The sequence below is a fragment of the Acinetobacter sp. NIOH-H-8 genome, from assembly GCF_046635365.1.
GTDB lineage: Bacteria > Pseudomonadota > Gammaproteobacteria > Pseudomonadales > Moraxellaceae > Acinetobacter.
This window is the reverse complement of sequence record NZ_JBHDVN010000003.1, coordinates 57,672-169,672: the sequence shown is the minus strand read 5'-3', so window position 1 is coordinate 169,672 and position 112,001 is coordinate 57,672. Positions and strand designations below refer to the sequence as shown.

At 42.3% G+C, this 112,001-nt stretch carries 102 protein-coding genes and 2 pseudogenes (1 of these 104 only partly in view); 48 read left to right on the top strand and 56 right to left on the bottom strand.

The window, feature by feature from the left end:
* The 5 genes from ACEWB7_RS03090 to ACEWB7_RS03070 all read right to left on the bottom strand — a co-directional run.
* Positions 1-413, bottom strand: a 413-nt coding sequence (locus ACEWB7_RS03090; protein WP_411580428.1) for an IS5 family transposase, incomplete at its 3' end; no start/stop codon positions are given.
* Positions 414-517: 104 nt separating this feature from the next.
* Positions 518-1,732, bottom strand: a complete 1,215-nt coding sequence (locus ACEWB7_RS03085) for a hypothetical protein (protein ID WP_411580427.1) — start codon at positions 1,730-1,732, stop codon at positions 518-520.
* A 353-nt stretch (positions 1,733-2,085) separates the two neighbouring features.
* A complete protein-coding gene (ilvC, locus tag ACEWB7_RS03080) occupies positions 2,086-3,102 on the bottom strand; it encodes a ketol-acid reductoisomerase (RefSeq protein ID WP_005232140.1) in 1,017 nt (338 codons plus the stop codon).
* 107 nt (positions 3,103-3,209) lie between these two features.
* A complete protein-coding gene (gene ilvN, locus ACEWB7_RS03075) occupies positions 3,210-3,701 on the bottom strand; it encodes an acetolactate synthase small subunit (protein ID WP_004782091.1) in 492 nt (163 codons plus the stop codon).
* Positions 3,698-5,425, bottom strand: a complete 1,728-nt coding sequence (locus tag ACEWB7_RS03070; RefSeq protein WP_166139073.1) for an acetolactate synthase 3 large subunit — start codon at positions 5,423-5,425, stop codon at positions 3,698-3,700. The genes ilvN and ACEWB7_RS03070 overlap by 4 nt, the downstream gene beginning before the upstream one ends.
* 682 nt (positions 5,426-6,107) lie before the next feature.
* On the opposite strand from ACEWB7_RS03070, the gene ACEWB7_RS03065 reads away from it, so the two are divergent.
* The 4 genes from ACEWB7_RS03065 to holA all read left to right on the top strand — a co-directional run bounded on the left by ACEWB7_RS03065 (position 6,108) and on the right by holA (position 10,971).
* Entirely contained in the window at positions 6,108-6,458 is a 351-nt protein-coding gene (locus ACEWB7_RS03065) for a DUF4124 domain-containing protein (protein ID WP_004782087.1), read from the top strand.
* Between the two features lie 121 nt (positions 6,459-6,579).
* A complete protein-coding gene (gene leuS, locus ACEWB7_RS03060) occupies positions 6,580-9,201 on the top strand; it encodes a leucine--tRNA ligase (RefSeq protein ID WP_411580426.1) in 2,622 nt (873 codons plus the stop codon).
* 228 nt (positions 9,202-9,429) lie between these two features.
* Positions 9,430-9,963, top strand: coding sequence for a hypothetical protein (locus ACEWB7_RS03055; RefSeq protein WP_180033794.1), 534 nt, complete (start codon positions 9,430-9,432; stop codon positions 9,961-9,963).
* A gap of 9 nt (positions 9,964-9,972) precedes the next feature.
* Positions 9,973-10,971 (top strand): DNA polymerase III subunit delta, encoded by a 999-nt coding sequence (gene holA, locus ACEWB7_RS03050; protein ID WP_004782082.1) that lies wholly within the window; start codon positions 9,973-9,975, stop codon positions 10,969-10,971.
* Here holA and ACEWB7_RS03045 read toward each other — a convergent pair.
* Positions 10,968-11,387 (bottom strand): bacteriohemerythrin, encoded by a 420-nt coding sequence (locus ACEWB7_RS03045; protein WP_411580431.1) that lies wholly within the window; start codon positions 11,385-11,387, stop codon positions 10,968-10,970. The two genes, holA and ACEWB7_RS03045, sit on opposite strands and share 4 nt — an antisense overlap.
* A gap of 624 nt (positions 11,388-12,011) precedes the next feature.
* Between ACEWB7_RS03045 and ACEWB7_RS03040 the strand changes: the two genes are divergently transcribed.
* The 3 genes from ACEWB7_RS03040 to ACEWB7_RS03030 are packed head-to-tail and all read left to right on the top strand — an operon-like array spanning position 12,012 to position 16,787.
* The gene (locus tag ACEWB7_RS03040) at positions 12,012-13,385 is read left to right on the top strand and encodes a MacA family efflux pump subunit (RefSeq protein ID WP_411580425.1); all 1,374 of its coding nucleotides are present in this window, start codon (positions 12,012-12,014) and stop codon (positions 13,383-13,385) included.
* A 2-nt stretch (positions 13,386-13,387) separates the two neighbouring features.
* The gene (locus ACEWB7_RS03035) at positions 13,388-15,364 is read left to right on the top strand and encodes a MacB family efflux pump subunit (RefSeq protein ID WP_411580423.1); all 1,977 of its coding nucleotides are present in this window, start codon (positions 13,388-13,390) and stop codon (positions 15,362-15,364) included.
* A gap of 10 nt (positions 15,365-15,374) precedes the next feature.
* Positions 15,375-16,787, top strand: a complete 1,413-nt coding sequence (locus tag ACEWB7_RS03030; RefSeq protein ID WP_411580422.1) for an efflux transporter outer membrane subunit — start codon at positions 15,375-15,377, stop codon at positions 16,785-16,787.
* A gap of 49 nt (positions 16,788-16,836) precedes the next feature.
* On the opposite strand, the gene ACEWB7_RS03025 is transcribed toward ACEWB7_RS03030, so the two are convergent.
* Complete coding sequence (locus ACEWB7_RS03025; RefSeq protein ID WP_411580421.1) at positions 16,837-18,651, bottom strand: tetratricopeptide repeat protein; 1,815 nt, start codon at positions 18,649-18,651, stop codon at positions 16,837-16,839.
* A 104-nt stretch (positions 18,652-18,755) separates the two neighbouring features.
* A complete protein-coding gene (locus ACEWB7_RS03020; protein WP_411580420.1) occupies positions 18,756-19,526 on the bottom strand; it encodes a ThiF family adenylyltransferase in 771 nt (256 codons plus the stop codon).
* A gap of 198 nt (positions 19,527-19,724) precedes the next feature.
* On the opposite strand from ACEWB7_RS03020, the gene ACEWB7_RS03015 reads away from it, so the two are divergent.
* A complete protein-coding gene (locus tag ACEWB7_RS03015; protein WP_411580419.1) occupies positions 19,725-19,973 on the top strand; it encodes a hypothetical protein in 249 nt (82 codons plus the stop codon).
* Between the two features lie 34 nt (positions 19,974-20,007).
* Here ACEWB7_RS03015 and orn read toward each other — a convergent pair whose 3' ends face one another.
* On the bottom strand, positions 20,008-20,562 hold the full coding sequence (gene orn / locus ACEWB7_RS03010) for an oligoribonuclease (RefSeq protein ID WP_004782074.1): 555 nt from the start codon (positions 20,560-20,562) through the stop codon (positions 20,008-20,010).
* Positions 20,563-20,686: 124 nt separating this feature from the next.
* Here orn and rsgA point away from each other — a divergent pair, with 124 nt between their 5' ends.
* From rsgA to secB, 4 genes are all read left to right on the top strand, one after another.
* A complete protein-coding gene (gene rsgA, locus ACEWB7_RS03005) occupies positions 20,687-21,745 on the top strand; it encodes a small ribosomal subunit biogenesis GTPase RsgA (RefSeq protein ID WP_180057723.1) in 1,059 nt (352 codons plus the stop codon).
* A 93-nt stretch (positions 21,746-21,838) separates the two neighbouring features.
* On the top strand, positions 21,839-22,246 hold the full coding sequence (locus ACEWB7_RS03000) for a rhodanese-like domain-containing protein (protein ID WP_005232169.1): 408 nt from the start codon (positions 21,839-21,841) through the stop codon (positions 22,244-22,246).
* Between the two features lie 21 nt (positions 22,247-22,267).
* Entirely contained in the window at positions 22,268-22,522 is a 255-nt protein-coding gene (gene grxC, locus ACEWB7_RS02995) for a glutaredoxin 3 (RefSeq protein ID WP_004782071.1), read from the top strand.
* 35 nt (positions 22,523-22,557) lie between these two features.
* A complete protein-coding gene (gene secB / locus ACEWB7_RS02990) occupies positions 22,558-23,016 on the top strand; it encodes a protein-export chaperone SecB (protein WP_004782070.1) in 459 nt (152 codons plus the stop codon).
* A 51-nt stretch (positions 23,017-23,067) separates the two neighbouring features.
* Here secB and ACEWB7_RS02985 read toward each other — a convergent pair whose 3' ends face one another.
* The 9 genes from ACEWB7_RS02985 to ACEWB7_RS02945 all read right to left on the bottom strand — a co-directional run bounded on the left by ACEWB7_RS02985 (position 23,068) and on the right by ACEWB7_RS02945 (position 32,613).
* Complete coding sequence (locus ACEWB7_RS02985) at positions 23,068-23,466, bottom strand: cytochrome b562 (protein WP_180012638.1); 399 nt, start codon at positions 23,464-23,466, stop codon at positions 23,068-23,070.
* Positions 23,467-23,655: 189 nt separating this feature from the next.
* Positions 23,656-24,462 (bottom strand): enoyl-ACP reductase, encoded by an 807-nt coding sequence (locus ACEWB7_RS02980; protein WP_004782067.1) that lies wholly within the window; start codon positions 24,460-24,462, stop codon positions 23,656-23,658.
* Between the two features lie 128 nt (positions 24,463-24,590).
* Entirely contained in the window at positions 24,591-25,412 is an 822-nt protein-coding gene (locus ACEWB7_RS02975) for a TatD family hydrolase (protein WP_312307466.1), read from the bottom strand.
* On the bottom strand, positions 25,409-26,371 hold the full coding sequence (locus ACEWB7_RS02970) for an RsiV family protein (RefSeq protein WP_312307422.1): 963 nt from the start codon (positions 26,369-26,371) through the stop codon (positions 25,409-25,411). Before ACEWB7_RS02970 ends, ACEWB7_RS02975 begins: the two co-directional genes overlap by 4 nt.
* A gap of 52 nt (positions 26,372-26,423) precedes the next feature.
* Positions 26,424-27,251, bottom strand: coding sequence for a hypothetical protein (locus ACEWB7_RS02965; RefSeq protein ID WP_312307421.1), 828 nt, complete (start codon positions 27,249-27,251; stop codon positions 26,424-26,426).
* 95 nt (positions 27,252-27,346) lie between these two features.
* Complete coding sequence (locus tag ACEWB7_RS02960; protein ID WP_312319444.1) at positions 27,347-28,936, bottom strand: peptide chain release factor 3; 1,590 nt, start codon at positions 28,934-28,936, stop codon at positions 27,347-27,349.
* A gap of 517 nt (positions 28,937-29,453) precedes the next feature.
* Positions 29,454-30,749 (bottom strand): Y-family DNA polymerase, encoded by a 1,296-nt coding sequence (locus ACEWB7_RS02955; protein WP_411580418.1) that lies wholly within the window; start codon positions 30,747-30,749, stop codon positions 29,454-29,456.
* A 29-nt stretch (positions 30,750-30,778) separates the two neighbouring features.
* A complete protein-coding gene (locus ACEWB7_RS02950) occupies positions 30,779-31,360 on the bottom strand; it encodes a LexA family protein (RefSeq protein ID WP_411580417.1) in 582 nt (193 codons plus the stop codon).
* Between the two features lie 197 nt (positions 31,361-31,557).
* Positions 31,558-32,613 carry an aromatic ring-hydroxylating oxygenase subunit alpha gene (locus ACEWB7_RS02945; protein ID WP_174558542.1) on the bottom strand — a complete coding sequence of 352 codons (1,056 nt, stop codon included), beginning with the start codon at positions 32,611-32,613 and terminating at the stop codon, positions 31,558-31,560.
* A 344-nt stretch (positions 32,614-32,957) separates the two neighbouring features.
* On the opposite strand from ACEWB7_RS02945, the gene ACEWB7_RS02940 reads away from it, so the two are divergent.
* The 3 genes and pseudogenes from ACEWB7_RS02940 (at position 32,958) to ACEWB7_RS02930 (ending at position 36,128) form a co-directional block, all read left to right on the top strand.
* On the top strand, positions 32,958-33,947 hold the full coding sequence (locus ACEWB7_RS02940) for an isopenicillin N synthase family dioxygenase (RefSeq protein WP_411580416.1): 990 nt from the start codon (positions 32,958-32,960) through the stop codon (positions 33,945-33,947).
* Between the two features lie 26 nt (positions 33,948-33,973).
* A complete protein-coding gene (locus ACEWB7_RS02935) occupies positions 33,974-35,050 on the top strand; it encodes a hypothetical protein (RefSeq protein WP_017385289.1) in 1,077 nt (358 codons plus the stop codon).
* Positions 35,047-36,128, top strand: a pseudogene (locus tag ACEWB7_RS02930) (BMP family ABC transporter substrate-binding protein). Before ACEWB7_RS02935 ends, ACEWB7_RS02930 begins: the two are co-directional and overlap by 4 nt.
* A 74-nt stretch (positions 36,129-36,202) precedes the next feature.
* Here the strand turns inward: ACEWB7_RS02930 and ACEWB7_RS02925 are convergent.
* Complete coding sequence (locus ACEWB7_RS02925; RefSeq protein WP_411580415.1) at positions 36,203-37,135, bottom strand: LysR family transcriptional regulator; 933 nt, start codon at positions 37,133-37,135, stop codon at positions 36,203-36,205.
* Positions 37,136-37,441: 306 nt separating this feature from the next.
* Between ACEWB7_RS02925 and ACEWB7_RS02920 the strand changes: the two genes are divergently transcribed.
* From ACEWB7_RS02920 to ACEWB7_RS02905, 4 genes are read left to right on the top strand one after another with little or no spacing between them, the layout of a single operon-like run.
* Entirely contained in the window at positions 37,442-38,416 is a 975-nt protein-coding gene (locus ACEWB7_RS02920) for an isopenicillin N synthase family dioxygenase (RefSeq protein WP_411580414.1), read from the top strand.
* 16 nt (positions 38,417-38,432) lie between these two features.
* Entirely contained in the window at positions 38,433-39,386 is a 954-nt protein-coding gene (locus tag ACEWB7_RS02915; protein WP_000735994.1) for an isopenicillin N synthase family dioxygenase, read from the top strand.
* A gap of 17 nt (positions 39,387-39,403) precedes the next feature.
* The gene (locus ACEWB7_RS02910) at positions 39,404-40,195 is read left to right on the top strand and encodes an outer membrane protein OmpK (protein WP_000739035.1); all 792 of its coding nucleotides are present in this window, start codon (positions 39,404-39,406) and stop codon (positions 40,193-40,195) included.
* A gap of 20 nt (positions 40,196-40,215) precedes the next feature.
* Positions 40,216-41,547, top strand: a complete 1,332-nt coding sequence (locus ACEWB7_RS02905) for a nucleobase:cation symporter-2 family protein (protein WP_004839196.1) — start codon at positions 40,216-40,218, stop codon at positions 41,545-41,547.
* 101 nt (positions 41,548-41,648) lie between these two features.
* Here ACEWB7_RS02905 and ACEWB7_RS02900 read toward each other — a convergent pair whose 3' ends face one another.
* The 5 genes from ACEWB7_RS02900 to ACEWB7_RS02880 all read right to left on the bottom strand — a co-directional run bounded on the left by ACEWB7_RS02900 (position 41,649) and on the right by ACEWB7_RS02880 (position 46,325).
* Positions 41,649-42,533, bottom strand: coding sequence for a hydrolase or metal-binding protein (locus tag ACEWB7_RS02900; RefSeq protein ID WP_411580413.1), 885 nt, complete (start codon positions 42,531-42,533; stop codon positions 41,649-41,651).
* 191 nt (positions 42,534-42,724) lie between these two features.
* Positions 42,725-43,783 carry a YqaJ viral recombinase family protein gene (locus tag ACEWB7_RS02895; RefSeq protein ID WP_411580412.1) on the bottom strand — a complete coding sequence of 353 codons (1,059 nt, stop codon included), beginning with the start codon at positions 43,781-43,783 and terminating at the stop codon, positions 42,725-42,727.
* A 197-nt stretch (positions 43,784-43,980) separates the two neighbouring features.
* Complete coding sequence (locus ACEWB7_RS02890) at positions 43,981-45,012, bottom strand: DUF932 domain-containing protein (RefSeq protein ID WP_411580411.1); 1,032 nt, start codon at positions 45,010-45,012, stop codon at positions 43,981-43,983.
* Positions 45,013-45,034: 22 nt separating this feature from the next.
* Positions 45,035-45,313, bottom strand: a complete 279-nt coding sequence (locus ACEWB7_RS02885; protein ID WP_411580410.1) for a hypothetical protein — start codon at positions 45,311-45,313, stop codon at positions 45,035-45,037.
* 103 nt (positions 45,314-45,416) lie between these two features.
* A complete protein-coding gene (locus tag ACEWB7_RS02880; protein WP_411580409.1) occupies positions 45,417-46,325 on the bottom strand; it encodes an inovirus-type Gp2 protein in 909 nt (302 codons plus the stop codon).
* A gap of 461 nt (positions 46,326-46,786) precedes the next feature.
* On the opposite strand from ACEWB7_RS02880, the gene ACEWB7_RS02875 reads away from it, so the two are divergent.
* Positions 46,787-47,683, top strand: coding sequence for a hypothetical protein (locus tag ACEWB7_RS02875; RefSeq protein ID WP_411580408.1), 897 nt, complete (start codon positions 46,787-46,789; stop codon positions 47,681-47,683).
* A gap of 100 nt (positions 47,684-47,783) precedes the next feature.
* Here ACEWB7_RS02875 and ACEWB7_RS02870 read toward each other — a convergent pair whose 3' ends face one another.
* Positions 47,784-48,968 (bottom strand): hypothetical protein, encoded by a 1,185-nt coding sequence (locus ACEWB7_RS02870; protein WP_411580407.1) that lies wholly within the window; start codon positions 48,966-48,968, stop codon positions 47,784-47,786.
* Between the two features lie 147 nt (positions 48,969-49,115).
* On the opposite strand from ACEWB7_RS02870, the gene ACEWB7_RS02865 reads away from it, so the two are divergent.
* On the top strand, positions 49,116-49,409 hold the full coding sequence (locus tag ACEWB7_RS02865) for a pyocin activator PrtN family protein (RefSeq protein ID WP_032008304.1): 294 nt from the start codon (positions 49,116-49,118) through the stop codon (positions 49,407-49,409).
* A 216-nt stretch (positions 49,410-49,625) separates the two neighbouring features.
* On the opposite strand, the gene ACEWB7_RS02860 is transcribed toward ACEWB7_RS02865, so the two are convergent.
* The 4 genes and pseudogenes from ACEWB7_RS02860 to ACEWB7_RS02845 form a co-directional block, all read right to left on the bottom strand.
* Positions 49,626-50,828 (bottom strand): tyrosine-type recombinase/integrase, encoded by a 1,203-nt coding sequence (locus ACEWB7_RS02860; RefSeq protein ID WP_178868015.1) that lies wholly within the window; start codon positions 50,826-50,828, stop codon positions 49,626-49,628.
* Between the two features lie 215 nt (positions 50,829-51,043).
* Positions 51,044-51,115, bottom strand: a pseudogene (locus ACEWB7_RS02855) (hypothetical protein); the annotation flags it as partial.
* A gap of 287 nt (positions 51,116-51,402) precedes the next feature.
* Positions 51,403-53,460, bottom strand: a complete 2,058-nt coding sequence (locus ACEWB7_RS02850) for an EAL domain-containing protein (RefSeq protein WP_004782008.1) — start codon at positions 53,458-53,460, stop codon at positions 51,403-51,405.
* A 426-nt stretch (positions 53,461-53,886) separates the two neighbouring features.
* A complete protein-coding gene (locus ACEWB7_RS02845) occupies positions 53,887-56,076 on the bottom strand; it encodes a carboxy terminal-processing peptidase (RefSeq protein ID WP_166136328.1) in 2,190 nt (729 codons plus the stop codon).
* A 199-nt stretch (positions 56,077-56,275) separates the two neighbouring features.
* On the opposite strand from ACEWB7_RS02845, the gene nagZ reads away from it, so the two are divergent.
* Positions 56,276-57,298: a beta-N-acetylhexosaminidase gene (gene nagZ, locus ACEWB7_RS02840; RefSeq protein WP_312307420.1), complete on the top strand. Its 1,023-nt coding sequence runs from the start codon at positions 56,276-56,278 to the stop codon at positions 57,296-57,298.
* Positions 57,299-57,421: 123 nt separating this feature from the next.
* On the top strand, positions 57,422-58,285 hold the full coding sequence (locus tag ACEWB7_RS02835; protein WP_312317342.1) for a class I SAM-dependent methyltransferase: 864 nt from the start codon (positions 57,422-57,424) through the stop codon (positions 58,283-58,285).
* Between the two features lie 28 nt (positions 58,286-58,313).
* Here ACEWB7_RS02835 and ACEWB7_RS02830 read toward each other — a convergent pair whose 3' ends face one another.
* Positions 58,314-59,651, bottom strand: coding sequence for an alpha/beta fold hydrolase (locus tag ACEWB7_RS02830; RefSeq protein WP_312307418.1), 1,338 nt, complete (start codon positions 59,649-59,651; stop codon positions 58,314-58,316).
* Between the two features lie 324 nt (positions 59,652-59,975).
* On the opposite strand from ACEWB7_RS02830, the gene ACEWB7_RS02825 reads away from it, so the two are divergent.
* From ACEWB7_RS02825 to pta, 3 genes are all read left to right on the top strand, one after another.
* The gene (locus ACEWB7_RS02825; protein ID WP_034703231.1) at positions 59,976-61,241 is read left to right on the top strand and encodes a glutamate-5-semialdehyde dehydrogenase; all 1,266 of its coding nucleotides are present in this window, start codon (positions 59,976-59,978) and stop codon (positions 61,239-61,241) included.
* 406 nt (positions 61,242-61,647) lie between these two features.
* The gene (locus ACEWB7_RS02820; protein WP_286740017.1) at positions 61,648-62,871 is read left to right on the top strand and encodes an acetate/propionate family kinase; all 1,224 of its coding nucleotides are present in this window, start codon (positions 61,648-61,650) and stop codon (positions 62,869-62,871) included.
* Positions 62,872-62,925: 54 nt separating this feature from the next.
* On the top strand, positions 62,926-65,064 hold the full coding sequence (gene pta, locus ACEWB7_RS02815) for a phosphate acetyltransferase (protein WP_312307417.1): 2,139 nt from the start codon (positions 62,926-62,928) through the stop codon (positions 65,062-65,064).
* A 309-nt stretch (positions 65,065-65,373) separates the two neighbouring features.
* On the opposite strand, the gene ACEWB7_RS02810 is transcribed toward pta, so the two are convergent.
* Entirely contained in the window at positions 65,374-65,613 is a 240-nt protein-coding gene (locus ACEWB7_RS02810) for a DUF2171 domain-containing protein (protein ID WP_004781996.1), read from the bottom strand.
* A gap of 713 nt (positions 65,614-66,326) precedes the next feature.
* On the opposite strand from ACEWB7_RS02810, the gene ACEWB7_RS02805 reads away from it, so the two are divergent.
* Positions 66,327-67,853, top strand: a complete 1,527-nt coding sequence (locus ACEWB7_RS02805; RefSeq protein ID WP_005232211.1) for a fumarate hydratase — start codon at positions 66,327-66,329, stop codon at positions 67,851-67,853.
* A gap of 58 nt (positions 67,854-67,911) precedes the next feature.
* On the opposite strand, the gene ACEWB7_RS02800 is transcribed toward ACEWB7_RS02805, so the two are convergent.
* The 4 genes from ACEWB7_RS02800 to tig all read right to left on the bottom strand — a co-directional run bounded on the left by ACEWB7_RS02800 (position 67,912) and on the right by tig (position 72,263).
* On the bottom strand, positions 67,912-68,628 hold the full coding sequence (locus ACEWB7_RS02800) for a DUF2846 domain-containing protein (RefSeq protein ID WP_004781989.1): 717 nt from the start codon (positions 68,626-68,628) through the stop codon (positions 67,912-67,914).
* Between the two features lie 167 nt (positions 68,629-68,795).
* A complete protein-coding gene (clpX, locus tag ACEWB7_RS02795; protein ID WP_004781987.1) occupies positions 68,796-70,106 on the bottom strand; it encodes an ATP-dependent protease ATP-binding subunit ClpX in 1,311 nt (436 codons plus the stop codon).
* Positions 70,107-70,135: 29 nt separating this feature from the next.
* The gene (gene clpP, locus ACEWB7_RS02790; RefSeq protein ID WP_004781985.1) at positions 70,136-70,741 is read right to left on the bottom strand and encodes an ATP-dependent Clp endopeptidase proteolytic subunit ClpP; all 606 of its coding nucleotides are present in this window, start codon (positions 70,739-70,741) and stop codon (positions 70,136-70,138) included.
* Between the two features lie 190 nt (positions 70,742-70,931).
* Complete coding sequence (gene tig / locus ACEWB7_RS02785; protein WP_312307416.1) at positions 70,932-72,263, bottom strand: trigger factor; 1,332 nt, start codon at positions 72,261-72,263, stop codon at positions 70,932-70,934.
* 502 nt (positions 72,264-72,765) lie between these two features.
* Between tig and ACEWB7_RS02780 the strand changes: the two genes are divergently transcribed.
* From ACEWB7_RS02780 to rdgB, 7 genes are all read left to right on the top strand, one after another.
* Entirely contained in the window at positions 72,766-75,018 is a 2,253-nt protein-coding gene (locus ACEWB7_RS02780) for a TonB-dependent siderophore receptor (protein WP_312307415.1), read from the top strand.
* Positions 75,019-75,089: 71 nt separating this feature from the next.
* Positions 75,090-75,773 (top strand): Fe2+-dependent dioxygenase, encoded by a 684-nt coding sequence (locus ACEWB7_RS02775; protein WP_312307414.1) that lies wholly within the window; start codon positions 75,090-75,092, stop codon positions 75,771-75,773.
* Positions 75,774-76,200: 427 nt separating this feature from the next.
* Positions 76,201-77,898 carry a 2-isopropylmalate synthase gene (leuA, locus tag ACEWB7_RS02770; RefSeq protein WP_034704399.1) on the top strand — a complete coding sequence of 566 codons (1,698 nt, stop codon included), beginning with the start codon at positions 76,201-76,203 and terminating at the stop codon, positions 77,896-77,898.
* Between the two features lie 112 nt (positions 77,899-78,010).
* On the top strand, positions 78,011-79,171 hold the full coding sequence (metX, locus tag ACEWB7_RS02765; RefSeq protein WP_034704397.1) for a homoserine O-succinyltransferase MetX: 1,161 nt from the start codon (positions 78,011-78,013) through the stop codon (positions 79,169-79,171).
* On the top strand, positions 79,171-79,764 hold the full coding sequence (metW, locus tag ACEWB7_RS02760; protein WP_004781976.1) for a methionine biosynthesis protein MetW: 594 nt from the start codon (positions 79,171-79,173) through the stop codon (positions 79,762-79,764). Before metX ends, metW begins: the two co-directional genes overlap by 1 nt.
* Entirely contained in the window at positions 79,761-80,351 is a 591-nt protein-coding gene (locus tag ACEWB7_RS02755; RefSeq protein WP_034704393.1) for a tetratricopeptide repeat protein, read from the top strand. The genes metW and ACEWB7_RS02755 overlap by 4 nt, the downstream gene beginning before the upstream one ends.
* Before the next feature lie 103 nt (positions 80,352-80,454).
* A complete protein-coding gene (gene rdgB / locus ACEWB7_RS02750) occupies positions 80,455-81,081 on the top strand; it encodes an RdgB/HAM1 family non-canonical purine NTP pyrophosphatase (RefSeq protein ID WP_034704392.1) in 627 nt (208 codons plus the stop codon).
* A gap of 166 nt (positions 81,082-81,247) precedes the next feature.
* Here rdgB and ACEWB7_RS02745 read toward each other — a convergent pair whose 3' ends face one another.
* Positions 81,248-82,129: a permease gene (locus ACEWB7_RS02745; protein WP_034704389.1), complete on the bottom strand. Its 882-nt coding sequence runs from the start codon at positions 82,127-82,129 to the stop codon at positions 81,248-81,250.
* Positions 82,130-82,241: 112 nt separating this feature from the next.
* Positions 82,242-83,024 (bottom strand): NRDE family protein, encoded by a 783-nt coding sequence (locus ACEWB7_RS02740; protein ID WP_411580405.1) that lies wholly within the window; start codon positions 83,022-83,024, stop codon positions 82,242-82,244.
* A 93-nt stretch (positions 83,025-83,117) separates the two neighbouring features.
* Here ACEWB7_RS02740 and lgt point away from each other — a divergent pair, with 93 nt between their 5' ends.
* The 3 genes from lgt (at position 83,118) to ACEWB7_RS02725 (ending at position 84,791) form a co-directional block, all read left to right on the top strand.
* Positions 83,118-83,930: a prolipoprotein diacylglyceryl transferase gene (gene lgt / locus ACEWB7_RS02735; RefSeq protein WP_312157888.1), complete on the top strand. Its 813-nt coding sequence runs from the start codon at positions 83,118-83,120 to the stop codon at positions 83,928-83,930.
* Positions 83,931-84,019: 89 nt separating this feature from the next.
* Entirely contained in the window at positions 84,020-84,412 is a 393-nt protein-coding gene (locus ACEWB7_RS02730) for a hypothetical protein (RefSeq protein WP_034169880.1), read from the top strand.
* Entirely contained in the window at positions 84,405-84,791 is a 387-nt protein-coding gene (locus ACEWB7_RS02725) for a hypothetical protein (protein WP_411580404.1), read from the top strand. The genes ACEWB7_RS02730 and ACEWB7_RS02725 overlap by 8 nt, the downstream gene beginning before the upstream one ends.
* Positions 84,792-84,840: 49 nt before the next feature.
* On the opposite strand, the gene ACEWB7_RS02720 is transcribed toward ACEWB7_RS02725, so the two are convergent.
* A complete protein-coding gene (locus ACEWB7_RS02720) occupies positions 84,841-85,386 on the bottom strand; it encodes a CHAP domain-containing protein (protein ID WP_166136276.1) in 546 nt (181 codons plus the stop codon).
* 390 nt (positions 85,387-85,776) lie between these two features.
* On the opposite strand from ACEWB7_RS02720, the gene ACEWB7_RS02715 reads away from it, so the two are divergent.
* The 6 genes from ACEWB7_RS02715 to msrA all read left to right on the top strand — a co-directional run bounded on the left by ACEWB7_RS02715 (position 85,777) and on the right by msrA (position 90,154).
* The gene (locus ACEWB7_RS02715) at positions 85,777-86,268 is read left to right on the top strand and encodes a lipocalin family protein (RefSeq protein ID WP_411580403.1); all 492 of its coding nucleotides are present in this window, start codon (positions 85,777-85,779) and stop codon (positions 86,266-86,268) included.
* A 171-nt stretch (positions 86,269-86,439) separates the two neighbouring features.
* On the top strand, positions 86,440-87,282 hold the full coding sequence (gene thyA, locus ACEWB7_RS02710; RefSeq protein ID WP_034169878.1) for a thymidylate synthase: 843 nt from the start codon (positions 86,440-86,442) through the stop codon (positions 87,280-87,282).
* Positions 87,283-87,380: 98 nt separating this feature from the next.
* Positions 87,381-87,893, top strand: coding sequence for a trimethoprim-resistant dihydrofolate reductase DfrA40 (dfrA40, locus tag ACEWB7_RS02705; RefSeq protein ID WP_005232285.1), 513 nt, complete (start codon positions 87,381-87,383; stop codon positions 87,891-87,893).
* Between the two features lie 26 nt (positions 87,894-87,919).
* A complete protein-coding gene (locus tag ACEWB7_RS02700) occupies positions 87,920-88,966 on the top strand; it encodes a DUF4105 domain-containing protein (RefSeq protein ID WP_411580402.1) in 1,047 nt (348 codons plus the stop codon).
* A 103-nt stretch (positions 88,967-89,069) separates the two neighbouring features.
* Positions 89,070-89,531: an META domain-containing protein gene (locus tag ACEWB7_RS02695; protein WP_411580401.1), complete on the top strand. Its 462-nt coding sequence runs from the start codon at positions 89,070-89,072 to the stop codon at positions 89,529-89,531.
* A gap of 98 nt (positions 89,532-89,629) precedes the next feature.
* On the top strand, positions 89,630-90,154 hold the full coding sequence (msrA, locus tag ACEWB7_RS02690; protein WP_004781907.1) for a peptide-methionine (S)-S-oxide reductase MsrA: 525 nt from the start codon (positions 89,630-89,632) through the stop codon (positions 90,152-90,154).
* Positions 90,155-90,243: 89 nt separating this feature from the next.
* Here the strand turns inward: msrA and ACEWB7_RS02685 are convergent, their stop codons facing one another.
* The 5 genes from ACEWB7_RS02685 to ACEWB7_RS02665 all read right to left on the bottom strand — a co-directional run bounded on the left by ACEWB7_RS02685 (position 90,244) and on the right by ACEWB7_RS02665 (position 93,905).
* Positions 90,244-90,648 carry an ExbD/TolR family protein gene (locus ACEWB7_RS02685; RefSeq protein ID WP_004781905.1) on the bottom strand — a complete coding sequence of 135 codons (405 nt, stop codon included), beginning with the start codon at positions 90,646-90,648 and terminating at the stop codon, positions 90,244-90,246.
* The gene (locus ACEWB7_RS02680; protein WP_004781903.1) at positions 90,648-91,271 is read right to left on the bottom strand and encodes a MotA/TolQ/ExbB proton channel family protein; all 624 of its coding nucleotides are present in this window, start codon (positions 91,269-91,271) and stop codon (positions 90,648-90,650) included. Before ACEWB7_RS02680 ends, ACEWB7_RS02685 begins: the two co-directional genes overlap by 1 nt.
* Positions 91,272-91,296: 25 nt before the next feature.
* Positions 91,297-92,064, bottom strand: a complete 768-nt coding sequence (locus ACEWB7_RS02675; RefSeq protein ID WP_180033539.1) for a TonB-dependent receptor — start codon at positions 92,062-92,064, stop codon at positions 91,297-91,299.
* Between the two features lie 193 nt (positions 92,065-92,257).
* Positions 92,258-93,124 (bottom strand): formyltetrahydrofolate deformylase, encoded by an 867-nt coding sequence (gene purU / locus ACEWB7_RS02670; protein WP_005232297.1) that lies wholly within the window; start codon positions 93,122-93,124, stop codon positions 92,258-92,260.
* A gap of 49 nt (positions 93,125-93,173) precedes the next feature.
* Positions 93,174-93,905 carry a TetR/AcrR family transcriptional regulator gene (locus ACEWB7_RS02665; protein WP_411580400.1) on the bottom strand — a complete coding sequence of 244 codons (732 nt, stop codon included), beginning with the start codon at positions 93,903-93,905 and terminating at the stop codon, positions 93,174-93,176.
* A 115-nt stretch (positions 93,906-94,020) separates the two neighbouring features.
* Between ACEWB7_RS02665 and ACEWB7_RS02660 the strand changes: the two genes are divergently transcribed.
* The 4 genes from ACEWB7_RS02660 (at position 94,021) to ACEWB7_RS02645 (ending at position 97,924) form a co-directional block, all read left to right on the top strand.
* Complete coding sequence (locus ACEWB7_RS02660) at positions 94,021-95,469, top strand: coniferyl aldehyde dehydrogenase (protein WP_411580398.1); 1,449 nt, start codon at positions 94,021-94,023, stop codon at positions 95,467-95,469.
* Between the two features lie 165 nt (positions 95,470-95,634).
* Positions 95,635-95,871 (top strand): 50S ribosomal protein L28, encoded by a 237-nt coding sequence (rpmB, locus tag ACEWB7_RS02655; RefSeq protein WP_000048256.1) that lies wholly within the window; start codon positions 95,635-95,637, stop codon positions 95,869-95,871.
* A gap of 16 nt (positions 95,872-95,887) precedes the next feature.
* The gene (rpmG, locus tag ACEWB7_RS02650; RefSeq protein WP_001205031.1) at positions 95,888-96,043 is read left to right on the top strand and encodes a 50S ribosomal protein L33; all 156 of its coding nucleotides are present in this window, start codon (positions 95,888-95,890) and stop codon (positions 96,041-96,043) included.
* Positions 96,044-96,196: 153 nt separating this feature from the next.
* A complete protein-coding gene (locus tag ACEWB7_RS02645; RefSeq protein WP_411580397.1) occupies positions 96,197-97,924 on the top strand; it encodes a cation:proton antiporter in 1,728 nt (575 codons plus the stop codon).
* A 201-nt stretch (positions 97,925-98,125) separates the two neighbouring features.
* Here the strand turns inward: ACEWB7_RS02645 and ACEWB7_RS02640 are convergent, their stop codons facing one another.
* The 13 genes from ACEWB7_RS02640 to ACEWB7_RS02580 form a co-directional block, all read right to left on the bottom strand.
* Positions 98,126-98,404, bottom strand: coding sequence for a hypothetical protein (locus ACEWB7_RS02640; RefSeq protein ID WP_004781893.1), 279 nt, complete (start codon positions 98,402-98,404; stop codon positions 98,126-98,128).
* Between the two features lie 104 nt (positions 98,405-98,508).
* A complete protein-coding gene (locus tag ACEWB7_RS02635) occupies positions 98,509-99,012 on the bottom strand; it encodes a DUF6586 family protein (protein ID WP_034702359.1) in 504 nt (167 codons plus the stop codon).
* A 209-nt stretch (positions 99,013-99,221) separates the two neighbouring features.
* Entirely contained in the window at positions 99,222-99,473 is a 252-nt protein-coding gene (locus ACEWB7_RS02630) for an RNA recognition motif domain-containing protein (RefSeq protein ID WP_004781890.1), read from the bottom strand.
* A gap of 83 nt (positions 99,474-99,556) precedes the next feature.
* Positions 99,557-101,545, bottom strand: coding sequence for an ATP-dependent helicase (locus ACEWB7_RS02625; protein ID WP_411580396.1), 1,989 nt, complete (start codon positions 101,543-101,545; stop codon positions 99,557-99,559).
* 274 nt (positions 101,546-101,819) lie between these two features.
* Complete coding sequence (locus ACEWB7_RS02620) at positions 101,820-102,965, bottom strand: glycerate kinase (protein WP_411580395.1); 1,146 nt, start codon at positions 102,963-102,965, stop codon at positions 101,820-101,822.
* Between the two features lie 123 nt (positions 102,966-103,088).
* Positions 103,089-103,661 (bottom strand): HdeD family acid-resistance protein, encoded by a 573-nt coding sequence (locus ACEWB7_RS02615; RefSeq protein ID WP_411580394.1) that lies wholly within the window; start codon positions 103,659-103,661, stop codon positions 103,089-103,091.
* A 125-nt stretch (positions 103,662-103,786) separates the two neighbouring features.
* Entirely contained in the window at positions 103,787-104,545 is a 759-nt protein-coding gene (locus tag ACEWB7_RS02610; RefSeq protein ID WP_411580393.1) for a hypothetical protein, read from the bottom strand.
* A gap of 32 nt (positions 104,546-104,577) precedes the next feature.
* Complete coding sequence (locus tag ACEWB7_RS02605; protein WP_159123625.1) at positions 104,578-104,775, bottom strand: hypothetical protein; 198 nt, start codon at positions 104,773-104,775, stop codon at positions 104,578-104,580.
* A 124-nt stretch (positions 104,776-104,899) separates the two neighbouring features.
* Complete coding sequence (gene topA, locus ACEWB7_RS02600) at positions 104,900-107,542, bottom strand: type I DNA topoisomerase (protein ID WP_005232311.1); 2,643 nt, start codon at positions 107,540-107,542, stop codon at positions 104,900-104,902.
* A gap of 31 nt (positions 107,543-107,573) precedes the next feature.
* Complete coding sequence (locus ACEWB7_RS02595; protein WP_411580391.1) at positions 107,574-108,023, bottom strand: ammonium transporter; 450 nt, start codon at positions 108,021-108,023, stop codon at positions 107,574-107,576.
* Between the two features lie 112 nt (positions 108,024-108,135).
* Positions 108,136-109,137, bottom strand: coding sequence for a PIN domain-containing protein (locus tag ACEWB7_RS02590; protein ID WP_411580390.1), 1,002 nt, complete (start codon positions 109,135-109,137; stop codon positions 108,136-108,138).
* A gap of 19 nt (positions 109,138-109,156) precedes the next feature.
* The gene (locus tag ACEWB7_RS02585; protein WP_411580389.1) at positions 109,157-110,158 is read right to left on the bottom strand and encodes a hypothetical protein; all 1,002 of its coding nucleotides are present in this window, start codon (positions 110,156-110,158) and stop codon (positions 109,157-109,159) included.
* A 225-nt stretch (positions 110,159-110,383) separates the two neighbouring features.
* Positions 110,384-110,629: a SlyX family protein gene (locus tag ACEWB7_RS02580; RefSeq protein WP_004781873.1), complete on the bottom strand. Its 246-nt coding sequence runs from the start codon at positions 110,627-110,629 to the stop codon at positions 110,384-110,386.
* 39 nt (positions 110,630-110,668) lie between these two features.
* Here ACEWB7_RS02580 and ACEWB7_RS02575 point away from each other — a divergent pair, with 39 nt between their 5' ends.
* Positions 110,669-112,001: the 5' portion of an ATP-binding cassette domain-containing protein gene (locus ACEWB7_RS02575; protein ID WP_180002963.1), read on the top strand. The gene runs 575 nt beyond the window's last position; only the first 1,333 of its 1,908 coding nucleotides appear in the window; the start codon lies at positions 110,669-110,671; its stop codon lies off the right edge, out of view.

Here is a 112,001-nt window from a genome sequence, read left to right as displayed (position 1 = left end):
TGTTTCTTGCGTTTCCATTCGCCCTCACCTAGAAACTTCATGCCTGTAGAGTCCATGAGTAGATGCAGCCCATCGCTACTTTTTTGGTAGCTGATTACAATATCAATATGCTTTTGTCTTCTACAAATGGTGGAATAATCTGGTGCGGTCCAATTTAATCCGCAAAGTTTAATCAGACTTTGCACAAAGCCAGTGACCATACGTAAAGACAAACGGAATAGAGATTTAATCATTAAGCAGCATTGGATAGCTGCGTCGGAGTAGGTTTGATTTCGCCCTTGTTTGCCTTTTGATGGCGCATACCATTGCGTAGCAAGATCAAACCAAATGGCAATATTTCCGCGACTCATGAGTGCTCGGTTATATGCGGGCCAATTGGTTGTACGGTAGATTTTGTGTGTAGGCTTCTTCATTTGAAAATTATATCGCTGAAAAAGCCTTTACAGATAGGTTTGTGCAACAAAGCCCTATTCTTCCCTTTTAGAATATAGCCAGATTTTAGAGTATGAGTAAAACTTCAGTCCCAATAAATATCTTTAATATACATCACCTTGGGTTCTAATTCTGTTAGTTCAATAATTATTCTAGCCGCTGAACCAAATACTAAAGCAAGATACTTATTGTCTAGAATATTAATAGTTTGTACTGCATGAAAAACCAAAGATTCTTTCTTATACAAAAGCTTATTTATACTAAAAAAATTATCTAAATATTCAAATTCAAATTTAAATTGTAATTCTTCTTTTTTACTATTTGTATACCTATATATCTCACAACCATCTTCTATCTTTTGAGGTTGAATACCTGCTCTGTTAAGAATCTCGTAAAAAACATCATAACAATTATTTATACTATGATTCTTTAATACGTTTATGCCTAAAATTTTTCTATAGCCTAGATATGTCAGATTCTCTCCAAATATTGAAATTGGAAGATTGAAACTTGCAGTTAAAATTTTAGTAAAATTAATCAACTTATTATTAAAATCTAATTCTTCAAAAAAATGATATTTTTCTAATAAATATCTAAAATGCTCATTTCTATTTTTATACATATATAAAATCAAAAGATGAGAGAGCTTTTCTGGAATCAAACTTCTTACAATATAAGCATACTCTTTTTCTAATTGTAGCTTTTCAACAGTATTCAATACTTGGAATTGATTGATTTTAGCTTCAATCATCTTCAAAAATTGATATAGAAAAGAAAAAATTGTGCATATATCATTATGCTGATGTAACTCCAATTTAAGAGAATTTATAGTTTTCTCGTTTTCTTCATCAATCCTCATAGTTGTTCGAATATCATAAATATTTTTATATTTTTTTTCATATCTCTCATTATCAGCTACTAAGGTTTCAATTTTTTTAGTTAATTCACTTAATAAAGAAAAGAATAAACTATCAAACTGTTGTAATGACTGTGTCTTCAGCTGAGCATCCATTACACCTCGTGTTGCAGCCAATTCCTCTCGACTCATTTTTAAAGTCCATAAAACCCCCATAAAGCTCAAAAATGCAAAGATAGGATTAAGTAATCCACCAAAATAATCTCCAAGAGCTCCTAAGGCAGCTCGCCGATCCTGCTCGCCACTAACGTCAAATGGGTGACCTACATACACCCAAAAGTTTATTACGATATAAAAAACAATTAATAAAATCACTCCCCAAAGAAATAACTTTGACAAGTATTTATTATGCCCCTTAATTTTTATAATTTCTGATTCATCCATAATAAGTACCATACATATTAATATCGTCATTAAATATAAAATGGTTATAACCATAAAAAAACCCCGCTTTCGCAGGGCTTTTTATAGCATATAAATCAGCTAATTAGAGAATTAGTTTTTCTCTTTATCAACGATTTTGTTTGCTTGAATCCAAGGTATGAACGAGTACAAAACACTGTTTTGTACGAAGTGCAAGGAAGCAAAGCATTGCTTTGAATGAAGCGCAAGGAATGAAAAGCAATGCTTTTCTTTCTTTGAGGCACACAACTTTAACCAATGATGTCAGTCATTTCTATAAAACATAAAAAAGCCCCTGTTATAAAACAAGGGCTTTGTGACTCAGAAATTAGAACTTAGTTCTTTTCTTTATCAACGATTTTGTTTGCTTGAATCCAAGGCATCATCGCACGCAGTTTAGCACCAGTTTGTTCAATACCGTGTGCAGCGTTTTGACGACGACGAGCAGTCATAGATGGGTAGTTCAACGCACCTTCTTGGATGAACATCTTCGCATATTCACCAGATTGGATACGTTTAAGTGCATTACGCATTGCTTCACGAGACTGTTCGTTGATTACTTCAACGCCAGTCACGTATTCGCCGTATTCAGCATTGTTAGATACTGAGTAGTTCATGTCAGCGATACCGCCTTCGAACATCAAGTCAACGATCAGTTTAAGTTCGTGTAGACATTCGAAGTAAGCCATTTCAGGTGCATAACCAGCTTCAACCAGAGTTTCGAAGCCCATTTTAACCAGTTCAACAGCACCACCACAAAGAACCGCTTGCTCACCGAACAGGTCAGTTTCAGTTTCTTCACGGAAAGAAGTTTCGATGATACCAGTACGGCCGCCACCTACACCTGAAGCGTAAGAAAGTGCAACATTACGAGCATTACCAGAAGCATCTTGGTGGATCGCGATTAAGTCAGGAACACCTGAACCACGTTGGTATTCAGAACGTACAGTGTGACCAGGAGCTTTAGGCGCAACCATGATTACGTCTAGGTCTTTACGTGGAACAACTTGGTTATAAAGAACAGAGAAACCGTGAGCAAATGCAAGAGTCGCGCCTTCTTTGATGTTTGGCTCGATTACATCACGGTAAAGTTGAGCTTGGAACTCATCTGGAGTCAAGATCATTACTACGTCAGCTTGAGCTACAGCAGCAGGAACTTCAGCAACTTTAAGACCAGCATTTTCAGCTTTTTTCCAAGAAGTAGAATTCGCACGTAGACCAACAGTTACGTCAACGCCAGAATCTTTAAGGTTAAGCGCGTGTGCGTGACCTTGTGAACCATAACCAATGATTGCTACTTTCTTAGATTGGATAATAGATAAGTCGCAGTCTTTATCGTAAAAAATTTGCATTGCTGTCTCCGCTTAAATGCTTGTGTGTCCGTTTCATCAGGCAATGATCCTTGATCACATTGCCTGAAGCCCCCTTCTTATTAGAATGAGGAAATAATTTAAAAAATTTAGATGGTTAGTACTTTTTCGCCGCGTGCGATACCTGATACGCCTGAACGCACCACTTCCAAAATCGTGTTTTCTGCTAATGCATCAATAAAACCGTCGATTTTTTCAGTCGTACCCGCGATTTGAATCGTGTAAGTTGTTGGTGTTACGTCAACCACCTGACCACGGAAAATATCGGTCGTACGTTTGATTTCATCACGGGTTGCACCTAAAGCTTTCACTTTGATCAGCATCAACTCACGTTCAATGTGTGCACCTTCAGACAGATCCACTACTTTAACCACTTCTACCAGCTTGTTCAGCTGTTTAGTGATCTGTTCGATCTTGTGATCATCACCATAAGTTGTCAAAGTCAGACGTGAAAGTGTTGGGTCTTCAGTTGGCGCAACGTTCAATGTTTCAATGTTGTAGCCGCGTTGTGAGAATAAACCCACCAAGCGAGAAAGCGCGCCTGCTTCGTTTTCTACGAGTACAGAGATAATATGTCTCATTTCGTGCGCTCCCCTTTTGCTAACCACATATCCTGCATCGATTGACCCGCAACCAGCATTGGATATACGTGTTCTGTACGGTCAACCATTACGTTAATAAATACGCACTTATCATTGATTGCCATCGCTTCTTCTAGCTTAGACTCAAGCTCGTCTGCATGGTCAATCTGAATACCTACATGACCATAAGCTTCCATCAATTTTGCAAAGTCAGGTAAAGACTCTACATAAGAGCTAGAATGACGGCCTTCGTAGTTCATGTCCTGCCACTGTTTCACCATACCTAAGGCACGGTTGTTCAGGCACAAGATTTTAACGTTCAAGCCATATTGCTTACAGGTAGAAAGTTCCTGGATACACATCTGAATAGACGCTTCACCAGTAATACAAACCACTTGCTGATCCGGGAATGCAAGTTTCGCCGCCATCGCATATGGCAGACCTACACCCATCGTACCTAGACCACCAGAGTTGATCCATTGACGAGGACGCTTATAGCGATAGTGCAACGCGCCGAACATCTGGTGCTGACCAACGTCAGACGTGATGATCGCTTCACCATTGGTGATTTTGTCTAGAGCACGAACCACTTGCTGAGGCTTCATTGAGCCATCAGTCGGTACATCGAACTTCAAGCCATGAACCTGACGCCATTCATCAATCTGTTTCCACCATGCCGCAATCGCTTCAGGATTTGGCTTGGACACATTCATTTGCTTCAACTGGTTCAGCATTTCGTTCAGCACAGGTTCTACTGCACCCACGATTGGAATGTGCGCCATGATGGTTTTAGAAATGGTCGCCGGATCGATGTCAATGTGAATGACTTTCGCATTCGGACAGAATTTCGCGGGGTTATTGGTTACACGGTCATCGAAACGCGCGCCTACACACAGAATCACGTCTGCATTGTGCATGGTCATGTTGGCTTCGTAAGTTCCGTGCATACCCAACATGCCGATGAATTGTGGATCATCGCCCGGGAATGCGCCAAGACCCATCAGGGTATTGGTAACCGGGTAACCCAATAGATGTGCAAGCTCAGTTAATTGTGCTGAAGCATTGCCCTGAACCACGCCGCCGCCTGAGTAAATGACTGGGCGTTTCGCATGAATCAGTTCATCAATCGCTTTACGGATTTGACCTGAGTGACCACGATATGGTGGTTGATACGAACGCATCTTCACTTTTTCAGGATATTCGTAAGCAAATTTCTCTGCCGGGTTGGTTGCATCTTTAGGAATATCAACTACGACTGGACCTGGACGGCCAGATGACGCGATATAGAATGCTTTTTTGATAATTGAAGGAATTTCGCTGGCATGGCGAACCTGGAAGCTGTGCTTCACGATTGGGCGAGAAATACCGACCATATCAGTTTCTTGGAACGCATCCTCACCGATCAAATGGCTTGCAACCTGACCAGACAGGATCACCATTGGAATGGAGTCCATATAAGCCGTTGCAATTGGAGTAACGGTATTGGTCGCGCCTGGGCCAGAAGTGACCAGCACAACACCAGTTTTACCTGTTACGCGTGAGTAAGCATCCGCCATGTGACCGGCAGCTTGTTCGTGACGTACGAGGTAATGATTAATTTTGTCTTGTTGAAATAGCGCATCATAAATATGCAGTACTGCGCCGCCTGGATATCCAAAAACATGTTCAACGCCTTCATCCGCTAATGCGCGAACGAGCATTTCACCACCAGATAGAAGTTCCAACGTGATTCACCCTATATTATTCACTGCACAAATGGGAGGCATTTGCAGTGTTCATTCATTAACTGTCTGCACTGTTATAGCACACAAATTTCATAGTTTTCAAAGCAATAGGAATAAAAAATCCGATCTACCTGCTGTTCGAGCAATACAAGATCTAAAACATGTTGGGGTAAACATATTTTGTTCGCTTTGTTCAATTTTTCGGCTAGAAAAATTGCCCATTGCATGACATGACACTTATTCGAAGGGTGATCGATCTAAGGCATATAAAACTATTGCTGCATTCTTGTGTTTTCAGCCTTTAAAGTCAAGTTTAAAAAACAGGCTATTATTGTTTATACGTCTAAAATTTGCTGCTTTTACAGGCGATTTCGACTTTAACTCTGGTTTTTAGCTTTAAAATTCTAATTTAAATTAATAAATTTCATATACTTAAAACTTTAATTTTATAAATTTTTAATATGTCTTATATAAAAAAATTGAATGAATTTTTAAGAAATTCAATGCAACTATTTATAAATAAATTTCTTTTTATATGAAGTTACTCTTTTTAGGTATCAGCTCAAAACATTAAGATCACTACTGATCACAAAATTAATTGAATTAAAAATCATCTTATGGCAAAAAATTCTCTACAATAACAACCCTATTTAACCGCTTGAAATTTTCAGGACTTTTACTCATGAAAAGATCTTTCCTGACCGCATTAAGTTTTGCCACTACGTTTGTTTTAGGTGTAGCAAGCAGCTCTGCTTTAGCGATTGAATATTATAAATGGGTCGATGCCAAAGGCGTGACTCACTACACTAAAACCCCGCCTCCTAAAAATGCTAAGCACAAAAGCAAAGTAGAAACCTATGGCTGGAACAATTCCGCGCCTACCCCAGCAAGAACAACCGAAAATGAGAACCAGACCGAAACGGGTAACTCAAACTCATCTGCAGCTGTGCCTGTCGTTTCTGAAAATGAGCAGCAACAGCGTGAAGCCAATGAAGCTTTACAACGTGGTCAGTCTGAGCGTGTAGCCTTCTAATCATACTCGTCTGCCAATTTAGATTTTTCCTGCAGAATACCATCCGCAAAATTCACTTTTAGGTGCATTTTGCGCTATGCTGTGCCTTATATTTTTTTAACCGTTCTCTTGTATTACGTATATGACTACTCACATTGACTCAGAATATCAAGCCAGTGCGATTGAGCCTCAAGTCCAACAGGACTGGGAATCTCGCAAAGCCTTTAAAGTTGCCGACACTGTAGAAGGTCCACGTCGTTATATCCTCTCGATGTTCCCTTACCCAAGTGGCAAACTGCATATGGGTCATGTGCGTAACTATACGATTGGTGACGTGATCAGCCGCTTTCACCGTCTAAAAGGCGAAACTGTATTACAACCCATGGGTTGGGATGCTTTCGGTCTTCCTGCGGAAAACGCTGCCATTGCACACCAGGTCGCTCCTGCAAAATGGACTTTCGAAAATATTGATTACATGCGTAATCAGTTGAAGAAACTTGGCCTGTCTGTAGATTGGGATCGTGAATTCGCAACCTGTACACCAGAATACTATCGCTGGGAACAATGGCTATTCGTTCAGCTTTATAAAAAAGGCCTGATCTACCGTAAACTTTCTACAGTCAACTGGGACCCAGTAGACCAGACAGTTCTTGCCAATGAACAAGTTGAAAATGGTCGCGGCTGGCGTTCAGGTGCATTGGTTGAAAAACGTGATATTCCAATGTACTACTTCCGCATCACTGATTATGCGCAAGAATTACTGGACGATCTTGAAACATTAAAAGACGGCTGGCCACAACAAGTCCTGACTATGCAACGCAACTGGATTGGTCGCTCACAAGGTATGGAAATCACCTTCCCTTCAGCGAATCCGGAAGTTTATGCAGACGGTTTAACTGTCTTCACTACGCGTGCCGATACATTAATGGGTGTGACCTATGTTGCAGTTGCAGCAGAACATCCAATGGCACTGAAAGCTGCTGAAAACAACCCTGAACTACAGGCATTCATCGAAGAATGTCGTATGGGTTCTGTGGCAGAAGCGGATCTTGCGACTGCCGAGAAGAAAGGCATGGCAACAGGCCTTTCTGTAAAACACCCTGTGACAGGTGAAGAAGTTCCTGTTTGGATCGCAAACTACGTGCTTATGTCTTACGGTTCAGGTGCGGTGATGGCGGTACCTTCACACGATGAACGTGACTTCGAATTTGCCAATAAATACGGCCTCACCATCAAACAAGTGATTGATGCTAAAGGCGCAGATGACGCAGACTTTGACGCAGCACAATGGCAAGAATGGTACGGTTCAAAAGACGGTAAACTGGTTAACTCAGGCGAATTTGACGGTTTAGACTTCCAAGGCGCATTTGATGCCTTCCTTGCAAAATTAGAACCACAAGGTCTTGCGAACGTTAAAGTTCAATTCCGTCTACGTGACTGGGGTGTATCTCGTCAGCGTTATTGGGGTTGTCCAATTCCAATGATCAACTGTGACAAATGTGGTCAAGTGCCAGTGCCTGAAGATCAACTGCCTGTGGTACTTCCAACTGATGTTGTGCCAGACGGTTCAGGTAACCCGCTGAACAAGATGCCTGAATTCTACGAAACCACTTGTCCTTGCTGTGGTGGCGATGCGCGTCGTGAAACAGATACGCTAGACACATTCGTAGAATCTTCTTGGTACTATGCACGTTATGTATCTCCAGACTTTACTGGCGGTATGGTGAAACCAGAAGCAGGTCAAACCTGGTTGCCTGTGAACCAGTATATCGGTGGTGTTGAACACGCGATTCTGCACTTGCTCTATGCACGTTTCTTCCACAAATTAATGCGTGACGAAGGCGTGGTACAAGGTAACGAGCCGTTCACTAACTTGCTCACTCAAGGTATGGTGCTTGCGGATACTTATTACCGTGAGTCTGAATCAGGCAAGAAAACCTGGTTTAACCCTGCCGACATCGAACTTGAGCGTGACGAGAAAGGTCGCATCACTTCTGCGAAATACAAAGGTGATGGTCAAGATGTCATCGTTGGCGGTCAGGAAAAAATGTCGAAGTCGAAGAACAACGGTATCGACCCGCAAGCGATTATTGACCAATACGGCGCAGATACTGCACGTGTGTTCATGATGTTTGCTGCACCACCTGATCAATCACTTGAATGGTCTGATGCCGGTGTTGAAGGTGCAAACCGCTTCCTGAAACGTGTATGGCGTTTGGCAACAGGTTTCCTTGAAAAAGGCAATGCTGCAACTGAATTCGATAAAGCCGCTCTTTCTACAGCTGCGCAAGACTTACGCCGTAAGACTCACGAAACCATCCAGAAAGTGGGTGATGACATCGAACGTCGTCACGCATTCAACACTGCGATTGCAGCAATGATGGAACTGTTAAATGCGAACAATAAGTTTGAAGCGAAAGATGATAATGACGTTGCTGTAGCACGTGAATCGATCACTACGCTTCTTACTTTATTGGCACCATTTGCACCACATTTAAGTCAGACTTTATTGGCTCAGTTTGGAATCGAGTTAACTCAAGCGCAGTTCCCACAAGTGGATGAATCTGCATTGACTCGTAATACCCAAACCATTGTGGTTCAGGTGAACGGTAAACTTCGTGGAAAATTAGAAGTCTCTGTGGATGCATCTAAAGAAGACATTCTTGCTCAAGCCAAAGCCTTGCCAGAAGTTCAGCAATTCTTGACTGGTCCAACCAAGAAAGAAATTGTGGTGCCGAATAAACTTGTAAACCTTGTTGTTTAAATAAATTTAGAGAAATCCCTCCCACCTTCCCTTTAATAAAGGGAGGAGCTGCGCTTCTAGGAAGCGCTACACATTGTGGAAAGTCCCCCTTTGAAAAAGGGGATTTAGGGGAATTAAATTTAGCAAGTAAAACAATTCCGAACAAAGCCCGTTGCCAGCCAACGGGCTTTGACTTTACAATCCGGTTCAGGATTTCAAATATTTCCCTGAGGGAAAAAGAGGATACTCATGCATTTAGGCAAACGTTTAGCAGCAATTGTTTTAACTTGTGGTCTAAGTGCAGGCCTCGTTGGCTGTGGCTTTCATTTAAAAGGAACCAATCCGAGTTCCGCACCTGTAGCTTACTCAGTCATGAGTCTGGCCCTGCCTGACAATACTGAAGATCTTCAGGAAAAACTAGCCGTTTATCTGGGTGCTGCCGGAGTACAGCTGAGTAATGCACCTGATGCTTATGTCTTACGTGTCCTAGATTACACCCCTCGCCGTCTAGAATTGAATGGCAAACTGGTAGAAACCTTATTGCGCCTGAATGTCACTTTCCGAATCGAAGATGCACAAGGCAATCCGGTGACTGAACCTCGCACGGTAATCGCGACCCGTACCTATCAATATGATATTGAAACCGTGAATACAGATGACCAGGAACAGAAATTCTTAAATCAGGTCCTGATTGATGATGTGGCCCAGCAGATTGCCCGTCAAATTTCATCGAATCGTTTGCCATTGGCAAGATCAGAAACTTCGACTCAACCAGCCCAATAAGACGACCCAATGAAACTTGACTACCTCCAGGCCTTAAAACGTGTCAATGAAGCTCGCGGTGCCTGGGTGTTGCATGGTCAGGAGCCTTTGCTGGAACAGAATCTGGTAGATGCCTTTCGTAGCAGCTGGCAAAGCCGTGAAGTTGAACGCCAGCGTTATGATATTAGCTCTGCCTCTGACTGGAAAAATGTCTTCAATGCTTTAAACAGCCTGTCATTATTTTCTAGCCAACTGGCAATTGAAGTGCATGGCAATATCAAACCGGATGCCAGTGGTCTCAAACTGTTAAAAAACTATCTGCAACAGGACAGTGATAACCTGCTATTGGTAGTCATGCCGAAGCAGGATGCCAGCAGCCTGAAATCCAGCTTTTTCCAGACCATTGATGCCAATGGCGTAAATGTATCGCTAGTGGCCAACTACCCAAAAGATCGTCAACAGATCCTCGGAATTGAAGCGGAAAAACTAGGAATTAAGCTGGCCAATGATGCCTGGCAATGGTTAGAGCAGCATCATGAACACAATTTACTAGCTGCTAAAAATAGCCTGATGCGAGTGGCGGATACCTTTGCTGAAGTAGATATTATCCAGATTGACCATCTGTATGCCTGCTTGCAGGACCAGTCCCGTTATAGCACCTATGACCTGAGTGATGCCTTGCTGAATGGGAATTTGGCACAATCAATTAAGATCTTTCAGTATCTGATTGCCTCAGGTGAACCGATGAGCCTGATTTTGTGGAGTATCAGCAAAGAAATGCGTCTATTGATGCAATTATTTGAACAGCCACAAAATGCCTTACAAATCGGTATCTGGAAGACTAAAGTGAGCTTATATCAGCAAGCCTTGCGTCGTTTAAGTCCACAGCGCTTTTTAAGCTGGCCTCAGCTTTTGATCCGGATCGATGCTGCAATCAAAGGGATGTCCAGAGAGAACCCTGAACATCTGATCTTGCAGGCCATTGCTGAAATGTGCGGTCAAAGCTTGTTTGCATCTCCGAGTGCCTAACTAAAGAAACGCGCAAACCAGCCTTTGCCTTTTTTCTTCTCCTGCGTTCGCAGGTAGCTCAGCATATTGTCCCGTACTGCTTCTACATAATCCTGATCATCGTGCTGAATATGGTTGATGAGCCATTTGGACAGAAGACGATATAAATCTTTTTCAATGGACTGACCTTGCTCAAACTTCAGACGATAATCATTTAATTTTTTGACAAATAATTCATGTATGCCGCGATGTGAAGGTAAATATTGATAACTCACCTGTTCCAGCAGGTTTTCTTCAAAGCTGAAATGTGACTGGGTATAGTCGATCAAATCATCTAAAACCTCCCGGATTTTATCGCGATCTCCGATACTTTTGACCTGCTCTAAAGCATTTATATAGTCCAGAATCTGGCGATGTTGATGATCAATCACCTCAATTCAAATATTGTAACTTTCATTCCATCTATGAACCTCATCAATTTTCTTAGTAAAGTCGTATTATTTTTCCGCTCATTAAATGAGCATATTCTCTTAATGAATAAACCCATATTTTTTTATTGAATTAAATATTACAAACCTTATTTACTTAAATCTATATGTAAAACATAGATTTTTTAAATTTTAATAGAACATATCATTCGAAAAATTAGATTAAAAATAAAAGAGGTTGGCTTTAGCGCAGAATTATTTTTACAACAAATATCATTAAAAACTTCCATGATATTGAGAAGTATTATGGCGTATTTTTATCAGCAGTTTAGTGGCCAGCTTTTTGCATGCAGTCTATCTGAGAAGTACTTTATACTCCCATGAAGTTTTAATTGATTCATCATATGATCAATATTTTTCAGATAGCTAAATCGTATAAAATTTCACCTAAAAAAGATGATTCTAATAGGAATAGTTCAATGAATCCCTTATATAAAATCAGGTTTTATCTTATATGCTTTTTTAAACCAGGCAGTAGAAAATAGTTCTCATTTTAAATAAAAAAAATTCACGTTTTATCCTAATTTCGCTTTTATAATCAACTGTTATCCTACGACCCGAATCTGAATCCATATGCCAAAAATAAAACCTACGAAACTCCTTATGGCAATTGTGATTGCCATTCTGGTGGCAGTCACTGCCTGGTATTTTCTGAAACCAAAAGAGCAGCAGCCACAATACATTACAGCTGAAGTGACGCAAGGGGATATTGAAAATTCGGTACTGGCAACTGGTGTACTTGAAGCCACCAAAATGGTCAGTGTCGGTGCCCAGGTTTCGGGTCAGGTTAAAAAAATGTATGTGCAACTCGGCGATCAGGTCAAACAAGGCCAGTTAATTGCCCGAATTGACTCTGTTCGTCAGGAAAATGATTTAAAGACTGCTGAAGCCAGCATTAAAAACCAGATGGCACAGCTTGCCGTGAAACAGGCCAACCTCGCCAAGGTGGAAGCCGAGTATAAGCGTCAGCAAGCCATGTATGCCCAAGATGCAACCTCGCGTTCAGAACTGGAATCTGCATTAGCCAGCTACAAAACAGCTCAGGCAGATATCACTGCGATTAATGCACAGATTGAACAATCACGTTTAACTTTGGCAACTGCGAAAGAAGATCTCGGTTATACCCAAATCGTGGCGCCAATGGATGGAACTATCGTAGCGATCGTGACTGAAGAAGGTCAGACTGTAAACGCCAATCAAAGTGCACCAACGATTGTGAAACTGGCACAGCTGGATACCATGACCATTAAGGCTGAAATTTCTGAAGCCGATGTCATGAAAGTTCAGGAAGGCCAGACAGTGTATTTCACTACTTTGGGTAATACTGACAAGAAAATTTACGCGAAACTGCGTCAGGTTGAACCTGCACCAAATTCAATTAATACCGAAACCAATACTTCAAGCTCAACTTCAGGCTCTGCAGTGTATTACAACGCCCTGTTTGATGTACCGAATGAAGATGGCAAGCTGCGCATTGATATGACGGCGCAAGTCTATATCGTTCTTGATGAAGCACGAAATGTACTGACTGTTCCGGCGGCTGCCATTCAAGGTTCAAACCGTCCACAACGTCTAAATCGTGGTGAAGGCTCTAGCGGAGCCGGTGACCCATCTGGACGTGGCGAAGGTCAGGATCAAGCCCGTGGCGATAGTAAACGTCCGGAAGGTGACCGCCCTCCTCGCTTAGAACTTTCTGATGCGGAACGTGCCCTGATTGAACAAGGCAAAGCTCAGCGTGCCATGGTTCGTGTATTGCAGGCAGACGGTACAGCAAAACCAACTCTTGTCCTGATTGGCCTGAATAACCGTGTAACTGCACAAGTGATCAAAGGCTTGAAACGTGGTGATCAGGTTGTGATTGCAGATGACTCTGATACTTCTAATGACGGTGCTAAACGTGGCGGCAGTGGCCGTGGTCCTGGTGGCGCCGGCCCAATGAGAATGTAAGCATGAATCAACAACAGCAACCTCTACTCGAGGTCAAGAATCTGGTTCGTGAATTCCCTGCGGGTGAAAGCACGGTCCAGATTTTAAAAGGGGTCAATCTGGAGATTTATCCGGGCGAACTGGTCGCTATTGTCGGTCAGTCCGGTTCGGGCAAATCTACTTTGATGAATATTCTGGGCTGTCTGGATAAGCCGACCAAGGGCAGCTATAAAGTTAAAGGCCGTGAAACCCGCGAGCTTGAGCCTGATGAATTAGCTCAATTGCGTCGTGAGTATTTCGGCTTTATTTTCCAGCGCTATCACTTATTGGGTGATTTAAATGCTACGGGCAACGTTGAAGTACCCGCAATTTATGCCGGTGCCGATGCGACCGAGCGTAATGCTCGTGCCAAGCAATTACTGACCGATCTAGGACTGGGGGACAAAACCCAAAACCGTCCGAGCCAACTGTCTGGTGGTCAGCAACAACGTGTATCGATTGCTCGTGCCTTAATGAATGGTGGTGATGTGATTTTGGCCGATGAACCCACCGGGGCATTGGACAAAAACAGTGGTATTGAGGTCATGCGCATTTTGCGTGAACTGAATGCCAAAGGTCATACCATTATTCTGGTCACGCACGATCATAACGTGGCAAAAAATGCGACACGTATTATCGAGATTTCAGACGGGAATATCATTTCAGATAAACCGAATGTGCCTGAAGTTAATGATGGTTTCGAGAAAGAAAATCTGGTCCGAAATGAACAGAAGAAAATCTCGAGCTGGCGTTCCGCGGTAGACCGTCTTGGTGAAGCTTTCCGTATGGCCTTATTGGCCATGAATGCACACCGGATGCGAACCTTCCTGACCATGCTCGGGATCATTATCGGGATCGCATCGGTGGTTTCAGTCGTTGCGCTCGGTAATGGTTCACAAAAGCAGATTCTGGAAAATATCAGCAGTCTTGGGACCAATACCATTACCGTGTTCCAAGGCCGGGGCTTCGGGGATAATTCACGATCCTCCCAATCCAAGACCCTGATTCCCGCTGATGCCGATGCACTGGCAGAACAGCCTTATGTGGATGGGGTTAGCCCATCAGTTAACAGCAGTGTCACCGGACGCTTCAAAGAGATCGAAGCATCGACCACGGTTAACGGTGTCAGTGAAGACTTCTTCTATGTCAAAGGTATGACCTTTAAATCAGGTCAGCCATTTGATAAAGAAAGTATCACTGAGCAGGCGCAGGATGTGGTGATTGATACCAACACCCAAAATACTTTCTTTGCGGATGGCACCAATCCTGTCGGTCAGGTACTGCTCTTAGGCAGTGTACCGAGCCGGGTGATTGGCGTCATTGATGCGCAAAAAGGCATGATGGGCAATAATGATAGCCTGAATGTCTATCTGCCCTACTCTACGGTTATGAGCCGTATGCTGGGTCAGCCCAATGTGCGTCAGATTATTGTGCGTATTAAGGATGAATATCCAAGTGCAGCCGCTGAAAATGCCATTTTAAATCTACTGGTCCAACGTCACGGTGCGCAGGATGTGTTTACGCAAAATGCAGACAGTATCCGTGAAACAATTCAGCAAACGACTCAAACCATGACCTTGCTGATCTCGGCAATTGCAGTAATTTCCCTAGTGGTCGGTGGGATCGGGGTAATGAATATTATGCTGGTTTCCGTGACTGAACGTACTCAGGAAATCGGGGTACGGATGGCGGTCGGTGCGCGCCAAAGTGACATTCTGCAGCAATTCCTGATTGAAGCTGTTCTGGTTTGTATCCTGGGCGGTATCTTAGGCGTATTGCTGTCACTCGGTATCGGTCAGCTGATTACCCATTTTGCTGGAGGAACCTTCCAGATGGCATACTCGACCACATCGATTATTGCGGCCTTTGTCTGCTCAAGTCTGATCGGTATTGTGTTCGGCTTTATCCCGGCACGTAATGCAGCCCGTTTGAATCCGGTCGATGCACTTTCTCGAGAATAAGGAATCTGATATGCATACTCTTACCAAACTTGCCAGTGCCCTGATTCTAGGGAGTTCATTGGCCGGCTGTGCGGCCGTGGTGAAAACGCCGTATGAACAACCTGCTGTACAGGTACCTAATAACTTTCAAAACAGTAAAGCTGTAAGTCAGCAAATTCATGCTGATATTCTCGCAGATCAATGGTGGACTCTATTTAAAGATCCCCAATTAAATAGTCTGGTGAATGACGTACTGGCAGCCAATAGTGATCTGGCCGTGGCCGGGATCAATTTGCAGCAAGCCCGTATTCAAGCCAGACAGACACAAAGCCAGCAAGGTGTACGTATCAGTGATGCGGGTTTAACCACGCGTAGAAGCTTTGATCTGGAAGATGGCAGCAGTTCATCCGGTTTTGGGGTTAATTTCCCTGGCTTAAGCTATGAACTGGATCTGTTCGGTAAACTGGCCAATCAGACTGAAGCAGCGCGTTGGGAGGCCCTGGCATCTGAAGAGGACTTACAGGCGACTGCACAAAGTCTGATTGGTACGACTGCTCAACTGTACTGGCAGCTGGGTTATCTAAATGAACGTTATAGCGTGGTTCAACAAAACCTGGCGACTGCACAGCGTACGTATGATCTGGTCAATGTCCAGTATCGTGCCGGTGCAGTGTCTGGTCTCGATCTGACTCAAGCTGAACAGGCCATTCAAAGCCAGCAAGCGACCTTAAGCCAAATTGAACAGCAGCGTGTGGAAACACGTACGGCACTGGCAGTACTCATGAATATGCCTGTGCAACAGCTTTCGATTCAGGAACCTCAACGTTTACCGAATATTGCCTTACCGTCGATTGAAGCTGGCTTGCCTGCTAGCCTTCTCTCCCGCCGTCCTGACTTGAGAGCCACTGAACTGCGTTTGCGTAAAGCCTTGGCCAACAAGGATGCCAATAAAGCCAGTTATTATCCTTCGATCAGCCTGACTGGCAGCCTAAGTACCGGTGTGGCTACCAGTTCATCATTGTCAGATGTACTTAAAAATCCGGTGGCGACCTTAGGTGCAGGACTCAGCCTGCCATTCCTGCAATGGAATGACATGAAACGTGATTTGCAGGTGAATGAACTAGAATATGAAAAAGCGATTATCCAGTATCGTCAAACCATGTACGAAGCTTTTGCCGATGTAGAGAATGCCCTGTCTAATCGTACTGAACTCACCAAACAGGTTGCGTTACAACAACGTAATGTTGAACTGGCTGAACGTACAGAACGTTTGACTGAAGTGCGTTATCGTAATGGTGCAGTAGCATTGAAAAATCTGCTGGATGCACAGGAAACCACGCGGAATGCCCGTCTGTCTTTAGTGCAAACCCGCCAAAGCCAATACAATGCTTATGTGACCCTAATGCAAGCTTTGGGTGGTAGCCCGATCAAGCAACTGCCTTAAGTATTTAGCTCAATAAAAACCGCTGTTAGTCAGCGGTTTTTTTTGAAGTTTACATATGCAGATAAGCATTTACATTGTTGAGCTGTTCAATAGAAGGTTCATGTCCTAACAGACTGCCTTTTTCCAGCCATTGACGGGCAATTGCAATATCACGTTCTACACCAATGCCTTTGGTATATAAGCGCCCCAGATGACTATAAGCATCGGCATTCACCTGCGCAGCCGCTTTACAATAACACTGGATTGCCTGATCCAAATTGGCTTCAATACCAATTCCTTGTTCCAAAGCTTCACCTAAAGCATTTAGTGCGAGACCATTATGCTGGCTCGAAGCCTGTTCCAGATATTTTAGTCCTAAAGCCGTATCTTGCTCTACCTTTTTGCCTTTTAAATACATTAAGCCTAATTCTGTCTGAGCTTGTGCATCGCCCAATTGAGCTGCCTGATGTAGATAACGTTTGGCCTGTTCCTCATTCACTTCAAAGACTGGATAAAAACCAGAATATGCTTGATACAGATACCAGGCAGCCTTACTTGATCCTTTCGCCACCGCCTGATTCAAATATTGAATTGCCTTTTCTCGGGTCGGCAGCGGATATTCAGGCAAGCCATAAAAACGTCCCACTATATAAATCAGATCAGCTTCAGACTGTGCTGCAAGTTGCTCTTGCTGTGCGATTGCTTGAATCATTTGGGTAGCTTTAGTCGTATCCTTGGCTACCCCCACTCCGTTTAAATAGCAGAGCGCCAGACCCATCTGACTGAAGCGATGATCAGGATCGCTTTGCAAGGCATGTTGATAGAGTTCAAATGCTTTCTCCGGTTCATATGCGACCAGATAGGATTCAAAATATAGTGCGGCAATCAGACTCAAGGCCTGTGGATGCTGGGTTTGTGCTGCTTCAGACCAGTAGCGAAATGCCATGGTTTCATTTTTTTGTACATACCAGCCATGAAAATAAGCCAGACCGATCAGGGTTTTGGCCTGTGCATCTTTATGTTCTTTGGACTGCTGTAATAGATGCTGAAACACCCGTTGGCGTTGATCAGGATCAATAGTGCCGAGTAACACGCCAGCATAGTAATCATATAAACCACTCTGATCACCCAGATGAATACAGCGTTTAATGAAACTCAAAGCCTGCTGTTGATTTTTGGGCAAGACTTTGCCATTTGCATAGGCTTCGGCAATATCCTGATTGGCCGCCAAGTGATCCTGCTGTGCTGCCAGAAACAGATAATGGATACCCAAACTTAAATCTTGCGCTGCACCATCCGCCAAATAATATTGGGCTAGCTGATACTGTGAATTGGCATGCCCCTGCTCGGCATTTTGATTTAACAGTTGCAGACGTTGCTGTTCTACAGTGTCATGATCAGATTCAGCCAGCTCAGTGATGCGATACTGCGCATCCAGATGACCGCGCGCGACCGCATGCCGATACCAGTACAAGGCTTTTTCAGGATCATTTAATTGGTATTGATGACCATCATAGATCTGGCCTAAATGATAGGCTGCATCCTCACCACCTAAACTATAAGCTTTTTCAAGAAAGCTAATCGCTTTTTCCGTGCTCTGCTCACGGCCCTGTCCGTTTAAGTGCATTAGGGCCATGCCCACATAAGCCTGTGGCAATTCCTGCTGTTGGGCTAGCCCCTGATAAATTTGATAGGCACGTTCATAATCCGGATGATGCGGATCCGTACTTAGACGGGTTGCATATTTCAATTGAGCATCAATCTGCTCAATCCATAGATCATGATGCACAGCTTTGGCCTGATCACGTTTCACCGGATCAGGACGTTTCCACATCCAGATTGCTAAAGCCCCAATCCCCAAAACCAGCACTAGCAAAAACCACATAGCTGCTCCAAAACTAAAAGATTGTTTTTGTTATATGTTTAAAAATTCATTTTAAACTTAGCATAAAAAAAAGCACAGATTGTGTGCTTTTTTTGTTGACTCAATCAGGCTTTCAGTCTTTTGCTATTAAGCTTTTTCAATACTTCCGATACCGCAACCATAGCGAAGCTAGAGGTCACTACCACTGCAGAACCATAACCACCACAGCGTAAGCCTGCGCTTGCACAAACATCTGCACTCGAGAATGGGTTATCGATAGAGTAGACGCAAGTGATCCCAAATTTTTCTTTTGGCTTTTTACAGATGCCTTTAGCACGTAATTGCGCACGTAATTTTGCCAGCATTGGATCCTGTTCGGTTCTGGATAAATCGGCTACCCGGATTTTTAAAGGATCCAGTTTACCGCCTGCTCCACCGGATACAATCAATGGAATCTTGTTAAAACGGCAATGCAACATCAGGGCAAACTTTGCTTTGACGTCATCGATACAGTCCAGAATGATGTCAGGATTTCCTGACAGAATTTCTTTCACATTTTCTGGCGTCAGATAATCGTCAATCAGATTGATTTTGATTCGGGGATTAATCGAACGGCAGCGTTCTGCCATGATTTCGATTTTTTCACATCCTAGCGTCGCCGTCATAGCTGGTAACTGACGGTTAATATTCGATGCTGCGACCACATCCATATCGACCAGTGTGAGCTCACCAATCCCGGTACGTGCCAATGCTTCGACTGCCCATGAACCAACACCGCCAATTCCGATCACCATCACATGACTGTTTTCATAATGATGAAAGCTATCGTCACCATAAATTTTGGCTACACCCGCAAAACGGCGGTCATACTCATCATCTTGAAGCAGATCAGTCATAGGTCATCAATAGCAAGAAAAACACCAGAGCATTTTAGCAAAATCATGGGCACTTTACTGCCACTAAAATCCAGATACAAAATCAGTCAAAAAAGCTTTCTTGTGCCATCGCTAATACACGTAAAATCGATCAAATTACAACCAGCACAAACTTCACAATATTTCAATTAGGATTACCTTAAAGGGAGCCAGATCAGCATGCTATTTAACGCCCTTTTTGCCCTGGTGGTTTTGCTGTTCCTGGTCTATCTTTACGTCTTAATCTTTAAGAAGCAGAAAAATTATTATCTCAGTATCATGATCCGTATCCTGACTTTGGGATTATTTGCTTTGATTATCCTGGATCAATATGAAACCCAGACCCATCTTGCTCTAGTGCTTCTGACCTGGGTACTGTTTGAGAGTAGTGAAAACTTTTATCGCAAGAAACTTTCTGCAAGCAAATAAAAAAGAGGCTTTCGCCTCTTTTTCACTGTTCGGATTATTTATTCATAATGAAGAAATATTCACGATAATATTTCAGTTCAGCAATTGAATCACGGATATCATCCATGGCTAGATGCGAAGCATTTTTCTTCAGACCACTCATGATTTCAGGGCGCCAGCGTTTTGCCAGCTCTTTCACTGAAGATACGTCCAGATTACGGTAATGGAAATACTGTTCCAGTTCAGGCATTAAACGATGCAGAAAACGACGGTCCTGACAGATCGAGTTACCACACATCGGCGATACTTTTGGATTGACCCATTTTTTCAGGAATTCAATGGTTTCACGTTCTGCATCCTGAGCAGTCAATTTACTGCGGCGCACACGCTCAATCAGGCCAGACTGACCATGCTGGCGAGTATTCCACTCGTCCATCGCATTCAGGATACGGTCAGATTGATGCACAGCTAGCACGGGCCCTTCGGCAAGAATATTCAGGTTATCGTCCGTTACAATCGTGGCAACTTCAATAATCTGGTCATTGTCTGTATCCAGACCTGTCATTTCCAGGTCAATCCAAATCAGGCGGCTATCCGGGGTGCTGCTCATAAATGTGCAATCTTATTAGGCTATAAAACATTTATAGTAGCAAATTTATTACGTCGATGCTGTAACTGACACCCCGCTTCATGCTATTTTTGCCATCTCGCTCCCATGGTTTTTTAGGATTTGAATGGCTTTAATACGTAAACGTCGTTTAACCGAACAACAACAACGTCGTATTCAAAAACAGCACAAAACGCGTCAGGAAGAGATCGATACCTCTCAAGACCTGGAAGGGCTGGTCGTACAGCATTATGGCCGCCAGCTTGAAGTCCAGGCCTTGTCCGTACCTGAACAGCATCCTGAAAAACCGGTCGTGGCTGAAGGTGAACCTGAGCCATTCTGGAAGCCGATTGAACTAGGGAGTGTCTGGCGCTGCCATACCCGAACTAACCTGGAATTGCTGGTAACAGGCGACCGGGTCAAATGGCAGGCTGATCCCAATACTGGACTCGGCATTATTACGGCGATTCATCCGCGCACGTCTTTGCTGACCCGTCCTGACCGTTATCACAAGGTTAAACCGGTTGCCGCCAATATTTCCCTGATTGTGATTGTGTTTGCACCATTGCCTGAGCCAGCCCCGGGTTTGATTGACCGTTATCTGGTGGCGTGTGCAGATGCAGAGATTCCAGCACTTTTAGTCCTGAATAAATCCGATTTGCTCAAGGAAAATGATCCGATTCTGGATCTGCTTAAAGAATATAAAGATTTGGGTTATGAAGTCATGCAAACCCAGTCTGATGGTGATCTGACAGAACTGTCCGCTCGTCTGAATGAGGAAACTGTAGCATTTGTCGGTCAGTCTGGTGTAGGTAAAAGCACGCTGATTAATGCGATCGTCCCGGATGCTGCACAGAAAACCAATGTCATTTCTGAAAACTCGGCACTGGGTCAGCATACAACAACTTCCACACGTCTGATTTCCTTTGGCGATGGCGCTGCTCTCATCGACTCACCGGGAATCCGTGAATTTGGTCTCTGGCATCTGACCTTGGACAAAGTTCAAAGTGGTTTTCCGGAAATTGAAAATCTGCTCGGTCACTGTCAGTTCCGTAACTGCACACATAAACATGAAAAACAGTGTGCCTTACGTCAGGCAGCCTCAACAGGGGAAATTTTGCCGCGCCGACTAGACAGCTATTTACGTTTAATTGACGAAATTAACGAAGCGCAGCAAAAAAATTAATTTTCTTAAGGCTTAGCCCTTGAAGCGGTGATTTTGATCACCATATTTATGAGCTATACTCTTGGCAATTTTAAAATTGTAATTAGGTGAATTGTGGAACGTTGGTTCGAGTTTATGGGGAATCACCCCTTCTTGTTTGGAACACTCGCGGTACTCGTGGTTGTCTTCTTCATTATCGAAGGTCAACGTAATGGTCGCAAAATCTCTCCGCAATCGCTGGGAATTTTAGTTAAAGCAAAAAATGCCATGCTGATTGATTTACGTGATGCTAAAGACTTCCGTGAAGGTCACATCAGTGGTAGCCGTAATATTCCATATAGCCAAATTACAAAACACGTTGATGAGTTAAAAGCATCTGATCGCCCGTTGGTGTTCATTTGTAATCTTGGGCAAGTTGCAGGTTCTGCGCTTCAACAGGTAGGTCATGCAGATGCCTACCGTCTGGATGGCGGCATTACAAACTGGAAAGCTCAAGGTTTACCTTTGGTGAAAAGCAAATAATCTGCGAACAGGAGATTGATCATGGCTGAAGTTACTATCTATTCGACGACAGTATGTCCGTATTGTATCCGTGCAAAACAGCTCCTTGAGCGCAAAGGTGTTGCATTCAAAGAAATTAATTTATCGAATGAAGCCCCTGAAGTGCGTCTTGAATTGATGCAACGCACCAATCATCGTACCGTGCCACAGATTTTTATTAATGAACAATTTATCGGCGGTTTTGATCAACTTTATGCCCTAGAGCGTGAAGGCAAACTAGACGAATTATTGGCTTAATTTACTAAAACCTACCTCATATCAAGGATTAAAGAATGAGTGAAGAACAACAAGCTCAACCACAATTGGCATTAGAGCGTATTTACACTAAAGATATTTCTTTTGAAGTTCCTGGGGCACAAGTTTTTACCAAGCAATGGCAACCTGAGTTAAACATCAACCTTTCTTCTTCTGCAGAAAAAATTGATCCGACTCATTTTGAAGTGGCTTTAAAAGTTGTGGTTCAAGCAACCAATGAAGGTGATACAGCGTTTATCGTTGACGTGACTCAAGCGGGGATCTTCCTGATTGATGGCGTTGAAGAAGAGCGTCTGCCATACATTCTTGGTGCTTACTGCCCGAACATCCTGTTCCCGTTCCTTCGTGAAGCGGTGAATGATATGGTCACTAAAGGTAGCTTCCCGCAATTGCTGCTTACACCAATCAACTTCGATGCTGAATTCGAAGCGAACATGCAACGTGCGCAAGCTGCTGCTGTTGAAGGTCAAGCTTAATCACTTGATCTTGAAGTTAAAAAAGACCGTAATTGCGGTCTTTTTTATGGCTTATTTAAAGGCTTGATGCCCCTGCTTTTTAATCTGATCCATTTTCTCTGTCAATGTTTGTGCTTTGGCTAGCTGATTGGCTGCAACAAGTTGCTCAGCTTGTTTAATCTCTTTCAATAAGTCAGTTAACAATCCCTGATAAGCCGTAATTTTTGCATCTTTGGATTTTAGCTTTTGTAGACCTGATGGTAAATTTTTCTGGCAGACTTCCACAGATTTTTGCATGCCTTGCAATGCTGCCCGCGCCTCTTTGCTATCCTTGGCAGATTTGAAATTTTTTAAATGATGGTCAAGTTCATGCATATTGTCATGATAGTGATTGTCTGCTGCCATGCCCGACGTGGTGATCCCCACAGTTCCCATCACAAAAATCATGCTGATTAAAAAATTTTTAAACATCCTTAATTGTCCTGTATTGTTTTTATATTAAGCATCTTAGTGGAAAAGTCCTGAAAGATAAATTATTTTGATCCAAATTCTTGTATCCCTTGTCATCAGACTTACATCATTAACAATTAGAGTTAAAAATAAAAAACCCTCAAAAACTTGAGGGTTTTTCTCTGCTGAGAATTAATCTTTTAAAGCGACTTATTCTGCATCCAGCATCAGTTCAGCACTCATACCTACTGTGTTATAACCCGCATCGACATACATGATTTCACCAGTAATCCCATTCGCCCATGGTGAGCACAGGAACAATGCTGCATTACCGACATCTTCAATGGTCACATTGCGTTTTAGTGGAGCCACTTTTTCATTTAGGTCCAGCATTTTACGGAACGATTTAATACCAGACGCTGCTAATGTACGGATTGGACCGGCTGAGATCGCATTGACACGAATACCTTCTGCGCCCAAGCTAGATGCCAGGTAACGTACACCTGCCTCTAAAGAAGCTTTCGCCAGACCCATCACATTGTAGTTTGGCATCACACGCTCAGAACCTTGATAAGTCAGCGTTAACAGGCAGCCTTGACGTGCAGCCAGTAATGGCTTCGCAGCGCGTGCCATCGCGATAAAGCTGTAAGCACTGATGTCATGGGCAATCTTAAAGCCTTCGCGATCCGTCACGTCAGTGAAATCACCATCTAAAGTATGTGCTGGTGCGAAACCGATTGAATGTACGACGCCATCCAGACCATCCCAGTGTTTTGCCAGTTCTGCAAATGCATTGTCAATTTCAGCATCTACGGCCACATCACAAGGAAAAACCAATTCCGAACCGAATTGTGCAGCAAAATCATCTACACGTTTTTTCAGCTTTTCATTTGGATAGGTAAAAGCGAGTTCTGCACCTTCACGATGTAATGCCTGAGCAATACCAAAAGCAATTGATAATTTACTTGCAATACCTGCGATCAAGAAGCGCTTACCCGCCAATAGTCCTTGTGCCATGTGAATCTCACTCAAAATAATTTATATGCATGATGCCAAGTCTAAAGCATTTTAGAAATTGCATAATGCGCCTTTTTTCACTGGATCATACATTGAAATACGCTTTCCGACCGATGTAGGGTTTTATCTTAGATCGTCAGATGTAAAGCCTGATGGGTATTTTTCCAGAGCTGCTGTGCCAGTTCATCCTGATCCATATGCAGACTCTTGGCCAGTCCTTGCAGGACATAAGGCAGATTGGCAGGCGTATTGCGAGTTCGCTGCTCAGTAGAATGCTGGCAACATAAGGGCGTCATGTCCGGACAATCGGTTTCAAGCACCAGATGTTCCGGCCCTACCTGTTGTACGACCTGATGCAGTTTTTTGGCATTCGGATTGGTAATTTGTCCTGTTATCCCAAGCTTAAAGCCCAGTTTAATAAAGGCCTTGGCTTCTTCAATCCCGCCACCAAAGGCATGGGCAATACCGCCCTGCTTAAACTGATGCTGTTTTAGAATCTGTAAAACATCGGCATGAGATTTACGGATATGCAGTAACACAGGTTTATCAAACTGCTGCGCCAGTTCCAGCTGTGCAGCAAAAAAATCCTTCTGTTTCTGAAAAAGTTCCGGCTGTTTATGCCGCTTATCAAAAGTATCCAGACCAATTTCACCAATGGCTATGCAAGGCTCTGTGTTTAATAACTGCTCCAGATCCTGTAAATGCTCTAGTTGATGCTGCTCAATATAGAATGGATGCAGGCCGGGTGCCAGATGGCTTTGTGGTGCATTGTCTAACTGATTAATAAAATGATGCGTCTGCAATAAATCCTTAAACCGGTTCTGTAAGAAGCCAATTAAGACCAGATGCTCCACCCCTGCTGCTTTGGATGCATAAGCCAGCTGTTCCCGATCATGATCAAAATCGGGAACATCAAAATGGGTATGAGTATCAAATAACGAAACCATCAGGGTGCTTTGGCAGAAGTTGCAGGCTGGGCTTCTGAAGCAGCGTTCTCTGTTTGAGGCAGATATTCAGGTTTCAGAATGCCATTCAGCTGTTCATAAGGAATGACCAGACGTGGCAAACCGACCACATAAGGACCAATCTCATATTCAGCATATTGCAGCGCCAGTCCCTGTTTAGACAGATAGAAATTATCCGTCAGTTTGAATTTCCAGGCCTGTTCATATTCGGCTACATCATTGGCCAGTTTAGATTCCATCACCCAGGTTTTAAAAGCCTCATAAGCTTTGGCTTCGAGCTGAGCCTTTTGTTTAGGCAGAATGATATCGTCCAGCTTAATCAGCTTTTTCTGCTCAAGATCAAAATTGTAGTAGGTTTGAGCAGAAGCGCCATGCGCACCACCGAGATAATGAGTACTGTTTAAGACCACAGTCGCGAGTGGATCACCAGACTGTAGAATTCTCGGTTTGATCATCAGGCTGATACTATGGCTGGCACTGAGTGCTTTCAGTTCCTTATCCAGATTCAGGAAAGTCTGCATATGCGGCTGAATCTGCTGTTCAAGCTGCTGTTTTGGAGTTTTAACATTGGCTAATGCGGTTTGCGGTTCGGAAGCAGCGGCTTCAGCTTCACTGGCAGCCGATGCTTTCGCCGGTTCGATCGCATCAATAGACAAAATACCCTGTAGCTGCTGCAGAATCTGCTGATCTATCCATTCATCAATAAATGACTGATTGCTTTTCAATCGCTCAATAGAAATCTCAGGACAGTTTTTTCCTTCACATTCAGGCAAGGCCAGTTTCAGCTTCTCAGTATCACCGCTCAGCTTCAGCACTTCAGGCTGAGCCTGTACCACTTCAGGCACAGCAGGCTCTTTCGGCTCTCTTTCCTTAGGCTGGCAGGCACTCAGCAAAACTGCTGATGCCAATACTGACAGACATAAAACATTCTTATAATTTGACATGCATTAACCTTTGTTCAACAACATCATCATTTATCCTTGCAGGACCTACCTGTTAGAACATATTCTGATAAATATCCACTTTCAAGACTTGTTGTGTTTGTTCTTTGGTTAAATAGATGTCCAGTTGTTTGGCATCTTTGCTAATTTCCTGACTCCGATAATGTAGACCAATTCCTTCCTGATCAAAGAACCAGTCCGCCTGCCCCCAATACAGTTTTTTTGGAGCTTTCTGCTGGACTTCCGCATTATTGTCTTTTAGCCACTTTTGATAAGCCTGTTGCACAATCTGGTCCATCTGCAACTGCTGTTCAGGATTGATAATATCCAGCGGACTGAGTATTTTTTGCTGCACACGATCAGCCACAAAGAAATAATAGCGTTCATTGACACGGATATTTTCCTGAGTGCTGTCTACCCCAATTTGCATTAACACAAATTGATTGCGCTGATAAGGAATACGGGTATAAAGAGATAATTCGTAGGCCTTATTCAGCTTGAGCTGGGCTTGCCAGGCATCGGATTTTTTTACATAGGCATTAACCGCCTGCTGCAGGCTCATATCCTGCTTTAGGCCAATTTGATCCTGAATCACTTTCGCCTGCTGCTTTTCAATAGACTGGTTTAGCCAGGCATCGGCTGTCTTTAAGGTCTGAATATCCAGATTAATACAGTTTTTAGTTTCACAAAATGGCAAGGCAATATCGGCCGATTTCTCCTGAATATTCAGATAAGGCAAAACTTTGGCTTTTTCTTCAGGGGTGACTGCTACAGATTTTTTCTGTTCCGTCGCTGGCTGTTCTTTTTCATTTTTATCACATGCTCCAAGTAACAAACTACAGCCAATGACTGAGCCGAGCAGGATTTCCTTACTAAACTTCATGATTTTTTAGAGATATAAGTAATAAGTCGTCTAAATGTAGCACAAAATAAAACAGCTTCCGGAGAAGCTGTTTAACATTTTCCAAGCCTGAAGGCTTAGTGTTCGCGTGTATTACGGAATACGATATCCGGATAACGTTCTTGCATCAGCTGTAAGTTCACCCGGCTTGGTGCAAGATAAGTCAAGTGACCACCACCATCAACAGATAATTGGTCATGGGCTTTTTTCTTGAATTCGTTAAATTTTTTCTCATCTTCACAAGATACCCAACGTACTGTATTGATGCTCACTGGCTCATAAATACAGTCCACCTTGTACTCTTCTTTCAGACGATACGCTACCACCTCGAACTGCAACACACCCACAGCACCGACAATCAGGTCATTACTGTTTTGTGGCATGAAGACCTGAGTTGCACCTTCTTCAGAAAGCTCTTTCAGACCTTTTTGTAGCTGTTTTGACTTCAACGGATCTTTCAGACGGACACGGCGGAACATTTCCGGTGCAAAGTGCGGAATACCGGTAAATTGCAGTTTTTCACCGGAAGTGAAGGTATCACCAATCTGGATGGTACCGTGGTTATGCAGACCGATAATATCACCCGGCCATGCTTCTTCCAGATGCTGACGGTCACCGGCCAGGAAGGTCAAGGCATCGCTAATACGGATCTCTTTATCGATACGCACATGCTTCATTTTCATGCCTTTTTCATACTTACCTGAACAGATTCGCATGAAAGCGATACGGTCACGGTGTTTCGGATCCATATTGGCCTGAATCTTGAAAATAAAACCTGTAAAACCTTCTTCATCTGCCTCTACTTTACGGTCTTGAGTTGGATGCGCTTTTGGAGGTGGTGCATATTCGCTGAATGTATCCAGAACATGGTCGACACCGAAGTTACCCAAAGCAGTACCGAACAGAACTGGAGTTTGACGGCCTGCCAGGAATTCTTCACGATCTAATGGCTCATTGGCCATTTGTACCAGTTCCAACGATTCTTCAAATGCCGCCCAAGCCAGCTCACCGACTTTTTCACGTAAGTCTGCATGGTCATAGCCATCACGGACTTCGATGTCAGTAATTACTGAACCAAAACCGGCTTTATAGACATAGAACTTTTCTTCGAGCAGGTTATAGACACCTGCAAAGTCACGTCCTGTACCGAGTGGCCAGGTAATCGGCACACATTTAATTTTCAGGACATTTTCAATTTCATCCAGCAGCTCTAAAGGCTCACGGATTTCACGGTCCATTTTGTTGACGAAAGAAATGATGGGGGTGTCACGCATACGACACACTTCCATCAATTTAATGGTACGTTCCTCGACACCTTTTGCACCGTCAATCACCATCAGCGCTGAGTCTACCGCAGTGAGGGTACGGTAAGTATCTTCCGAGAAATCTTCATGTCCCGGGGTATCGAGCAGGTTAATCATCTTGTCCTTGAACGGGAACTGCATGACGGACGTGGTGATCGAAATCCCACGCTCTTTTTCCATTTCCATCCAGTCAGAAGTGGCTGCACGATCCGATTTACGGCTTTTCACCATACCTGCAACCTGAATGGCCTGACCCCATAACAGCAGTTTTTCTGTCATGGTGGTTTTACCGGCATCGGGGTGGGAAATAATCGCAAAAGTCCTGCGAGTAGCTACTTCTTTAGCTAATTGCTCTTTAAACATAAGGGAAATCTTCAATATGTACACAGTTTTGTACACACTTATCAATGTGTATCAAACTAGTGAAGTGATAACTTAAAATTGGCGCAATTGTAGCAGATTTAATTTTATTGTCTTACTGTAGATTAATTACTACATTTAATTTTTAATATTACTAACTCGAATAAAAAATTTATAAATTTTTAAAAGCAATCTTCACCACAAGTACAACAAATACAATATTCCTCACTTAAAACATTCCCAGGACATGTTGGTTGCGGGCAGTCTTCTCTGCTTACAATATGAGTATCATTACATACGAAACAGAAAATCGTTTCTGAATTAGGCAAGTTAGGACTCAAAACTGCATATTTAGGTTCTAGAGATTCATACTTTTCCCCTTCCTTCTTACATGCCGGAGGCTTTGTTGCACAAATATTTCATAACTATATGATTTTAAAAGTTTTGATTATTTTTTGATCCAAAATTAAATTTATTTAAATCAGATGCTTACATATTTATGCAACAAAGCCCTTTCCAATTACTTCACTATAAGCAATTGATCCCACTTAAAATAATTTTGTGTCAGCCGATCCCGAGACATACTCCATCTGCGGTTCGGCAACATGCTCGCTCCTAAAGCGAGTTTATTCTTATCGTATTTACTATGAATTTTTTCAAGTGAATCCATCAAAGTATCGTTAATCTCGATATGCTTCTTATCTGTAAACATGTCGTAGACATGACTTGCCTTAGGTTCTAGACAAGTCAGAATTACACCACACTTCTTGAAAGCTATATCCTTTGAATATAGGCCATCAATCATGGCAGTAGCTATCTTTGAAAGAACGAGTAGATTGTCAGTGGGTTCGGGTAGAGCCAGGGACAATGACTTGTTGTAAAAAGGTTTGGAACTATCAAATGGATTAGATTGAACAAATCCAATTAGACAACCACACAACAGTTGACCTTCTCTCAGTCTATTCACTGCATCCATTACATAGAGGCCCATCGCTTCTTTTAGGTCATCAATATGATAGATACGTTGTCCAAATGACCTGCTAGAAATGATCTGCTTTTTGGCAGGTGGCGTATGTTCAAGTTCAATGCATGCAACACCATTTAGTTCCAGCAATGTCCGATGCATCACGATTGAGAACTGATCTCTGATCATCAATGGATGAGCCTGGATAAAATCCAGAACTGTATTAATACCTATACCATTGAGTTTTCTAGAATGCTTCCGCCCTACTCCCCAAATCTCACTGACCTCAATGGACTGGTACAAGGTTTCAATTGAGCATGGGTCCATGGAAATCAGATTGCATACACCATTTAAATAGGCATTCTGCTTGGCAATATGGTTGGCAAGTTTTGCTTCGGTCTTAGTCCGGCCTATACCGATGCAAACGGGTAATCCCAACCAAGATAAAATACGCTGACGGATCTGCTGAGTGTATTCAGTCAGGTCATAATGCTCGGCATGAGCAGTCAGATCAAGAAAGCATTCATCAATGGAGTATATCTCCTGTTCTTTAGGAGATACGAAATCCGCAAGAACTTTCATGAATCTGCGGGACATCTCAGCATACAAAGCATAGTTACTGGAAAGGACCTGTACCTGATGCCGTTCTACAATGTCTTTGATCTGAAAGAGAGGCACAGCCATCTTGATGCCTAAGTCTTTGGCTTCTTGAGAGCGTGCCACAACACAGCCGTCATTATTAGAAAGGACAACAACAGGCTTATTGTTTAGGCTTGGGTTAAAGACTCTTTCACAACTGACATAGCAGTTGTTGATGTCCACCAAAGCATAGATTTTATTTTTATATGTCATGTAAGAAGCCAAGAGGGATAATTATTGTTTTACTTACGCTTTTTAAATGGCTTGATGACATAAGTAACGACACCCCAAATCACCATTTCCTGCCCATCTTGAAGATGAATGTCTGAATAGTCCGGGTTCTCTGCCTTAAGCCAACGATTGTTGTCATCCTCAATCATCAGGCGCTTAACAGTAAACTCATTATCGATCAGTGCAATAACGATATCTTCATGTTTGGCTTCAAGACTTCGGTCTACAACAAGTTCATCATCAATATCGATACCCGCATCACGCATAGAAAGTGAGGCAACTTTTACGATAAATGTCGCAGCCTCATTCTTAATGAGGTGTTCATTCATATCTAGAGTTTTCTCTACATAATCTTGGGCAGGAGATGGAAATCCAGCTGCAACTTTTTCAGAGGCTAAGGGAATATGCATAACGGCACTTGGATTGACCAAGGTGATAGATGCTACATCATTGAACTTGGCTTTCTTTGAGTTCGCGAGATAGTTCTTAATTTCAACTATACGAGATTCAGGAATACGAATAACTTTTGTAGGCTCATCATAGAGAGCTTTGCGTCCTGCACCTTCTCTACTTCCACCATATTGGTTTACCATCTGTGTCTCCCCCTGTACAAACTTGATATTGTAACAAAATCAAGTTTATTAATTAGAAGAAGCTAAGACAATGAAATTACGATAAATGGTGAGTCACTTTTATATTAGTATTTCTGCGAAATCAATCTCTAAACATATAAGGGAGACTACCTCCCTTATATTTCAACCAATCGAGATAATCAGGTTATCTTATATCTCTAGACCACATATCTTTTACTTAATCCCCATTCTGCCAATATCCGTCTATATGTCGTTGAAGATTTGTCTGCTGCAAAGTGCGCCTCCATTGAAACATCTAATGGAAGTTCTTCCGGTTTTTGATTCTCAACAATATCCTGATCCTCTGCAAAAATTTGTGCATTGAAGTCATATACAGCCTGTAGGTCACCCGTCGTATCAAAATTACGTGTCAACGGAACAAATAGCCTGGTTTGATTATGTGAAACAGGACAACAAGCATTCAAAATTTTTAAAATCCCATTGTTAGGAAAATAGACAGTAAGTGTTGCCGAGAATGGAGGATATACATCAAATTCTCGTTTCCATAAGAAATTCTCTGGCTCTAAATGTCTCAAACTACGAGGAAAGTTACTTACTGTAGAGATATAAATCGTTTTAAGTCCATAATCCGTTCTTTCAGTTTCATATTTGGGCACTACTGGATTATCACGATCAGCGAATGCCTTGTTATGTACCCAGGCAAAATGTGCCACATCGATAAAGCCTTCGAGCTGACGACCACTAGAACCTGCTATATCAACAAATGGTGGGAGTATTGATTGATGTTCATCTGAATCCCAAGTTTCAAGAACTGGAAAATTAGCTTCACTTTCATCACGGCTAAATAAGCTGGTCCAAACTAGTCCATATTTCTCAACTACAGGGAATTTAGTTAAGGTGAACCGATCTGAAATTTGGGTAAGTTCTGGTTGAGCAGGGATTTTTACGCACTTACCTTGTGCGTTATAGTTGAGCCCATGATAGGGACAAACAATATTTTCACCTTCTACCCATCCTTTACTTAATGGCACTCCTCGATGTGGACAGATATCTCTTACCAGATGAATTTCTCCACTTTCAGTTTTATAAATAGCCATTTTGACATCAAGAAGCTGAACTTGCTGCGGTTGAGTCGTTACATCCTGGATTTGAACTACCGGATACCAATGCTGCGCTAGAATATTCCAGTCATTTGGGTCAAATTGACTACATTGTGGCTGAGTGAATAAATTGAGAACTGGTATTGCATTCATTTTAGCGCTGCCCCTCTTATAAGTTATTGATTAATTCAAACTTCTTAGCATTGCTGCATCATGACTTTTTCTTTTCTATCTGTCTATTAAAGACTTTAGGAATGGTATTTCTAATTTTTAGAACACTTTTCTTATTATTGTTCTTCTTATCTAAACTTAACGAATAACTAGCATTTTATAACTCATCACAATTCTTAATTGATGCTGAATTACTTGGACTCCTATTACTACTCTGACTTTATTTAGTGTTGCCTTTTTGGCAACGAGTTGAGCGAGATTCTCTGCTATGCACGGAATTAAATTGTCATTAAGTTGATAACAACAAAGTTCAAAGAGCCACAAAAATGTTGATATACATACCACCTTCTACGGCTAAAAGTATTCCAGTAATCGACTTAAGCGACAGTTTTTCCGATAACCTGGAAAACCGGAAATCTGTTGCGTGGGAAATCCATAAAGCATGCAGAACAACAGGTTTCTTCTATATTAAAAATCATGGTATCGCTTCTGAAGTTCTCCAAAAACAATTAGACATTGCAAAACAGTTTTTTGACCTTCCGATTGAAAAGAAACTAGAAGTTGATTTCAAAAACTCCAAATGCCTTCGTGGTTATGAACCAATGGCAGCTCAAACACTTGATGAAGGCTCTCCTCCTGACTTAAAAGAAGGGTTCATGTCAGGGAAAAATCTAGATTCAAGTCACCCATATGTCCAAAAAGGCTATCCACAACATGGGCAGAATCAGTGGCCTGAAGATCTTCCTGAAATGAAGACCCAGACCGAAACCTATATTCAACAGACTTTAAAACTGGGTAAGCATCTAGCTGGCCTATTGGCACTTTCTCTTGGGCTTGAAGAAAACTACTTCGAGGCAGGCTATGATGAAACTGTCATTATTACCCGTATGCTTCACTATCCTCCTCAATCTGAAAAAATTGTAAACAATCAGCTAGGGTGCGGTGCGCACACTGATTGGGGGTTACTGACGCTCTTATTGCAAGATGAAGTAGGTGGACTAGAAGTACGCAATAGTGAGGGTGAATGGATACGTGCACCTCACATACCAGATACTTTTATCGTAAACCTCGGTGATTTAGTCCAATTCATGACTAATGGACTCTACCTCTCAAATATGCACCGTGTTTTCAATAGTAAAGCAGGTGTCTCACGTTATTCGGTTCCAACCTTCTTTGACTTGGATTACGAATACAAAATCAAAACGCTGCAAAATTTAGGTGATCAATTTAAGGCTGAACCTAAAGAAATGACTGTAGGTGAATACCTAGCCTATATGTATCAAAAAACTTACGCATCGAAAAAAGAAGCCGTTTAATTTATTCAACAGTTGGTATCAAAATTATGAAAAAAATGTTTCCTCTAGGTTGTGCTGGTTTAGGCATTCAAAACTCATCAAAAGAACGACCAGTAAGCCTGAATGAGCCTACTATTCTCGAACAGTTCGAAATGCTAAAAGCTGCGGAGGTCTTTGATTTTTTGGATCGTATCCCTCTTGAAGATAGTCAAATAGATGCTTACATCAAGGCAAGTCAGAAAACAAATATCCCTATTTATTCTGGTTGTGGCTTATATGTCATTGGCAAGGATGAGGAAGCATTCAAACAGGATATTAATCGTAGTGCCGCTGTAGGGGCCAAATTCCACAACATGATGATTTGGGCAAAACATGCAGATGGTCATTATGTAACGAACGAAGAAGTTGCTAAAACTTATATCGATTTCTACACCTACGCTCAAAGTAAAGGAATAACGGTTACCTTAGAGTGCCACGTTGATAACTGGTCTGAAGATTATCGTCGAGTAATTCCGGTGGCAGATCTTATAGAAAAAGAAGGTGTGCCGTTTGAGTTTGCAATGGATTACAGCCATTGTATTTTTAAAATTGAAAATGAAATTGAGCTTGCTGTATCACAAATGCGTGATGATCCTAAAGCTATCAGAAAGTTAGATCCTTTTAATAATGATAGTTTTGCAGATGATTGGCTGAATCGAAATTTAGTTACATGGGGGCAGATCCGTCCTGCAGTCCCTAATAATCCAGTTAACTGGTTGGCATTTGAAACAGGACCATATAATGGCTTAGGAACGAATCGTCCAGGTCGAGGAATTCAGTATCCATTTAATCAACCTATGGAAGGCGAATGGCATACAGACTTCTGGCATGCATATAAGCTTGCACCAACCAAAGAGGTCATCCGTAAAATCATTGATAGTTACTTGAACAATCCAAATTCTAAAGTACAGCTCATGACAGTAGATAACATCAATTTAGAGTCTTATGGCTTAAATTGGAAATACAACATGTTTGCCGATAGTTGCAGTGTTGCCCGTTATATTCGTGAGATTTATGAGGAGCGACTGGCAATATTTATGGCAAAACAAAATGCAGTTGATACTCTTCAAAGGGCTTCTGCATGAAAAAACTCCTGAATCTAAAATATATTTTGGCCAATACCAGCCTTTTAGGTTTTTTACTTATCAGTGGGGCCAATCCAGCATTGGCCGCTGATCAAGCAGCTTTTGTCTATGTCGCGCATAAAAATGAATATGGTTGGTCTTATTCGCACGATATAGGACGCATGAAAACAGAAAAAGCCTTACAGGGTAAATTTAAGACCTCTTATATCGAAAATATTCTAGATAATGCTGATTCTGAACGTACATTCCGAAGACTCGCACAACAAGGGAATAATTTGCCACCACGTTTGGGTATATGAATACTATTGAAAAGGTAGCTAAACAGTTCCCGAACACCATTTTTATGCATGCTAACGGATTTAAAACTGCAAAAAATGTAGGTGTCTATGATATCCGAACCTATGAGGGCTCTTACTTGCAAGGGGTATTAGCAGGCTATAAGACTAAAAGTAATATTCTGGGTGTTGTAGCACCGTTCCCAATTCCTGAAGTCATTAGAGACATTAATGCTTATACACTTGGGGCTCAATCTGTAAATCCAAAAATTAAGACCAAGGTGGTCTGGATTAACACTTGGTTCGATCCAGGAAAAGAGCGTGAGGCTGCATTTGCATTGATCTCACAAAATGCTGATGTATTATCACAAGTCACCAACTCCCCCGCTGTAGTTCAAGCTGCTCAGGAAAAAGGAAAATTTGCCTTTGGCTGGAACTCAGATATGGGTAAGTTTGCTCCTAAAGGTCACCTAGCTGCATCAGTGTTATATTGGGAAAAAATCTATACCCCTGTTTTGCAACAAGTGCATAACAAAACATGGAAGCCTGGATCTACATGGTATGGTGTCAAGGAAGGTGCCATCGATATAACTGGTTTTGGCCCAATGGTCACTAACAATGAAAAAATGAACGTTTTGGCAGTGCGAGATAAAATTCGTAATGGTCAATATGTTGTGTTTAGTGGACCTCTTCACAAACAAGATGGAACATTACTTTTAGAAAAAGGCAAACATCTCTCAAATACGCAATTGATGAGTATGAATTACTTCGTTAAAGGCGTGGATGCTGCTTATCCTAAATAAACATGAATAAGCCCTTATTGAAGAATTTCAATAAGGGCTTAGCTTTTTTGATGTTTATACCTTTCAGATTAAGCTTAGGACCCTGCTTCGCCTCTCTGCAATATTTCGTCTGCAATGAGCCTAGAGAGAGCATCTGTCGCTGTAGAAAGATAATGACCTTTACGTGCATAGAGACCTAAATCACAGTAAATACCATTGTTATCATTCAGTGGGATATAACGAAGGCGATTATTGATTATTTCATTTTCCAACCCAAAGAATGTCTGAAAACCAATTCCCTTATTCCTGAGTATTAACTGTTTCATTAATTCCAAAGAACTCGTTTGCATTTTAAAATTTGGAATAGCATGTTGTGCACCCGAAAATAATGGCGCTAACTGTTGATAAATAGACAAATTAGGTTTTGGCATGATCACGTCATAGTCGAGGCATTGATGGAATGACACCGTCTTTTGAGAAGCCAGCGGATGGTCAGTCGATACAATTGCACCTAATTTAAAATGGGATATTGCTATTTGATGCAAATCATTATGCTTTGGCAAGGCAAAAGCCAAGCCTAGATCCACCCGATTTTCAATGATTTCATTAGGGATATCTTTTGAGCCTAAAATTGTAACCCCTACAGTTACATTAGGATATTTGACCTGGAATTTTTCAATAATCTCTGGCAGTAAATTAATCGCTAGTGTTTCAACACTCGCAATTTCAACATGACCTTTATAAAGCCCTTTCAGTGCATCCAATTCATTCTGCAATCGCTTAGTATCTCTCAGTACTAAACTAATATGTCTTGAAAACAACTCACCTGCATGAGTAAGCACCATACCCGAAGGCACCCGATTGAATAATGGTGCTCCAATTTCATCTTCGAGTTTTAAAATTTGCCTATTTACAGCGGAAGATACGACATTTAATTGTCTGGCTGCTTCCCTGATTGAACCGCACCGGCGTACAGCATCAAAATAATGAATTGCTGCTGAGTGAAAGCGAAGACCACGTGTACTCATTTTAACATCACATCCTATTCCAATTTTAAAGCCCCAATCCATTTATAAATTTGAATGAGCTATTGAAATAGAAGCAAAAAACTTGCCATTAAGTAGCAGCCATTTTTTGGACCTAAAGCATTATTTTCAGTGCATCCCGTTGCTTTTTCGGCATCATCACTCATTTTAAAAAGTTTAAGCAATTGTTTTTATTTAATTAATTAAGAATAGCTCTCTTTTTGGCATCAGCTTGCTCGATATTCATTGCTATGCGGTCTCATGATTATTTTATAAAAAAAGAAAACATTATTTTTGAGAGATTGCTACATGACTGCGCTGGAAAACAATCAAAACATTACCTCTATACCCATCATCGATATTTCTGGACTTTTGGATAATGACATACAAACGCACCAAAACATTGCCTCACATATTCGGAAAGCATGCTTAGATAAAGGTTTTTTTTACATTATGGGACATGGAGTTTCTAAAGCATTACAAGATAAGGTTTTTGAATATTCCAAATTATTTTTTAGTCTTCCCCCAGAACAGAAAAAGCATTGGTCCATAGAGCTTTCTGAAGCAAATAGAGGCTATGAACCATTAAGAGCACAAACACTTGAACCTAATTCTCCGCCTGATATAAAGGAAGGCTTTTATATCGGGAAGGAACGCTCACCTTCAGATCCTTTTGTCATCCATAAAGCTTTTAACCAAGGCCCAAACCAATGGCCAGATATTGATGGATTTAAAGAGGTAATGGAGGAATATCAAGTTGAATTGATTAAAGTCTCTGAACGACTCATGCGTGCTATTGCATTATCTCTAAACTTGGAAGCTGACTATTTCACAGAGTTTTGTAAGAATGCAGATTTAGTCACTTTACGCTTATTACACTATCCCCCTCAACCAGCTAATGCTCAACCAAATGAAAAAGGTTGCGGGGCACATACTGATTTCGGCGGGCTTACTCTATTACTTCAAGACCATAATCGTGGTTTACAAGTATGGGATCAGTCAACAAACCAATGGATTTGGGCAGAGCCTATTGAAGATAGTTATGTCGTTAACCTAGGTGACCTAATCTCTATGTGGACGAACAATACATATAGATCCACCCTCCATCGCGTCATCAACATCTCAGGTGGGGAACGATATTCTGTTCCATTCTTCTACAGCGGTAATCACCAGTATCAGATTGAATGCATTCGAGAGTGTTTGGAGGAAAACTCAGAACCGCTATATCCACCAATCAGTGTTGAACAGCATTATCGTAACATGTTCAAAAAAACATATATCTAATAATAAGGAGTTTCCCATGAAAAAATTACCAGTTATCGACATTGCACCTCTTTATGACGTTAACCATCCTGATTATGCAGATATATGCAACCAAATTGACCAAGCATGTCGTGAATGGGGGTTCTTCTATATCAGTGGTTATAAACCGAATCACCTTGCAGAAGTTCAAAGTTTAGCTAAAGAGTTTTTTAGTAAGCCTCTACAAGAGAAATTAGAAATAGATATTCAAAAGAATAAAATTGCACATAGAGGATATGGTGCATTAGGAGTAGAACAACTGAACCCTGACTTACCTGAAGACTTTAAAGAAATATATGACATGGGTGTCCATTTAGAAGCTAATCATCCCGAAGTCATTAATCAAGAACCTCTAAGGGGACCAAATGTTTATCCAAATATTGAAGGGTGGAAAGTAGCTACAGAAGAGTATTTTGATGAAATGGTGGATTTAGCAAAAATATTGCTTAATGCCATGTCTCATGCCATTGGTCTTCCGCAAAATTATTTTGATCATTGTCTGCAAGACAGCCTATGTTTTCTCCGGTTAATTCATTATCCGCCTACCTTAGACAATACAGACTCTCAAGGTTTTAATGCGGGAACACATACTGATTATGGGTGTGTAACTATTTTGGCTCAGGATGAAGTAGGTGGATTACAAGTTCAGGATGTAAATGGTAATTGGATCGATGCTCCTCCTATACCTAACACCTATGTAATCAATATCGGAGATATGATGGCACGATGGTCAAATGATCTCTATAAATCGACACCTCATCGCGTTTCGAGTCCTAAAGGAAAACAAAGATTCTCATTTCCATTTTTCATACAACCTAGTCCAAAAACGATAATTCGCTGCCTACCTAACTGTTATAACGAATCAAATCCTCCTAAGTACTTACCAATTACTAGTATGGAATATTTGCAATCACGTTTTAGTGCAACCTACAAACATCGTGCTGAAGTTTGAATATCGGAAACAATTATATGAAAAAAAATGCGCCCTATCTATTTTTAAGCACATGTTTAATAAGCACTTATTCTTTTGCTGAGGAATCATGGTTAAATTGGCAATCCAATAGTATTTCTGCACTTTACGGTAAAGGTTTTGAAGTAGAGCCTGATACACATGAAACGATTACTTTTGAACATGCGAGCAGTTGGAAATGGGGGGATCTCTATCTATTTGTCGACACTTATTGGTTTGACGGTGAAAAGACTGCTTCCCAAGGTCATAATGCGGTCTATACAGAAATTGCTCCCCGCTTTTCAATAGGAAAACTAACCAATACGAATTTGAGCTTTGGGCCAGTGAAAGATGTCCTAATAGCTACAAGCTTTGACTTAAGCATCCAAGATCAGCCTGGTTATGACGATATGTGGACTTATTTAGTTGGTCCAGGTTTTGACCTTGATATCAAAGGCTTTGATTATTTCACCCTTAATTTTTACTATCGCATTCCAGACGATGGAAACACCCCAAGTGGACAATGGCAAATCACTCCTTGCTGGTCATATACCGTCCCATTTCTTAAATCATCAATCATTTTTGATGGATACATTGATTGGGTAGTCAATTCCAAAGGTAATAACTCTTCCGACTTTCACTTTAACCCACAAATCAAATATGACCTTAGCCCTCATCTAGGCTTAAGCCCAAAAAAATTAGCAGCAGGTATTGAATACGACTATTGGAAAAACAAATTCTTAATCGAAGACACTCCATATTTTAAAACTAATCAAAATGCTACTAGTTTCATCGTCAAATATACCTTTTAGGCTGAAGGAGAAAAACATATATGACTAACACAATCACAGCCAATAACTTAAAACCAAGCTCCATGATTTTTCTCAGTATCCAGCACGTCTTGGTAATGTATGCAGGTGCTGTTTCAATTCCCCTAATTGTTGGAGGAGCTTTAGGGTTAAGCACTGCAGAAATTGCTTTCTTAATTACTGCAGATCTATTTGTTTGTGGCATTGCCACCCTCATTCAAACTATTGGTTTTAAAAATGTAGGTATTCGCTTTCCCATTATGATGGGAGTTACCTTTACTGCAGTAGGCCCAATGATTGCAATTGGGACTAATCCAGATATGGGACTACTAAGTGTATTTGGGGCAATCATTATCGCAGGGATCTTTGGCTTCCTGATTTCACCATTTATTGGAAAGTTAATACGATTCTTCCCTCCTGTGGTGACAGGAACTCAAATTCTTGTGATTGGTCTATCTCTCATTGGTATTGCAGGCACATGGTCCGCTGGCGGATATGGGGTAAAAGACTTTGGAAATCCATTGTACTTATCTATCGCTGCCTGTGTTCTATTAAGCATTATTATCATCAGCCGTTATGTTAAAGGCTTTTTGGGCAACATTTCAGTTCTAATCGGGATGGGAATTGGTTATATCATCGCTGCATTTTCTGGCCTCATCTCTTTAGACAAGATAGATGAAAGCCCATGGTTAGGTTGGGTGATGCCATTTCACTTCGGTATTCCAGAGTTTAACTTTTGGGCTGTCTTGACTATGTGCGTAGTCATGCTGGTTATTTTCATTGAAACAGCTGGGATGTTCATGGCTGTAGGTGAAATTGTTGAAGAAGAAGTGGATCAGGAAAAATTGACTCGCGGTTTTAGAGCTGACAGCCTTGGCACAATGATTGGTGGGATTTTTAATATCTTCCCGTATACATCCTATGCTCAGAACATCGGTTTGCTAGCGATCACAGGTGTTAAGAATCGCAGTGTATGTGCTTTAGCTGGTGTGTTTTTAATCCTTTTAGGTCTATTTCCTAAAATAGCTTACTTTGTTGCGTCTATACCCTCATGTGTTCTAGGTGGAGCCGCATTGTTTATGTTTGGGATGGTGACATCTAATGGTATCAAAGTACTGCAGCGTGTCGACTTTCAAAATGTGAATAATCTCTACATCATTGCAGTCAGTGCCGGCATAGGTATGTTGCCTGTATTCTCACCTACTATTTTCTCACAACTACCATCTTATCTTTCACCTCTGTTAAACAGCCCAATTTTGCTAACGGCTTTTTGTGCTGTGATTTTGAATGCTGTTCTCAATCGAAAACAGCGGATATTGGATGAACAGTATCTTCAGAAATTGAAAGATGCATAAATATCAGATACACAGCTTAAAACATTCTTGTTCTATGTAAAAAAGGGAGCTAATGCTCCCTTAATTCATTGATATCAGTAAAAAGTTTCCTCTTATTTAACTCAGTTCAAAGCTGTCACAGATCCTTTCAATCCCTGCTGGATATCGAACGCATTCTGTTCTACCACAGGCTGGTGCAGACCTTCTTCCTGATAAAACTCGTCCACCACATCTAGCCCCTCCTCAATATCCATTTCAAACAAACCATTCGCAAATCCCTGCCTTGCCGTTTGATCTAAAGCCTCTTGATTAAACCCGGCTTGTTTACTCTGTTGGTCTATATCCCTTGCAGTCTGAAGTGCGGACTGTAAATCTACTCCCTCCCTTAAAGTCAGATCCACGTAATACACAGGCTGACGATAACTCTGCGTTGTGCTTTTACCTCGTAATGTCAGTTGCAATGGCAAACATGACAGCAAACCATTTGAAGCTGCATGGTAATAGCTCAGCCGTGCAGCCAAAGTCCGAATACTATTAAAGCCTGTAGTTCTAAAGATGAAGGTGCCAAACTCATCCGATTCATCTAAGTTCACATGCAAACGCCCGTAGGGCTTGCAGTTCCCTCCTTGAGCCAATGGACATAAATCAGGGGATGGACAGGGAAGTTGCTCCACGCCTTGATTGGTTAAACGTTGGCAGGTTTCTCCATTACCGACACAGACAGGTCTTCCAGTCTGTCGGTCAAACAGGCTGTATTCTGCACGCAGGTTTAAATCAGGATCATTAAAGATCATTCTGACAGGGATTGAACGTAGCTTTTGATTCGGAGCATTCGCTCGCAGCTGATCATCCAGTGGATGTTTAACCCAGCCTTCTTTGCTTTGAATCTGGGAAGTAATGGTGAACTGGTCATCCTTTTCCGGTAGGCGTTTGCCATTCTTCTCGATCATCCGACCGATACTGATCCGTCCGAGTATTGGAGGAGTAATTGCTAAACCTTTAATCATGTTGATATTCCTTAATGTATTACCTTACAAATTTGGGTCTATGTATGTAGGTCAGAACAAGGACCAAATAAGTTACCCAAAGAATGTAGAGCCAGATAAAGTGCTACAGAGATCGCTCCCCGCTCTCTACCGAAGGGTAGAGAGCGGGGAGCGATTTTTGTGAATTTTTGATTTGGTGCTGTAGATAGGACTTAGTCGGTATAGATGTTAAATCGACGACTGCCCTGCTTTTGAAGTGGATAAAGCTCGATGAGTTCAGGCTGGTGCTGAAGCAATGCTTTGGTATTGAGACTGATAGAATCCTTGGCTTTCTTCCAGACTACTGAGCCATGAGCAAAGACTGCCCTTTCCTTGTCTTGCATCATCATCTGGATTTCATGTTTAAGCTGGTCAAAGCGTTCCTGCTTATGCTGAATCTCTTCTTTCATTTTGATGAGCTGGTCGAACATCAAATTGGCATTTTCATTTTGCGAGAGATCCTCTACGGTTAAAGGTACATGCGCTGGATAAAGTTGTTGAATCGCTTTAGCTGCGGATTCACTTGCATCCACGGATGGTGGTGTATCCTTTTCCACGCATTCCCAGAAATATCGTTCTGCTTGAACAATATGTTCAATCACGGATTCTGATCGTGTCACTTTGAAGATCTTGGTTTCATGCCCACAGAGCAATACACAGACGTGAGCTGCCTGTTTACCTGTCACTGCAAGTTGGTGTTGTACCTGACACAAGACATAAAGTGGTACACCATCACGCCAAAGCTTAGCTCCATGTTCCCCTGCTGTTTTGCATTCAAGGATCTGCACTTCATCACTTCCCACAACGGAGTAATCCAAATTTGCCAACATGAAATGCTTGTCAGGATCAGGGTGCTGTAACACGGCATTGACTCGACGTACCTTATTATTGGTGTGCATGCTGTAATACTCAGCCACTAAAGGTTCAAGCTGTTTGCCCCAGTACAGTGGGGCAACACCTGTACTTTCATCTTCAATGGACTGAGCTTGTCGACCTGTTTTGATTAGCCACAGTTCTAGCATCGACATGTATGGGTTTAAGCCACATGCTGTTGCTGCATCACTGCTGCCAATGCCTTGTTTACGGACTTCAAGCCAATCTTGATACGCCATATCTTTGGTGTTGACTAAGCGTTTTGCAGAACTAGCTCGTTTAGGTGTAGTTAATGGATTTAATGCAGTTTGAACACCTGCCTGTACAGTCTGATTTGAAATCGGTGCGATTTGATTCATGGTTCTATCCTTATAAATTTCAGTTTTTGTAAAAAAGAAGCGCATAAAAAAGCCATACCCGACACGAGGTCGGGTATGGCGATATGCATGCTGATTCAGATTATTGATTGTGAGTAGTAAGTAGAGAGAGTTACGTGTGTGCTGTACTCAGCGATTGTTGAGACTTGCGGGGTTAAGGTTAGATGGATTACATGAGCTTAGGCTATCAAAGATAAAGCCTGTTCCAGTCCACGTTGCTTAAGACCTGCGCCTGCACCAAACCAAGCTGAATCAAGACGATGATCGGTACTCATGGCACGTCGTTCATGATCCACAAATTCTGTGATCGAACACAGCAAGCCATAAGCAGTGTCTTTGGCGGATGACAGGTCAGCACCACGCCCTTGCCCATTGAACATATCCAAAGCTTTATTCATGGCACGACCATTTGGTTCAGGCTTTTTCTCTTGAGCTTGCTGCGCGACATTACGATAGAACTGAATGATGTTTTCTTCAGAATCGGAAATTGACATGGTGCTGTTGTTGAATACGGCATCAAAATAAGCTTTGGCTTCCTGCTGACTCACTTTACGCTGTGTGAGTTGTTTCATTTCATACATGTGCTCATCCCAGGCACGAACTGAAATACCCAATTGCTGCTTCACTTTTTCTGCATCAAACTTGGTACTATGTGGAACCTTCACCACACCTGCACTACTGCTCTGCCCACGTAACGCAATAGCTAAAGTGTTGTTACAGACTACTCGGATACTTGTGAACTGTGCTGTCGTTGCCAAGGTGCCATCACACGCAGTAGCCAGCAGGATATAACCATTACTGACATCCTTAGACTTTAACGCGGTACTTTGCCCGGTACGTGCCAAAGCCCAGAACTTCTTCCCACCTTTCAAAACCCCTGCGGTTTCTAACTCAAAGCCAGATTGCTCAGTCAGATCCCGGTAGAACTCTAGAATCTCTTTAGGTTGAACTTCCTGATAACGCTGACTGACTACAGATAAAGGTGCATGGGTATCTGAACGATACAACACTCGCTGTTCTTCAAATGGCATGATAATGCTCTGACCACGCTCATTCTGTGCCATATAACTGACATTCGAGGATTCGATCCGCCAGTCCATCCCCGCTTGCTGTGCCCATACTTCCAGTGGTTGATTCGGACTTAACTGATTACCCAGACCATGCCAAGGGGTTTCGCCAACATAGGCGATTTGTTCGATTTGATGTGCCATCGTTCTTATCTCCTATGATGATTCAACGAAAATTCTGCTGACAGTGATTGCAGTGATAGTAGGTCATAGTGACAGGATTTTTGGGCTCATCAAACATGCTACTAAATAGGCCACCAATGACTGCACCTGCAATACCACCAATGAATGGAGATACAGGCAGTGGCAAACTCTTTGAAATGGATGCACCAATGGTTGCGAACGAAGCTGATGCTGCTAGACCTGTAGAATCAGAACCATTCACCTGCTGATTAACCACCTGAATGACTTGATCCGATAAGCAATAAGGACAATTTAAACTCATAATATATACCTCTAGAAATGACAAAGGCTCGCCGATGGGCAAGCCTTGCAAAGTTAAAAAACTCGTTTTCATCTAGATAATGTATATCTGAGATTATTTTCATTTAGCGTCGATCATACTGCACTCTTAACTGACCTTTACCAAATACTCTTCGCCCTCTTGGTTTAACTCGTAAGTATTGAAGGGTACGTTTGTGATGATCAGTAAGGTATTGCATTGCCTCAATGAAATTTGTCACTTGGGTTGAATCACGACGATAAATCACACCAATCCCCAGCTTATTCTCTCTTCGAAGTTTCGCTAGACGTTCACGGTTCCAACAATTATAGCCTTGACCATAACCTCTAGTAATATCCTTCCATAACTCAATAATTTCATTCCCCCAATATTCCGCGCTTCCAGCACGGTAGGCATTATCATAAATGATTGCTAAGTGACAGTGAAAACCTTTACTTTTACCGCCTTGCTCCACTCCCCACATATACCCGATCACATGTTTAAATATGCCATCCTTATTCTGGATACGATTAAGCAGTATATCTAAGTCCTTATAAATATCTTCAACTCTAATTCGACTAGAATATTTTTGCAAATAACCCAAGTCTACACGAGCAACTAATATTCGACTGCATTTATTAAGTATTAATCTACAATATTCCTGCACTTCAATTTTATTTTCATCTTTCTGTTTTTCAATAGTTTCATAATCTTTCTTGAAAAGCTCAAATAAATCTAAAAACCATTTTCTTATCTCTCTGTACCCAATTATCTTTAACTCATCCATAAGTTCAAGATAACCAGAGTCTATTCTCTGTAAGTCATATCTCAGAATTACAAAGAATTTAAGATAACCTGTGTATTCATCATCAGGATCATAAATATCATTAAAGTCAAATAATAGATCTATAAGCTGTGAATAGAATCCATCCCATTTTGTACGTTCTCTTTTTAAACGTTTTAAAAATTTCTCAATCTCAAGTGTAAGTTTTTCCTGATTAATTGAAACTCTCATGTTTAAACCTATGTGTGATAGTTACATAAGAGATAGGGAATTCAGTATATATATACATTTACTTCACAATAAAGTGTTACCTAATAAACGATTAGATTAATAACCAAAGCTTTAGGGAGTCCAAATTCCTCCTGTAGTGCAGTACCTATTCTCCACATGAAAAACTTTTCCTCCCTGCTCTACGCTTAAATTCATGCAGGCTCTAGTCTCAAAAAAGCTAGAATTAAGGAATAAAATGAATTTTAGACTATATCGTTTTAGTACCTAATTTTAGTTATAAAAAAATTAAATTAAAAACTTATATTGCCTAAACATTTTTTATTTATAACCCCCTTATCCCTTAGTAGAAAGCTTTTAAAAATATAGTGCAAAACAAGGGGAAATAGAGTGAAAAACTTAGTAGAAAGTATTGTTTTTATTACCTAAAGTATGACGTAAGCTTTTTAAAAACAGGATACAAAATGCGCAATTCTGAACTAGACAATCTTAAATCATTCCTGACACAACTTCGAGATGAAGATCTTATCTGGGTACTATATGTCTATCATCGCCCAAATATTGATAACAATCGCAGAATACGGGAGAGCAACGATGCTATAGAAAAAGACATCGCAAAACTGAACAGCCTAGATAAACTCAGGAACATAAGTAAATTTATAATTGATGAAATGAATAATAGTAGTGATGATGATATCTATTATTTTTTACGTGATTTAAAGGATTTTCAATCTAGAATCACAATACATTCTTTTGACTTTAATAAAATTAAAGATAATCAAAGATTCTTACAATTTGCATGCAAAGTCTTGAATGAAAAAGAAGGAGATCGCTTAATTTTAGATATAAAAAATCTATACTTCCAGCTCCTTTATCTGGCTTATACAATCCCTTTTTATTATGAAAATTCTAGATCAATTGAAAATATATATTATCGATTTGACAAAATATATTCAAAATTCAACAGTCACTTTAAATCACCATGCTCTGATTTTTTTGTATGGGCTAAAAAGTATATTAATGAAAACTCAGAATTTAGAAAATACAGAAGAGATGCATCACATGTATCTGAATATGAGACTTTAATTAACTCAATATTTGATATTATCTATTATGAAGATGAAAATATTCACTATGCTCTAAGAAAAAAATTATCTAATGCGTGGTATCAAAAAAAGCACCGTGAGGAGAAAAAGGTGAAAAAACCTAACTATTACGCATTAACAAAAAGAGCTAGAGAAGCGTTGCTTACATTAGCTTTCAAGAATGGTGTGTCCGAAGAGCAAATGATCGAAAGACTCATCAATGAAACCTATGCCAAAGAATGCTGTTCAGTCGATGGAGAAAACCTATATTTGTAAAAATAATCTTTCCACCAGTCACACCCAATCTAGTCCATTGTATAACTAAGATTGGGTTTGTACATGCAATCCTAATGAAAACAGATATCTTAATAAAATTTTATTGATTTAAGCTCATATTCACTTTGCTTAAAGCACTTTTAAACTTATCCCCAATATTTGGATCATAAAAGAAATATTTAGTAAGTACTGGTTCTAATATTCCATAGAAGCCATCATCTATCATGTCATTCACTGTAAATCTAATAAGCTTATAAAAATCAAAAATACTATTATGCTGGTCAAATAAGGTTCTTTCCGAAATAGCAAAACCATACTCTTCCATTTCTTTTTTGGCTATCTCAGAACAGGTAGGTTCAGCATCTAAGATGTGGATAGGGGTCTCACGGTATAATGGTTTGTTTATGTTGTTCTTTTTGACCAGCATCAGATGCCATGCTCCTAGCAAGCTAACCCAAGATGCAAGGTTGGGTTTAAAGATCGGATTATGCCCTAACCTTGCCTCCACATTAGTAAAATACCCCGACAAATCATTTTTTTTGTTTAGATCAATAGTATAGATACGCTGATAATCTACTTTTTCCAAAGCTTCCAACTTGGCCTTAGACTTAATAACTGCAATGACTTTTTCATGGTCACTTAAATTATTCAAATCTACAATCTGCGACATTTTTAAATTTGATGCCAACAGCTTATTTTTAAAAATTTCTAATTCAAGAAATAGCATAGCTCTAAAAAATAACTTATCTAATAATTCCTGAGATATCACCTGATAGGCTTTACTATACTTTGAGACCTTTAATATCCCCATATCAATTAATTTTCCAAGTACTCCAATGGCAATATTGTCATATTCATAGCTTAAAAATTGACTAACTATTTTATAGCGTTCATTTCCGCTCAACGGATATATAGGTTGTCTATCCAATATGTTCTGCAAATCTTGGGCAAATTCATCAATAGGAAAACCCGCCCTATCGACTTCTAAACGTATCTCATGATTAAAAGCAGAGATAAAAATGCTAACATCATTATCTTGCATCTTATCCGATTTACTATAATAGGTAATATTTAAGTCTAGCCCCATCAATAGTAAATGCTTGTAGTGCTCAGCTCTCAGCCCTCTATATTTTCTTGTAGCTAAAATTAGATGAAAAGAATCATTCAACCTTTTATAAAAATCTGACTTCTCATCAGAAAAGGTTTCTAGCGAAACAATATCGTAGAAGTATAAATAATCTAATAGTTTAATAGTGTTGATTTGAATGTCTGTTAGTTTTGGCATTGAGCTGTCTATGAAGAAAAAAGTTACCCTTATTTCCTCATTATTCGTCATTTCATCTTTTTTACAATTATTTCAGTGAATTTAGTTAGTTATACCTTAGTTGTATGACTAAAGATTCAAGAATTAACTTTTTGAAAGAGTGACCAAATGAACAAAGTACAAATGAATTTATCAGATTATTTATTCATGCAATTTAAAACAATCACTCCTACTCTCGAGCAAGTAGGAGCCATGTATTATCCTCATTTAAGTAAAGCTAAATTGCTTGAAAAGGCTAGAAACATGGATTTCCCATTCCCATGCTATAGAATTGATGATAGCCAAAAAGCTCCTTACCTTATCAACCTAGCTGATTTTTCAGAGTTCCTTTCAAAGGCCCTACGAATTAATCAACCCTACATAGACACCGACATACACCAAACGTGCAAAAACAATGGTTGATGGTGGTTAAAGATGTCATACCTCACTTCCAAACAGATACGTGAAAAATTCAATATCAAAGCAGCCGCTACATTATGGAGATGGCAACAGCCAAACCAAAAAATGTTTGCGGAGCCATTCCCGCAACCCATAAAAGCAGTAAAGGGGTCTACAAGTCTTTGGGACCGAGAGCAAATAGAAACATGGGAAGCTAAATTTTTTAGAAATAATGAAAGCCTAACTAGTTAGGCTTTCCAATTTATCCCACCATTGTTTATAAGCGATTCCCATCTCTTTCTGATAATCATGGTAGTCATATGTCCCTTGCTCTCCTGGCATGGTATGACCAATCATTAACTCTGCAATATCACGCGATGTAAAACGACTAAAATGAGTACGAGCTGTACGTCTTAAATCATGCATAGACCAATGTTTCATCTCAACACCATAATGTCTTCTTGCATATTGCATGACATTATACGGTAGCTTACCTGGACCATTTTGCCCATACATCTCTTTAGTCCCATTATTCACGAACATATAGATGGAACTATTCAGCTCCATAGCCTGCTGAATAAAAGGCTCAATTTCAGGCAATATCGGTCTAAGAAGAGGTCGCTTCGTATACTTACCTGTCTTATGGTTTTCAGGTGGTACAGTCCAAATTTTGCGTTCAAAATCGAAATCCGATTTTTTTGCCATCCTCAACTCACTATATCTATTAGCATAGAAGAGACAGATTTTAATAAACAGCGCATTTTTCAACGCCATTCTAGACTCATCGCAAATTTTCCAAATTAGTGCCACTTCGTCGTCTTCAAGAATTCGATCCACTTTATTCTTTTTAATGTTGAGATCACGTTTTCCAGTTATATGACGTATCGGGTTATTCTCAATCAGCCTACGATTTACGCCCCAATCTAAGCACTGTTTTGTATTTGTTAGCAGTCGATCAGTAATTGATGCAGATTTTTCAAAATGGTCTTCTAGTAACTCTAACCACATATGTAGTGTAATTTGATCTGCTGGCAGATATCCATATTTAGGAAACACATACAACTCAAAAGACCGCAATTGTTGTTGTGCATTTTTCTTATTCGGCATGCAGTATTTTTCATGCCATTCTAAATAGAGCTCCTTAAAAGTTAGTGCGTTCGTCACTTTATGAACTTCTAACTTTTTATATACTCTTGGATCATGTCCTGCCTCTAGGACACCTTTCATTTTTTGCAACTCTTGCCTAGCTTGTAATAAAGTCAAATTGGGGTAAGAACCCAAGTCTAGGCGAGCTTGCTTACCCTCGTATCTGAAGCGCATTTGAAAAGTGATCTTACCTTTAGGTGACACACGTACACTCAAGCCATCTCTATCAGGTTCGACATGTTGCTCATCCCTAGTCTTACCTAAATTCTTTTTAAGCCATGTGTCCGTAAGTGGCATTTCACACCTGTGTACAAAATTTTAAATCAGAAAAAATAACATCAAATATGTACACACTCATGTACACAAAACTTCTGAATAAACTTAATTTAACTTGAAACATGATGCAATGGGTATAAGAAAAAATTTTATTAAAATACTGTAATTTAATAAAATATTAATTTTATTTTGAATGCTTTTGAAATAGGTTGGAATAAGATGAATTATAGTGTGTTATTTGGGTGGGAAATAATGGCGAATGTACGTCGCTGAGCGACCTGTGCCGCTAACTCATCTTTAAAACTCATGGAAAATACCTACTGCAGAACCGCAGTGCTCAAGATCAAATACGATCAATATGAAAAATTGACGATATTGTAGCAGATTTCTAGAGCCAATAAGCAGCCCTATAAACTGGAGAAATCGCAGTTTCCCATTCTCTTTTCTGGTTGAACTGATATTTTTTTGGCTCGTCGATTTAACGATTTTAATTCACTACCCAATCTAAAAATTATAAATCGATAACCACATAAATTTTATAATTTACAATTGATTAGTTTAATAATAAAAAATTCTAAATAGTGATTTACCGGGTTCAAGAAACAAAGACCCTAGCTTCAAGTTGCTCGACATCCATCGGTTTACCCAGCAGATAGCCCTGCATCTGCTGACAGCCCAAACGGGTTAAAATTTCTGCCTGCTGCACAGTTTCAATTCCTTCAGCTGTCACTTTTAAACCGAGTTTAATGGCCAGCTGAATAATACTTTCAAGAATCATTTCTTCCTTGGAACCTGCACTCAGACCCTGAATAAATTCCTTGTCAATTTTCAGCTCATCGACAGGCAGGTTTTTTAAATACAGGAAGCTAGAATGCCCGGTACCAAAATCATCAATCGCCAACTGGATGCCCATTTGACGCAACTGCTGCAAAGTCCGGATACTCGAATCAATATGATGCATGGCAGTCGATTCGGTAATCTCGATCATCAAATGTTGAGGATCAATTTTATATTGATTCAGAAGTTGTTCCAGTGTGCTGATCAGATGCTTATGCTCAAACTGAACCGCAGATAAATTGACGCCGATTGGGAAAAAATCAGCATGATCAGCTTCCCAGAGCTGAATCTGTTTGCAGGCCTGCTCTAGAGCCCAGTAGCCCATCGGAATAATCAAACCGGTTTTTTCTGCTCCGGGAATAAACATATTCGGACCCAGCAAACCATGCAATGGGTGCTTCCAGCGGATTAGCGCTTCTACACCACAGATCTGCTCATCATGGGTAAATTTTGGCTGATAAACCAAGATAAATTGCTGTTCTTCTACTGCCTTATACAGATCATTGATCAGTTTACTCTGGCTTTTGCTTTCATGCTGATCGGTCGAGAAATTAAAAACAGAATAGGTATTCCGTCCCTGATACTTGGAAGTCAACATGGCGGCATCTGCATTGATCAGCAGATCCTGCAGATTCTGGCCATGCTTCGGATACATGGCAATCCCGATACTGCCCGAGATATTGATGGTCTTGCCACTGATCTGGAAACTTTCCTGAATCAGTTCCAGAATCTTTTCTGATATTTTCGAGGCCTGCTCTACTGTAGTATTTTCCAGCACCAGCAGAAATTCATCGCCACCGATACGCAGCAGTTTGGAATCATCTCCCAGAATTTGATGAATACGATAAGCCAGCTGAATCAGTAGCTGATCCCCAACGTGATGGCCAAACACATCATTCACGGCTTTAAAGCGATCCAAATCAATATATAAAAAAGCGATTTCATGCTGAGCATCTTGCTGCCGGCCAGAAAACAGCAATTGTGCATATTTGACCAGATATAAACGGTTTGGCAGTTTGGTGAGATTATCCTGAATCGCCTGATTCGCCAGCTCTTTATTGGCCAGCATCAGCTGACGGTTACGTGATTCAAAGCGTAACTCCAGCATGGCTACGCCAAATGCAGTCACCAGTACCAGACAACTAATCAGGATGACTGAAAATAGCAAGTCATAGTGGGAATGACTGATCTGACTCAATGGATGGGCATTTTCATAAAAACTGAGTGCCGCCATTCCCGTATAATGCATCCCGACAATGGTCAACGTGAGCATACTTGCGACCACGAGCTTCATCCGGATCGTACTTTGCACTGCCTGTCGATATTTGAATGCCACCCAGAAACTGAGTCCCGCCCCACTTGTCGCAATCAGAATCGAACAGATCATTAATAAAGGATGATAGGCAGTCACATGATTTTTAACATTCAGGCCCAGCATGCCCACATAGTGCATTCCTGACATACCCAGCCCCATCAGGACAGCCCCTAGAATCAGACGGGCACAAGGCAAAGTTTTACGGGTGGTGAGCCAGATGGCAAAGGTTGCTCCCACAAAGCCAATCACATAAGAACTTAAGGTGAGTGCAGTATCGATATCATAAGCATCAGGAAAATGAGCTGCCGTCATGCCGACATAATGCATTCCCCAGATTGCTAGCCCCAGCAAGCCACCGCTGAACAGTAAAATAAGGGTTTTCAACCTTAGCGATACATTACGAAATAGCATCTGCTCAAGCGTAAGCGTCAAATAGCAGGCAATAAATGCTACAGCCATCGATCCAATGAGCAGACTGACATCATGATGAGCATGAATCATATAAAATGTTCCATCTGGGCGATCATTTTTATTTTATTGCGCAGCTGTATTCGCACGATTCCCCGCTAAATTTACGCCCTATAAAAAATAAAATACTCTTTTCAGAGTTCATCCCGACTGCTTCAAACTTGAAGCTATATACAAAATTTATTGCAATATTTTTATCTCTTCAGTAGCTGGAGTGAAGTTTAAAATTGCCCTGAATCGATAAAATAAAAATTCAGCTTATATATTAGAAGTCTTTGAGATTTTATCAATTGATTAAATTTAATATTCCAGCTTTTTTATTCGACATAAATCACAAATTTTTCTTTTTTATTTAGTTACATAGCACTTTATATTTAATTGATATTGCATTTTATTTGCACAAAAAAACAGCCTATCGAAATAGGCTGTTTTTAGAACTTATATTACTTTATGTTAAAGTTACTGTTTTGACTGTACTTGAGCATAGTCAGCCAAGACATGTGCGGCTTCCAGCACAAAAGCTTCTTCTTCCGGTAATGCCGGACGTTCTTTGGCTTTCATTTTCGCCCGGGCTTCAACCATGGCATCCAGAGATGCCTGATAACTTTCCCAGTTTGGATAAGGTTTCAGGCCGGTTGCAGCACGGCGGGCATTTTCAGCTTCTAAAGCTTTACGCTCGATATCCAGCAACTCAGCTTTACGCTGTTCCAGATCCAGAACTACACGTTTTTGGTCTTCGACTTTTTTCATAGCCGCTGTACGCTGTTCCAGATACTTGAATTGAGGATTCTGAGCGACACGTTGTTGAGATAACTTGGCCAGTTCCGGTACATATTTCTGTACCACACCTTCACGTTTAAATGGTGCGGTTGGAATCGTATCCCACTCTAGGGCATTTTTAGCCTTACGTTCACCAAACTCTTCGTTATAGATGTCGACCAGCTTGATATCCGGAATCACGCCCTTGTTTTGGGTACTACCACCGGTCACACGGTAGAACTTACGCTGAGTCAGCGTTGCCTGACCATGTGCCAAGCTATCTAGCTGAACCTGCGCAGTTCCTTTACCTGTTGTGGTACTACCAATCACGATGCCACGTTCATAATCCTGAATTGCTGCTGAATAAATTTCACTTGCAGATGCAGAAGCCAGGTTCACCATTACTGCCAATGGGCCGGCATAGGTTTGTGCACCACCATCATCATCTTCAAAGACGCTGACATTACCGTTACCATCACGAATCTGAACCACAGGACCTGACTTGATCACCTGTCCCAGCATACGTGCCACTTCTTCAAGTGAACCACCCGGGTTATTGCGCAAGTCTACAATAATACCGGCAACATTCTTCGCAGCCAGCTCTTTCAGGGCCTTATTGGTATCTTCTGATACGGAACGGTAGTCGGTACCCGCACGACGGGCACGATAGTTCAGATAGAAAGATGGAATTTCAATCACACCATATTGATATTTTTTACCATCACGCTGGATTTCCACGGTACGGGTTCTAACCCCGGCATCTTCTTCCTGAATCACATCACGTACCAGACTGACATTACGCGCCTGTCCCATGGTCGCACCCGGGCCTAGTAACTTCAGTGTTACTTTGGTGCCGCGCTTACCACGAATCAGACCAACAATTTCATTGCTTGGCCAGCCAATTACATCAACCATCTGTTCGCCGTCTTGAGCAACGCCAACAATACGGTCACCTGATTTTACCTGTCCTGATTTGCTGGCAGGCCCACCTTCTACAATGGTTTCAATCTTGGTGTAATCTTCATTACCACGTTCTGGGCGAATCGACACTCCAATCCCTTCCAGCTGCAATGTAGTCTGACGGTTCAGCTCCATCGCATCTACAGGCGGGAAATAATTACTGTGCGGATCATAAGTCAGCATCATCGCATTCAGGGTTTTGTCCAGCACATCATCACTCTTGATCCGGCTGAGACGCTCTAACTGACGGGTATAACGCTTAGTCAGGGTTTGAGCAGGCGTTAAATCTTCCGGCCCAGTTAGGTCCTGACCATTCGCCAGTTCCGGATTGGCTTTGAGTGCATTCTGCTTGGCCTGCTCTTCCTCTTTACTAATCGTCAGATTAATCAGCTGAGAGACCAGCATTTTTGACCAGTGGGCACGCTGCTCAGCCTGAGTTTTAAAGAATGGCGCTTTTTCGCGATCCGTTTCAATATATACATTCTTCTGATTCAGGTTTTGCGGTTTTTTCAGTTCTTCCAGCATAAAGGTATAGAACTGGGCTAAACGCTCACGATACTGCGCATGAATTTCATAAGGGCCAGACAAATTGCCGGCTTTCAGATTGGCACCGAAAGTAGCGCCATAGCGTTTTTTATAATCTTCTATTTCAGATGCCAGAAAAAGACTGTGATCTGCATCCAGACTATCAATATAAAAATCAAAGATACGCTGTGAAGTCTGAGCATCCAGACGCATATTCAAATAATGTTGGCGATCAACGAGAGTTGCCAGTTGTCGGGATACCAATGCCTGTTCTTGAGAAGGTTGAAGCACTGCTTTGCTGACTACTTCTTTACCATCAGCTGCAATTGCATCATTCACCACATGGGTAAAAAATAATCCGCCTGTCGCAATCGCAACTGCACAAGCTATTGTTTGAAATTTCATAAATAATTCGTACTTCCTTGGCCTCAAGACCAATTTGACCGTGTTGCTTTTCGAGCAGAACTTAAAGTATTCAGCATCTTAAACAACTTAATATGTTTATGTCGTGTAGTTTTATCATATTCTGTGCTGACAAAGTGTAGCAAATCATTGCAGAATTCAGGTATTGTTTTCCCCGAAAATTCTAAAATGGATTCCGCATATGATTGGCGCATTGATGCTCGACATCGCAGGCACTACCCTTACTCAAGAAGATATTGAACTCTTGGGTGCACCACAAGTCGGTGGTGTGATTTTATTCGGTCGCAATATTGAATCTCCTGCCCAAGTCCGCGCTTTGACTGATCATATGCGTCAGGTCCGTCCAGATATTCTGATTGCGGTGGATCAGGAAGGTGGCCGGGTACAGCGCCTGAAACAGGGCTTTACCCTGCTGCCTGCCATGGGCAAGTTTGGTGAGCTTTACCAGACCGATCATGAAAAAGCGCTGGAACTGGCCGAGAAATGTGGCTGGTTGATGGCGACTGAAGTACTGGCTGTCGGAATTGACTTCAGTTTTGCGCCTGTACTGGATTTAAATGATATTAGTGATGTGATTGGCGACCGTAGCTTTGCCAGAAATATTCAGGATATTATTCCACTAGCTAGTGCTTTTCTGAAAGGTATGAAACGTGCTGGCATGGCTTCGACCGGTAAGCATTTCCCGGGACATGGTTCGGTTAAGGCCGATTCGCATGTGGCCGCTGCCATTGATATGCGCAGCTATGAAGAAATCCAGCAAAAGGATATGCAGACTTTTATCCAGTTACAATCCCAACTGGATGCGCTTATGCCTGCCCATGTTATCTATAGTCAGGTTGATCCAAATCCAGCCGGTTTTTCAGAATTCTGGATTCAGAAAGTGTTACGTCAAGAACTTGGATTCGACGGCGTACTGTTCTCGGATGATTTAAGCATGCAGGCTGCCTGTGTGGCTGGTGGTGCCGATGCCCGTATTCAGGCGGCATTGAAAGCAGGTTGTGATATGGGGTTAGTCTGCAATGATCGCGCAGCACAGTGTATCGCACTTGAAGGCATTCAGGAGCTACCGCTGCCAAATCAGCAGCGTCTGGAACGCATGCGCGGAAAAATTGCAGAGATTCAGATCGGCACTGAACTGAATCTTGGAGATGAGTGGTGCCAGATCCGTGATGAAATCAGTCAGTTTAAAGATCAGGTTCTGTAATTTTTAAATGACCTGAATACGACAAAGGAACACGACAAGGTGTTCCTTTTTTATTATCATGTTGAAAAGACTGCTATATTGATGAGCAGCATTGAATTAAAACAACAATAAGGTCAGGACGACATGACAGAATCTCTTTCGCAACACCGCCATATTTCTTTTACCGCACATTATACCGGCTATATCTGGTACAAAATGGGGATTTCACATCCGGTATTTGCCACCTCTAAAGGTAAATTTCTTGCCAAACTGGTTCATCCACTGGAGTCATGGGCTGAGCGTCATGTCGGTGGCAGTATGCGTACCACCCTGAAACAGCGTCATCAAATGATTGATGAACACTTAAGTCAGTTAATTAGTAAATATCCTCAATTACAGGTACTGGAAATTGCCAGCGGTCTTTCTCCACGCAGCTGGAACTTTAGACAGAAATTTCCCGGGATTAATTATCGGGAGCTGGATCTGCCCGATATGGCCAAGATCAAAACTAATGCTTTGCAGCAGATTGATCCGGATGCCCCGGAAGTATTGAGCGGCGATATTTTTAGTGCAGAACTGGCGAATATTTTTAAAGTCTTTGACCCGCAGCAGCCTTTAGTCATTATTAGTGAAGGCCTGATCAATTACTTTGATCAAAAAATGCTGTTTACCTTGCTCAAAGGTATTAACGAATATGGTCAAGGTTTCAGCGAAGTGCATTATCTCAGTGATATTTATCCTGAACCGGTCAAAAATAAACTGGCAAGCTTTATCTGGGCCTGTAGTCGTCTGCTAAAATTCATGTCACGCAGTGCATTTACCTTTCATTTTAAATCACCTCAAGAACTACAGCAGTTTTTTCAGCAAGCTGGGTTTATGCAGGTGGAGGTCGAACAGCCACAACGTTATTTTGCAGAACCTCGACAGCAGAATCCTCATTATGAACAGGATGAACATTTGGGAGATTTAGTCTGGATGATTCATGCAATGAAAAAAAACAGCGTTTAATTACGCTGTTTTTTATGAATTCTATTGTTTAGATGACTGCATCGAATACTTCAGCCTGTTGAAGTGCTTTCTCTTTCTGAACAAAACGTAATAAACGCTCTGCTACATCAAAACTGCCATGCTTGAACAAGGCACGTAACTGGGTGTCATCATGTTCGAAGATCAGACATTCGATCTTGAATTCGCCTTCTTCATCTTCCAGATGCAAAGCCAGATCACGTGGATATGCGGCTGCCTGATCGGTTAATCCAGGTTCCAATTCCAGCAACACCCCAAAGAAATTCATATCGACAATTTCTGCCTTGAGTACCAGATCAGAATGGCGATGACTTAAATAACGCTGTGGATCTTGAACTGTAATCCGCTCTTCACCACGTCGTTCGATCTGCTGCATCTGTTCACGGGTGAACGGGATAATACCTTCGAGCTGATCAACCGGCTGATCACGCAAGAAAGTTGCAAATAGATGCATGGTTTCTTTACGGCGCTGTAACTGAGGCACATGATCTGCAGAAGCGATCTGCACATACTGCATGTTTGGACATTGCAGGGCAAAATTGGCATTTTCATGCGGCAAGGTAAAGCTGTCATACTGCCCGCAAGCCACTAAAACTTTGCATTGAGGAATCGGCACATTGGTTAGTCGCAACAGACGATTACAGTTAATGTCATAGCGGTCCTGCTCAGTGGCAGTAAACTCGGACATCTGCTTGAAGAACAACCGTTTTGCTGTTGGCGACATGCGGGTTTCTTTTAAACGCGCATGATTGACCAGATACAGAATCACCGCTTGGCCGAATTCATCCATGCGCTGTTCTTTCATTAAATGCAGAGATTCTTCCAGCAGCATGCGCCAGCTTTTGCGGGTCTTTTGCATCACACCCATTAAAATCATACGGTCTACCAGTTCAGGGCGCTGATCCGCCAGACAGGAAGCCACCACTGAACCCAGAGACATTCCCAGAATAGCCACCTTAGGCAATTGCATCTGCTCCAGCCATTGGCCTAGCATCGCGGCCAGATCTTCGAGTTCAAGTGTTCCTGCAGATAAGCCGGTATCAACGTTAGTAATTTGCTGGTTGGCCCCCATGGAAGGTAAATCAATTAAAATAATAGGTCCCGCATCAAATAACTGTTCTACACAATATTTGTAAGAATTAAAGTTCTGAAAAGCTCCCCCAATAATCACCATTGGGCGCATATGCAAAGTATCAGGACGCGCAATGGCCATATACTCGATTTTCCAGCCATCGATCCATGTCGTACGTGCTGGTTGCTTGAAACTGTGCTTATCATAAAGATCAAAAAAACCGTAATGGCTATGTTGGTCCAATGCCTGGGCATCCATCTGGATAATGGAATTCATATTCCTTTCCTCCGTCCTTGCCTTATTTTTATTGTGCAAGTCATTATTTACAGATCTTATGCTTCAGGATTATTCCGATTATCCTGAACACGCATCCTGCGCTGTAGTAATTATATCAATGACATCTATGTCGCTACATTTCATTCTATACAGAGCGGCTTTTCACAAGCAACTGATTCGACAACCACTTATCTGCTTTTGAAGATAAAACAATTTCAAAATGTTTAGAAACAGTGAAAAGCTTATGATTTTTAAGTGATGGGCTTCATTGTCCGGCATCAGACTGTTAATATCAAAGTGAAATTTCTAAGTGATTGAACCGCTATGCAAGAGTCTATTGAACAATATATGCAAACGGTAGGACAGCAGGCACGCCAGGCTTCTCGCATTTTGGCTCGTGCGTCTACCCAAACTAAAAACAGCGCATTGTCAGCAATTTATACCGCTTTAGAAAACAGCCAGGCCGCTATTCTGGCTGCTAACCAGATTGATATGAATAAAGCTCACCAGAACAATCTGGACAGTGCCCTGCTTGATCGCTTAGAACTCAACCCCGCACGCTTTAAAGGTATGTTACAGGGCCTGAAAGATGTGATCAGCCTGAAAGATCCAATTGGTGAAATCACTGATATGGCTTACCGTCCTACAGGGATTCAGCTTGGCAAGATGCGTGTGCCTTTGGGCGTAGTGGGCATGATTTATGAATCGCGTCCCAATGTAACTCTGGAAGCTGCTTCACTGGCATTAAAATCTGGAAATGCGATTATTCTGCGTGGCGGTTCAGAAGCTCTGGAATCTAACCAGGCCATTGCAACTGCCATCCAGCATGGCTTAAAAGTGGCAGGCTTACCTGAAGCGTCAGTTCAGGTGATCAATACGACTGACCGTGCTGCGGTTGGCCAGCTGATTACCCTGACTGAATATGTCGATGTGATCGTACCGCGTGGTGGTAAAGGCTTAATTGAACGCATTACTGAAGAAGCGCGTGTACCTGTGATTAAACATCTGGACGGGAATTGTCATGTCTATGTCGAAGCACAGGCTGATCTGCTCAAAGCCCTACCCATTGCTTTGAATGCCAAAACCCATCGTTATGGGGTATGTAATGCCATGGAAACTTTGCTGGTTGATGAGAAAGTTGCTGAAGATTTCCTGCCTCGAATTGCTGAGTTGTATCAGGAAAAACAGGTGGAACTTCGTGGTTGTCGTGAAACCCAGCGTATCTTGGGCAATCAGGTAGTTGCCGCAACAGAAGAAGATTGGTACACCGAGTATCTAGGTCCGATTCTGGCAGTTAAAATCGTATCGGGTGTTGAGGAGGCTATTGAACATATCAATAAATATGGCTCGCATCATACAGATTCAATTATTACTGAGAATTACAGCATCGCTCGTGAATTTTTAGCAGGTGTAGATTCGAGTTCAGTCATGATCAATGCCTCTACCCGCTTTGCTGACGGCTTCGAATATGGCCTAGGGGCGGAAATCGGTATTTCGACGGATAAGATTCATGCCCGTGGCCCGGTTGGTCTGGAAGGTTTGACTTCCCAGAAATGGGTAGTCTTCGGTGATGGTCAGATTCGCCAGTAAATAGATAATAAAATCAGCCTTGTTCGCAAGGCTGATTTTTTATGCATTAGATGAATAAAAGACATGTTCAAGTAAATATGCAGCCTTTATAAAATTGCATATAATTTCTTCATATCCATACCTAAAAGGTAGAATAAATAAACATTATTTTTAAGAAATATAAGTTACAGTTTAATAGATCATTTTTTAGCAGTATTTTATTTATAAATGAAAACTATGAACTGATAAATTTTAATTATTATTGTCGCTATGGTCGATAATGCTTAAGTCTAATCGGCTAAAGTCTATCTAGGACAGTAAAAAAACCCATGTTAAAACATGATCACAGACCTATCTTGTGTCGCTTTTGCCAGCAGACAGGTCAACGAAATGGATGAGAATTTTAATTAGAATCGGGTAAACAATCGTGTCTAAATCAGTATTAGTTATTAATTGTGGCTCTTCTTCAATCAAGTTTGCCCTATTGCTTGAAGAACAGAATTTCCGTATTCACGGCTTAGCTGAGAACTTAGGCACAGAAAATGCCCGTATTAAAGGTGTGACTGTCGGCAATGAACCCGTCGATATTCATATTCCTTTTGCAGATCATAAAAAAGCATTAGAAGTAGGTTTAGAGCGTTTGGCGAACTACAAGCCGGATGCCATTGGTCACCGTGTGGTACATGGCGGCAGTCTGACCAAAGCTGAACTGATTACTGACGAAATTATTGAAAAAATTCGCGAAGCAACTCCACTTGCGCCTTTACACAATCCGGCTCACCTGATCGGGATCGAAGCGACTAAACGTTTATTCCCAGATTTGCCACAAGTCGCAGTATTCGACACAGCTTTCCATCAAACCATGCCGGCACATGCTTACCGTTATGCCCTGCCTAAATTCCTTTATACCGAATATGGCGTACGTCGTTATGGTTTCCATGGTACCAGCCATGCTTATGTGTCCGATCGCGGTTCTGAACTGGCTGGCAGCTTTAAGCAAGGTGGCTGGTTAACAGCCCATCTCGGTAATGGTAGTTCGACCTGTGCGGTGTGGAATGGCCAAAGTGTAGATACCTCAATGGGTCTGACGCCACTTGAAGGTGTGGTGATGGGGACTCGTAGTGGTGATGTCGATCCAAGTTTACATAGCTTCCTGGCTGCAAACTTAGGCTGGGATGTATATAAAATTGACAAGATGCTCAACAAAGAAAGTGGCTTGCTTGGTTTATCTGACAATCTGTCTAATGACATGCGTACCCTGATTGAAGCCTCAGAACAAGGTAATGAAGATGCGACTCTTGCGATTGAAGTATTCTGCTACCGTCTGGCGAAATCTTTAGCTGCTTTAAGCTGTGGTCTGCCACGTATTGATGGTCTGTTCTTTACCGGTGGTATTGGTGAAAACTCGGCGTATATCCGTGAAAAAACCATGGCTTATTTACCACATTTCGGTTTCAACCTGGATAAAGATGCTAATAGCAGTTTGAAACGTGGTACGGAAGGTCGTATCGATAATGGTACAGGCCCACAAATCTGGGTAGTTCCAACTGATGAAGAAGGCCGAATCGCGAAAGAAACTCATTATGTGGTAGAGCATGAAGTGGAGCAAGCCACTGCAAAAAAGTCTGAACCTGAAGCTGCGCTTGCATAAGCAAGCCCGGTTCCCTTTTACCTAATTTCTATTATTGCGCGACTGATATTACTTATGAAAACAATTTTATTGGTGCCGACCGGGGAAGGCGTCGGCTTAACTTCAGCCTGTTTAGGTTTGGTATATGCTTTAGAATGCCAAGGGGTAAAAGCAGGTTTTGTGAAACCTTTTTCACAGGAAAAAAGTCAGGAAACAGATCGCACTACAGCACTCTATCGTCATTTATCCCAAAGTGAAACCGTTGAACCAATTGCTTATGAAAGCCTGATTCAGCGCTTTAATCTGGGTGAAACAGATGAATTGCTTGAAGATGCTGTACGCCTGCATCGTGAGATTGCCAAAAATCACGACCTGATTATTGTTGAAGGTTTGGTACCTAATAGCCGCGATACCTTTGCGCCAAGCTTTAATGCAGCCTTGGCGCAGGCACTCGATGCCAAAGTCATCATTGTCAGCAATGCTGATATCAACCAGCCTGAAGTAGCAGCTGAAAAAGTTGAAAGCCAATTACGTTATTTGGGTGGATCCTCTTCTACCCGTATGGCTGGCGTATTATTTATGCGAACCAAAGGCTTACCGGAAGATTCTGCACAGATCCCGGTGACCATTGATCCTAGTTTACGTCTGATCAGTGATACCAACAAATTTATAGCTGATATTCAAAAAACCCATGCCCATATTGGTTCTGAAAAGCTTCCAGTCATTGGTCTGGTTCCATTCAGCAATACTTTAAGTGTGCCACGTATTTCTGACCTGGCAGCGCATATTTCAGCAGACTGGGTGAACTTGGGTGAAGCAAAACAGCGCCGTGTCTTACACAGCAGTTTAATTGCGTCCAATATTGAGCATGAATTACATAAATTTGTGGCTGGCGAGCTGATTATCAGTGCATCAGACCGTATTGATGTCTTGCTGGCAAGTAGCCTGGCGAGCAGCAATGGCATTCCATTGGCAGGACTGGTGCTGACTGAACACTATGAGCCAAATGCAGCGGTACTGGAATTCTGCCAGACAGCAATCAAACATGGTCTGCCTATTTTGCATACGCCACTCAGCACTTTTGAAACTGCCCAAAGTCTGGCCAATTTAAGCAATGAAATTCCATGTGATGATACTGAACGCGCTGAACAGGTGACCCGTTTTGTATCCAGTCACTTAAATGAAGAATGGATCGCACAGCTAATCAATGGTTCTTATAAGCCACGTCTGTCTCCTTCTGCATTCCGTCATGAATTGGTACAAAAATCGATTGCAGCGAAAAAACGTATTGTGCTTCCGGAAGGTGATGAGCCGCGTACCATTCAGGCAGCTGCAATCTGTCAATCTCGCGGGATTGCACACTGTATCTTATTGGCAAAACCGGAAGAAGTGGTTGAAGTTGCCAAAGCACGAAATATTGAATTACCGCATGATCTTGAAATTATTGATCCCGACCTGATTCGCGAGAATTATGTGGAAAAAATGGTTGAACTGCGTAAAGGTAAAATCAATGAATTACAGGCGCGTGAACAGTTACAGGATACTGTGGTACTCGGTACTATGATGCTGGCACTTGATCAGGTGGATGGTCTGGTTTCTGGTGCAGTACATACCACAGCAAATACCGTTCGTCCTGCTTTCCAGTTGATCAAGACAGCACCTGAATATTCATTAGTCTCTTCTGTATTCTTTATGCTGCTGCCAGATGAAGTCTATGTCTATGGTGACTGTGCGATTAATCCAGATCCGGATGCCGAACAACTGGCTGAAATTGCAATTCAGTCTGCTGACTCCGCAAAAGCCTTTGGCATTGATCCACGTATTGCGATGATTTCTTACTCTACCGGGACTTCAGGCACAGGTGCAGACGTAGAAAAAGTGGCAAAAGCGACAGAGATTGCCAAGCAGCGTCGTCCTGATCTGCTGATTGATGGTCCACTTCAATACGATGCCGCTTCAGTTGAAAGTGTGGGTCGTCAGAAAGCACCAGATTCACAAGTCGCTGGTCGTGCCAATGTGTTTATCTTCCCTGATCTAAATACTGGTAACACCACTTATAAAGCGGTACAACGTGCAGCAAATGTCGTGAGTGTCGGTCCGATGCTGCAAGGCTTGAACAAGCCGGTGAATGACCTGTCACGTGGTGCGCTGGTCGATGACATTGTATTTACCATTGCTTTAACTGCGATTCAGGCTGATCAGCAAGCTGGTTAATTTTCTTTAACACTCCACAACCATCCGATCAAAAGATCGGGTGGTTTTTTTATTGATCTATTTTATAAGTTTTCTCAGTAATTATTAGACGTTCTATAATCTACAGATTATCTAGCTCAAAAAATTATGCAGGTTCTTAATCTGCTCTATGAGTAAATGAAACTAAAATAAACAGATTGATGACACAAAAGAAATGCCAGCCGAACAGGCTGGCATTTACCACTTTAACAGATCAGACTTGCCTATTTTAAACTTAAATCCAGTTTGACTATTTAAGCCAAACCAGAATAAGTCAGGCAAAGATCATGCTTATACCGTGGTCCATTCTTTGTGCACATCTTCTGCTGTTTTATTCAAGATCACACTGTCATCTTTCACTTCACTTACCCAGCTGATCGGGATCAGATGATGCTCATTATTCTCGTCATCACTTCTTGTCAATTTAATCTTGTCCTGACCTTCTAAATGATCCACTTTACCAACTTGAGTACCATCTGAAGCAATTACTGAAGCATGTTCTTTGATGTCATTTGTATTAAAGTTACTCATTCCAATTGCCCTATTTATAGAAGTTGAGAGACCTCAGTGTAAGCCCTAAAAAATTGGCTGTGTGTAAGGGTTTTCAGGCTTTGGGTTTTTCTGGGTTAATAATGTAATGAAGAAAAATAACTGTGTCACAGGCGTGTTGTGGCAAGGCCAAGATGATTGAAATATTGTTTTTTTATTAAGGTAATTTGAAGATTTGAAGATTTGAAGATTTGAAGATTTGAAGATTTGAAGATTTGAAGATTTGAAGATAGGCTAATTTTTTAGCTCTTAAAATGTAAAAAAGAAGATAAAGCTTAAGCTTGATCTTCTTTCTGGCCGTAGAACCAAGTAGCAGCGATATAAAGACTAAAAGCAATTACCATCAATACACTAGTCAGGGTCATAAAGAAAACTCATCATTCATTTGATAAGCGCATTATGTAAAACTTTTATGACAGTTATATGACAATGATGAAATTTTCATAATTTTAATTAACTAATAAAAATCAAATATTTAAAATAAAATTAATTATATTTAAATAAACTTTAAGCTGAAATATGACAGTAAATATGACAAAAACTGGTCATTTTTAACAGATCTCTCAGCCAAAGTAATATGCCTTATTGCTTAAACTATAAACTTTTGGCCAATGTCCCTGCAAAACGCCCACAACCGGATTCATTTGTCTTATAATTTAGCCCGCTAGCTAACAGCCCGCTCAAGAGATATTTGTATGACAACTATTATCAAGCAAGATGACTTGATCACATCGGTTAAAGATGCGCTTCAGTTCATTTCTTACTATCATCCACAAGACTTCATCCAAGCGATGAGCCGTGCGTACGACCGTGAAGAGAACAAAGCTGCGAAAGATGCGATCGCGCAAATCTTAATTAACTCACGCATGTGTGCAGAAGGCCACCGCCCTATCTGCCAGGATACTGGTATCGTCAACGTATTTGTTGAAGTGGGCATGGACGTTAAATTTGATTTAACCATGAGCCTCGACGATGCGATCAACGAAGGTGTACGTCAAGGTTATCTTGAAAACTCTAACGTACTTCGTGCATCTGTACTGGCTGACCCTGCTTTTGGCCGTAAGAACACCAAAGACAACACGCCTGCTGTGATCTACCACAAACTTGTTCCAGGTAATAAAGTAGACATCACTGTTGCTGCCAAGGGTGGCGGTTCAGAAAACAAATCTAAACTGGCAATGTTGAACCCGTCTGACTCAATCGTGGACTGGGTATTAAAAACTGTTCCAACTATGGGTGCAGGCTGGTGTCCTCCTGGTATGCTGGGTATCGGTATTGGTGGTACTGCTGAAAAAGCCATGATGCTTGCAAAAGAAGCATTGATGGAAGAGATCAACATGGACGAATTGCTTCGTCGTGGTCCACAAAACAAACTTGAAGAACTTCGTATCGAAATCTTCGAGAAAGTAAACGCATTGGGCATTGGCGCTCAAGGTCTTGGCGGTTTAACCACTGTTCTAGACATAAAGATCAAAGATTACCCTTGTCACGCTGCGGGCAAACCAGTCGGCATGATCCCGAACTGTGCAGCAACCCGTCATGCACACTTTACACTTGATGGTTCAGGCGTTGCGCATATTCAAGCACCAAGCCTTGAAGACTACCCATCAGTCACTTGGGATTCTTCATCTTCTAAACGTGTTGACCTAGACAACATCACTCAAGAAGAAATGAACTCTTGGAAACCAGGTGATACGCTGCTTCTAAACGGTACAATCTATACTGGCCGTGATGCTGCACACAAACGTATGGTAGACATGCTGAACAACGGTGAAGAACTTCCTGTTGATCTAAAAGGCAAATTCATCTACTACGTAGGTCCTGTTGATCCAGTGGGTGATGAAGTTGTAGGTCCTGCAGGTCCAACAACTGCAACTCGTATGGATAAATTCACTCGCCAAGTATTAGAAGCAACTGGTCTTTATGGCATGATCGGTAAAGCGGACCGTGGTCCTGCTGCTGTTGAAGCAATTAAAGACAATAAAGCGACTTACCTTATGGCGGTTGGTGGTGCTGCATACCTCGTATCTAAAGCAATTCGTGAAGCTGAAGTAGTTGCATTTGCTGATTTGGGTATGGAAGCGATCTACAAGTTTGTAGTGAAAGATATGCCTGTTTCTGTTGCAGTTGACGTAAATGGTACATCTGTACACGCGACTGCTCCAAAAATCTGGCAAGCGAAAATTGGCAAGATTCCAGTAGTTGACGCTGCTGCAGGCTAATTTAAGCTAATAAAAAAGCACCCAGATGGGTGCTTTTTTATTGGCGTTTGAAAATTAATTACCAGGTTCTTGGATCCCAGAGTTTAAACGGTGTGGTTAACTGTACATCTGTAGATGGATCATATTCAGTTGCCTTAATTTTCTGAGCTTTCTTGCGGATTTTCCCAGTTTCCTGATCCTGTGCAAAAAAGTTAAAACTGTCCGATTTTAACTGGGTAAAAGCAATTTCATTGAGGCCCACACTGCTCGGCATCAGCATCAGAGGACCCGGAACACTACGACGGGTGCTTAGATTTTCTTCATCATATTTAATAAAATAGGATTGACCCGCTTCTACCGTAAAGTCCAGATATTTAGGTTTCTGGAAGTGCAAAGCACCCAATGGACGACTGGTACTCAAGCGATAAGTGCCTGCAGGTAGCTCAATCCAGTAATGATGATTATGCAATAAACTCGGAATACGATGCTGATTGATAAACAGACTGGCAGCGACAATTTCCTGACGATTCCATTTGGAATCCGGGCGGTATAAATAAACGATTGCAGCGTCCTCATGCTGAGGTTTAACTGCCTGAAAATGATTGCCCTGTTTCTGGTTGACCCAGCCGCCAATCGTAAACATCCCCACCCGATGTTGTTCGACGAAGCCCGGTTTTTTTTCAAGATCAATATTTTTTAAAGTGCTGAGTGGCTGTGTAGGCTCAACTACGGCTTTTTTACCGTGACAACCCATCAGCGCCAAACTGCCGATGAGCACCATTGCGACTCCACGCATGCTTATCCCTCACTGCGTCTTTATTCTTGTATGCAAGTGCTTTGCGATATATTTTTATAGCTTTCGGCGTCCACGCCTAGATGTTGAGATTAGCATCTGCTTTTATCTTTTGGAAATAAAAAACGTGCGAAAACACGGGGTTTTCGCACGTTTCTGACGAATAGCAATCAAGCAGATTTGCTATTCACCACCTTTAAATCAACTTTTGCTGCTGTTTCTGGCTCATCATGTGGTTGACGTTCAGCACGAAACTCTGGTGCAGCTTCGCCATTAATGACGGCTTCATTCACCACCACAGTGCCTACATCGCTACGACTTGGCAAGTCATACATGGTTTCTAGCAATGAATTTTCCAGAATCGAACGCAGGCCACGCGCACCAGTATTACGTTCCAGTGCTTTTTTCGCAACGGCACGTAGTGCTGAATCTTCAAAGACCAAGTCCACATTTTCCATCTCAAACAAATGTTTATATTGACGGGTTAATGCATTCTTCGGCTCAGTCAGAATCTGCATTAAAGCTTCTTCATCTAGCTCATCCAGAGTCGCAATCACTGGTAAACGACCAATGAATTCTGGAATCAGACCAAATTTCACCAAGTCAGTCGCTTCGACCTGACGGAACAATTCAGACAGCTTTTTGCTTTCGTCTTTATTACGGACTTCTGCAGTAAAGCCAATACCACCTTTCTCCTGACGCTGCTGTACGATTTTCTCAAGACCTGAGAAAGCACCGCCACAGATGAACAGAATGTTCGAAGTATCAATCTGAATGAATTCCTGCTGCGGATGCTTACGGCCACCTTGTGGTGGGATTGAAGCAACCGTACCTTCGATCATTTTCAACAAGGCTTGCTGTACGCCTTCACCTGATACATCACGGGTAATCGATGGATTCTCAGATTTACGGGTAATCTTGTCGATTTCATCGATATAGATAATTCCCTTTTGCGCTTTTTCGACATCGTAATCAGCTTTTTGCAAAAGCTTTTGTACAATGTTTTCAACATCTTCACCCACATAACCCGCTTCAGTCAGGGTTGTTGCATCTGCCATCGCAAATGGAACGTCCAGAAGACGGGCAAGGGTTTGTGCCAGCAAAGTTTTACCTGAACCCGTCGGACCGACCAGCAGGATATTACTTTTGGCAATTTCAACGGAATCATCTGCTTTCTTACCATTGGTCTGTACTTTCAGACGTTTGTAATGGTTATATACGGCCACAGATAATGTCTTTTTCGCTACGTCCTGACCAATCACATATTGATCGAGCGCCGCACGGATTTCATGCGGTTTCGGTAAAGGACGGTTCGCCCAGTCATTGGTTTCGACCTGTTGACTGGTTTGAACCAAATCTAAGCATACGTCCACACATTCATTACAAATGTATGCGTCCTCGCCTGCAATCAGCTTTCCGACTTCAGACTGCGTTTTACCGCAAAATGAACAATGCTTTTGTCCTTGAGGATGTTCGGACATATTTACTCCAATATCTCAATCTCTAAAACTTATGGACGTTTCGTTAGAACTTCATCCACAAGACCGTATTCTTTCGCTTGCTGAGCAGTCATGAAGTTGTCACGGTCTGTATCACGTGCCACTTTTTCATAGTCCTGACCGCTATGTTCAGCCATTAAACGGTTTAAACGTTCTTTAATGAACAGAATTTCACGTGCGTGAATTTCAATATCTGATGCCTGGCCTTTGAAACCACCCAAAGGCTGGTGAATCATGACACGTGCATTTTCAAGGCAGTAACGTTTGCCTTTAGTCCCTGCATTGAGCAGGAATGCGCCCATTGATGCTGCCTGACCCATACAGTAAGTCACAACATCCGGTTTAATAAACTGCATGGTATCGTAGATCGCCATGCCAGCAGTCACCGAACCACCCGGTGAGTTGATATATAAATGAATATCTTTATCTGGGTTCTCAGCTTCTAAAAACAACATTTGCGCAACGATCAGGTTGGCCATATTGTCTTCAACTTCACCTGTCAGAAAAATTACCCGCTCACGTAAAAGGCGTGAATAAATATCAAAAGAACGCTCACCACGAGAGGATTGTTCTACCACCATTGGCACTAAAGCGTTTTCAATCGTTGGAACATACATAGGTTTATTTATTCCTAAATTTTTGTGACTTAATCCATAATCACAATATGAGGGATAATCAATGAAATTGCAAAATAATCGCGAATAATTCCATCATATTTTTTGCATTAGTTTTGTGAAAATCAGATATGTCAAGAAATTACTAATATGAAAAAAGGCGCACGAAGCGCCTTTTTATGGAAAGCTTGAATTAGCCTTGTTGACGAGCTTGTTGCTCTTTCAATAAGTCTTCATAGCTTACAGTCGCATCAGTCACTTTAGCAGATGACAGAATGTGATCAACAACTTGGTCTTCAAGTACAACTGCTTCGATTTGAGCACGTTGTTGCTTGTCATTCTTGAAGTATTCGATCACTTCGTTTGGATCTTCGTAAGAAGAAGCCATGTCTTCGATATAAGCTTCAACGCGCGCTTGATCTACTTCGATTTTCGCATCAGCAAGAATACGGCTTACCAATACGCCAAGTTTAACTGATTTCTCAGCTTGTTCTTTGAACAGGTCATCTGGAAGCATGCTTGAATCAAATGCTTTCGCGCCTTGAGCACCGAACTGTTGAGTGAACTGCTGGATCATTTGTTGACGTTGACGGTCAATTTCCTGAGCAACCATTGCAGATGGAAGTTCAACTTCGTTTGCAGCTACAAGTGCATCGAAAGTTGCGCCTTTAACCTGGTTACGAAGGCCGTTTTTCACTTCACGTTCCATGTTTTTACGAACGTCAGCTTTCAGTTTTTCAACGCCATCTTCTTCAGAAATACCGAAGATTTTCAGGAATTCAGCATCAATTTCTGGAAGTTTTTGTTTTTCAACAAGTTTCACATTGATTTTGAATTGAGCTTGTTTACCAGCTAAGTTTTCAGCTTGGTAATCTTCAGGGAAAGTAACATCGATCACTTTCTCTTCGCCTTTCTTCATACCGATGATGCCATCTTCGAAGCCAGGGATCATACGACCAGAACCTAAAACAAGTTTAAAGTCTTGCGCAGCGCCGCCTTCAAATTTTTCGCCATCAACAGTACCTTCGAAGTCGAAAGTTACTTGCATGTCTTTTTTAGCCATGCCTTTAGTTTCAGCCCAAGAAGCGCGTTGTTTTTGAAGATTTTCAATCATCTTCTCAACGTCTTTTTCATTTACTTCAGACGCTTTACGTTCAACTTCCAGACCTTCGAATTTCACTTCAACTTCTGGATAAACTTCAACAGTCGCTTCATAAACTAAAGCGTCGTCTTTCATTTCAGTTTTTTCGATGTTTGGCATACCAACAGCGTTGATTTTTTCTTGTTGGATTGCTTCGAAAACTGTGTCACGAATGATGTCGTTGACAACTTCTTGGTAGATACCAGCGCCGTATTCACGACGAACTACGTTTACAGGTACTTTACCTGGACGGAAGCCGTTGATCTTCGCAGTTTTAGCAGTGCGTTTTAAACGAGCTTCAAATTGCTCATTAATACGGCTCGTCGGTACAGAAACATTTAAACGACGGGCAACGCCCGAAACCGCTTCAGAAGTTACTTGCATGGCTTCCTCTATATATTTGGTAATAACAGGTTTATAAAAATGTGCCACATTATATGACAACATTTGCAGATATACAAAACACAATACTTGAATCGTCTTTATTAATGCTGTAATAATCCAATTTATTCAGTCAAATTCATTTTTCTTTGATTAAATATCCCTTCCCTCAAATAAGAATAGATATATTGATTACTGAAACTGGACAGATCATCTCTTTAATCTGCATTTATGGATTTTTATAGTGCTTTTAGTAAACTTTTCTTTATCTTTTCTTCAATTTTTTTAAACTCTAATAATCTCAATAAAAGTAAAGATAATAATCTATTAATCAGATTTAGTTTAAATACATTAACTTAGAAACATTTTGATACACTATAACATCGCTAAAGGAAATTAATATAATTTTTAAAATCGTCATTTCCTATCGAAAAGTAATTCTTAATTTAAATAAGAATTATTATTATTCGCATACATAAATTTTATGCTTTTTTCGGGTTCCCACATGTCGTTTATCAAATCACGTAAAAAACTCGTTTCATCGGCGATTGCCTCTTCCCTCTCGATTGTAACTGTAAATGCTGTGGCTGATGAAAATGTGGTCAAGCTCGAAACTATTCATCAAGAAGTTAAAGCTGAACAGACACCAAGTTTAAAAGTAGATAATTCCGCAAATAAGAAATTTGTTGCACCCTTACTGGATACACCTAAATCTGTATCAGTCATTTCTAAACAACTGATTGAAGACACTCAAGTCACTACACTTTCTGATGCTTTACGTACTGTACCGGGTATTACCTTGGGTGCGGGTGAAGGCGGCAACCCGAATGGCGACCGTCCATTTATCCGTGGCTATAGCTCTGAAAGCTCAATGTATTTAGATGGTATTCGTAATTCAACCTCACAAAACCGTGAAATGTTTGCCATAGAACAAGTTGAAGTCACCAAAGGTTCTGCTTCTGCTATGGGTGGTGCAGGTACTGTTGGCGGTAGCATCAACATGATTTCTAAAGTGGCCAAAAAAGGTGACTTTTTAGAAGGTACTGTTGCTGGCGGTACAGATGCTTATGCACGTGTGACGCTTGATGGCAACAAAGATTTTGGCAATGGGATTGCTACACGTGTTGCCGTTATGGGCCACATGAATGAGAAAGCAGGTCAATCTGATGGTGCTGAATATAAACGTGCTGGTATTGCCCCTAGTATTACTTTCGGCTTAGACACCCCTACTCGTGCAACTTTAAGTTATTACTATTTAAAATCGGATGATACTCCCGATTCAGGTATACCATATTGGGATGCTGGTTTAGGTAAACCACAAGGTAAACCTGCGGGAGTAAAACAAGGCGTTTATTATGGTTGGAAAGATCGTGACTTCCAAAAACAAGAGAACCAAGCAGGGACAATCAAGTTAGAACATGATTTAACTGACAATCTAACCGTTACAAACACTGCAATGTACAGCAAATCTAAAAATGATTATGTCTGGACAAACCCTGATGATTCTAAAGGCAATGTAGCTAATGGCCAAGTATGGCATCGTCAAAACTCTGCCATCACAGATAGCGATACCTTTACAAATCAATTAGCATTGATAGGTAAATTTGCTACAGGTGCCATTAATCATAGCTTTAATGTTGGTGCTGAATACAGCAAGCAAGAAACTGACAAAGGTGGTTATAACATCATTAACAGTAAAGATGGCAAAGTTTCCTCAACTGGGTTTTACAGCGACTGTAAAGACCTTTCAAGCAATTGGTGTACTTCTCTAAACAATCCAACTCAAAAACCATTTTTAGATCGTCTAGAAGCCCGCCAAGACTTTGATGCCACGGTTGAAAGCACTTCTGTATATTTATTAGATAGTATTGAAATCACACCACAATGGTTACTTGATCTTGGTGTGCGCTGGGACAAGTTTGAAGCTGCACAAAACTTTCGTGCTACATCTTCAGCTGCTGCATATACAGCTAACAATGATTCAGACTTCTTTACATATCAATCAGGTATAACCTTTAAACCTGTTGAAAATGGTTCAATTTATGCAAGTTATGCTACCTCTGCCAGTCCTGTTGGCTTAAATGCTGGTTGGGGAGATAACAGCGAAACCATAAATGCTAATAACCAAATGATCGATCCTGAAGAAGCACAAACTTACGAGTTAGGTACTAAGTGGGACTTATTAAATGATCGTTTGAATTTAACAGCAGCGATCTTCCGTACTGAAAAACAAAATACTCGTGTACAACTTGACCCAACAACTTATGCGAATGTAGGTGAAAGTAAAGTTGATGGTGTTGAATTAGGATTAAATGGTCAAATTACCGATAAATGGGATATTTCGGCAGGTTATACTTATCTTAATAGTGAATTAACAAAAAATGGTAAATCATGCCGTGGTTCAGGTTCAACAGCAACTTGTACAGATAATGCCATTTATAATGGCAACCAAATGCCTAATGTACCTAAACAAGCAGCAACATTATGGACTACCTATAAGATATTGCCGCAATTAACTTTGGGTGGTGGTGCAGTATATTCAGACAAAGTTTATGGTGATGTTGCAAACATCAAATGGGCTCCATCTTATGTACGCTACGATGCTATGGCGCGTTATAACGTTAACAAAAATGTGGATTTACAGTTGAATGTAAATAACCTTTCTGACAAACGTTACTTCACTAAAGCCTATGCTTCTCACTATGCTACTGAAGCAGAAGGACGTAGTGCAGTGTTAGCAGTCAACTTTAAATATTAATTCAATGCAACCGCATAGCCTCCTGATGGGGGCTATGTTATTTTTAAAAGACGATTATTCAGGGGTTTCTCGTGCTGCATCATATTCCAAATGTACTGAGCAAAGAACAGGTGCAATATTTCCGTGAGGAGATGAATAAGATTGAGTGGGTCAATGGCAAGGTTACCGCGGGTACGCTCTCTGCCACCGTGAAACAGAATCAGCAATTACCTGAAGATCATTCACTCACTCATTATCTCAGCAATATTATTCTGGAATCGCTGGGACAGCATGCTCTGTTTTTATCGGCGGCGATTCCACTGGATATTATTCCCCCGCTTTTTAACCGCTATGAAAATAATGAATCTTTCGGCTTTCATGTCGACAATTCAATTCGTCGTATTCGCGGCAGCAGTGAACGCCTCAGAACGGATTTATCCTGTACGGTTTTTTTAAGCGAGCCGGACGAATATGTCGGTGGTGAACTGGTAGTCGAAGACACTTACGGTTATCACGAAGTAAAATTGCCTGCCGGCGATATGATTCTTTATCCATCCACCAGCCTGCATGAAGTTACGCCAATCACTTCCGGTTGTCGAATTGCTTCATTTTTTTGGGTACAAAGCATGATCAGGGATGATGCAGAGCGGCATATGTTGTTTAATCTGGATCAGAGTATTCAAAACTTGAGAATGCAGCTGGGTGATCAGCATGCAGAAGTTATGAAACTGACCAACCTGTATCATAATTTAATGCGTAAATGGGCTGAACTTTAAAAGAGGCTCTGTCTTCAATGATCTTTAAAAACAACTGGATCTATTGTTTATTAAAATATACTGAGTTGTGGCACAATTGAACGTAATAAATAACGCTTTATGTCCAAATTAAGAAAATATAAAATACAATATTTAGAATAAGTGAAAATATTTTTCAATTCTTAAAGTTTATAAGAAAATCTTTATTAACATACGACTAAAATCCATAAAAATAGCAAAAACTTTTCGGGATAAGTGGATTAAACTTTAAATTATAAGTAAGGTATTTAGTGCATTTGGTAGAGCTAAACCACCAATATTTAGACCATATTTCAGGTTTGAACCAGACTGTCACTAAAACCCAATGAATAGACAAAATCTATGCCGCTGACCCACGCACCGCTTTAACCAAGATTACGGTACCCAAGTCAGCATAAGGAGCTCTCTCATGATGTTGGCTGATCCAAGTAAAAAATACCGTCGCATGTATCAACGTGTGGACTTACCAGACCGTCAATGGCCGAATAATGAAATCACTAAAGCGCCAATCTGGATGAGTACTGACCTGCGTGATGGTAACCAGGCGATCTTTGAGCCAATGAACATCGAGCAGAAGTTCAAAATGTTCCAGATGTTGGTAAAAATCGGTTTCAAACATATTGAAATCGGCTTCCCGTCTGCTTCTCAAATTGATTTCGACTTCACTCGTAAATTGATTGAAGAAGGTCATATTCCGGATGATGTTTACATTGAAGTACTGGTTCAGGCACGTGATCATTTGATCGCACGTACCTTTGAATCTTTACAAGGTGCAAAACGCGCAATCGTGCATATCTACAATTCTAACTCCCCAACCTTCCGTCAAAAGGTCTTGAATGTAGACGTTGAAGGTGCAAAACAGTTAGCGATTAATGCAGCGCAAAAAGTGAAAGAATACGCAGCGAAACAGCCTGAAACTGAATTTGTTTTCCAGTACAGCCCTGAATGTTTCTCTGCAACTGAATTGGAAGTGGCGAAAGACGTTTGCGACGCTGTGACTGAAATCTGGGAAGCATCTCCAGAAAACAAAGTGATCTTGAACTTGCCAGCCACTGTCGAAGTCTCTACACCAAACGTGTATGCCGACCAAGTGGAATGGATGCACCGTAACATCGAACGTCGTGACGGCGTGATCATTTCAGTTCACTGCCATAATGACCGTGGCTGTGGGATCGCAGCATCTGAATTGGCAATTATGGCCGGTGCTGACCGTGTCGAAGGTTGTGTATTCGGTAATGGTGAACGTACCGGTAACGTGGACGTGGCAGCGATTGCCTTGAACATGTATACCCAGGGTGTTGCGCCAAACTTGGATTTCTCGAACATCAACGAAATCATTGCGACTGTTGAAGAATGTACGGGCTTGCCAGTCCACCCACGTCATCCATATGCGGGTGACTTGGTCTTCACTGCCTTCTCTGGTTCGCACCAGGATGCCATCAAAAAAGGTTTCGAATTCCAGAAAAACGAAGAAATCTGGGATATGCCGTACTTGCCGATCGATCCAAAAGACTTGGGCCGTGACTATGACGCTGTCATTCGCGTGAACTCACAGTCTGGTAAAGGCGGTATCGCATACTTGTTAGAATCGAACTACAACGTGACCTTGCCACGTCGTTTACAGATCGAATTCTCGCAAATCGTGCAGCAAAAAACTGATGAAGATGGTACTGAGATTTCAGCACAAGCGATCTGGAGCTTGTTCAAAGAAACTTATGTAGCTGCGAAAGATGCCCATTATTCAGCGAAAAACTACAAATTGTCAGATGAAAATGGCAATCAGGTGATTGAGTTGGATATCGAAGTCAATGGTGAAACTCAGCACTTGCGTGGTGAAGGTAACGGTCCGATCTCTGCGATCTTGGATGCCTTACAATTGCCGATTGATGTCTTGAACTATGAAGAACGTAGCATCAGTTCAGGTGCACATGCCAAAGCCTTGGCATTGGTTGAACTTCAAGTAAAAGGCACAGGTAAATCTGCCTTTGGTGCGGGCGTGCATGACAACATCGTGACCTCTTCGATTGAAGCAATTATTGCATGTACCAACCGTCTGATCGATCAGGATGTGTTAAGCACTGAACAGGTGATTGCTGCTGCCGTCTAAATCCGGTATTTGAATTAGCAATAATTCATAGCATTAAAAAGACTTTAGAAGGATACCTGCAAATGGTATCCTTTTATTTATTCATACTAAAGATTTAAGGCGAATCATTCCCGTGTCTTTTCCAGCTGACTCAGTGGGCCTTGTTGTCCCACAAAAGTTCCAATTCGAACAGCCGTTAGAGCTTGAATGCGGTCGCATCCTCCCACGTTTTGAACTGATGGTAGAAACTTATGGCGAACTGAATGCCGATAAGTCCAATGCCATTTTGATCTGCCATGCCCTGTCTGGCCATCACCATGCTGCCGGTTATCATCATGAAGATGATAAAAAACCAGGCTGGTGGGATGCCTGTATTGGCCCGGGCAAGGCAATCGATACCAATAAATTCTTTGTGGTGGCGCTGAATAATATCGGCGGTTGTAATGGTTCTACTGGTCCTACCTCTCCTAATCCCGAAAATGATAACCGTCCATATGGTCCAGACTTTCCGCTAGTCACTGTGCGTGACTGGGTAAAAACACAGGCGATGCTGTCTGACCGTCTGGGGATTGATGTGTGGTATTCCATCATTGGCGGCTCACTCGGGGGCATGCAGGCCTTGCAATGGTCGGTAGATTATCCGGACCGTCTGCAAAAATGTGTGATTATTGCCAGCGCACCAAAACTGTCTGCACAAAATATTGCCTTTAACGAAGTAGCGCGTCAGTCGATTCTGTCAGATCCGGACTTCCATCATGGCCGTTATCTAGAAAATGACAGCTATCCAAAACGAGGCCTGATTCTGGCACGGATGGTTGGTCATATTACCTATCTGTCTGAAGAAGCCATGAAGCAGAAATTTGGCCGTGATTTAAAATCTGGCAAATTCATGTATGGCTTCGATGTAGAATTCCAGGTCGAAAGCTATCTGCGTTACCAAGGTGAACAGTTTAGCCGTAACTTTGATGCCAATACTTATCTGATCATGACCAAAGCACTGGATTATTTCGATCCTTCACGTGAATATCAGCAGTCACTGGTCAAAGCGATGGCGCAAACCAAATGTAAGTTCCTGGTAGTTTCTTTCACGACTGACTGGCGTTTCTCGCCTTCACGTTCTGTTGAAATCGTGGATGCCCTCATTACCAATCATAAGCCGGTCAGCTATGTCGATATTGATGCTGAACAAGGCCATGACTCTTTCCTGTTCCCGATTCCCCTGTATGTAAAATCCTTGCGCGCCTTCCTGGGCGGTGAAGAACATCTGCGATCAACACCGAAGGAGGCTGTGTAATGCGTATTGACCAACAACTTGCTGAGAAATGGATCAAGCCCGGTTCACGTATCCTCGACCTCGGTTGTGGTGATGGCGAACTGCTGGCCCATATGAGCAAAAAGCACAATATTCGTGCATATGGATTAGAAATTGATCAAGAAAAGATTGCAATTGCGATCAGTCGCGGGTTAAATATCATCCAGCAGGACTTAAACCTCGGTTTAAGCCGTTTTGCTGACCAGTCTTTTGACTATGTGGTGATGGCACAGGCTTTGCAAGCTGTAGATGCACCAGACGTATTATTGCGTGACATGGTGCGTGTAGGGAAACAGGCCATTATTACCTTTCCAAACTTTGCGCACTGGAAGACTCGTTCTTTCTTGGCATTAAAAGGGAAAATGCCGGTTTCGGAAGCCTTACCCTATATGTGGTATAACACCCCGAATATTCACCTATGTACCTTCCGTGACTTTGAAGCATTATGCGCGGAAAACAACATCAAAATTATTAATCGACTCGCTGTGAATGGGAATCAAGAAGATAGTTTGCTTAGCAAACATCTCCCAAATCTGTTTGGTGAAGTCGCAATTTATCGAGTGAGCGCTCTATGAAAAAATTATTATTAAGTACGACGCTACTGGCTGGACTTTTTGGCATGCAGGCCCATGCCGATTACGTTGCACCAACGCCTTCTGTGGCCAGCCAAGCAGCGCAATATTCAGTAATGGACATTCATAGTCTGACTAAAGCGGCTAAAGCAGGTCAGCCTGGTGCACAATTTTATTTAGCAACAAAATACCAGTATGGTAAAGACATTCAGAAAGATGAACGTCAGGCTTTTGCCTGGTATAAAGCAGCAGCAGATCAAGGTCTGGCAGTGGCTCAACTGAATGTTGGCCGTATGCTGGCAGATGGTATTGGCACCAAGAAAGATGAAACACTGGCTCGCCAGTACTTTGAAAAAGCAGCCAGCCGCGGTGATAATCGTGCCAGCTTTAACCTGGCGATGATGGAAGAGAAAAAGAAAAACTATATAGGTGCTTATCAGTGGTATGAACTCTCTACCCGTGACGGCATGCTGGACAATAAAGTGATTACTTTATCTGAAGGCAAAAAAACTGCATTGGCAGCCAACTTGACCCAGGAACAGATCCGTCAAGCACGTGATCGTGCAGACCGTTGGATTCAGGCACAATAAGCTGGATCTGCAAAAGAGCGCCTTCGGGTGCTTTTTTTATGGCCTAAAAACTGCAGCAAGTTGCTACACTACATATATGTAATTTGAAAGATGAGTAATTGATATGGCTTCAACTGACTGGTTATCCCAAGGCACACTGGTACTGGCAAGTAATAATAAAGGCAAAATTGCAGAATTTGAAAAGATGTTTGCAGAACTCAAACTTCCAGTTGAAGTTATTCCTCAAGGTCAGCTGAACATCGAAGATGCGATTGAAGATGGTTTGAGCTTTGTTGAAAATGCCATTATCAAGGCACGTCATGCCTCACGTATTTCTGGCAAGCCTGCGATTGCTGATGATTCAGGGATTTGTGTACCAGTTCTGGGCGGTGCACCTGGAATTTACTCTGCACGTTATGCGGGTGAACATGGTGATGATGCAGCGAACAACGAAAAATTACTGGCTGACCTGAAACCACTGCGTAAAGACGGTGAACCGATTGAAGGCATGTTTGTGTGTGTACTGGCCTTAGTTCAACATGCCGAAGACCCATTACCACAAATCTTCCAGGGCATCTGGAAAGGTGAGATCTTGGAAGCAGCCCGTGGTGAAAATGGCTTTGGCTATGATCCGCTGTTCTGGTTACCTGAACTGGGTATTGCGAGTGCGGAAATGAGCAAGGAAGAAAAAAATAAAATCAGCCATCGTGGTCAGGCGATGAAACTGTTTAAGGCGAGTTTGGAAAAATAAATCTAATTCTTAAAGAAGTCCTCCCTCCTTTTAGGAGGGAGTTAGAGGGAGGCCATTTCCTCACCCTTGGGGAGAAGGAGCCCCTCCCTTTTTCAAAGGGAGGTTGGGAGGGATTTAAATAGTAAATTACCTCTCCCTAACCCTCTCCTACAAGGAGAGGGAACTTTCATAACGTTGGCACCACCGCATGTACCACCATCCCATACACCCCAATCAAAATTGCACTCGCAATCGTTCCTGAGGCAATATATTTCGCTGAATAACCTGTGCCCTGATAATGGGTTTCCAGCGCCACAATATTCGCGGCGGGTGGAAGCAGGAAATACATCATCATCACAGCATAGATCAGGGCTTGATGTGGAATCGGTAATAAGAAATAAGCCCCTGCTGCCAGACCTAGAGCCAGCACAAAACGACCGCTGATCAAGATCAAACTACGTTTTAAATCACTCAGTTGAATCCTGACTTTACTCAACCACATTCCCAGAATACACATACCGGCAAAAGTCACTAGAAACTTGTTCGTGGCATAGCCCCATTGAATCAGCGGATGCGCTTCATAGGTAGTAAAATCCCAGAAGGACAAAATCGCTGCAATAGAAAGCGCAATCACTGGCGGGGATTTCAACATATTTTTAATAATGAATTGAGGAGCCTGTTTTTCAGCACTGACTGCCACTACTGCACTGACATTGCCAAATAAAGAACCGCCAATATAAAGAGCAACAATAGTATTTAAGGCATCCGGACCAAATACAGCTAAGGCAAAAGGAAAGCCAAGCCAGACCCCATTTAAATAACTAAAACATAATGCCCGCAACTTATCTTTGGAGAAAAGAAAGAACAGGCCAAACAGAAACAGTGAGCTAAAGATACTAAAACCGATCAGCCACAGACTGCCCGGCTTATAAAACACCATGTTGTAAATGACAATCAAGGGAATCAAAAGACGTGCCAGCAAGGCCGCCATGAATGGACGGATCGACTTTAAATAATGAACGCCCCAGAATCCAATCAGAAATGAAATAAGCGGAAGGAGCAATGCCATAGGAAAGCTGAAAATGCGTAGATAGATGGGCTTTATCCTAGCATACCTATCCGTTTTCAGAGTTCACTGTTTAAACTGATCTTTTTATAAATATCATCACCAATACTGTTATTTATGAAGTGATCGGAATGACTTGCACAACGACCTGCCCTGCGGTTTCACCCTGCTGGGATTTTTCCAGCCACTGCCATTCATCGGTTTTCATTCGCAGGAAATTAGAACAGCGCGTGCCATACACTGGACTTTGAATAAAGGTCGAAGATAACAGCTGTTCCATTTCATGCGAGATCCCGGTCTTCGGCAATAATTCAGGAATGATCTTGCGTTCATCTTCCAGAATATCCCAAACGGCATAACAAAGATCAGATTCAGGCATATCTGGATACTGCAGCATGGGCAGAAATTCCTGGGTAAAACGCTTGCGCAAATGCCGGGTCTTTTGCCAGTCTTCGCTCATCAGGCCATTTGAGACTACATATACCCCATGTGCCAGTACTTGTGGTGCCTCGCCACGATTACTCATATAGACGGCTTGATCACGATCACCGACAAACAGGTTAAAGCCCGCATAATCACATTGACATTTTTCCAGTTCTTGAGCAAACCGGATAGGTGTCAATTCGGATTCCAGAAAATGCTGAATGATATGTCCACGTGAAGTTGGGTAGTTATTCTTGTCATTACCATCCCTGAAATTGGTAATCACTGCCCATCGTCCTGAAGCAGTTATACCCATCCAGGTACCGCCAGACTGCAGATCCTGCCCGGCAATAATCGGACTGTTCTCCCATTCATGTAATGCCTGGGTTGGACGTTGATAGAACTCATCACGATTTGAAATCAGACATAATGGCGTTTCATCCAGAACTCGCCAAGCCAGTGCCACAATACACATAATTGATGCTCTCGATCTTTACACATTGAATGTACAACATTTTTCTTCGCTTTCAGCTAAAATCTGTGCAAAACAGAATCACAAGGAACAGGAATGCTCACCTATCCAAACATAGATCCCGTTGCAATTTCGCTCGGGCCTTTGCAAGTCCACTGGTATGGACTGATGTATCTCTTGGCTTTTTTATTTGCCTGGGGACTGGCGACTTATCGCGCTAAACAACGCGGCTGGACACCAGATATGGTCTCGGATCTGATTTTCTTTGGGGCTTTGGGTGTGATTATCGGTGGCCGGGTCGGTTATGTTTTATTCTACGGTTTTTCTCAGTTTTTGGAAAACCCACTCTGGCTGTTCCAGATCTGGACCGGTGGGATGAGTTTCCACGGCGGTTTCCTCGGCGTAATCGTAGCGATGTTGTGGTGGTGCAAGAAATATAAGATGGCCTGGTTCCAGACACTGGACTTTATTGCGCCCTGCGTTCCGACAGGCCTGATGTTTGGCCGGATCGGTAACTTTATTGGTGGTGAACTCTATGGCCGTCAAGTGACTGATCCAAACTTTGCTTTGGGCATGATTTTCCCGACCGATCCGCTGCAACTGGTACGTCATCCCTCACAGCTGTATCAGGCGCTCTGTGAAGGCCTGATTCTGTTTATTGTACTGTGGTGGTTCAGTAGCAAGCCACGTCCACGTATGGCGGTTTCTGCGGTATTCCTGACCGGCTATGGTCTGGCCCGTTTTATCGTTGAGTTCTTCCGTGAACCGGATAATGGTCAGCTATTTATTGGCTGGATGAGTAAAGGACAATTCCTGAGCCTGCCAATGATCCTGATTGGTCTGTGGATGCTGTGGTATGCCTATCAGAAGAAAGTTTATGACTGGGGTCCACAGAAAAATAACGGATAATTTTCCTAAATATTGCGAGGCCTCTGCCTCGCTTTTTTATATTTAAAATATGCTAAAGTGCTTTTTATCTTTTCTGTTCATATATCATCATGCTTGAGTTCTGGTTCAATCCGCAGGTGTCGCTCCTGAAAAAACTGCTGTTCTTTGTTGTGATTGCTGCAATTGCCGTAGGTCTGTACTGGATGGAACCTTTGCCTTTAGATGCCATCCTGATGTTTGCCGGTACCGGAATTATTTTTCTGATTTGTCGTTACTGTAAAATTCATTTCGCAGCAAAAAATCCGACTGGCCTGTTCTATCGTGTCCTGACCTGGATTCCGATTGCCTTATTAATCAGCCTGATTTTTATGAACATGAAACAGGGTGAAATCTTGCTGCCAGGCGCTCAGGGAATTGCCTTTATGGCTTTGACAATCTGCCTGTTTTCGCCTCTGTCTTTGCTTAATCAGAACAAGTCGGATTCAGGTTCCCCACATGCTTGAGTTCTGGTACTCCGAACGCTGCAACCGTCAGCTCAAGCTCATCATTATTATTGCGGTATGTATCGTAATTTACATAGCATCGACTGTAACGAAACTGGGTTCGATATTTGTTGGAATCAGTCTGGCGATTGGAATGCTGATGCACGTCTTGCGTGAATTCAGATTAAAGCTTTCTCCTGAAAATCCTTATGCCGAAGGTTTTCGTGCTTTAACGATGGCGATTCCGATTGTGGCAGTAATTAGCCTGATCGGTTATTTACCCAAAACGGGTGAGCTCTGGAAAACTGTAGCGCTAGGTCTACAATGCTTGGGTTTTGTGGCGATTGGACTGTTTATCGTGTCGATTTATAATAAACGTGCGAAACGCTTCGAAGATTGAACCATTTCGCGACTTTCATTTTTAACTTCTGAAATTTTCAGCGTCTGATTTAAAGATATGAATCTAGACGGTAATATGTATATTTCACATCGGAATTACGATAGACCGCATAGCCATTCTGTTTAAAATCAGAAACCCAGGCCGAACCAGAATATGCTGCAATATGACCATACTGATGCTGTGAAGTCCGGTCGATAATGTAGATATCACCTTTTTTCGGACGGTCAAAAGACAGGTTGATTTTTCGATAGCCTAATTGCTGCAGGGTATTGCCCCAGTCAGCTGCGGCGACAGGATGATTCACAATTTTTGCGCCTGAAGACTGCAAACCGACGCGAATACTGCGTGCACATTTCTGTGTACTGGTACTGCGGGTAATGCCTTGCAGGTAGCTGGTGAATTTTTCAATATCGAAACGCTGGCCGTTCATTGCACTAAAAGTCTTGCGAGATTCAGAGCTTTTGTTACGAGCTGACACAGAGGTATAGCGCTGAGGCTGACGTTTGGAATTTTGTCCCGATTGGGAACGAATTATGACGTTCGCTTGAACAGGAGCATGCACTTCGCTCATATTCACTTGATGATCATAAATCATATTGGACCAAGTACTCCTCGCCTGTAAGTTTGGCTTTCAAATCTTCAACACGCGGTGAATACTAGACGGTTGAATGTTACTTTTCACGTTAAAAATGTAAATATATTTTTCCGCATTTGTTTAATTTTACTTAACTTGTTATTTCTTTTAGATTTATAAAATTTACAATTTTCACAAAAAAGTTATAAATTCACTACTTTTCAAATTTATTACCGACCCTGCTCAGACTCTATTTCTAAATCAATTTTTGAGCGCCTTTCTGATTAAATCTGTAATTTTACTCACGATAATAAAGTCAACATTTCACTACAGGATTACATCATTCCGGCTAACAACTCTCGTATTAGACTGATTTAGTAAATTTAAATTGAGATGATGAGGAAGAAAAATATGAGTCATGATGTAAAGACTATTTCAAATTTCAATTTAGAAAAATATTTAGGGATCTGGTACGAAATTGCCCGTCTGCCTATGAAACACCAACCTGAAGACAGTACTGATATTTCCGCAGCCTACAGCCTGAATGAAAATGGCACAGTCCGCGTCCAGAACCGTTGTCTAGATGGTGCGGGCAAACTGGATGAATCTATTGGGGAAGCCACTATTGTTGATGCGGAACATGGCAAACTGGAAGTCAGTTTCTTGCCTGAAGGTTTGCGCTGGGTACCTTTTACCAAAGGGGATTACTGGATTCTCAAACTGGATGACAACTATGAGACCGCCTTGGTCGGTGAGCCAAATATGAAATATCTATGGCTCCTGCATCGTAAGCCAACACTGGACGAAACGACCAAACAGGAATATCTGGCCTATGCTGAATCGCTGGGTTATGACCTGGCTGATCTGATCCATACGGTACATACCGGTAAGCCAACGGCTTAAAAAAAGATGATAAAAAAGCATCCATCATGGGTGCTTTTTTATGCCCTTTTCTCTCATGTTTAATCATTTTCACTGCTATGCGGAAGTGCTCAAAAAAATGTTATGATGAGCGCAATTTTAAATTGCCCAATTCAAAGAAAAGCAATTTGCAACAGATTTTAAGAGAGACCTATGCGCCAATATCTTGACCTTTTACAACATATCCTCGACAACGGCGGCGATAAAGGCGACCGTACCGGCACAGGTACACGCTCGGTATTTGGTCATCAGATGCGCTTTGATCTTTCCAAGGGTTTCCCTTTACTCACCACCAAAAAAGTTCATTTTCGTTCGATCGTGATTGAACTGCTGTGGTTCCTGAAAGGTGATACCCATGTAAAGTATCTTCAGGACAATAAAGTGACCATCTGGGATGAGTGGGCAACTGCGGAACAAACCGCACGTTTTGGTCGCCCAGAAGGTGAACTTGGTCCAGTATATGGCCATCAATGGCGTAATTTTGGTGCCACTCAAAATGCGGATGGCAGCTACAATCAGGATGGTTTTGACCAGATCAAATGGCTGATCAATGAGATCAAGACCAATCCAAATTCACGCCGTCTGATTGTATCTGGCTGGAATCCAAATGAAGCAAGTCAGGTGGCTTTACCGCCTTGCCATACCCTGTTCCAGTTCTTTGTACATAATGGCAAATTGTCTTGCCAGCTTTATCAACGTAGTGCTGACGTTTTCCTTGGCGTTCCATTTAATATTGCCAGCTATGCCTTGCTGACTCATATGATTGCGCAGGTATGTGATCTGGATGTAGGCGATTTTGTCTGGACGGGCGGTGATACGCATTTATATGCCAATCATTTTGAACAGGCCAAACTTCAACTCAGTCGTGAGCCTTTAGGCCTGTGCCAGTTGAAACTGAATCCTGAAGTTAAAGACCTGTTTGATTTCAAATTTGAAGATATTGAAATTGTCGGTTATGAATCACATCCAGGAATTAAAGCGCCAGTTGCAGTTTAATTCCTGTTAAACCCCGGAAAATATTCAAATCCCACTTTGCTTAAAGTGGGATTTTGCATTTTAATAGCAATAATTTTTATCTGTTTTTGAGTATGGGTATGGCATTTCAGGATTTAGAAGTCGTTCATGTCGTGGCAATGGATCAGCAGCGCTGTATTGGTAAGGACAATGACCTGCCTTGGCATATCTCAGCAGATCTCAAGCACTTTAAGGAAATCACTCAAGGCGGCGTAATTGTCATGGGCCGTAAAACGCTTGAGTCGATGGGCCGTGCGCTGCCTAAACGTGTGAACTGGGTGATTACCCGCGATCCTGACTGGTCTTTTGAAGGCGTCAAAGTCGCGCATACGATTGAAGATGCCTTGACTCAAGCCGTGGCCGATGTGCAGGCTTCAGAAAAACCGAATGCTATTTTTATCATTGGCGGTGGTGAAATCTTTAAACAGACTCTGGAGATCGCTGATCGTCTGGAACTGACCCATGTTGAACTGGATGTACAAGGTCACGCCTACTATCCGGAAATTCCAGCCGAGTTCAAAAAAGTTGCATCAGAACAACATATCGATGACAAAACCGGTATTGCATTTGAGTTCGCAACATACAGAAAATAAAGCCTATTTTCTATAAAAGATTGAACATGCAAGGACAAGACCATTCAGAAAAGCATTGGAGCCTGTGGTTATTAGGGAGTCTGTTTAGTGTATTTGTCCTGTGTTCAAGTCTTTGGCTGAGCCTGATGCTCTGGGTGCAACAACCCTTGGGTAAAATTGGCAGCATCATTCTGATCGGTCTCTGGCTTCTATTTGCCTGTGTGGTCTTGGGCATTTATTTCACCAAGCATCTGATTTCCCGCCAGGTGGATACAGTGCTTTATCTGCTAGCCTTTCTGGTCAGCTTACTGGCTTATTTAAGCATAGAACCTCGTCAGGATCGTGACTGGAATCCTGAAGTTTCCCGACTGCTCTCCTATGAGCAGCAAGGCAATCAAGTCACCTTGCACAATATCCGTAATTTTGACTGGCAAGCAGAGGGTCAATATACCGAACGCTGGGAAAGCCGGAGTTTTGATCTAAACGACATTACCGGGGTAAACATTATTACCTCTTACTGGATGGGACCTAAAATTGCCCATACGCTGGTCAGTTTTAATTTTGCCAATCAGAAACCGCTCGCCTTCTCGATCGAAATTCGCAAAGAAAAGGATGAGAAATTTTCTGCTATTGGTGGCTTCTTCCGAAAATATGAACTGAGTTTGGTCGCCTCAGATGAGAAAGATATTGTATATACGCGTAGCAATATTCGTGGTGAACAGGTTTACTTTTTTCCGGTAAAAATGCCACAAGCAGAAGCTCAAGCCCTATTTAAAGAATATCTACGTAAGGCTGATGAACTGGCCAAAGAGCCTAAATGGTATAACACCCTGAGCAGTAACTGCACGACGCTGGTCTTTGATATGGCTCAGGCAGTATCTCAGCAACAGCTTCCTTCAGATTACCGCTTACTGGCTTCTGGGTATTTACCCGATTATTTATATGATTTAAAAGCGCTAGATCAGCGCTGGGATATACAAACCTGGTATAAGCGTGCACACGTTAATCCACGGGTTAAAGATACCGGTCAGATTTCCAGTCAAGAGTATTCACAACGCCTGCGTCAAGGCCTACCTGAGCCGAGTTCCAGATAATTTTCTAAGCTATCGAACTTAAAGAAAGATACAAAATCAACTGGCGTATATTGCATTTTTTTGTTTATATACAAATAGCTAACTCAGAATTAGAGTCTCTCGCATGCTAAAAAAATTAACAGCAATCATGATTTTAGGTTCAGTTTTTACGCTGTCAGGTTGTGAAACCGTACCGAGTACCTCATCAGTCAAAACTGAAAATAATTTACAGCTCTTGCAAAATCGTACCTGGATTGTGAACCAGATTGGCAATACCGAAATTACTACAGCACCGACAGCACGCAATATTCCAAGTCTGCAATTCGATGCAGCGACTCAACGCGTGTCTGGCGCAGATGGCTGTAATCGTATAATGGGCAGCTACACTGCCGGCAAAGACACCCTTAACTTAAGCCAGATGGCGAGTACCGAAATGGCTTGTCTGGATAATGCAGGTCTGGATCAGAAATTTAAGGAGGCACTGAGCAAAGTGACTCATTATCAGGTCTATGGTAAAACCCTGAAATTAATGGACCGTCATGGCAATTTACTCATTCAGTTAGAAAGTGCAGTACAGCCTCGCTAAGTTTTGACTACAAAAAACCTGTGTCGTGCAGGCTTTATATCTTTCATACTCATATGAACATTCAATAATCAGCACTCTACAATGATGAGGACTTAACCATGCAACAAGCACTATTTGGTGGTGGATGCTTTTGGTGTACCGAAGCAGTATTTTTACAGCTTCAGGGCGTACAGAAGGTCGTCAGCGGCTATGCGGGTGGACAAAATCCTAATCCGACCTATGAGCAAGTCTGCGGCGGTGATACCAATCATGCCGAAGTGATCCTGATCGATTTCGATGAAAATCAGATTACGTATAGTCAGTTGCTCGAAGTCTTTTTCGCAACCCATGATCCAACGACATTAAACCGTCAGGGCAATGATGTCGGCACGCAGTATCGTTCTGTGATTTATTATTTTAATGATGAGCAGAAAGAAACTGCACAGCTCACAATAGACTCATTGAAAGCTGAAGGATTGAATATTGTGACTGAACTTAGCCCTGCACCGACTTTCTACCCTGCTGAAGAATATCACCAGAATTTCTTTGCCAAGAATCCGAATCAGGGCTACTGTAATTTCGCGATTCCGCCCAAGCTGAACAAATTACAACATAAGTTTATGACGCTGCTCAAAACTCATTAATCTGGATGCGGCTTGATCAAATGCCCTCTTAAATTAAGGTAATAAAAAAGCGACTGAGATCAGTCGCTTTTTTCATTGAGAGTAAAAAATTAGTTATCAGTTGCAAAGGCAATATCGCTGAGTCCGGCTCCACTCGCGCGTGACATCACTTGAGCAACGGTGTCATAACGTGATTCTTTATCTGCTTTCAATACGATGGTCGGTTGACGCTGTGCCTGGCTCGCCTCATTGAAACGGGTTTCAAGTTGATCCAGGGTCAGTACATCACCATTCCACGCTACATCACCTTTGGCATTGATGCTGATGGTGACATTTTCAGGTGGCAGGTCAATAATTTCTGCAGTGGTTTGCGGCAAGGTTAATGGAATTGATGGGTTCGCAACGGTCGCTGTCACCAGAAAGATGATCATCAATACCAACATGATGTCGATCAGGGGAATGAGATTCATCTCATTCATGCCTGTATCGTTGTCTTCACCCAATTGAAAAGCCATTAAGCTTGACCTCCAACTAAACTGTCTTGTGCTACTTTTGCATCAGCCTTCTTTGCAGAAGAATCCTGTTGCAACATGGTGTCAATCAATAAGCTATGCGCATGGTCTTGCAGTTCATTGCTTAAAGTACGGTTAACACGTACACAGATGTTATATGCAAGTACCGCAGGAATCGCCACAGCCAGACCCAGACCGGTCATGATCAGCGCTTCACCCACTGGAGTGGCTACTTGTGCCAGACCTGCCTGACCACTCTTACCCACGGCAACCAGTGCGTGGAAGATCCCCCATACTGTACCGAACAGACCGACAAAGGGTGAAATTGAAGCGATGGTACCCAAGACAGATACACCTTTTTCTGCATTGCCTTTTTCTAATGCAATCTGACGTAATAAAGCCTGTTCAGCTACAGCTTTACGTTGTTCAAATGCCAAAGGAGTCATTTTATTTTTCAATTGTCCTAATGCTTTAGATAATTGAGCATAGGCAATCTGTTTAAGTTGGCGAGTGCCCATTAAACGCAGCACAAAAATGGTCCATGTCGCAATCGACATTGCCAATAACACGAAATACAGTGTTTTACTGACTGCATCAGCGTGTTGCCAATAAACTGAAAAGTTCATATTCGAACTCCTAATGGGTTAGCCGTTATTTGGTAATCTGAAAATCGAAAGGCTGTTCCACACGGGTTGGATAAGCCACACCATTTTCAACATATTTGGTCAGTTGTGCACGACGTACCGCTGATTCAACTTTGCGCGTAACGGCCGGGCTACAACTCGAATTTCGTGCGGTCGCAGAGACCACTTTCCCCTGCTCATTTGCAGATACATCCACCACTAGCGAACAGGCTGATTTTAACTCTCCTGCCGAGAGCGACACTTTTGGTGCACGCTGCCAAGATACGCCGCCGCCAATTGCAACACTTTTCGGTGCAGGTGGAGTCGGCGGTGCGACAGGTGCTGGTGGCGCGACCGGTGCAGGCGCAGGTGCCACTTTTTTAGTTTCAGTCACGACCGCAGGAACCACTGGACTTGGTGCCGGTTTGGCTTCAACTGGCGGTGCAGTAACAGGTTTAGGCGTTTCTGCTTTTTTCACCTGCTCAATTTTTTCTACTTTTTTGGGTGGCGGTGGCAGCGGTTTTTCTACAATTTTAACTTCTTTCGGCTTTGGTGGCTCTTGTTTAGGCTCTGGCGGCTTTGGCTTCGGTGGTAAAGGTTTTGGGGCTTCCTGAAGTTTGACGAAACGAACCTTTAAAGGTTCTTTATCGACCTGTTTCAGTTCAGGTGCTTCCATCTGGCTGACTGCCCATAAGAGACCCACGTGTCCAACCAGAACCGCCGCCAGAATAGAAACGACTTTCTTTTTCATCTGATTTGACGGTGGTGGTGTCATGGGAGCAGCAACTTGACTCATTAAATCTATTTACCTCGAAGAGATGATGCGAAACAAACTATCAAGCTCATCGGTTAGCACAATTAAAGTACGCCAATAATAAATGAGAAGTGTTTTCATTTGCAACTACTAATCCCACTTTTCTCCATTATTTTTGTTTCAAACAAAAAAGGCATACTTAAAGTATGCCTTTTTTAAACCGAGATGCAAGCGCTTATTGGAACACGACAGTTTTATTGCCGTCGACAATCACACGGTCTTCCAGATGCCATCTCACTGCACGTGCCAGCACATTACGTTCAACATCCTGACCCAATTCACGCAGCTGTTCAACAGTAAAGTCATGGTTCACACGCTCTACATCCTGCTCGATGATTGGACCCTGATCCAGATCAGCTGTCACATAGTGTGCAGTTGCACCGATCAGTTTTACACCTTTGTCATAAGCCTGTTTGTAAGGATTAGCACCCACGAACGCTGGCAGGAATGAATGGTGAATATTGATCACTTTCATTTCCCATTTACTTACGAACTCTTCATCGAGAATCTGCATATAACGGGCTAATACCAGCAGATCGTTGCCCTGCATCAGTTCATCAATCTGTGCATAGGCTTCACGTTTGTTCTCTTTGGTCACCGGAACCACTTCAAACGGAATACCAAAGTTTTCTACTGATTCACGTAGAGTCTCGTGGTTAGATACTACTTTAGTGATTTCACATGGCAGACCGCCGCGTGCATGACGCCATAGCAGTTCAAGCAATGCATGGTCGACTTTAGAAACCAGAATACCGACCTTCTTCACATCACTGACCAGTGCCAGACGCCAGTGCATGCCATAGCGCTCTGCAACATTAGCAGCAAAAGTCTGCAACAGGCTTTCTTTACGGCTTTGCAGATTGTCCAGTTCAAACTCAACACGCATGAAGTAACGTCCGCCCTGCGCTGCTGTCGCGTATTGATCAAGCGCCGTAATGTTGGCACCCTGATGATACAAGAAGCTTGAAACAGCCTGCACGATGCCCGGCTTGTCTTCACAAGTAATCAATAAACGTGCGGTATTAGCAGTCGTCATATTCATGTTGGTTAAGGTCACTAATTAGTTAAATTAAAAAAATAAGCCGAGTATTCTAACGCGTTTCTTCGATATTCTGAATAGTTTGTTCAGATTCAGGCGGTTTAGGCGACGATAGGCTGGCAAACAGCTCTGAAGAACCAAACGAATTGAGAAGGCTCTCATATGTCTGACGGCTTTCACCACGCAGATAAGCACCTTCCAGGAACACCATCTGACGCAGTGCCTGCCAGACCCATTTTTCTTCCAGAGTGTTGGAATCGGTAATATGCCCCGACATATATAGGAAGTTGGTCCAGTTGGTCAGTACGATCCAGAGGTTAATGATCAGCGCTTCAATTTCTGAATCAGTCATTTCCATTAGGCCAGCATTTACGAAAGCTTTATAAATTTTTTGTCCCTGCTGCATGACCTGTCCGGCAAAACGAGGATAAAGCTTGCGGAAATCTTCGTTATTTTCTACCAGATGGTATACATCACGGTGCAGAAAACGATAAGCCCAAAGCTGACTGCTTAGTACCTGAAAATAATGAATCTTGTCATTGGCATCCAGAGCACGATCTTCCGGAAGTGCCAGCATTTCCAGCGTCTGATGCTGATACTGCTCCATCAGTTCCTTGATAATTTCATTTTTATTACGGAAATGGTAATACAGATTACCCGGACTCATGCCGAGTTCAGCAGCAATATGGTTGGTGGTTACAGATCGTTCGCCACGTTCATTAAACAACTGCAAGCTGAGCTGTAAGATACGCTCTTTGGTTTTTAACGTTTTGGTTTGGGACATCCTAAAATAACCATTCAGTTCATGCATTAGTAAGGCTAACACACAAAGTAACTTGACTAATTAGAGTATTTGCTCTAAAAATTAATTAATCGATTTTGAATAATGGTAGTGCGGCATGAACAGTCACACAAAAACAACTTCAATGACACCACATTTTCTTGATAGCCAGCACCTCAATGAAATTCTGGCTCAACAAAAACACGCCTACTTACGCTACCCACTGCCGACTGCAAAGGAACGTATCGATCGTTTAGCTCGGCTTAAGCGTATCTTAGTTAAGTATCAAGATCAATTTGCCGATGCAATTAATCAGGACTATGGTAACCGCTCTGTGGGAGAAACCAAAATTGGCGAGTTACTGACTTGTCTTGAACATATTAAATATTACAGCAAAAACCTGACCAGCTGGATGAAACCATCCAAGCGTCATGTCGGTATTATTCACCAGCCGGCAAAAGCCTGGGTACAGTATCAACCTCTGGGCGTGATCGGCATCATCGCACCGTGGAACTACCCTTTATTATTATCCATCGGCCCTCTGATCTGTGCGTTGGCTGCGGGTAACCATGCCATGATCAAGATTTCCAGTTCATCGGCTGCTTTTGGCAAGGTATTGGAAAAAGCCTTAGCTGAAGCCTTTCCTAAAGAACTGGTTGCCGTGGTGAATGGTGGCGGTACGGTGTCTGATGCCTTCTGCCGACTGGCTTTTGACAAGATGATTTTTACTGGTTCAACGGCTGTCGGTAAAACCGTGATGGCGGCAGCTGCGGAAAATTTGGTACCAGTAATTCTAGAACTGGGTGGCAAATCCCCTGTACTGGTGCATCCATCGATTGACCTGCGTGATGTGGCTCAGCGTATTGCCGTGGGCAAGCTCTGGAATGCGGGCCAAACCTGCGTGGCACCGGATTATATGCTCCTGCCGCGTGGCAAAACTGCCGAGTTTATCGATCATTTTAAAGCCTGTGTCGAAAGCATGTATCCGGACATCAGCCATAATCAGGATTACACCTCGATTATCAATGATAAGCAGTACAATCGTTTGCAAGGTTATCTGGATGATGCCCGTGAGCAAGGCGCGCAGATTATTGAAATCAATCCACGTAATGAATCGCCAGCAGACCTGCGTAAAATTGCACCGACCATCGTGACCAATGTTATGCCAAGCATGCAGATCATGCAGCATGAAATCTTTGGGCCGCTCCTGCCGATCATGGAATATGATCAAATTGACGACGTTATCGACTTTATTAATAGCCGTCCGCGTCCACTTGCATTATACTATTTCGACTTTGATCAGGCGCGTGCTGATTATGTCGCACAGCGTACCCATTCAGGGCATTTCGGGCAAAACACTGTATTAACCCATGTCGCACAGGATGACCTGCCATTTGGTGGTGTCGGTGCTTCCGGTATGGGTAAATATCATGGGCCAGAAGGCTTCTTCAGTTTGTCGCATGAACGGTCTGTAATGTCGAATCCTAAGCTGTATAGCTTGAAATACATTCTGCCTCCGTTTAATAAGCCGATCCATAAGCTGATTTCGAAGACACTTCTTCGATAAATGATCAAGGCATGAGCTATTACACGGGCTCATGCTTCGTTTTAGACAAAATCGCTTGTCTTTTAAGCGCATTTTTGATATAAAACGCCCCTTGAATGAATTCAATCCGTTTATTTTTGACTGGCCATACAGATTTGCTGTTGGCTAAATCAATGGAGTTACACCATGTCTAAGGTTTGCCAAGTTACCGGCAAGCGTCCAGTCGTTGGTAACAACGTCTCACACGCCAACAACAAAACTAAGCGCCGGTTCGAGCCGAACCTGCACCACCACCGTTTCTGGTTAGAAAGCGAAAAACGTTTTGTACGTCTTCGTTTAACCACTAAAGGTATGCGTATTATCGACAAATTGGGCATTGAAAAGGTTGTTGCTGACCTTCGTGCTCAAGGTCAAAAGATCTAAGTAAGGAGTCAGGACAATGCGTGATAAGATTCGCTTAGTTTCTTCAGCTGGTACAGGTTATTTCTATACCACTACTAAGAACAAACGTACTATGCCGGAAAAAATGGAAATCAAAAAATTTGATCCAAAAATCCGTCAACACGTAATCTTCAAAGAAGCTAAAATCAAATAATTTTAGTTTTTTGAAAAAAGCGACCTTCCCGGTCGTTTTTTTTTGCATTTTTTTTATGCGGCTTGATAAACTTTCTGTTTCTTCTGGCATTTTCTGTGCTTATTTCCCATAAAAAACTGAAATTTCATAAAATTTATTTTAAAGGAGTGTTTAGTGCCACATGACGTAGAGCTCATTATCCTGTTAGCTGTCGGTTTTGGCTTAGCCCTGGTTTTTGGCTATATCGCTGCACGTCTACGCCTTCCCCCACTGATTGGCTATCTGGTTGCCGGGATTCTGATTAGCCCGAATACCCCAGGCGTGGTTGGAGATGTGCATCTGGCGAACCAGCTGGCCGAACTTGGCGTCATGTTCCTGATGTTTGGTGTCGGGATGCACTTTTCTCTGAATGACCTGATGCAGGTCAGGCGTATTGCCTTGCCGGGTGCAGTCTTGCAGATTGCAGTCGCGACACTGCTCGGGGTCGGGGTCTCCATGCTCTGGGGCTGGAATTTTGGCTCTGCCCTGATCTTTGGCTTAAGCCTGTCCTGTGCCAGTACCGTCGTGCTTCTCAAAGCCCTAGGGGATCGTGGCCTGCTCGAATCCATTAACGGGAAAATTGCAGTCGGCTGGCTTCTAGTTGAAGATCTGGTTATGGTGCTGGCACTAGTATTATTACCCGCAACTGCAGTACTGCTCGGTGGTCAGGCTCTGGAAGGCAGTAGTAGCGATCAGAATGTCTGGATCACCTTAGGCATTACCTTGCTCAAAGTAGCCGGCTTTATTGCTTTCATGCTGATTATTGGTAAACGTTTAGTGCCAATGATCATGCAGGTGGTGGCACGTTTAGGCTCACGTGAGCTATTTACCTTAACCGTCGTAGCTGCAGCCGTATCGATTGCCTTTGGGGCTTATAAGGTCTTTGGTGTATCCATGGCACTCGGTGCGTTCTTTGCCGGGATGGTAGTGAAAGAGTCTGACTTCAGCCACCGTGCCGAAGAAGAAACCTTACCGCTGCGTGAAATCTTCTCGATTCTGTTCTTTGTGTCCGTCGGTATGCTGTTTGATCCGCGTATCCTGATGGATCAGCCACTTCATGTGTTGGCGGTGCTCGGTATTATCATGATTGGTAAAACCATCGCAGCGATGGCACTGGTGCTGTTCTTCCGCTACCCAATCAATACGGCACTCACCGTCGGTGCATCTCTGGCACAAATCGGTGAATTCTCTTTTATTCTGGCCGCACTTGGTGTATCGCTAGATCTATTGTCACTCGATGGACAAAACCTGATTCTAGCGGGTGCCCTGATTTCGATTACCCTGAACTCGTTTATTTTCTCAGCAGTAGAACCGGTACAAAAATGGATCCGCGAACGTTCGTCTCTGGCGCGCTTATTGGAGCGTAGTGGTGATCCGCTTGCCATGCTACCGGATGAGGTCTCGCAGGACTATCTGCGTGATCAGGTGGTGATTGTGGGTCATGGTGAAGTCGGTCGTCGGATTACCCTGTCACTGATGGAACAAAACATCAAGGTCGTGATTGCCGAAGAAAACCGTGAGATCGTAGAGAACTTGCGTAAAAAAGGCATTGCGGCAGTTTCTGGTGTCGCAACTGAACCCGGTGTGTTGATTCAGGCTCACATTCAGCATGCACGTCTATTGGTGATCTCACCGATGGATATTATTGATATCCATAAAATCGTGGATATTGCCAAGACCCTAAACCCTGCTATTCAGATCCTGCTATGTGCGGAAAGCAAGGAAGAAGCCGAAGTGATTCGCCGTGACAATATTGGCGAGGTGTACTATGCCAAAGAGGAAATGGCGAGAAATATGAGCAATCATATTTTGAACCAGATCGAGATTGCGCATAACCATCCGCCTACGCATTATTCAGGCTGATTTCTTAAAGAAGTTGTCAAAATTGGCAACTTCTTTTTTATTGATTGGACTGGAGTTTATCACATCGGCAAACCATAAAATTTCAGATTACTTTTCTGTTTAATAGACTTAATTTTTTCTATTATTCTCTATTTTTCTCATTTTATAAACACAAAAAAAGCACACTTCAAGTGTGCTTTCCTGCTCGCCAGGGTAGGCAATTTAGCTCATATATTTGGGCTCTTCATCCACAACTTCAGCTTGCCATTCATTGACCTGCTGTTCCAGCAAACCATATAAAGCGGCCTGAATCATGTGTTGTGCAATCACAGGCGTTTGATCACCCAACAGGGCTTTCACCTCGTCATTAAACTGAATCATGACTAATGGCTGTTTTTTTGAGCCCGCATTTCGTAATGCCAACGCGCCACCTTCAAGTTGAACGAGTTCCAAAATCGCGTCTTGATTACCAAATAAATCTTTCAACTGTTCTATAGACATATATCCTCCATGTTCAACATGGTGGCAAAGAGCAATTGCACTTTGCATCATTAGAGTAATTGATATAGGGTTAATAATCGCAATTTCAAGTACAGCTGATCAGATTAAAATTCAACCATCTCATTACGAAAACCATCAATAAGCTGCGTCAGGTCACGATGCCATTCTCGTAATATAGCAGTATCAGGTAACCAGGCTTGTGGTGTCTGTGTGACTTTAATGATGAGATTTGAAGAAGTTTCGTCTTCGGGTTGTGGCGAACTTGGCTCTGGCGCATATTGGCAGAGACGGTAAGCACGTTTCAGTTCAGCAAGAAAACCATCTTTGGATAAATGCTGTAATACGGTCACTTCAGGTGACACCTGACCCTTAGCCGCCATAAGCTCTTCAATCGATTTCAGCGTCGGGCTCAGGTCATTCAGACGGTAATAGCGTACCAGTTCCTGTAAAAAGGCCAGCAGTGCCCCATGCAGATGGAATACAGCAGCTTCACGATAAGCTTGTGCCTGCTGCACATGATCAGTCTGTTCAGCCTGCTGACAGGCCAGACGGGCGAAATAAAGTTTTTGATTGGTACGGTCCGCATGATAGCGAGCAACTCGTGTCATCGAAATTTCCTAAGCATTAAAACAAATTTTGGCTCTTATAAAGTAAAACGTACGCCCGCATTACGCAATGCAAGATTATCTACGCTGTCGATCTATTCTGCATAATCTTGATACTTCAGACTGCTGATATTAACCCTTCAGTAAAAAATCCAAGCCTTTTTAAAGGCAAAAAAAAGAGCATCACACATGCTCTTTTTATCAGCTGTTATTTAAGCTTGTGGCTTTTCTTCAGCTTGCTTCACACGAATTCCCTGACCATGCAGGCGCAGTGTATTTAAACCTTTAATTGCTTTGACAGCTTCACGGCCATGTGGCATTTCTACGAAAGCAAAACCTTTAGACTTACCTGTTTCTGCATCCATGACCAGCGTACAAGATTCAACAGTACCGTATTGCTGAAACAGGGTCAGTAATTCAGCTTCTGTTACTGTACGTGCCAAGTTACGAACTAAAATTTTCATCGGATAACCTTAAGAAGATAGGCAAAAATAATCAAAAAGCACGTGCCTACTCTACTTTTTGCGTCAAACCCAGAAGGGATAGTTTAATCGAGATCAATCCCAAAATCTAAATTAATCGATTGGCGTTCAATTAAAGCACTTTTCACAGTCTGTTGACGGGTTTTGTAATGGGTTTCTGTGACACATAAATTGCGGGTCAAATCATTGAGAAAATAGCTTTCAATTTTACGCCCCTGCTCATCTACCGTTTCACGCGCCCAGTGATTCAGGTTTTGTTTGGTCAGAATCAGCTCATTCTGTGCACGAGTCAACGCTACATACAGCACACGACGCTCTTCCTCGACATCATCGAAATCCCCTTGCGCCCGTGCATGCGGATATTGTCCCGGCGTGACATTGGCCACATAACAGACTTTCTGTTCCGTACCCTTGGCCGAGTGAATGGTAATGAGGGTCACTACATCCGTATCCGACTGGCGTTCAATTTCAGAAATAGAGACCGGATCGAGCACATACTCTTCCAGAAATTCACTCACTTGAGCATGTTTAGAAGCTAGCTGTTTAACCAATTCAAAATCACCCTGACGGCGATTCCAGTCTTTTTTATAGTTTTCAGCCAACTGAGCTTCAATGGCCTGGACTGCCAGACCAACACAGGCCTGTACTTCGGTTTTGAGTACCGCCATTTGCTTCATGATCAGAATGGTTTCTAGCGGGATCTTGCCAAATTTTTCCAGCTTGTCGGCGATAATATCCATCTCTGGCTCAGCTAAAAGTTGCTGTGACAGCTTACTTGCTCCGACATCACCCACACCATTCCATAATGTCAAAAAGCGCATCCAGGCGATATCATCCAGCGGATTAGCAACCACACGTAGCAAACTTAGTAAGTCTTTAACATGTGCTGTTTCTAAGAGTTTCATCCCACCAATAAAGCGATATGGAACATTGGCCGCGATACAAGCTGCTTCAATATGTCGCGCTGCATAACTGGAACGTACTAGCACCATATGATCGGACCATTTACTACCTTGCAGATAATGGCGCTCTTTAATATCAATCGCGATCCATTTGGCTTCATCAAACTCATTCGGGAAAATATGCATCTTTGGCTTGATGCCTTCACCACGATGCGCATCCAGCCGCTTGTCATATTTAATTTCGGACTGATCCAGCAGCCAGTTGGAAAGGTCCAGAATTTCCTGGGTTGATCGGTAATTCTTTTCTAGTTTAAAAATTTTTGCATCCGGCACACGCTCTTTGAAATGGTGAATATTTTCAAAATCGGCACCGCGGAAACCATAAATCGACTGCGCATCATCCCCAACACAGAATAGGCTAATATGTTCTTTCAGCGGTTCCAGCAATGCCCATTGCAGTGGATTGGTATCTTGCATTTCATCCACCAGCATATGTCGACAGATCGAAGCCACATAGTCCACCAGACCTTCAGACTGCGCCAAAGCAGTCGCCACTACAGCGAGGATATCGTCATAATCCAGAAAGCTACGCGCACGCTTACGCGCTTCATATTCTTTCATGATGTCGGCAATCTGGTCTTTGAGTGCCAGATATTCTGGCATCTGCTTTTCCAAAGCCAGACTCAGTTTCTGCCGGGTATTCCGCGCAAAGGAATATAAATCACAGAGTTCCTGTGGCTTCGGCAAGTAATTTGGATTTTTCTTGTCATCACGCCCGCGAATCAGGCGGAACATCATCAGCTGATCATCACGGTCAATAATTGAAAACTGTTCCAATCCAAAAGCCTTTGGAATCCGGCGCAGCAGATACATACAGAAGGTATGAAACGTTGATGCACGTAAGCCTTTGGCCTGTTCACCGAGTGCCAGTTCCACCCGTGCCACGATTTCACTCGCCGCACGACGTGTAAAGGTCAGAATCTGAATTTGATTCGCTGGTACGCCTTGATCAATCAGATAAGCTGCACGTGCCACGATAGTTTTGGTCTTGCCACAGCCTGCCCCAGCCAAAACCAAACTGTGCTTTGCTTCTGTTGTCGCAGCTTGCTTTTGTTGCGGATTTAATTCATCTATCAGGGAGGCTAAACTCATGGTCACTCATCAATTTGTGGATAGGTGTAGTTTAACAGAGCTGTTCCTAGAAAACGTATCCTCAATATTCTAGAAAGCATTTGATTCCGGCCAGGCGGCATGGATGCCGCCGTTATTCAGTGATGCAGGGATGCATCATCTGAATAACACTGGAGTTTGGTTACTTTGCTCCGTCAAAGTAACAATGTACCTACGTAACCCGCACGCATAAGTTTAGTAAACCGTAAATGAGGTCGTGCATTAAGCTAAGTTAGCTCATAAAAATTTATCTATCTTATTGTTCAAACTTTATTTTAATTTCTTTCATAACACGAGCACACGCTTGCTCTAGGTTTTGCTCAGCATCTTTTAATGCTTCTTCCAATAAAAAATCTGGTGGATTAATCCCCACAATCTGACTAAAACCAACCTGATACAGTGACTCAATCCCCTCACCGACCAAACCTGCAAACGCAATTACCGGTTTATTTAATTGCTGGGCGACCTGAGCCACACCAAATGGTGTTTTTCCTAAAGCAGTCTGATGATCAATCTTGCCCTCGCCAGTGAAAACATAATCTACATTCGCAATTTTTTGTGCCAGTTTATTCTGTTCCATAATTAACGCTACACCGGATTGCAGCTTTGCTCCTGCAAACGCCATCAACCCAAAACCTAACCCACCGGCTGCACCAGCACCTGGAATGTTTCTTTTAGAAATACCTAAACCTGCTTCAACCAGATCAGCAAAATGACTTAGATTTCGATCCAGTTGTTGCACCATTTCCGATGTTGCACCTTTCTGCGGCCCAAAGATCGCTGAAGCACCATTCGACCCACAGAGCGGATTATTCACATCTGAAGCGATCAAGATTTCCGTATTGTTTAAACGAGCATCGAGTTGGGAAAAATCAATTTGATCAATCTGATCCAGATTACCACCGCAGACCTGAATTGATTCTCCTGCAGTATTTAAGAATCGGACTCCCAAAGCCTGAGCCATACCGGCACCACCGTCATTGGTAACACTACCACCGAGCCCAATAATGATTTTCTTTACGCCAAGATCTAGCGCCTGTTTGATCATTTCCCCTGTGCCATAAGTCGAGGTCAACATGGGATTACGCCGAGTAGCTTCGAGCAGATGAATGCCATTGGCCTTGGCCATTTCAATCACTACGGTCTGACCTGCATTAACCAATCCAAAATAAGTTCCGATCGACTGACTGGCTAATGGCCCTGTAACTCGGCACGTTACTCGTTCACCCTTTAGACTTGAGATTAATGCATCTACAGTTCCCTCACCACCATCTGCCATGGGTACAGTAATACAATTTGCGTCAGGAAAGACCTGCAAAATACCACGCTGCATCGCCTGACAGGCCTGCTCAGCAGTCATACTTTCCTTAAAAGAATCTGGCGCTAGAACAAAGGTTTTCATGAATATGATCGGCCGCGTGATAGGTTTTATACTAATTTGAAGTGCATACCCATCTTACAGGCAAAGCTGAACATGCCAATAAAAAAGAGCGCTGATTCGCACTCTTTTTTATACTGATCTTACTTAAAGATCTGCGGAGCTTTTTGGCACACGATGTTTGATATAGGAAGCCAAAGTCAAATAGTTAATCCCTTGGAACAAAAGATCGATTGCCAGAAAAGCGCCCAGAACCCAGAACGGTGCATTCGGTGACAATAGAATCAGGATACCTGTAGCTAAAGCTAAAATCCCAGAAAATAAAGTCCAGCCCCAGCCACGGAATGCTTTAAAGATAAAAGCATTGAAGATGCGAATTATTCCCGCCGCAAGCAAAGCAATCGCAAGCAGATTGGTCAGTACAATCGCAGTTTTCGCTGGCGTGCTAAAGGCATAATAGCCCGCAATAAAATAGATAATACCGAATAGCAGCCAGAGCCAGCGAAATGCCCCATCGAAGATTTTAATCCCGGCGATCAGATGAACCACTCCACCTATCATCATCAGGACACCAAACAGGAATACGATGGATAAGGTGGCAAAAGGCAGCGACGCTAACAGTACGATTCCAAATAACACTAATAAGGCACCCAGGCCTAAATACCATTTACGGTTTTCATTCAATTGATGCCGAACAAGATCATTTCCAACAGTTTTCATATTCTTCTCAAGTCATTGGCTATGACTTTGATTATGCTCTTAAATCATGGATAAATTTGTTAGAAATTCACTGAGTTTATCTATAAAAATAGTAAGTTATGCCGGTTTATTCAGCACTTCGTTAATTATTTTTTCCAGCCAAGTTCAATCGCCGTGATTTCATTAATCAGGGTTTGATTTAAAGATTCCGGCATTTTACTGGTGCTTTGCGATACTGGGATGTGCCCTGCCATCAGCTCAGCTTTGGCTTGGGGAAATAAAGGCTGCTGATTCGGATTGGCATAACCCACTGGATATAGCGGCTGGCCTGTGGCGAGATCATATTTATCTGAAGCGCCAAAGGCATGCAGTAATTCATGCACTAGGACAATCTTATTCTGGTCAGACTGTCTGCTTGAAGCAAATAGATTGACTGAACCAATCCGGCCTTTTTGCAGAGCCGTTGAATGTTTTAATTGCTGGGTGTGTGCAGGATCATAATAATTTAAAAAGAGAGTAACATTCGATGAAGGATCTGAACCTTGCTGCTGTTGCCAGGCATAGAAACGGAATTTCAGACTCCATAAAATATTGCCAAGTAAGGAGGCCTGCTCCGGCACTTTAGGCGGCAATTCTTTAAGTTCATGCCCCAGATTAAAATAAAAATAAGTGGGCTGTCCACGGTACTGCTGGGCCGCTTTTTCCAGATATTCTTGTGTTCCTTTTAGATCCTGAGCAGACAATTGCTGGATATATTGCTGTGTGGTCGCCAATCCATCTGCATTGATCGGATGCAACAGAACAAAGATTGGTTTGTTCCAGTCCTGATTCTGATCTCGATAAGCATTTACTGCCACCACAAACAAAATCATCAATAAAATCAGGATTCGGATCTTTTTCCACATATGAACACGCCAATAGAGAGTTAATTTAAATGTTATTTTTGTTTCGTTTTTTGATCTTCAGAGCGCAGATATAAAACACAGCTCAAACTAACCAGTGACATAATAATCACCAGAATCATCAGCATTCCCCGATCCATAGGAATACCCATTTCATTAATCTTTCCAAGCATGAAATAGAGGATAGATCCTAATCCAATACTTAAGAACAGGAATTTATCTAGCCAAGTCATGCATGATTCCTACTTTAATCTTTTATTATTTAACGCCTAGAATATCCTAGAACTATATTGATCAAAAATAGTCCGTCATAAAAAAATGCCGACTTTCGTCAGCATTTTCTTGATGTCTTATAGCTTAGGCCTCAACCCATTTGCCATCCTGATAGACCAGCGACCATTTGGTTTGCTTGCCTTCAGGGGTTTCCGAACCAATATATTGAGACTGGTTCTTACGGCTGAATTTCACCAAGGTTGGATTTCCTTCAGGATCCACATCTGGTGCCTGCAAAATAAACTGATATTTTGGATCTAGCTGATCCGCCACAGTACGCAGTTCTGCAACCTTCGGTGCGCGAGTTTCACGGACTTTCGGGAACTTGCTCGCGGCCAGGAACAGACCGGCGGCACCATCACGCAGAACAAAGAAATCATCATGCTTGGTTGAACGTAAGTGTTCCATCTTGATCGGATCAACACGCGGAGGCGCAGGTTGACCATTCTTCAAGACTTTACGGGTATTCTCACAGCTGGTACAGGCAAAATATGGACCAAAACGGCCAGTTTTCAGCTGCATTTCACCATCACATTTATCACATGGAATGGTTGGGCCATCATAACCCTTAATCTTGAATTCGCCTTCTTCCAGCTCATAACCTGTACAGTCCGGGTTATTACCACAGATATGCAGTTTACGGCCGCCATCAATCACATAGCTGTCCATTGCAGTGCCACAGACTGGACAACGTTTTTTCGACATCAGGTCAGCAGTTTCTGCTGCATCATCATCAGACAGTGCAGCCAGAGATTCAACCGGAGTCAGGTTCAATGTACCTTTACAACGTTCTTTCGGTGGCAAGTTATAACCCGAACAGCCCAGGAATACGCCTGTTGTACCGGTACGGATCTGCATCGGACGGTCACATTCTTTACAATGGACTGCTTCAACTTCGACAGGCTGATTGCGGCGCATGCCGTTTTCACCCTGAGCATTGGTCAGACGTTTTTTGAAGTCACCATAGAAGCTGTCTAACAGATCTTTCCAGTTACGCTCACCATCTGCCACTTTATCCAGCTGACCTTCAAGGTCTGCAGTAAAGTCATAGTTCATCAGGTTATTGAAGCTTTCATCCAGACGATCGGTGACGATCTCACCCATCTTCTCGGCAAAGAGACGACGGTTCTCCAGTTTTACGTAACCACGATCCTGAATGGTCGAGATAATGGCAGCATAAGTCGAAGGACGACCAATACCTTTTTTCTCAAGCTCTTTTACCAATGATGCTTCAGTAAAACGTGCCGGTGGTTTGGTAAAATGTTGAGATGGATCTAGTTTTTCCAGCTTCAGCACTTCACCAACTTTCACAGCAGGCAACAGTACATCATCATCAGATTTGTTCTGGCCACGAACTTTGGTGAAACCATCAAATACCAGAGTACGACCTTTGGCTTTCAGTTCAACACCATTCGCATCCACTAAAATAGTCGATGATAAATATTCTGCTGGTGTCATCTGACAAGCTACAAATTGACGCCAGATCAGGTCATACAGACGCTGTGCATCACGTTCCACTCCAGCCAGACTATCGCCTTTCAATGCCACATTGGATGGACGAATGGCCTCATGGGCTTCCTGCGCACCAGCTTTATTACCATAACGGTTCGGCTTGGCTGGCAGATATTTCTCGCCATATTCAGACTCGATATGACCACGCACCATATTGACTGCATCATCACTCAGGAAGGTGGAGTCAGTACGCATATAGGTAATGAAACCAGCTTCATACAGGCGCTGTGCCAGCATCATGGTTTTCTTTACCGAGAAACCTAGACGGGTACTTGCGGCCTGTTGCAAGGTAGACGTGATATACGGCGCACTTGGATTCACCTTGGTCGGCTTATCTTCACGGCTAATAACTTTATATTCAGCGTCTTTAATCAGATTCAGTAAAGCATCTGTTTCAGCTTTATTATGCAGCTTTAAAGTCTTGCCATTTTGCTTGACCGCTTCCAGACGAATATCATCTTTCTTGGATTTGGTATCTGCAAAAACCTGCCAGTATTCTTCAGGAATGAACTTACGAATTTCACGTTCGCGTTCCACGACCAGCTTTACAGCGACAGACTGTACACGCCCCGCAGACAGACCACGGGCAATTTTTTCCCATAGCAGTGGCGAAATCATGAAGCCGACGACACGATCCAGGAAACGGCGTGCCTGCTGGGCATTGACCTTATTGGTATCTAGACGTGAGGGCTGTTTAAACGCTTCCTGAATGGCATTTTTGGTAATTTCGTTAAAGACCACACGTTGATAGCGTGAATCATCGCCGCCGATCACTTCTTTTAAATGCCAGGCAATCGCTTCCCCTTCACGGTCCAAATCCGTTGCGAGATACACTTCATCGACTTGCGATGCCAGTTTTTTCAGTTCAGCGACTACGCCTTCCTTGCCCGGAAGGACTTCATATTTGGCTTTCCAGTCATGTTCTGGATCGACACCCATCCGGTTAATCAACGCCTGCTGTGATTTTTCCGCTTTTTCTGCTTCAGTCAGCTTGGTTCGGGTCACCGGTTTTTTCTCTGCAGTTTTCGCAGAGCCGCCCGTTGGCAAGTCACGCACATGACCCACCGAGGATTTCACGATGTAGTTTGAACCGAGATACTTGTTGATTGTTTTCGCTTTTGCAGGCGACTCCACAATCACCAAGGCACGTTTACTTCCAGCGTCGGAAGACTTCGCCGTGCTGCTTTTTGATGTGGACCGAGGAGCGTTCGCCATATTAACCGTTTAATCCTGTTTATTTCTAAAATTAAAGTTCAGCCAAAGAATGTAATAGTGTCTTGATGTCATCAAGTTGTGTGGCTCTAAGATCAGATTCTTCATCCCAATAGAGTCCTACACAGTTTGCCTGCATATCAATAGCATAAATGCCCTTTAATGCAATGGGAAAATCTTTAAATTTGTCATCCCCATGCACCAGTTCAAGTTTGTTATCAACCACGCGGGCACGCATCAGCGGTAAACGGGCATCTGGAAGCAGCACACTATAATAGGCCACCATACTGGCACGACTTTCAGTCGCCTTGGGAATGTTGGTCCATTCCGGTGCAACCACCAGACGTGGATGTAAGCCCATCTTGCGGGCTTTATCACGCATAAGTCCTAATGCCTTTTCTCTAGGACTCACACGCAGACCAAAAATAGACCCCAGTACGAAAACGATGATGACAACTGCCACCCAGATTCCGGTATTTTCCATAGTTCAACCTTTATGTTCTTATATTAGATTTGCATAAGCCCGCTATAAAAGGCAAGCACCGCTTGCGAAATACTATTTTATTCTCTGTACTTATTACTTTTACGTCTTTGTTTTAAGATAAGATTTCAGTGTTTGGCTGATTGATGATATGCGGTTGGATCGCCATTGGAATCAGGCAGGACTTATCCAGATTGGCCCAAGCCTGTATGAGCTGGCTGTTATAAATCAGCTTGGTATTGTCCTGTTTGAAAATATCCTGCTTCTTTAAAACCTGAATGAAATCTTGCGCTGCTTGCTGGTGTTCTAAGCCTAAGATTGAGCGTACTGAATTTAATAAACTTGCTGTTTTGGCCGGACGGCTACTTTCACTCTTCGCCAGATAATCACTATAAATTTTGACCCGCTGTAAATGAGGCTTTAACTGAATATCAGCAATACTCGGTAAAGTAATCGCTATGGGTTTCGATTGTTTGAGCGCTTCCTGTTTTAACAGTTCGCGCATCAGGTTTAGCTCATAACTTACTTTTTGATCCTGAATCTGAATCAGCTGATAATTTTTTAACTGGCCAATGACCTGCTTAATAGTGGCAGAAGTGCCTTTTAGCCAGGACTTTAAGGCATTATTTAGAGAGTTAAATTGTTTGGGCTGATTTTTTACTAACAGTTTAACTGCAGCAAAAAGCAGTCTGAATTCGGCTTTTTCTGGATGAATGTGCTCTAAAGATAATTTAGTGGAACATGTGGACTGAATTTCTTTTTTCTTCTGTTGTGCCTGAAACCCCATCACTTTGAGTAAATCGACAATATATTCAAATTTCTTATCATTCGACATGACATCAAATTCAGCTTCAGATGCCTGCATTTGTATAGACAACTGCCCTGCTACAAATGCCAAGCCAAAGTCAGCAGCATCAGGTCCAGTTTTTGGCATTTTAATGAGAACCAGACGTTTTTGAACTACATGATCAGACAAATTTTGCAATCCATCCAAACTCAAGGCTATGGGTGATTTTGCATAAACCAGATAAACAAGGGCATAGGACTTGAGCAGGCTGAGTAACTCGTTTTCTGTTTTAGGCTGATTTTCAATATCCAATAACAGTATTTTTTTCATATGCCCTCATGAGATTATTCTAATTTAGAAACATCTCATGACTATATAACACTTCGTGACCATTCCAATAAATATATCCTTTTTCAATCAACTCTTTAAGTAAAAGACGGACATCAGATTTTGGAAATAACTGCTCGAGTAAATCACGTAATTCATAAATATCTTTAGGCTTATTTCCCTGTAATTCGCGCAGTTTGCGTGCAACTTCGAACTGTACCGGATCAATTTTATTAAAGTTTTTAAACAGGCCTTGCTGGGCAGACTGAATTGGAGATTGAGCAGGTTCAACAACAGGCTCTTCAGGATTAAGCTTCGAGATCACCTGATCCAAAGCTGGTTTTTCAGCAGGTGCATGCTCATTGAGATCTAGCTGTACCCACTGTTTCAGCACTTTTTTGCGGAAACTGATCTGCTCGTCATAGCGTTTGACTATTTTCAGATTAATCAGCATACCAACTACATGCTGCGCTTTGCCTGGTAAAACTTGCAGAATATTGATGACTGAATTTTTTAAGGTTTCGAGCGTGGTCGGTTTGCCACTCATCTTGCCAAGCGCATCACAATATTTTTTCACTAGCTGTAAAGCTGGTTTAGCTTTAATGGCTTCAATACTCGGCAACTGGATTTTAGGTTTATTTTGAGTCCCTGTTGATGCATCCTCTGGTAGCACCTGAATTAAGCTGCAATCAATATCTGAAGCCTGTAGCATTTGCATCAGCATTTCACTGCTATCCATGGCTGAAATCAGCTCGACCTGAGTATCTGCTTCCAGCAGAGCCATTAACTGGCCCACAATCACGGCATATTCATATTCCTTATGCTCTGCTTCCGGGACATCCAGAATGATAATTTGTCCACTGCTGATCCAGCTCGCCAACTCAGTCAGTTCTTCTAGAGCAAACTCGAATTTTCCGGCACAGTTAAACAAATACAAGGTCGGATAATGTTCAACAATGTCACGTAACAGTTTGGCTGTAGGAAAGTTATTTTCGAGATCAAGAAGGACAACTTTTTGGCGCATAAGGCAAGATTAAAAACTGAGCTAGAAAAATACTATTAGAGTAGGAAGTGTGTGAAAGGTCAAATAGTTTCCTCCTTCCATGACGATATTTAGATTTTAAAGATCATCTTGGACGAAGTAAAAGTGGCGACTTGGTTTAGGTTTATCGAGCTTCACCTACTTAAAAGAAAACCCTCACGACTGGAGGGCTTTCTTTTTGTTTTCTTTTTAAAAATTATTTGTAAATTAATAATGCGGGGGACGGTTGGTGACCGGATCAAAAGCATCAATCCCTTCGGACAAGTCTGCAGACTCAACACGTTGATATAACAACTGCATTTGTTTTTTTAAATCGGCAATTTCCAGATTCTGGCGAGTGACCTGCTGATTCAGCTGTTCAACTAAATCATCTAAAAATGCAATTCGCACTTGCAAATCTTCAATGGGTGCGGAAAATGACGCCTGATCATTTAGATTTTGTTGTTTAGTCATTTTAAGTCCTCATTTGGGATTTCAGGAAACATTAACATTATGGCCTATATTACTTTAAGGGATGTCCAACTGGCATTTGGCGGACCTGCCTTGCTCGACGGCGCCAACTTTAATTTGGAACGCGGTGAACGAGTATGTTTGATTGGCCGTAATGGTGAGGGTAAGTCTACCTTACTTAAACTGATTGAAGGAAGTTTACTTCCGGATAGTGGTGAGGTTTCGTTACAAAATGGCATCACCATTTCCATGCTGGCCCAAGACGTGCCGATGGATTCTGGCAAGGTTGCAGATATTGTTGCTGATGGCGCCGGTGAAGCTTCAGAAGTGTTGCGTGCCTATCATGAAGCCAGTGAAGCCTGTGTGCTGGGCGATATGGAAGCCTGTGATCGCATGGGACATTTGCAGCATCAGATGGATCAGCTGGATGGCTGGGCTTTAGAAACTAAGGTTAATTCAATCCTAAGTAAAATGGGACTGGATCCTGAAGCGGATCTGGCCGATTTATCTGGCGGTCGTAAACGCCGTGTCCTGTTGGCACGTGCCCTGCTCACCCAACCTGATGTGCTGTTACTCGACGAACCGACGAACCATCTGGACGTCGAAAGTATTGAATGGCTGGAAAAATTCTTGCTCGAGCAGAATAACTTGACCTTACTGTTTATTTCGCATGACCGTGCCTTTGTGGACAGTATTGCGACCCGTATTGTCGAGCTGGACCGTGGTATTTTGCGTAGCTATGAAGGCAACTATTCACGTTACCTCGACCTAAAAGCTCAGCAGCTGGAAGCAGAAGAAAAACAGAATGCCCTGTTCGAGAAAAAACTCGCTGAAGAAGAAGCCTGGATTCGTCAAGGCATTAAAGCACGTCGTACCCGTAACGAAGGTCGTGTCCGTGCTCTGAAAGAATTGCGTGAAGAGTCTAAAGCACGCCGCTTCCAGCAAGGCAAAGTCAACATGTCGACTCAGGAAGCACAGCGTTCAGGCAAAGTGGTGTTCGAGATTGAACATCTCAGCGTGAAGTTTGGTGATAATGCACCGATCATTAATGATTTCTCGGCGCTGGTAATGCGTGGCGATCGGATCGGTCTGGTGGGTGATAATGGTGTCGGTAAAACTACACTAATCAAAGCCATTCTGGGAGAAATCGAGCATGGCGGTACAGTCAAAACCGGTACCCAGTTGGAAATTGCTTATTTTGACCAGCTACGTAATGTGCTGGATCTGGAAAAATCAGTTAAAGATAACGTTTCGGAAGGTTCAGATCATGTCGATGTGAATGGCCAACGTCGTCATATCTATAGCTATTTACAAGACTTCCTGTTCTCCCCAGAACGTGCCCGTACGCCAGTTAAAGCCCTTTCAGGTGGTGAAC

Coding starts and splice junctions, on each gene's coding strand:
- grxC (WP_004782071.1), top strand. CDS start 22,268: ATGGCTGAAGTTACTATCTATTCGACGACAGTATGTCCGTATTGTATC.
- rpmG (WP_001205031.1), top strand. CDS start 95,888: ATGCGTGATAAGATTCGCTTAGTTTCTTCAGCTGGTACAGGTTATTTC.
- ilvN (WP_004782091.1), bottom strand. CDS start 3,701: ATGAGACATATTATCTCTGTACTCGTAGAAAACGAAGCAGGCGCGCTT.
- rpmB (WP_000048256.1), top strand. CDS start 95,635: ATGTCTAAGGTTTGCCAAGTTACCGGCAAGCGTCCAGTCGTTGGTAAC.
- ACEWB7_RS02625 (WP_411580396.1), bottom strand. CDS start 101,545: ATGAGTTTAGCCTCCCTGATAGATGAATTAAATCCGCAACAAAAGCAA.
- ACEWB7_RS02870 (WP_411580407.1), bottom strand. CDS start 48,968: ATGCCAAAACTAACAGACATTCAAATCAACACTATTAAACTATTAGAT.
- ACEWB7_RS02720 (WP_166136276.1), bottom strand. CDS start 85,386: ATGATTTATGATCATCAAGTGAATATGAGCGAAGTGCATGCTCCTGTT.
- ACEWB7_RS02825 (WP_034703231.1), top strand. CDS start 59,976: ATGCAAGAGTCTATTGAACAATATATGCAAACGGTAGGACAGCAGGCA.
- ACEWB7_RS02695 (WP_411580401.1), top strand. CDS start 89,070: ATGCTAAAAAAATTAACAGCAATCATGATTTTAGGTTCAGTTTTTACG.
- topA (WP_005232311.1), bottom strand. CDS start 107,542: ATGGCGAACGCTCCTCGGTCCACATCAAAAAGCAGCACGGCGAAGTCT.
- ACEWB7_RS02890 (WP_411580411.1), bottom strand. CDS start 45,012: ATGGCACATCAAATCGAACAAATCGCCTATGTTGGCGAAACCCCTTGG.
- ACEWB7_RS02945 (WP_174558542.1), bottom strand. CDS start 32,613: ATGAATGCAATACCAGTTCTCAATTTATTCACTCAGCCACAATGTAGT.
- ACEWB7_RS02925 (WP_411580415.1), bottom strand. CDS start 37,135: ATGAGTACACGTGGTCTTCGCTTTCACTCAGCAGCAATTCATTATTTT.
- ACEWB7_RS02860 (WP_178868015.1), bottom strand. CDS start 50,828: ATGCCACTTACGGACACATGGCTTAAAAAGAATTTAGGTAAGACTAGG.
- ACEWB7_RS02830 (WP_312307418.1), bottom strand. CDS start 59,651: ATGAATTCCATTATCCAGATGGATGCCCAGGCATTGGACCAACATAGC.
- ACEWB7_RS02800 (WP_004781989.1), bottom strand. CDS start 68,628: ATGCGTGGAGTCGCAATGGTGCTCATCGGCAGTTTGGCGCTGATGGGT.
- ACEWB7_RS02900 (WP_411580413.1), bottom strand. CDS start 42,533: ATGATTAAAGGTTTAGCAATTACTCCTCCAATACTCGGACGGATCAGT.
- ACEWB7_RS02985 (WP_180012638.1), bottom strand. CDS start 23,466: ATGTTTAAAAATTTTTTAATCAGCATGATTTTTGTGATGGGAACTGTG.
- ACEWB7_RS02910 (WP_000739035.1), top strand. CDS start 39,404: ATGAAAAAAAATGCGCCCTATCTATTTTTAAGCACATGTTTAATAAGC.
- ACEWB7_RS02905 (WP_004839196.1), top strand. CDS start 40,216: ATGACTAACACAATCACAGCCAATAACTTAAAACCAAGCTCCATGATT.
- ACEWB7_RS02865 (WP_032008304.1), top strand. CDS start 49,116: ATGAACAAAGTACAAATGAATTTATCAGATTATTTATTCATGCAATTT.
- ACEWB7_RS02680 (WP_004781903.1), bottom strand. CDS start 91,271: ATGAACTTTTCAGTTTATTGGCAACACGCTGATGCAGTCAGTAAAACA.
- ACEWB7_RS02950 (WP_411580417.1), bottom strand. CDS start 31,360: ATGGTAAACCAATATGGTGGAAGTAGAGAAGGTGCAGGACGCAAAGCT.
- thyA (WP_034169878.1), top strand. CDS start 86,440: ATGCGCCAATATCTTGACCTTTTACAACATATCCTCGACAACGGCGGC.
- orn (WP_004782074.1), bottom strand. CDS start 20,562: ATGAGCAGCACCCCGGATAGCCGCCTGATTTGGATTGACCTGGAAATG.
- ACEWB7_RS02875 (WP_411580408.1), top strand. CDS start 46,787: ATGCGCAATTCTGAACTAGACAATCTTAAATCATTCCTGACACAACTT.
- ACEWB7_RS02920 (WP_411580414.1), top strand. CDS start 37,442: ATGACTGCGCTGGAAAACAATCAAAACATTACCTCTATACCCATCATC.
- ACEWB7_RS02940 (WP_411580416.1), top strand. CDS start 32,958: ATGTTGATATACATACCACCTTCTACGGCTAAAAGTATTCCAGTAATC.
- ACEWB7_RS02885 (WP_411580410.1), bottom strand. CDS start 45,313: ATGAGTTTAAATTGTCCTTATTGCTTATCGGATCAAGTCATTCAGGTG.
- ACEWB7_RS02730 (WP_034169880.1), top strand. CDS start 84,020: ATGCTTGAGTTCTGGTTCAATCCGCAGGTGTCGCTCCTGAAAAAACTG.
- ACEWB7_RS02590 (WP_411580390.1), bottom strand. CDS start 109,137: ATGAAAAAAATACTGTTATTGGATATTGAAAATCAGCCTAAAACAGAA.
- ACEWB7_RS02740 (WP_411580405.1), bottom strand. CDS start 83,024: ATGTGTATTGTGGCACTGGCTTGGCGAGTTCTGGATGAAACGCCATTA.
- ACEWB7_RS03015 (WP_411580419.1), top strand. CDS start 19,725: ATGCTATTTAACGCCCTTTTTGCCCTGGTGGTTTTGCTGTTCCTGGTC.
- ACEWB7_RS02955 (WP_411580418.1), bottom strand. CDS start 30,749: ATGACATATAAAAATAAAATCTATGCTTTGGTGGACATCAACAACTGC.
- ACEWB7_RS02980 (WP_004782067.1), bottom strand. CDS start 24,462: ATGGCACAAGGACTATTGGCGGGTAAGCGCTTCTTGATCGCAGGTATT.
- ACEWB7_RS02895 (WP_411580412.1), bottom strand. CDS start 43,783: ATGAATCAAATCGCACCGATTTCAAATCAGACTGTACAGGCAGGTGTT.
- ACEWB7_RS03030 (WP_411580422.1), top strand. CDS start 15,375: ATGCATACTCTTACCAAACTTGCCAGTGCCCTGATTCTAGGGAGTTCA.
- ACEWB7_RS02810 (WP_004781996.1), bottom strand. CDS start 65,613: ATGAGTAACTTTAATACAAATGACATCAAAGAACATGCTTCAGTAATT.
- ACEWB7_RS02965 (WP_312307421.1), bottom strand. CDS start 27,251: ATGAAGTTTAGTAAGGAAATCCTGCTCGGCTCAGTCATTGGCTGTAGT.
- ACEWB7_RS02835 (WP_312317342.1), top strand. CDS start 57,422: ATGACAGAATCTCTTTCGCAACACCGCCATATTTCTTTTACCGCACAT.
- ACEWB7_RS02755 (WP_034704393.1), top strand. CDS start 79,761: ATGAAAAAATTATTATTAAGTACGACGCTACTGGCTGGACTTTTTGGC.
- clpX (WP_004781987.1), bottom strand. CDS start 70,106: ATGTCCGAACATCCTCAAGGACAAAAGCATTGTTCATTTTGCGGTAAA.
- ACEWB7_RS02620 (WP_411580395.1), bottom strand. CDS start 102,965: ATGAAAACCTTTGTTCTAGCGCCAGATTCTTTTAAGGAAAGTATGACT.
- ACEWB7_RS02610 (WP_411580393.1), bottom strand. CDS start 104,545: ATGTGGAAAAAGATCCGAATCCTGATTTTATTGATGATTTTGTTTGTG.
- ilvC (WP_005232140.1), bottom strand. CDS start 3,102: ATGCAAATTTTTTACGATAAAGACTGCGACTTATCTATTATCCAATCT.
- leuA (WP_034704399.1), top strand. CDS start 76,201: ATGATGTTGGCTGATCCAAGTAAAAAATACCGTCGCATGTATCAACGT.
- pta (WP_312307417.1), top strand. CDS start 62,926: ATGAAAACAATTTTATTGGTGCCGACCGGGGAAGGCGTCGGCTTAACT.
- ACEWB7_RS02595 (WP_411580391.1), bottom strand. CDS start 108,023: ATGGAAAATACCGGAATCTGGGTGGCAGTTGTCATCATCGTTTTCGTA.
- ACEWB7_RS02805 (WP_005232211.1), top strand. CDS start 66,327: ATGACAACTATTATCAAGCAAGATGACTTGATCACATCGGTTAAAGAT.
- metW (WP_004781976.1), top strand. CDS start 79,171: ATGCGTATTGACCAACAACTTGCTGAGAAATGGATCAAGCCCGGTTCA.
- ACEWB7_RS03065 (WP_004782087.1), top strand. CDS start 6,108: ATGAAAAGATCTTTCCTGACCGCATTAAGTTTTGCCACTACGTTTGTT.
- ACEWB7_RS02745 (WP_034704389.1), bottom strand. CDS start 82,129: ATGGCATTGCTCCTTCCGCTTATTTCATTTCTGATTGGATTCTGGGGC.
- ACEWB7_RS02615 (WP_411580394.1), bottom strand. CDS start 103,661: ATGAAAACTGTTGGAAATGATCTTGTTCGGCATCAATTGAATGAAAAC.
- ACEWB7_RS02850 (WP_004782008.1), bottom strand. CDS start 53,460: ATGATTCATGCTCATCATGATGTCAGTCTGCTCATTGGATCGATGGCT.
- ACEWB7_RS02635 (WP_034702359.1), bottom strand. CDS start 99,012: ATGACACGAGTTGCTCGCTATCATGCGGACCGTACCAATCAAAAACTT.
- leuS (WP_411580426.1), top strand. CDS start 6,580: ATGACTACTCACATTGACTCAGAATATCAAGCCAGTGCGATTGAGCCT.
- ACEWB7_RS02700 (WP_411580402.1), top strand. CDS start 87,920: ATGCAAGGACAAGACCATTCAGAAAAGCATTGGAGCCTGTGGTTATTA.
- nagZ (WP_312307420.1), top strand. CDS start 56,276: ATGATTGGCGCATTGATGCTCGACATCGCAGGCACTACCCTTACTCAA.
- ACEWB7_RS03035 (WP_411580423.1), top strand. CDS start 13,388: ATGAATCAACAACAGCAACCTCTACTCGAGGTCAAGAATCTGGTTCGT.
- clpP (WP_004781985.1), bottom strand. CDS start 70,741: ATGTATGTTCCAACGATTGAAAACGCTTTAGTGCCAATGGTGGTAGAA.
- ACEWB7_RS02915 (WP_000735994.1), top strand. CDS start 38,433: ATGAAAAAATTACCAGTTATCGACATTGCACCTCTTTATGACGTTAAC.
- tig (WP_312307416.1), bottom strand. CDS start 72,263: ATGCAAGTAACTTCTGAAGCGGTTTCGGGCGTTGCCCGTCGTTTAAAT.
- ACEWB7_RS02725 (WP_411580404.1), top strand. CDS start 84,405: ATGCTTGAGTTCTGGTACTCCGAACGCTGCAACCGTCAGCTCAAGCTC.
- ACEWB7_RS03025 (WP_411580421.1), bottom strand. CDS start 18,651: ATGTGGTTTTTGCTAGTGCTGGTTTTGGGGATTGGGGCTTTAGCAATC.
- ACEWB7_RS02960 (WP_312319444.1), bottom strand. CDS start 28,936: ATGTTTAAAGAGCAATTAGCTAAAGAAGTAGCTACTCGCAGGACTTTT.
- rsgA (WP_180057723.1), top strand. CDS start 20,687: ATGGCTTTAATACGTAAACGTCGTTTAACCGAACAACAACAACGTCGT.
- ACEWB7_RS02640 (WP_004781893.1), bottom strand. CDS start 98,404: ATGTCTATAGAACAGTTGAAAGATTTATTTGGTAATCAAGACGCGATT.
- ACEWB7_RS02780 (WP_312307415.1), top strand. CDS start 72,766: ATGTCGTTTATCAAATCACGTAAAAAACTCGTTTCATCGGCGATTGCC.
- lgt (WP_312157888.1), top strand. CDS start 83,118: ATGCTCACCTATCCAAACATAGATCCCGTTGCAATTTCGCTCGGGCCT.
- ACEWB7_RS03055 (WP_180033794.1), top strand. CDS start 9,430: ATGCATTTAGGCAAACGTTTAGCAGCAATTGTTTTAACTTGTGGTCTA.
- ACEWB7_RS02935 (WP_017385289.1), top strand. CDS start 33,974: ATGAAAAAAATGTTTCCTCTAGGTTGTGCTGGTTTAGGCATTCAAAAC.
- ACEWB7_RS02585 (WP_411580389.1), bottom strand. CDS start 110,158: ATGCGCCAAAAAGTTGTCCTTCTTGATCTCGAAAATAACTTTCCTACA.
- ACEWB7_RS03085 (WP_411580427.1), bottom strand. CDS start 1,732: ATGGATGAATCAGAAATTATAAAAATTAAGGGGCATAATAAATACTTG.
- ACEWB7_RS02970 (WP_312307422.1), bottom strand. CDS start 26,371: ATGTCAAATTATAAGAATGTTTTATGTCTGTCAGTATTGGCATCAGCA.
- rdgB (WP_034704392.1), top strand. CDS start 80,455: ATGGCTTCAACTGACTGGTTATCCCAAGGCACACTGGTACTGGCAAGT.
- ACEWB7_RS03020 (WP_411580420.1), bottom strand. CDS start 19,526: ATGACTGATCTGCTTCAAGATGATGAGTATGACCGCCGTTTTGCGGGT.
- secB (WP_004782070.1), top strand. CDS start 22,558: ATGAGTGAAGAACAACAAGCTCAACCACAATTGGCATTAGAGCGTATT.
- ACEWB7_RS02630 (WP_004781890.1), bottom strand. CDS start 99,473: ATGAAAATTTTAGTTCGTAACTTGGCACGTACAGTAACAGAAGCTGAA.
- ACEWB7_RS02685 (WP_004781905.1), bottom strand. CDS start 90,648: ATGGCTTTTCAATTGGGTGAAGACAACGATACAGGCATGAATGAGATG.
- holA (WP_004782082.1), top strand. CDS start 9,973: ATGAAACTTGACTACCTCCAGGCCTTAAAACGTGTCAATGAAGCTCGC.
- ACEWB7_RS03040 (WP_411580425.1), top strand. CDS start 12,012: ATGCCAAAAATAAAACCTACGAAACTCCTTATGGCAATTGTGATTGCC.
- msrA (WP_004781907.1), top strand. CDS start 89,630: ATGCAACAAGCACTATTTGGTGGTGGATGCTTTTGGTGTACCGAAGCA.
- ACEWB7_RS02605 (WP_159123625.1), bottom strand. CDS start 104,775: ATGACTTGGCTAGATAAATTCCTGTTCTTAAGTATTGGATTAGGATCT.
- ACEWB7_RS02675 (WP_180033539.1), bottom strand. CDS start 92,064: ATGAGTCAAGTTGCTGCTCCCATGACACCACCACCGTCAAATCAGATG.
- ACEWB7_RS02715 (WP_411580403.1), top strand. CDS start 85,777: ATGAGTCATGATGTAAAGACTATTTCAAATTTCAATTTAGAAAAATAT.
- purU (WP_005232297.1), bottom strand. CDS start 93,124: ATGAATATGACGACTGCTAATACCGCACGTTTATTGATTACTTGTGAA.
- ACEWB7_RS02845 (WP_166136328.1), bottom strand. CDS start 56,076: ATGAAATTTCAAACAATAGCTTGTGCAGTTGCGATTGCGACAGGCGGA.
- dfrA40 (WP_005232285.1), top strand. CDS start 87,381: ATGGCATTTCAGGATTTAGAAGTCGTTCATGTCGTGGCAATGGATCAG.
- ACEWB7_RS02580 (WP_004781873.1), bottom strand. CDS start 110,629: ATGACTAAACAACAAAATCTAAATGATCAGGCGTCATTTTCCGCACCC.
- ACEWB7_RS02880 (WP_411580409.1), bottom strand. CDS start 46,325: ATGAGAGTTTCAATTAATCAGGAAAAACTTACACTTGAGATTGAGAAA.
- ACEWB7_RS02665 (WP_411580400.1), bottom strand. CDS start 93,905: ATGTCCCAAACCAAAACGTTAAAAACCAAAGAGCGTATCTTACAGCTC.
- ACEWB7_RS02660 (WP_411580398.1), top strand. CDS start 94,021: ATGAACAGTCACACAAAAACAACTTCAATGACACCACATTTTCTTGAT.